Source organism: Crossiella sp. SN42, from assembly GCF_023897065.1.
Lineage (GTDB): Bacteria > Actinomycetota > Actinomycetes > Mycobacteriales > Pseudonocardiaceae > Crossiella.
In genome coordinates, this window is the sequence record NZ_JAMHIV010000020.1 from 57672 (window position 1) to 173014 (window position 115343).

The 115343-nt window shown below is 71.8% G+C and carries 91 protein-coding genes and 1 pseudogene (2 of these 92 cut by a window edge); 51 read left to right on the forward strand and 41 right to left on the reverse strand.

Translation table 11 applies throughout. The features are described 5' to 3' along the window. From M8C13_RS23995 to M8C13_RS24010, 4 genes are all read left to right on the forward strand, one after another. Positions 1-579 carry the final stretch of a transglycosylase domain-containing protein gene (locus M8C13_RS23995; protein WP_252482932.1) on the forward strand. The gene continues 1533 nt to the left of window position 1, outside the view, so 579 of the gene's 2112 nt are visible here — the last part of the coding sequence; its start codon lies off the left edge, out of view; its stop codon occupies positions 577-579. A gap of 284 nt (positions 580-863) precedes the next feature. Further along, a complete protein-coding gene (locus M8C13_RS24000; protein WP_252482933.1) occupies positions 864-2903 on the forward strand; it encodes a S8 family serine peptidase in 2040 nt (679 codons plus the stop codon). Positions 2904-2976: 73 nt separating this feature from the next. Continuing rightward, entirely contained in the window at positions 2977-3795 is an 819-nt protein-coding gene (locus M8C13_RS24005; RefSeq protein ID WP_252482934.1) for a M55 family metallopeptidase, read from the forward strand. 105 nt (positions 3796-3900) lie between these two features. Continuing rightward, positions 3901-4587, forward strand: a complete 687-nt coding sequence (locus M8C13_RS24010; protein ID WP_252482935.1) for an MBL fold metallo-hydrolase — start codon at positions 3901-3903, stop codon at positions 4585-4587. Between the two features lie 467 nt (positions 4588-5054). Here the strand turns inward: M8C13_RS24010 and M8C13_RS24015 are convergent, their stop codons facing one another. The 4 genes from M8C13_RS24015 to M8C13_RS24030 form a co-directional block, all read right to left on the reverse strand. Further along, complete coding sequence (locus tag M8C13_RS24015) at positions 5055-5963, reverse strand: Gfo/Idh/MocA family protein (RefSeq protein ID WP_252482936.1); 909 nt, start codon at positions 5961-5963, stop codon at positions 5055-5057. Then, positions 5942-6604 (reverse strand): cytochrome P450, encoded by a 663-nt coding sequence (locus tag M8C13_RS24020; protein ID WP_252482937.1) that lies wholly within the window; start codon positions 6602-6604, stop codon positions 5942-5944. The genes M8C13_RS24015 and M8C13_RS24020 overlap by 22 nt, the downstream gene beginning before the upstream one ends. Before the next feature lie 75 nt (positions 6605-6679). Beyond that, positions 6680-7042, reverse strand: a complete 363-nt coding sequence (locus M8C13_RS24025) for a hypothetical protein (RefSeq protein ID WP_252482938.1) — start codon at positions 7040-7042, stop codon at positions 6680-6682. 166 nt (positions 7043-7208) lie between these two features. Beyond that, entirely contained in the window at positions 7209-8519 is a 1311-nt protein-coding gene (locus tag M8C13_RS24030) for a 6-phospho-beta-glucosidase (protein WP_252482939.1), read from the reverse strand. 131 nt (positions 8520-8650) lie between these two features. Between M8C13_RS24030 and M8C13_RS24035 the strand changes: the two genes are divergently transcribed. The 5 genes from M8C13_RS24035 to M8C13_RS24055 are packed head-to-tail and all read left to right on the forward strand — an operon-like array spanning position 8651 to position 15423. Next, positions 8651-9688, forward strand: a complete 1038-nt coding sequence (locus M8C13_RS24035) for a PfkB family carbohydrate kinase (RefSeq protein ID WP_252482940.1) — start codon at positions 8651-8653, stop codon at positions 9686-9688. A 22-nt stretch (positions 9689-9710) separates the two neighbouring features. Next, positions 9711-11066: an extracellular solute-binding protein gene (locus tag M8C13_RS24040; RefSeq protein WP_252482941.1), complete on the forward strand. Its 1356-nt coding sequence runs from the start codon at positions 9711-9713 to the stop codon at positions 11064-11066. Further along, positions 11053-11925, forward strand: a complete 873-nt coding sequence (locus M8C13_RS24045; RefSeq protein WP_252482942.1) for a carbohydrate ABC transporter permease — start codon at positions 11053-11055, stop codon at positions 11923-11925. The genes M8C13_RS24040 and M8C13_RS24045 overlap by 14 nt, the downstream gene beginning before the upstream one ends. Beyond that, positions 11922-12728, forward strand: a complete 807-nt coding sequence (locus tag M8C13_RS24050; protein ID WP_252482943.1) for a carbohydrate ABC transporter permease — start codon at positions 11922-11924, stop codon at positions 12726-12728. Before M8C13_RS24045 ends, M8C13_RS24050 begins: the two co-directional genes overlap by 4 nt. 13 nt (positions 12729-12741) lie before the next feature. Then, positions 12742-15423, forward strand: coding sequence for a sugar-binding protein (locus M8C13_RS24055; protein WP_252482944.1), 2682 nt, complete (start codon positions 12742-12744; stop codon positions 15421-15423). Here the strand turns inward: M8C13_RS24055 and M8C13_RS24060 are convergent. Further along, entirely contained in the window at positions 15407-17584 is a 2178-nt protein-coding gene (locus tag M8C13_RS24060) for a tetratricopeptide repeat protein (protein WP_252482945.1), read from the reverse strand. The genes M8C13_RS24055 and M8C13_RS24060 overlap by 17 nt on opposite strands. A 145-nt stretch (positions 17585-17729) precedes the next feature. Here M8C13_RS24060 and M8C13_RS24065 point away from each other — a divergent pair, with 145 nt between their 5' ends. Genes M8C13_RS24065 through M8C13_RS24075 form a run of 3 tightly spaced genes read left to right on the forward strand, consistent with a single transcriptional unit; the run spans position 17730 to position 21233 of the window. Next, complete coding sequence (locus M8C13_RS24065; protein WP_252482946.1) at positions 17730-18359, forward strand: hypothetical protein; 630 nt, start codon at positions 17730-17732, stop codon at positions 18357-18359. Between the two features lie 34 nt (positions 18360-18393). Beyond that, positions 18394-20250 (forward strand): cellulase family glycosylhydrolase, encoded by a 1857-nt coding sequence (locus tag M8C13_RS24070; protein WP_252482947.1) that lies wholly within the window; start codon positions 18394-18396, stop codon positions 20248-20250. A gap of 53 nt (positions 20251-20303) precedes the next feature. After that, a complete protein-coding gene (locus tag M8C13_RS24075) occupies positions 20304-21233 on the forward strand; it encodes a phytoene/squalene synthase family protein (RefSeq protein WP_252483040.1) in 930 nt (309 codons plus the stop codon). Here the strand turns inward: M8C13_RS24075 and M8C13_RS24080 are convergent. Then, positions 21230-22252 (reverse strand): LacI family DNA-binding transcriptional regulator, encoded by a 1023-nt coding sequence (locus M8C13_RS24080; RefSeq protein WP_252482948.1) that lies wholly within the window; start codon positions 22250-22252, stop codon positions 21230-21232. The genes M8C13_RS24075 and M8C13_RS24080 overlap by 4 nt on opposite strands. A gap of 245 nt (positions 22253-22497) precedes the next feature. Between M8C13_RS24080 and M8C13_RS24085 the strand changes: the two genes are divergently transcribed. The 4 genes from M8C13_RS24085 (at position 22498) to M8C13_RS24100 (ending at position 27016) form a co-directional block, all read left to right on the forward strand. Continuing rightward, the gene (locus M8C13_RS24085) at positions 22498-23772 is read left to right on the forward strand and encodes an extracellular solute-binding protein (RefSeq protein WP_252482949.1); all 1275 of its coding nucleotides are present in this window, start codon (positions 22498-22500) and stop codon (positions 23770-23772) included. 4 nt (positions 23773-23776) lie between these two features. Next, a complete protein-coding gene (locus tag M8C13_RS24090) occupies positions 23777-24742 on the forward strand; it encodes a carbohydrate ABC transporter permease (protein WP_252482950.1) in 966 nt (321 codons plus the stop codon). 5 nt (positions 24743-24747) lie between these two features. Further along, positions 24748-25575: a carbohydrate ABC transporter permease gene (locus M8C13_RS24095; RefSeq protein ID WP_252482951.1), complete on the forward strand. Its 828-nt coding sequence runs from the start codon at positions 24748-24750 to the stop codon at positions 25573-25575. Between the two features lie 67 nt (positions 25576-25642). Beyond that, positions 25643-27016, forward strand: coding sequence for a GH1 family beta-glucosidase (locus tag M8C13_RS24100; protein ID WP_252483041.1), 1374 nt, complete (start codon positions 25643-25645; stop codon positions 27014-27016). 30 nt (positions 27017-27046) lie between these two features. On the opposite strand, the gene M8C13_RS24105 is transcribed toward M8C13_RS24100, so the two are convergent. Then, on the reverse strand, positions 27047-27601 hold the full coding sequence (locus M8C13_RS24105) for a sigma-70 family RNA polymerase sigma factor (protein ID WP_252482952.1): 555 nt from the start codon (positions 27599-27601) through the stop codon (positions 27047-27049). 166 nt (positions 27602-27767) lie between these two features. Here M8C13_RS24105 and M8C13_RS24110 point away from each other — a divergent pair, with 166 nt between their 5' ends. The 4 genes from M8C13_RS24110 to M8C13_RS24125 all read left to right on the forward strand — a co-directional run bounded on the left by M8C13_RS24110 (position 27768) and on the right by M8C13_RS24125 (position 31921). Continuing rightward, complete coding sequence (locus tag M8C13_RS24110; protein WP_252483042.1) at positions 27768-28307, forward strand: hypothetical protein; 540 nt, start codon at positions 27768-27770, stop codon at positions 28305-28307. Beyond that, positions 28297-29295, forward strand: coding sequence for a DUF4142 domain-containing protein (locus tag M8C13_RS24115; protein ID WP_252482953.1), 999 nt, complete (start codon positions 28297-28299; stop codon positions 29293-29295). The genes M8C13_RS24110 and M8C13_RS24115 overlap by 11 nt, the downstream gene beginning before the upstream one ends. A 230-nt stretch (positions 29296-29525) precedes the next feature. Next, positions 29526-30395, forward strand: a complete 870-nt coding sequence (locus tag M8C13_RS24120; protein ID WP_252482954.1) for a 4Fe-4S domain-containing protein — start codon at positions 29526-29528, stop codon at positions 30393-30395. Then, positions 30392-31921 carry an FAD-dependent oxidoreductase gene (locus tag M8C13_RS24125; RefSeq protein ID WP_252482955.1) on the forward strand — a complete coding sequence of 510 codons (1530 nt, stop codon included), beginning with the start codon at positions 30392-30394 and terminating at the stop codon, positions 31919-31921. The genes M8C13_RS24120 and M8C13_RS24125 overlap by 4 nt, the downstream gene beginning before the upstream one ends. Before the next feature lie 33 nt (positions 31922-31954). Here the strand turns inward: M8C13_RS24125 and M8C13_RS24130 are convergent, their stop codons facing one another. From M8C13_RS24130 to M8C13_RS24140, 3 genes are all read right to left on the reverse strand, one after another. Next, the gene (locus M8C13_RS24130) at positions 31955-34693 is read right to left on the reverse strand and encodes an AAA family ATPase (RefSeq protein WP_252482956.1); all 2739 of its coding nucleotides are present in this window, start codon (positions 34691-34693) and stop codon (positions 31955-31957) included. Positions 34694-34860: 167 nt separating this feature from the next. Beyond that, positions 34861-35868 (reverse strand): sorbosone dehydrogenase family protein, encoded by a 1008-nt coding sequence (locus M8C13_RS24135; protein WP_252482957.1) that lies wholly within the window; start codon positions 35866-35868, stop codon positions 34861-34863. A 130-nt stretch (positions 35869-35998) separates the two neighbouring features. Further along, positions 35999-37243, reverse strand: a complete 1245-nt coding sequence (locus tag M8C13_RS24140) for a sensor histidine kinase (RefSeq protein WP_252482958.1) — start codon at positions 37241-37243, stop codon at positions 35999-36001. A gap of 135 nt (positions 37244-37378) precedes the next feature. Between M8C13_RS24140 and M8C13_RS24145 the strand changes: the two genes are divergently transcribed. Together M8C13_RS24145 and M8C13_RS24150 are read left to right on the forward strand one after the other, a co-directional pair. Then, positions 37379-40396 carry an NACHT domain-containing NTPase gene (locus tag M8C13_RS24145; RefSeq protein ID WP_252482959.1) on the forward strand — a complete coding sequence of 1006 codons (3018 nt, stop codon included), beginning with the start codon at positions 37379-37381 and terminating at the stop codon, positions 40394-40396. A gap of 98 nt (positions 40397-40494) precedes the next feature. Next, positions 40495-40650, forward strand: coding sequence for a DUF6131 family protein (locus tag M8C13_RS24150; RefSeq protein ID WP_247763934.1), 156 nt, complete (start codon positions 40495-40497; stop codon positions 40648-40650). A gap of 31 nt (positions 40651-40681) precedes the next feature. Here the strand turns inward: M8C13_RS24150 and M8C13_RS24155 are convergent, their stop codons facing one another. Next, positions 40682-41155: an Lrp/AsnC family transcriptional regulator gene (locus M8C13_RS24155; protein WP_252482960.1), complete on the reverse strand. Its 474-nt coding sequence runs from the start codon at positions 41153-41155 to the stop codon at positions 40682-40684. 61 nt (positions 41156-41216) lie between these two features. Between M8C13_RS24155 and M8C13_RS24160 the strand changes: the two genes are divergently transcribed. The 10 genes from M8C13_RS24160 (at position 41217) to M8C13_RS24205 (ending at position 63995) form a co-directional block, all read left to right on the forward strand. Further along, positions 41217-42116 (forward strand): SMP-30/gluconolactonase/LRE family protein, encoded by a 900-nt coding sequence (locus M8C13_RS24160; protein WP_252482961.1) that lies wholly within the window; start codon positions 41217-41219, stop codon positions 42114-42116. 24 nt (positions 42117-42140) lie between these two features. Further along, positions 42141-45005 carry an NACHT domain-containing NTPase gene (locus M8C13_RS24165; protein WP_252482962.1) on the forward strand — a complete coding sequence of 955 codons (2865 nt, stop codon included), beginning with the start codon at positions 42141-42143 and terminating at the stop codon, positions 45003-45005. A gap of 187 nt (positions 45006-45192) precedes the next feature. Next, complete coding sequence (locus tag M8C13_RS24170; protein WP_252482963.1) at positions 45193-51639, forward strand: non-ribosomal peptide synthetase; 6447 nt, start codon at positions 45193-45195, stop codon at positions 51637-51639. After that, positions 51636-57071, forward strand: a complete 5436-nt coding sequence (locus M8C13_RS24175; RefSeq protein WP_252482964.1) for a non-ribosomal peptide synthetase — start codon at positions 51636-51638, stop codon at positions 57069-57071. The genes M8C13_RS24170 and M8C13_RS24175 overlap by 4 nt, the downstream gene beginning before the upstream one ends. Next, the gene (locus M8C13_RS24180; RefSeq protein WP_252482965.1) at positions 57068-58171 is read left to right on the forward strand and encodes an epimerase; all 1104 of its coding nucleotides are present in this window, start codon (positions 57068-57070) and stop codon (positions 58169-58171) included. The genes M8C13_RS24175 and M8C13_RS24180 overlap by 4 nt, the downstream gene beginning before the upstream one ends. Next, a complete protein-coding gene (locus M8C13_RS24185; RefSeq protein WP_252482966.1) occupies positions 58168-59247 on the forward strand; it encodes a Gfo/Idh/MocA family oxidoreductase in 1080 nt (359 codons plus the stop codon). Before M8C13_RS24180 ends, M8C13_RS24185 begins: the two co-directional genes overlap by 4 nt. Continuing rightward, complete coding sequence (locus tag M8C13_RS24190) at positions 59244-60845, forward strand: ABC transporter substrate-binding protein (protein ID WP_252482967.1); 1602 nt, start codon at positions 59244-59246, stop codon at positions 60843-60845. Before M8C13_RS24185 ends, M8C13_RS24190 begins: the two co-directional genes overlap by 4 nt. Further along, positions 60842-61789 (forward strand): ABC transporter permease, encoded by a 948-nt coding sequence (locus M8C13_RS24195; RefSeq protein WP_252482968.1) that lies wholly within the window; start codon positions 60842-60844, stop codon positions 61787-61789. The genes M8C13_RS24190 and M8C13_RS24195 overlap by 4 nt, the downstream gene beginning before the upstream one ends. Then, positions 61774-62568, forward strand: a complete 795-nt coding sequence (locus tag M8C13_RS24200; RefSeq protein ID WP_252482969.1) for an ABC transporter permease — start codon at positions 61774-61776, stop codon at positions 62566-62568. The genes M8C13_RS24195 and M8C13_RS24200 overlap by 16 nt, the downstream gene beginning before the upstream one ends. Next, the gene (locus M8C13_RS24205) at positions 62565-63995 is read left to right on the forward strand and encodes an ABC transporter ATP-binding protein (protein ID WP_252482970.1); all 1431 of its coding nucleotides are present in this window, start codon (positions 62565-62567) and stop codon (positions 63993-63995) included. The genes M8C13_RS24200 and M8C13_RS24205 overlap by 4 nt, the downstream gene beginning before the upstream one ends. Positions 63996-64004: 9 nt before the next feature. Here the strand turns inward: M8C13_RS24205 and M8C13_RS24210 are convergent, their stop codons facing one another. After that, on the reverse strand, positions 64005-65132 hold the full coding sequence (locus M8C13_RS24210; protein WP_252482971.1) for a C45 family peptidase: 1128 nt from the start codon (positions 65130-65132) through the stop codon (positions 64005-64007). A gap of 1 nt (position 65133) precedes the next feature. Beyond that, positions 65134-65688, reverse strand: a complete 555-nt coding sequence (locus M8C13_RS24215) for a GNAT family N-acetyltransferase (RefSeq protein WP_252482972.1) — start codon at positions 65686-65688, stop codon at positions 65134-65136. 94 nt (positions 65689-65782) lie between these two features. Here M8C13_RS24215 and M8C13_RS24220 point away from each other — a divergent pair, with 94 nt between their 5' ends. Both M8C13_RS24220 and M8C13_RS24225 read left to right on the forward strand, forming a co-directional pair. Beyond that, positions 65783-66691: a TetR/AcrR family transcriptional regulator C-terminal domain-containing protein gene (locus tag M8C13_RS24220; protein WP_252482973.1), complete on the forward strand. Its 909-nt coding sequence runs from the start codon at positions 65783-65785 to the stop codon at positions 66689-66691. Further along, positions 66688-67494 (forward strand): class I SAM-dependent methyltransferase, encoded by an 807-nt coding sequence (locus M8C13_RS24225; protein ID WP_252482974.1) that lies wholly within the window; start codon positions 66688-66690, stop codon positions 67492-67494. Before M8C13_RS24220 ends, M8C13_RS24225 begins: the two co-directional genes overlap by 4 nt. Here the strand turns inward: M8C13_RS24225 and M8C13_RS24230 are convergent. Next, positions 67484-68812: a M14 family zinc carboxypeptidase gene (locus tag M8C13_RS24230; RefSeq protein ID WP_252482975.1), complete on the reverse strand. Its 1329-nt coding sequence runs from the start codon at positions 68810-68812 to the stop codon at positions 67484-67486. The two genes, M8C13_RS24225 and M8C13_RS24230, sit on opposite strands and share 11 nt — an antisense overlap. 53 nt (positions 68813-68865) lie before the next feature. On the opposite strand from M8C13_RS24230, the gene M8C13_RS24235 reads away from it, so the two are divergent. Both M8C13_RS24235 and M8C13_RS24240 read left to right on the forward strand, forming a co-directional pair. Next, positions 68866-69468 carry a TetR/AcrR family transcriptional regulator gene (locus M8C13_RS24235; protein WP_252482976.1) on the forward strand — a complete coding sequence of 201 codons (603 nt, stop codon included), beginning with the start codon at positions 68866-68868 and terminating at the stop codon, positions 69466-69468. A gap of 149 nt (positions 69469-69617) precedes the next feature. Next, a complete protein-coding gene (locus M8C13_RS24240) occupies positions 69618-70790 on the forward strand; it encodes a transposase family protein (RefSeq protein WP_252482977.1) in 1173 nt (390 codons plus the stop codon). A 626-nt stretch (positions 70791-71416) separates the two neighbouring features. Here M8C13_RS24240 and M8C13_RS24245 read toward each other — a convergent pair. After that, positions 71417-73021 carry an ABC transporter permease gene (locus M8C13_RS24245; RefSeq protein ID WP_252482978.1) on the reverse strand — a complete coding sequence of 535 codons (1605 nt, stop codon included), beginning with the start codon at positions 73019-73021 and terminating at the stop codon, positions 71417-71419. Further along, entirely contained in the window at positions 73018-73941 is a 924-nt protein-coding gene (locus tag M8C13_RS24250; protein WP_252482979.1) for an ABC transporter ATP-binding protein, read from the reverse strand. Before M8C13_RS24250 ends, M8C13_RS24245 begins: the two co-directional genes overlap by 4 nt. Positions 73942-74034: 93 nt before the next feature. Between M8C13_RS24250 and M8C13_RS24255 the strand changes: the two genes are divergently transcribed. Next, positions 74035-74532 (forward strand): GbsR/MarR family transcriptional regulator, encoded by a 498-nt coding sequence (locus tag M8C13_RS24255; protein WP_252482980.1) that lies wholly within the window; start codon positions 74035-74037, stop codon positions 74530-74532. 12 nt (positions 74533-74544) lie between these two features. Further along, a complete protein-coding gene (locus tag M8C13_RS24260) occupies positions 74545-75054 on the forward strand; it encodes a GbsR/MarR family transcriptional regulator (protein ID WP_252482981.1) in 510 nt (169 codons plus the stop codon). A gap of 410 nt (positions 75055-75464) precedes the next feature. Here M8C13_RS24260 and M8C13_RS24265 read toward each other — a convergent pair. Continuing rightward, positions 75465-75695, reverse strand: a pseudogene (locus tag M8C13_RS24265) (IS21 family transposase); the annotation flags it as partial. Positions 75696-76416: 721 nt separating this feature from the next. Here M8C13_RS24265 and M8C13_RS24270 point away from each other — a divergent pair. Continuing rightward, positions 76417-77424 (forward strand): hypothetical protein, encoded by a 1008-nt coding sequence (locus tag M8C13_RS24270; RefSeq protein ID WP_252482983.1) that lies wholly within the window; start codon positions 76417-76419, stop codon positions 77422-77424. Between the two features lie 209 nt (positions 77425-77633). Here M8C13_RS24270 and M8C13_RS45525 read toward each other — a convergent pair whose 3' ends face one another. Continuing rightward, on the reverse strand, positions 77634-77978 hold the full coding sequence (locus tag M8C13_RS45525) for a cupin (RefSeq protein WP_252482984.1): 345 nt from the start codon (positions 77976-77978) through the stop codon (positions 77634-77636). 84 nt (positions 77979-78062) lie between these two features. Between M8C13_RS45525 and M8C13_RS24280 the strand changes: the two genes are divergently transcribed. Continuing rightward, positions 78063-78335: an antibiotic biosynthesis monooxygenase gene (locus M8C13_RS24280; RefSeq protein ID WP_252482985.1), complete on the forward strand. Its 273-nt coding sequence runs from the start codon at positions 78063-78065 to the stop codon at positions 78333-78335. A 13-nt stretch (positions 78336-78348) separates the two neighbouring features. Here M8C13_RS24280 and M8C13_RS24285 read toward each other — a convergent pair whose 3' ends face one another. Then, entirely contained in the window at positions 78349-79575 is a 1227-nt protein-coding gene (locus tag M8C13_RS24285; RefSeq protein WP_252482986.1) for a serine hydrolase, read from the reverse strand. A gap of 240 nt (positions 79576-79815) precedes the next feature. Between M8C13_RS24285 and M8C13_RS24290 the strand changes: the two genes are divergently transcribed. Continuing rightward, entirely contained in the window at positions 79816-80544 is a 729-nt protein-coding gene (locus M8C13_RS24290; protein WP_252482987.1) for a helix-turn-helix domain-containing protein, read from the forward strand. Positions 80545-80562: 18 nt separating this feature from the next. Here M8C13_RS24290 and M8C13_RS24295 read toward each other — a convergent pair whose 3' ends face one another. From M8C13_RS24295 to M8C13_RS24315, 5 genes are read right to left on the reverse strand one after another with little or no spacing between them, the layout of a single operon-like run. Further along, a complete protein-coding gene (locus M8C13_RS24295; protein WP_252482988.1) occupies positions 80563-81564 on the reverse strand; it encodes a TIGR03842 family LLM class F420-dependent oxidoreductase in 1002 nt (333 codons plus the stop codon). Between the two features lie 14 nt (positions 81565-81578). After that, positions 81579-83072: a CoA-acylating methylmalonate-semialdehyde dehydrogenase gene (locus M8C13_RS24300; RefSeq protein WP_252482989.1), complete on the reverse strand. Its 1494-nt coding sequence runs from the start codon at positions 83070-83072 to the stop codon at positions 81579-81581. An 8-nt stretch (positions 83073-83080) separates the two neighbouring features. Then, the gene (gene hydA / locus M8C13_RS24305) at positions 83081-84487 is read right to left on the reverse strand and encodes a dihydropyrimidinase (RefSeq protein ID WP_252482990.1); all 1407 of its coding nucleotides are present in this window, start codon (positions 84485-84487) and stop codon (positions 83081-83083) included. Next, on the reverse strand, positions 84484-85782 hold the full coding sequence (locus tag M8C13_RS24310; protein ID WP_252482991.1) for an aspartate aminotransferase family protein: 1299 nt from the start codon (positions 85780-85782) through the stop codon (positions 84484-84486). The genes hydA and M8C13_RS24310 overlap by 4 nt, the downstream gene beginning before the upstream one ends. 1 nt (position 85783) lies before the next feature. Next, positions 85784-86626, reverse strand: coding sequence for a nitrilase-related carbon-nitrogen hydrolase (locus tag M8C13_RS24315; RefSeq protein ID WP_252482992.1), 843 nt, complete (start codon positions 86624-86626; stop codon positions 85784-85786). 133 nt (positions 86627-86759) lie between these two features. Between M8C13_RS24315 and M8C13_RS24320 the strand changes: the two genes are divergently transcribed. Then, entirely contained in the window at positions 86760-88058 is a 1299-nt protein-coding gene (locus M8C13_RS24320; protein WP_252482993.1) for an alpha/beta fold hydrolase, read from the forward strand. 22 nt (positions 88059-88080) lie between these two features. Here M8C13_RS24320 and M8C13_RS24325 read toward each other — a convergent pair whose 3' ends face one another. Continuing rightward, positions 88081-88953 carry a S8 family peptidase gene (locus M8C13_RS24325; RefSeq protein ID WP_252482994.1) on the reverse strand — a complete coding sequence of 291 codons (873 nt, stop codon included), beginning with the start codon at positions 88951-88953 and terminating at the stop codon, positions 88081-88083. Positions 88954-89036: 83 nt separating this feature from the next. Next, complete coding sequence (locus M8C13_RS24330) at positions 89037-89807, reverse strand: APH(3'') family aminoglycoside O-phosphotransferase (protein ID WP_252482995.1); 771 nt, start codon at positions 89805-89807, stop codon at positions 89037-89039. A gap of 39 nt (positions 89808-89846) precedes the next feature. Here M8C13_RS24330 and M8C13_RS24335 point away from each other — a divergent pair, with 39 nt between their 5' ends. The 4 genes from M8C13_RS24335 to M8C13_RS24350 are packed head-to-tail and all read left to right on the forward strand — an operon-like array spanning position 89847 to position 93701. Then, the gene (locus tag M8C13_RS24335; protein ID WP_252482996.1) at positions 89847-91208 is read left to right on the forward strand and encodes a hypothetical protein; all 1362 of its coding nucleotides are present in this window, start codon (positions 89847-89849) and stop codon (positions 91206-91208) included. A 13-nt stretch (positions 91209-91221) separates the two neighbouring features. Beyond that, entirely contained in the window at positions 91222-92559 is a 1338-nt protein-coding gene (locus M8C13_RS24340; RefSeq protein ID WP_252482997.1) for a hypothetical protein, read from the forward strand. Then, positions 92559-93047, forward strand: a complete 489-nt coding sequence (locus M8C13_RS24345; protein ID WP_252482998.1) for a MarR family winged helix-turn-helix transcriptional regulator — start codon at positions 92559-92561, stop codon at positions 93045-93047. Before M8C13_RS24340 ends, M8C13_RS24345 begins: the two co-directional genes overlap by 1 nt. A 36-nt stretch (positions 93048-93083) precedes the next feature. After that, a complete protein-coding gene (locus tag M8C13_RS24350) occupies positions 93084-93701 on the forward strand; it encodes a DsbA family protein (protein ID WP_252482999.1) in 618 nt (205 codons plus the stop codon). Here the strand turns inward: M8C13_RS24350 and M8C13_RS24355 are convergent. The 5 genes from M8C13_RS24355 to M8C13_RS24375 are packed head-to-tail and all read right to left on the reverse strand — an operon-like array spanning position 93673 to position 97342. Then, positions 93673-94098: a hypothetical protein gene (locus tag M8C13_RS24355; protein ID WP_252483000.1), complete on the reverse strand. Its 426-nt coding sequence runs from the start codon at positions 94096-94098 to the stop codon at positions 93673-93675. The two genes, M8C13_RS24350 and M8C13_RS24355, sit on opposite strands and share 29 nt — an antisense overlap. Further along, a complete protein-coding gene (locus tag M8C13_RS24360; RefSeq protein ID WP_252483001.1) occupies positions 94095-95198 on the reverse strand; it encodes a molybdopterin-dependent oxidoreductase in 1104 nt (367 codons plus the stop codon). The genes M8C13_RS24355 and M8C13_RS24360 overlap by 4 nt, the downstream gene beginning before the upstream one ends. Continuing rightward, positions 95191-95805, reverse strand: coding sequence for a methyltransferase domain-containing protein (locus tag M8C13_RS24365; RefSeq protein WP_252483002.1), 615 nt, complete (start codon positions 95803-95805; stop codon positions 95191-95193). Before M8C13_RS24365 ends, M8C13_RS24360 begins: the two co-directional genes overlap by 8 nt. Beyond that, complete coding sequence (locus M8C13_RS24370) at positions 95802-96680, reverse strand: DUF2064 domain-containing protein (protein WP_308202856.1); 879 nt, start codon at positions 96678-96680, stop codon at positions 95802-95804. Before M8C13_RS24370 ends, M8C13_RS24365 begins: the two co-directional genes overlap by 4 nt. Continuing rightward, positions 96677-97342 carry a glycosyltransferase family 2 protein gene (locus tag M8C13_RS24375; RefSeq protein ID WP_252483003.1) on the reverse strand — a complete coding sequence of 222 codons (666 nt, stop codon included), beginning with the start codon at positions 97340-97342 and terminating at the stop codon, positions 96677-96679. The genes M8C13_RS24370 and M8C13_RS24375 overlap by 4 nt, the downstream gene beginning before the upstream one ends. A 144-nt stretch (positions 97343-97486) precedes the next feature. On the opposite strand from M8C13_RS24375, the gene M8C13_RS24380 reads away from it, so the two are divergent. After that, complete coding sequence (locus tag M8C13_RS24380) at positions 97487-98767, forward strand: hypothetical protein (protein WP_252483004.1); 1281 nt, start codon at positions 97487-97489, stop codon at positions 98765-98767. Here M8C13_RS24380 and M8C13_RS24385 read toward each other — a convergent pair. Further along, on the reverse strand, positions 98754-99815 hold the full coding sequence (locus M8C13_RS24385; RefSeq protein ID WP_252483005.1) for an NAD(P)-dependent oxidoreductase: 1062 nt from the start codon (positions 99813-99815) through the stop codon (positions 98754-98756). The two genes, M8C13_RS24380 and M8C13_RS24385, sit on opposite strands and share 14 nt — an antisense overlap. A gap of 90 nt (positions 99816-99905) precedes the next feature. Here M8C13_RS24385 and M8C13_RS24390 point away from each other — a divergent pair, with 90 nt between their 5' ends. Continuing rightward, positions 99906-101267: an aminotransferase class I/II-fold pyridoxal phosphate-dependent enzyme gene (locus M8C13_RS24390; protein WP_252483006.1), complete on the forward strand. Its 1362-nt coding sequence runs from the start codon at positions 99906-99908 to the stop codon at positions 101265-101267. Positions 101268-101374: 107 nt separating this feature from the next. On the opposite strand, the gene M8C13_RS24395 is transcribed toward M8C13_RS24390, so the two are convergent. The 4 genes from M8C13_RS24395 to M8C13_RS24410 are packed head-to-tail and all read right to left on the reverse strand — an operon-like array spanning position 101375 to position 105570. Next, a complete protein-coding gene (locus tag M8C13_RS24395; protein WP_252483007.1) occupies positions 101375-102652 on the reverse strand; it encodes a pyroglutamyl peptidase in 1278 nt (425 codons plus the stop codon). A 43-nt stretch (positions 102653-102695) separates the two neighbouring features. Next, positions 102696-104021 carry an MFS transporter gene (locus M8C13_RS24400; RefSeq protein WP_252483008.1) on the reverse strand — a complete coding sequence of 442 codons (1326 nt, stop codon included), beginning with the start codon at positions 104019-104021 and terminating at the stop codon, positions 102696-102698. Beyond that, on the reverse strand, positions 104018-104953 hold the full coding sequence (locus tag M8C13_RS24405; protein ID WP_252483009.1) for a biotin-dependent carboxyltransferase family protein: 936 nt from the start codon (positions 104951-104953) through the stop codon (positions 104018-104020). Before M8C13_RS24405 ends, M8C13_RS24400 begins: the two co-directional genes overlap by 4 nt. Further along, positions 104953-105570 (reverse strand): carboxyltransferase domain-containing protein, encoded by a 618-nt coding sequence (locus tag M8C13_RS24410; RefSeq protein WP_252483010.1) that lies wholly within the window; start codon positions 105568-105570, stop codon positions 104953-104955. Before M8C13_RS24410 ends, M8C13_RS24405 begins: the two co-directional genes overlap by 1 nt. A gap of 122 nt (positions 105571-105692) precedes the next feature. Here M8C13_RS24410 and M8C13_RS24415 point away from each other — a divergent pair, with 122 nt between their 5' ends. Further along, positions 105693-106391: a GntR family transcriptional regulator gene (locus M8C13_RS24415; RefSeq protein WP_252483011.1), complete on the forward strand. Its 699-nt coding sequence runs from the start codon at positions 105693-105695 to the stop codon at positions 106389-106391. A gap of 15 nt (positions 106392-106406) precedes the next feature. Here M8C13_RS24415 and M8C13_RS24420 read toward each other — a convergent pair whose 3' ends face one another. Then, complete coding sequence (locus M8C13_RS24420) at positions 106407-110192, reverse strand: hypothetical protein (RefSeq protein ID WP_252483012.1); 3786 nt, start codon at positions 110190-110192, stop codon at positions 106407-106409. Between the two features lie 165 nt (positions 110193-110357). Between M8C13_RS24420 and M8C13_RS24425 the strand changes: the two genes are divergently transcribed. After that, positions 110358-111161: a kelch repeat-containing protein gene (locus M8C13_RS24425; RefSeq protein WP_252483013.1), complete on the forward strand. Its 804-nt coding sequence runs from the start codon at positions 110358-110360 to the stop codon at positions 111159-111161. Between the two features lie 53 nt (positions 111162-111214). On the opposite strand, the gene M8C13_RS24430 is transcribed toward M8C13_RS24425, so the two are convergent. Beyond that, complete coding sequence (locus tag M8C13_RS24430; protein ID WP_252483014.1) at positions 111215-111733, reverse strand: lytic polysaccharide monooxygenase auxiliary activity family 9 protein; 519 nt, start codon at positions 111731-111733, stop codon at positions 111215-111217. 185 nt (positions 111734-111918) lie between these two features. Then, entirely contained in the window at positions 111919-112623 is a 705-nt protein-coding gene (locus tag M8C13_RS24435) for an SDR family oxidoreductase (protein WP_252483015.1), read from the reverse strand. A 131-nt stretch (positions 112624-112754) separates the two neighbouring features. On the opposite strand from M8C13_RS24435, the gene M8C13_RS24440 reads away from it, so the two are divergent. Next, entirely contained in the window at positions 112755-114329 is a 1575-nt protein-coding gene (locus M8C13_RS24440) for a deoxyguanosinetriphosphate triphosphohydrolase family protein (protein ID WP_252483016.1), read from the forward strand. Between the two features lie 90 nt (positions 114330-114419). Here the strand turns inward: M8C13_RS24440 and M8C13_RS24445 are convergent, their stop codons facing one another. Together M8C13_RS24445 and M8C13_RS24450 are read right to left on the reverse strand one after the other, a co-directional pair. Further along, a complete protein-coding gene (locus M8C13_RS24445) occupies positions 114420-114974 on the reverse strand; it encodes a DUF3558 domain-containing protein (protein ID WP_252483017.1) in 555 nt (184 codons plus the stop codon). 15 nt (positions 114975-114989) lie between these two features. Beyond that, a protein-coding gene (locus tag M8C13_RS24450; protein WP_252483018.1) for an isopenicillin N synthase family oxygenase crosses the window boundary here: on the reverse strand, positions 114990-115343 show its 3' portion. It continues 609 nt past the right edge of the window; 354 of the gene's 963 nt are visible here — the last part of the coding sequence; its start codon lies beyond the right edge, outside the window — the gene reads right to left on this strand; its stop codon occupies positions 114990-114992.

The window sequence follows — 115343 nt, forward strand, 5'->3', positions numbered from 1 at the left end:
TCGCTGCGCATCCCGCAGGACAAGTGGGTCAAGGACAACAAGGTCGGCTCCTTCACCCTGGGCGTGACCGTGGTCAGCGTGCTGGAGCTGGCCAACGTCGGCGCGACCATCACCAGCGGCGGCACCTGGTGCCCGCCCACCCCGATCGAGAAGGTCCTCGACCGCAACGGCAAGCCGGTGGACATCAAGGAGGCCTCCTGCGAGCAGGCCCTCGACCCCGGTCTGGCCGGCGCGCTGGCGCAGGGCCTGAGCAAGGACACCACCGAGGGCACCGCGCAGAAGGCGGCGCAGGCGGCAGGCTGGAACCGGCCGATGATCGGCAAGACCGGCACCACGCAGAACCACCAGTCCGCCGGGTTCGTCGGCGCCACCCCGAACTTCTCCGGCGCGGTGCTGACCTTCTCCGACAGCCCCACGCCGAAGACCATCTGCGATGGCGACCGGCCGTACCTGTGCACCCGCGGCAGCTTCATCTACGGCGGCAAGGTGCCGGCCCGCACCTGGTTCGAGGCGATGAAACCCATTCACCAGGGTCAGGAGACCAGGCAGCTCCCGCAAGGAGATGGCCGGTACATGTGATCGGACCTACCATCGGCGAACTCGCAATGCCAGTGCCGAATGGCCGTATTTTTCGCCGGCTGGGAGCAGCTGAGTAAATAACTCAATAAGTCGTCGCGGCCCGTATTCAGTGCAGTACCGCGGGTCGCGACTACTTGTCTGTCCAGCGGTTTTGTCTCACCCGAACGTCGCAACACAAACCAACTTCTGTCGGGTGATGAATTAGTAAACGGTCGTTACTGTCCGCATCACGGCTCGGATCACGCATGTCCGAGGTCACCCCTGCATTTCGCTGGAGGTAGTCGATGCGGCGAAGGAGTCGCGTTTTCCTGGTGGCCATCACCGCCAGTTCACTGGTCTTGAGCGCGGGCGCGATGAGCGCGAACGGCGCGGCCGAGGACGAGCAGGTCCGCATGGTCGGCGCGGACAAGTTCACCATCAGCCTGGACGGCGGGCGCACCTGGAGCAGGGAGCTGCCGCAGGCCAGCCAGATCCGGCTGGCCAACCGCAGCTTCGACCCGGTCACCCAGGCCCAGGCCGAGACCGCGACGCCGGAGGACCTGCGGGCCCGCCAGGGCGGGGCATACCTGGTGCAGTTCAAGGCCGCGCCGCTGGACGCCCAGCGCCGTGAGCTGGCCAGGCTGGGCGCGCGCGTCGGCGCGTTCATCCCCGACTACGCCTACGTGGTGCGGATGAGCCCGGCCACCAAGGAACGGGTGGCCAAGCTCGGCTACGTCCGCTGGGTCGGCGCCTACCAGCCCGGTGACAAGCTGGCCCCGGCCGCCATCGCCGAGACCAAGACCGCGCGCTACGTGGTGACCCTGGTCGAGGCCGACGCCGCCGGGCAGCGGGATGCCGCCGAGGCGATCACCCGCGCGGGCGGGCAGGTGCACGTGGTCTCGCAGAGCGCCCAGCACCTGGAGGCCACCCTCAGCCCGCAGCAGCTGCGCGCCACCGCGCACCTGGACCAGGTCCTCGCGGTCGACGCGGCCTCCGCGCCGGAGACCGACATGGACAACGCGCGCATCGACGGCGGCGCGAACACCATCGAGGCCGCGGGCGGCTACAAGGGCCAGGGCGTGGTCGGCGAGGTGATGGACTCCGGCCTGCGCACCACGCACCAGGAGTTCCGGGCCAAGCCGCCGATCATCCACGGCGCCGCGGGCACCAGCCCCAGCCACGGCACCGCCACCTACGGCCAGATCTTCGCCACCGGCGTCAGCCCCAAGCACCGCGGGCTGCTGCCCGAGGGCCAGGGCATCCACGCCGGCTACGGCGTCGCCGACCGGTACGCCCACTCCAAGGAGCTGGTCGACCCCAACGGCAAGTACAAGGCGGTGTTCCAGACCAACAGCTGGGGCAACGCGCTGACCACCTCCTACACCACCATCTCCGCGGCCATGGACAAGATCGTCTTCGATCTGGACCTGTTCATCTGCCAGTCGCAGAGCAACGCGGGCTCGCGCCAGTCGCGGCCGGAGGCGTGGGCGAAGAACGTGCTCTCGGTGGGCGCGCAGTACCACAAGAACACGCTCAGCCGCACCGATGACACCTGGAACCGCGGCGCCAGCATCGGCCCGGCGGCCGACGGCCGGATCAAGCCGGAGATCTCCAACTACTACGACGCCATCGACACCACCACCTCCACCAGCGACACCGCCTACACGCCCAGCTTCGGCGGCACCAGCGGCGCCACCCCGATCACCTGCGGCAACGCCGGCCTGGTGTTCCAGATGTGGGCCGACGGCGTCTTCGACGGCGCGCCCGGCAAGAAGCGGGACGTCTTCGCCAGCAGGCCGCACGCGGCCACGGTCAAGGCGCTGCTGGTCAACACCGCGAACCAGTACGCCTTCACCGGTGAGAACCACGACCTGACCAGGGTGCACCAGGGCTGGGGCACCGCGAGCGTTGGCAACCTGTACAACCAGGCCAAGGGCAACAGCTGGAAGCTGCCGCTGCTGGTGAACGAGACCGACCTGCTCAAGGCCGGCGCGTCCAAGGCTTACACGGTCGAGGCCGACGGCTCCACGCCGTTCAAGGCGACCCTGGCCTACACCGACCCGGCCGGTTCGCCGACCGCGGCGGTGTCCCGGGTCAACGACCTGACGCTGAAGGTCACCGCGCCCGACGGCACCGTGTACTGGGGCAACAACGGCCTCACCGCGGGCAACTACTCCACCCCCGGCGGCTCGCCGAACGCGGTGGACACCGTGGAGAACGTGATCTTGGAGAAGGCGGCCAAGGGCACCTGGAAGGTCGAGGTGCTGGCCGACCAGGTGAACGCGGACGGTCACCCGGAAACCCCGGAGACCGACGCGGACTACGCCCTGGTTGTCACCAAGTAACCCGGATGGGGAAAGCTGGCGGTGACCCTCCGGGGTCGCCGCCAGCTTTGCTTCTGGGGTTAAGGGGCGTGGTATGCGGGTTCTCGTGTCGGTGGACATGGAGGGCATCGCCGGGATCGTCGACGTCGAGGACGTCCGCCCCGGGGAACGGGAGTACGAGCGCAACCGGGCGCTGATGACCGCGGAGGCCAACGCCGCGGTGCTCGGGGTCTACGACGCCGAACCGGATGCCGAGGTGCTGGTCTCCGACGCGCACGCCCAGTTCCGCAACCTGCTGCCGGAGAAGCTGGACCGCCGGGCCACGCTGCTGCGCGGCACGCCCAAGTCCTTCGGCATGATGGCCGGGATCGCCGAGGACGTGCACGCGGTGATCTTCATCGGCTACCACGGCCGGGCCGGGCTGGCCCATTCGGTGCTCTCGCACACCATCAACGGCTCGGTGGTCGCCGAGGTCCGCTGCAACGACCGGGTGCTCGGCGAGCTGGGCCTCAACGCGGCACTGGCCGCCGCGCACGGCGCGGTGCCGATCCTGGTGGCGGGGGACGAGACGGTGGCCACCGAGGCCACCGGGGTGGCGCGGGGCATCTGGTCGGTGGTGGTCAAGCGCGCGCTGGGCGCGCGGGCCGCGGAGAACCTGCACCCGGAGGAGGCCTGCGCCCGGATCCGCGCGGCGGTGCCCCAGGCGCTGCGGCGGCGCGCCAGGGTGCGGCCACTGCGCTTCGCCGGGGAGGTCGACCTGGAGGTGGACGTGCTGACCCCGGCCATGGCCGAGCACGCCCTGCTGGTGCCCGGCATCGAGCTCCTGGGCGAGCGCACCCTGGCCTACGAGGCCGAGGACTTCCCGACCGCCTACCGGGTCATCCAGCTCATCGCGTTGCTGGGCCGCCTGTGACCCGCGCGGCCAGCCGGTAGCTCCCACGTTCGCTCCGGGAGAACCCCGCTCCGCCATGGGCGAACACGGCGTCCGCGCCCCCGCCGCGCTGCCAGGCTGACCCCCATGGAGACCGAACACCTGCTGCCCAACCTGACCCAGCTGACCTTCCCGGTGGGCCAGGCGTACCTGTGGCGCGACGGGAACGAGGCGACGCTGATCGACACGGGGCTGGCCGGATACGGCGAGCGGGTGCGCGCGGTGGTGACCGGGCTGGGGGTCGAGCTGCGGCGGATCGTGTTGACGCACTGGCACGGCGACCACGCCGGCAGCGCCGCGGAGCTCGTGGCCTGGAGCGGGGCCGAGGTGATCGCGCACCGGGCGGACGCGGCGGTGATCCGGGGGGAGGCGGAGGGGTTGCCGCCGGTGTTCACCGGGGAGTGGGAGCGGGAGCTGCACGGGCAGATCTCGCCGGGGGTGCCCGCGCACGAGGCGTGCCGGGTGGACCGCGAGGTCGAGGACGGGGACGTGCTGGAGTTCGGCGGCGGGGCGCGGGTGGTGGGGATGCCGGGGCACACGCCGGGGAGCATCGCGGTGTGGCTGCCGGGCGGGGTGGTGTTCGTGGGGGACGCGGTGGCGAACGTGGGGGAGCTGAGTGTTGGTGTGTTCAATGTGGACAGTCAGGTGGCGCGGCGGTCGGTGGTGGGGTTGAGCGGGCTGGAGTTCGAGGTGGTGTGTTTTGGGCATGGGCCGGCGTTGCGCTCGGGTGGGGCTGATCGGCTCCGTGAGCTGGCGGCGGGGTTGGCTGTCTGAGCCGCTGCTTGGCTGACCGCTTGGCCGGCCGACCGCTCGGCCGACCAACCGGCCGAGCGACCGTCCGACCGACTAACCGGCCGAGCGCTCGACCTGCTGACCGCTCGACCGGCCAACCAGCCGCCCGGCCCGCGTTGCCCGGCCGCATTGTTCGGGTCGCGCCGGTCGGCTTGCGCTGGTCTGGCCAGCTGAACCGTCGCCCACCCGGGCGGTGCGGCCCGGGTGGTTCGGCACGCGTTGTTGGGCTTGCGCTGGTCGGCCCGCGTTGTTCGGCACGCGCCGGTCTGCTTGTGCTGGTCTGGCCGGCCGAATTGCCACCCGCCGGGCGGTGCGGCTCGCGCGGTGCGGCTCGCGTTGTTTGGCTCGCGCCGGTCGGGTCGCGTTGGCCCGGCTGGCTGACCGCAGCCCGCCCGCGCTGGTCTGCTCGCGGTGTTCGGCTCGTGCTGGTCGGCTCTCGGCCGCGCCGCCTAGACGGCCGCCCCGTCCTCCGTCAGCTCCGCCACCACCTGCTCGCACAGCTCGTGCGTCCGCAGCGCGTCCCGCAGGTCCGGTAGCTCGCCCGCCAGGAACGCCGTGCACGCCTGCTCGATCCCGCGCCGCCGCGCCACCGGCGCCCACCCGTCCTCCGCCAGCCGGGTCACCCGGCCGCCCTCGTGCCGGGTCACCTGGCCCAGGTCCGTCACCTCGACCTTCACCCCGCCGCCGGTGACCTCCAGCCGTTCCTGCTTGGCCCCGGCCCGCCGGTGCATGGTGCCGATCGCGGTGAACCCGCCGCCTACCACGGTCAGGCTGACCTGTTCGAGCTCGCCCTCGGTGACCACACCGGCGACCAAAGTTCGCTCGATCGGGCCCGGGGCCAGGAAGCGCAGGGTGTCCACCACGTGGATGAAGTCGTCGAAGACGATCTCGCGCACCCCGCCGCTTCCGCCGTCCTGGTTCTTCTGCAACACCACCAGGTCCCGTGGCCCGCGCGCGGCCTCGGTGTAGGCGGGCACGTGACGGCGGTTGAACCCGACCATGAGCGGCACCGCGAGCCGCTCGGCCAGCTCCACCAGTTCTCGCGCCCCGGCCAGGCTGTCGTCGAGGGGTTTGTCCACGTAGGTCGGCACCCCGGCGGCCAGCAACCGGCGCACCGTTTCCGCGTGCGCGGCGGTTGGCACGTGCACGAACGCCGCGTCAAGTCCGTGTGCCAGCAACTCACCCAGATCGGTGAACCGCCGCTGTTCGGGAACCCGGTACTGATCGGCGACCTCGGCCAGCCGTGCCGGGTTCCTGGTCATCAGGTGCAGGTCCAGCCCCGCCCGGGCCGTGATCGTGGGCAGGTACGCCTTCCGCGCGATGTCGCCCAACCCGATCACCGCGACCTTGCCCGCCAACCCGGCCTCCCGTCCTTGGTCCGGCCGGGCGCGGCAAGGGACACCGGAACGGCACGGAGTTCGCGGATCCCCAGCCGAGCCCGCCAGCGCAGCTCGTCCTCCTCCCCGGCCAACAGCACATCACACGCCAGCACCGCCCGGACCGCCGCCTCCGCGACCACCCCGGCGACCCCCGTGCTCCCGGCCCCGCCGTGCAGCACCTCCCGGACCACCCCGGCCAGCACCCGCGGATCGCGGCGCAGCACCGCCAGTTGTTGCGGGCAGCCGAGCAGCGTGAGCAGCGCACCGGTGATCAGGTCCACGATCCGGGCGTACCCGGCGACCACCTCCACCGCGGACACCCGCGCCGTGCCCTGGTGCGCGGCCAGTTCGGCCAGGTAGCCGTCCAGGTCCGCCCAGACCCGCGGCGTCACCGACCCCTCGACCTCGCAGGCAGCCCGCACCCAGCGGCGCACCTCGGCCCGGTCCGGCTCCGGCACCCCGGCCAGCTCCAGCACCACCCCCGCCGCCACCGGCTCGGCGAACTCCCGGACCAGCTCCGCCTCGCCCCGCGCCAGCAGCCCGTCAAGCACCCCGCCGACCAGCACCCTGACCCGCGCCCGCAACCGGCCGAGCCGCCCACTCACCGCGAACAAAGACATGCCTCCATCGACGAGCAACGGGGCTGAGTGGTTCATCAATCACAGTTGATCGGCCGAAGGGCTGTGGCCGGAAGATCAGGTTCGCCCGGCCCGCCACCGGACCACCGCGACCACCGCGCACGCCACCGCCGCCACGGCGAAGACGAAGAAAGTCGGCATCACCCACCCGGGCACCAGGTCGTGGGAGGCGTTGCACTTGTAGCTGAGCGGAAAGAGCTCGACGTTGCCGAACGCCGGATCGAGGCGCCCACGGCACGCCTTGTCGACCCGCCAGACGAACAGGTGGCGCAGGCCCCAGCAGTACACGGCGGCCGTGGCCAGCCCCGCGAACCCGGCCGCCTCACCCCAGAGCCGGACCCCGGGCGACCATCTCGGCCCCAGCGAGGTGTGCAGCAGGATCCCGGCTATCAGTAAGAACGGAAGCGCGGTCAACGACACGACCAGAACCACATCCCCCCGGATGTCATGTGTGGCTGGGGCACTTGCCCCGGCCGGTGCCAGTACACCGGCCCTGATCGGGTTCCAGCCGGGTCTGCACCGAACCCACACAAGATCCGCCCGCTTCCGCCACGAGCCCGGCGCCCACCCCCCCCCGCCCGCCGGGTCACCACTCGGTCGCGCCCAGCACCTTCCGCGCCGCCCGCACCGAATCCACCAGCGGATGCCCCGCCAGCGCCCGCAACGCCTTCTCCCTGCTCCCCGTCCGCGCCGCCGCGATCGTCTCCCGCTCCACCGCCTTCACCCGCTGCACCAAGCTCAACGCCGGCCCGTCCAGCGGATCCACCGCGATCGGCCGCGCCCCGTTGGAGTCCACCAGGCACGGCAGCTCCACCACCGCGTCCGCGTCCAGACCCGGTAGCGCGCCCCGGTTGCGGACGTTGAGGATCATCGTGGCCGTGCGGTTGGCGGTGATGGCGGCCATCAGGTCCAGGGCGACCTGTTCGTAGCCGCCGCCGTCGGTGTCGCAGGTTTCGCGGTCGCCGGCTTCGGCGATCTGGCGGGCTTCGGCCAGGTAGGTGCGTTCGCGTTCGGCGCGGGTTTCCTGCCAGGCCGTCAGGGCAGTGCTGGGGTCGGCCAGGGCGCGGTCGTAGAAGGCCGCCTGCTGGTGGCGGAGGTACTCGCCGCGGGGCTGGGGGTTGGCGGCGATCTCCGCGGTGGTTTCGCGGGCGTAGTAGTAATAGTGCAGGTACTCGTTGGGGATGGCGCCCAGGGCACGCAGCCAGTCCGGTTCGAACAGGCGGCCTTCCTCGAAGGAGCGGAGCTTGGTCTCATCCGCCAGGAGTTCGGGGAGGCGGTCGCGGCCGTTGACCTGGACGCCGCGCAGCCAGCCCAGGTGGTTGAGGCCCGCGTAGTCGAACCAGGCTTGCTCGACCGGGATGTCCAGGGCGGCGGCGACCCGGCGGCACAAACCGATGGGGGAGTCGCAGATGCCGATGACGCGGTCGCCCAACACCGCGGACATCGCCTCGGTGACGGTGCCTGCCGGGTTGGTGAAGTTGATCGTCCAGGCTTCGGGGCAGTAGCGGGCGATGCGTTCGGCGATGTCCATGGCCACCGGGACGGTGCGCAGCGCGTAGCTGATGCCGCCGGCGCCCACGGTCTCCTGGCCGAGCAGGCCCGCTTCGATGGCGTGGCGTTCGTCGGCGCTGCGACCGGCCAGACCGCCGACGCGGATGGCGGAGAAGACCACGTCCGCGCCGCGCAGGGCGTCGTCGAGGTGGGTGCGGGTGACCAGCTTGGGCCGCCATGGCGCGTCGGCGGCCTGGGCGTCGAGCACCGCGGTCACCGCGGTGAGGCGGTCCTGGGACACATCATGCAGCACCAGCTCGTCGACCAGCCGGTCCGGATCGGCCAGCAACCGGCCGTGCACCAGGGGAACGCGGAAACCGCCACCGCCGAGGATCACCAGTCTCACGCGCACCGACATTAACACTCTGGAACACACCGGGGCCGATCGTGGTTGTCAGTGTCGTCCGGGCGGGGGAGACTCTGCGCCTGATCAAAACGGGGTCAGCCCGAACGATGCGCGCAGCGGGGAGGGAAACGGTGTCGAGCCAGCCGCCTACCGAGTTCGACGTCCTGTTGTCCGGTCCGGTCTTCCTGGACCTGATCTTCACCGGACTGCCCCAGCTACCCGAGAGCGGCACCGAGGTGTGGGCCAGCGGCCTGGGCTCCAGCCCCGGCGGCATCGCCAACCTCGCCGTCGCGCTGGCCCGCCTCCAGCTGCGCACCACCCTGGCCTCGGCCTTCGGTGAGGACATGTACGGCGACTTCTGCTGGGACACCTTGGCCAACCAGGAACAGGTCGACCTCAGCCACTCCCGCCGCTTCTACGGCTGGCACTCCCCGGTCACCGTCTCCCTGGCCATCAACCGCGACCGCAGCATGGTCACCCACGGCCACCCCTCCCCGGTCACCGCGGACGAACTGCTCACCGACCCGCCGCGGGTGCGCGCCTGCTTCGTGCACGTCGACCACGAGAGCGACAACTGGGTGCGCACCGCCAAGGCCAACGGCGCGCTGCTGTTCGCCGACGTCGGCTGGGACCCCACCGACCAGTGGCGGCCCGAGCTGATCCAGCAGCTGCACGGCTACGACGTGTTCCTGCCGAACACGGTGGAGGCGTTGCGCTACACCCGCCAGGACGACGTTCGGGTGGCCGCGCGGCAGCTGTCGGAGGTGGTGCCGACCGTGGTGGTCACCAGGGCGGGCGGCGGGGCCTACGCGGTGGACTCGGCCACCGGCGAGGAGGCCGACGTGTGCGGCATCAACGTGGCCGCCATGGACCCCACCGGCGCGGGCGACGTCTTCGGCGCCGGGTTCACCTACGGCACCCTGGCCGGCTGGCCGCTGGTGGACCGGGTGCGCTTCGCCAACCTGTGCGCCGCGCTGTCGGTGCAGCACTTCGGCGGTTCGCTGTCCGCGCCCGGCTGGTGCGATATCGCCGCCTGGTGGCGGCACCTGGGCCGGCGCGAGGACGAGGCACTGCGCGGATACCACTTCCTGGAAGACCTGCTTCCCACTCATGGCTGTGCCACGGTGCGCAGGGCAAGTGCCACGATCGGACTGCGGGGCAGGCCGTAGCACCGGCGGAGGGAGGACGGGGATGACGGGCTCCCGATGGCGGCACGCGCTGGCCGCGGTGACCGCGCTGGCGGTGCTGGCCGGGTGCGTGCCCGGCTCGAACCTGCCCAACACCCGGCCCAGCGACCGTCAGGCCCGCGACATCAGGACCGATCCGGCGAGCCTGGGCGAGCTGACCCTGACCGTGTGGGACCAGGAGGTCCGCGGCGGGCAGGACAAGCAGATGACCGCGCTGAACGCGGAGTTCCAGCGCAAGTACCCGAACATCACCATCAACCGGGTGCCGCGGTCCTTCGACGACCTGCGCAACACCACCAGGCTCGGCCTGACCAGCGTGCAGGCCCCCGATGTCGTGCAGGTCAACAACGGCAGGCAGGACATGGGGGCCTTCGTCAAGGCCGGGCTGCTCCAGCCGCTGGACGGCTACGCCGAGGCCTACCGCTGGCAGCAGCGGTTCCCGGACTCGGTGCTGCGGCTGGCCCGCTACCCGAACTCGGGCAACCCGCTGGGCGAGGGCAAGCTGTACGGGCTGCCGCAGGGCGGTGAGCTGGTCGGCGTCTTCTACAACAAGGAGAAGCTGGCCAGGCTCGGCATCTCCCCGCCGCGCACCTGGGCGGAGTTCGACGCCGCGCTGCGCAAGGCCAAGGCCGCCCGCGAGGTGCCGATCCAGTTCGGCAACCTGGAGAAGAGCGCGGGCATCCACCTGTTCGGCTTCGCGCTCAACCGGTTCGCGCCCACCGAGGACGCCTTCAAGCTGGCCACCGGCAGGCAGGGTGTGTTCTGGTCCGACGTCAACCCGCGCTCAGCGGCCGAGTTGCTGGTGAGCTGGGTGGAGCAGGGCATGCTGACGCCGGGGTTCTCCGGGCTCGGCTCGGACGCGGCGTGGCGGGAGTTCGCCGAGGGCAGAGGGGTTTTCCTGGTCAGCGGCACCTGGTTGATGGCCGATCTGGAGGCGGCGATGGGGGACAGGGTGGGTTTCGGACTGCCACCGATCGACAGTGGCAAGGTCGCGGTGACCGGGGGCACGAGCGTGCCGTTCGCGGTCAGCGCGCGCAGCAAGAACCCGGACGCGGCGGCGGCCTACATCGAGTTCGTGACCTCCTCGCGGGGCATGGCGCTGATGGCCGAGCACGCGAACCTGCCGGTGGTGGAGGCGGCCAGCCAACGGCCGCCGACGGCGTTGCGCGCCGAGGTGTTCGACTCCTGGGCGCAGGCCTCGGAGACCGGTGGCCTGGTGCCGTTCCTGGACTACGCCACCCCGACCGCCTACGACACGGTCACCAGCGTGGTGGAGCAGTTGCTGGCCAAGGGGTTGAGCCCGCAGGAGTTCCTGGCCAAGCTGCAGGCCGACGTGGACGCCTCCCGTGCCGGCCGGTGAGCCGCGCCGGGTCGGCTACCTGTACGTGGTGCCGGCCCTGGCCGTCTACGGCGTGTTCCTGCTGTTCCCGTTGCTGCACAGCGCGTGGATCTCGCTGTTCGAGTGGGACGGCCTCACCCTGGGCACCTGGGCGGGCCTGGACAACTACCTGACCCTGTTCGCCGAGGACGGTCTGCGCTCGGCGTTCGGGCACGCGCTGGTGCTGATCCTGTTCTTCGCGGTCCTGCCGGTGATCCTCGGTCTGGTGCTGGCCTCGGCGCTGCACCGCAGCCGGGTGCGCGGGCTGGCCTTCTTCCGCACCGTGGTGTTCCTGCCGCAGGTGGTGGCCATGGTGGTGGTCGCCGTTGCCTGGCAACAGATCCTGGCCCCGGACGGCCCGCTCAACGCCGCGTTGCGCGCGGTCGGCCTGGACGCCCTGGCGCACAACTGGCTGGGCGAGGAGAGCACCGCGCTGATCGCGGTCGGGCTGGTCGGCACCTGGGTGCAGACCGGGCTGACCGTGGTGCTGTTCCTGGCCGGGATCGGCCGGATCTCCGGTGAGCTGTACGAGGCGGCGCGGCTGGACGGGGCCGGGGTGTTCCGCGAGTTCCGCTCGGTGACGCTGCCCGCGCTGCGCCCGGACATCGCGGTCGCGCTGACCCTGACCGTGATCGCCTCGCTGCGCACCTTCGACCTGGTGTACGTGATGACCCCGCTGGGCGGACCGGGCGAGTCGACCACGGTGCCCGCCTACGAGATCTACTACCGCGCCTTCCAAGCGGGGCAGGTCGGTTCGGCCGCGGCGATCGGGGTGACGCTGACCGCGTTGGTGTTCGCCTTGAGCGCGGTGGTGCTGCGGGTGGCGGGAGGCAGGCGATGACGGTCTCCCGCTGGGAACGGGCAGGCACCTACCTGGTGCTGCTGCTCTTCGCCGGGTACGCGCTGTACCCGGTGCTGTGGATCCTGTTCACCGCACTGCGTTCGGACACCGCGGGCCAGGGCGGCTGGCACCCGGAGAACTTCCTCACCGCCTGGACGCAGGGCCGCTTCGGCGACTACCTGGGCACCAGCCTGATCGTCGCGGTCGCGGTGGTCGCGCTGTCCACGCTGCTGTCCGTGCTGGCCGGATATGCCTTCGGCACCATGCGTTTCCGCGGTTCGGGGGCGCTGTTCTACCTGCTGCTGCTCGGGGTCACCATTCCCAGCCAGGCCGTGGTGGTGCCGCTGTACTTCGACCTGCGCGATGTCGGCCTGCTCGACACCTACGCCGCGCTGGTGCTGCCGCAGGTCGCGCAGTCGGTGGCCTTCGGCGTGTTCTGGATGCGCGCCTACTTCCGGTCCAGCTCGGCCAGCGTGGTGGAGGCGGCCCGGCTGGACGGGGCCGGGCACTGGCAGATCCTGTGGCGGGTGCTGCTGCCGATGGGCAGGCCCGCGGTGCTGACCCTGGTGGTGCTGGTGTTCATGTGGACCTGGAACGAGTTCCTGCTCGCCCTGGTCATGGTCACCGACGAGGGCCTGCGCACGGCCCCGCTGGGACTGCGGTTCTTCCAGGGCAGGACGACCACCAGCGTGCCGCTGCTGGCGGCCGGATCGGTGCTGGTCGCGCTGCCGGTGGTGGTGCTCTACCTGTTCCTGCAACGACATTTCATCCGCGGCATGCTCGACGGCGCGGTCAAGGGTTGACTGAGGAGTACTGGTGAAGCGAGCTTGGCTGACCGGGCTGCTGCCGGTGGCCGCGGCGCTGGTCGCGTTGGTGGCCATGGAAGATCCGGCCACCGCGGTGGACGAGCAGGCGGCCCGTCCCGCGGTGGACCTGGACGCGCTGTTCGTCGGCGCGCACCCCGACGACGAGGCGTTCGCGCTGTCCACCTTCGGGCAGTGGCACGCCGACCACCAGGTCCGCGCCGGGGTGGTCACCATCACCCGCGGCGAGGGCGGCGGCAACGCGGCCGGGCCGGAGGAAGGCCCGGAGCTGGGCCGGTTGCGGGAGGCCGAGGAGCGCAGGGCGGTGGCCAGGGCCGGGATCACCGAGGTGCTCAACCTGGATGAGGCCGACTTCTACTACACGGTGAGCTCGCCGCTGACCGAACAGGGCTGGCAGCACAAGGACGTGCTGGGCAAGCTGGTGCGCGCGATCCGGCAGACCCGGCCGGAGCTGGTGGTCACCATGGATCCCGCGCCCACGCCCGGCAACCACGGCAACCACCAGTACGCGGCCCGCCTGGCCATCGAGGCCTACCGGGTGGCCGCGGACCCGGCCGCCTATCCGGAGCAGCTCCGCGAGGAGGGCCTGCGGCCGTGGGCGGTCAAGCGGCTGCTCACCGGCGGGGCGCGCGGCCAGCAGCCTGCCGGGCCGGACTGCGCGGCGAAGTTCACCCCGGCCGAGGTCACCGACCGGGTGTACGGGGTGTGGGACGGGCGTCCGTCCACTGTGGCCGGTCGAAGCTGGGCGCAGGAGGAGCGGTCCGCGCAGCGGGAGTACGTGACCCAGGGCTGGGCCGGGTTCCCCGACGTGCCAACGGATCCGAAGCTGATCGGCTGCGACTGGTTCACCCAGGTGGCCAGCCGGGTGCCGTTCTCACCGACCGCGAACGGCCCGGACGGGCCCCTGCACGGCGCGCTCATCCCGGCCCCCGGCGGTCTGCCGCTGGGCACCGGGGCCGAGGTCGAGGCCGGGAAGTTCAGCCTGGTGGCCGGTACCCAGGTGCCGGTCAAGGTCACCGTCACCGCGCCGGAGAACCGGGCGCTGACCAGGGTTTCCGCCAAGCTCGGGCTGCCTGCCGACTGGCAGGTCACCGGGTCCGGGCGGCTCGGGACTGTCCTTCCTGGACGGTCGGCGACCGCCGAGTTCACCGTCACCGTGCCCTCGGCGGCCAAACCCGGCCGGGTGCGGATTCCGGTGGAGCTGGGCAGTGGCAATGGAACCGGGTACACCGAGACCGTGATCGCGGTGGTGCCGGAGCTGACCGCCGAGCAGCAGCCGCTGCCGCAGGTCGCCCAGTTCCGCGACTGGGCGCAGCGCAGCGGGGTGCCCGCGCTGGCCGACCTGGTGCCGCCGGTGCTGACCCTGCCCTCCGGCGGCGACCGCGAACTGCCGGTCCTGGTGCGCAACAACGCCTCCGCCACCCGCTCCGGCACGGTGACCATCACCCCGCCGACCGGGTTCAGCGCCACTGCCAGCCTGCCGTTCACCGGACTCGCGGCCGGGGCGAGCACCACCCTCTCCGGCAAGGTGACCAACACCGACGCCGGCCTGCGCACCGGCATGCAGGGCGGCGACTACCGGTACACCCTCGCCGTCACCGGCGTCAGCAGCAGCACCCCGGCCCTGGAACTGGTGCCGCGCACGACAATCCCGAAGGCCGCCACCGCGCCGGCAGTGGACGGGGTGGTCGCGCCGGGGGAGTACGCCGGGCCGGAGCTGGACATCTCCACCCGCTGGGAAGGCGAGGAGTGCGCCGCCGCCGCGGACTGCTCGGCCAAGGCCAAGCTGGCCTGGCACAACGACACCCTGTACGCGGCGGTGACCGTCACCGACGACAAGCTGGGCAGCGTGCTGGCCGCCGCGGACTGCAAACGGCACTGGCGCACCGACGCCCTGGAACTGGCCATCGACCCGCGCGGCAAGTCCGAGAACACCTCCACCACGCTGAAGCTGGCCGTCTTCCCGACCACCACCGAGGGCAAGCCCTGCGCGGCCAGGGACGCGGACAACTTCCAGGGCCCGGCCGCGGAAACGGTGCCAGGACTGAAGATCGCGAGCAAGGTGAGCAGCCCCTACACCGGCTACACCATCGAGCTCGCACTGCCGCTGGCCGCGGTGCCCGGCGCGCTGGACCCGGCCAAGGTCGGGCTGAACCTGTTCGTCTACGACTCCGACACCCAGGACAAGACCGGCCAGACCCGGATCGGCTGGTCCACCTGGGGCGGCGTGCAGGGCGACCCCTACCGCTGGGGCCAGGCCACTTTCGACGGCTACACCCCGCCGTCGGGCCGCCCGGTGGAACCGCCACCGGCGAAGCTGCCACTGATCGCACTGTCCTCTGTGGACTCTGCCCAGTCGGTGGCCCAGTCCGCGCGCACCGGGATCTCCCTCGGCGGCAAGCCGATCGCCAGTGGCCGGGAGGCGGCGCGGGTGCGCTCGGCCAGGACGCACGGCGACACGGTCACCGCCGGTGTGCTCGGCGCGCGCGGCACGGCGCACGTGTTCGTGCTGGACAAGGACGGGAAACTGTTGGGGCGCAAGACGGTCGAGCTGTCCAGAGGCTGGCGGGAGGTGCCCGTCGCGGTGACCGGCGGGCGACCGGCCGAGGTGCTGCTCGGGTTCGAGACCCCGGACGGGAAGGTCGCCGCCTCCCGGGTCAGGGTTGGGTGGTGAGTGTGCTGGGCAGCTGACTCAGGCTGTGCAGGCAGTGCGCGGTCACCCCGTGATCGCCGATGCGGCGGCTCAGCTCCAGCGCGCGGGTCAGGTGTTCCCTGGCCTGGGCCAAGGAGCCGAGCCGTCGTAGCGCTTCACCGAGGCTGGACAGCAGCCGCGCCTCGCCCGATGGTTCGTTGACCAGGCGCAGGCCGCGCTGGAAGTGCTGGATCGCCGCGTCCGGGCGGCCCAGCCGCTGGAAGCAGCCGCCCAGCAGGTCCAGGGTCAGCGCGTCCGGCGCGGCCCGGCCCAGCACCTCCACCGCCGCGCACAACCTCCCGGCGGCCAGGTAGGCCTCGCCGAGGCGGTGCGCGATGTCGGTGTCGCCGGTGCGGTCCCCGCTCACCCAGGCCTGGTGGTAGCGGGCGATCGCCCGGTCCAGCTGGCCACGCGAGCGGTGGATGGCGCCCGCGGTGGTCAGCAGGTCCACCGCCACCTCGTGCTGGCCGGTGCTGGTCGCGCTGTTCGCCGCGGCCACCAGGTTCAGCAGCTCGGTGTCGCACCAGCCGTGCCCGGGATCGGCGCCCGCGGCGCGGTAGAAGTCCAGCAGGCGGCGCACCGCGGCCAGCCGGTTGTTCGCGCCCTCCTCGCGCAGCGCCCGCTCCCCGGCGTAGCCGCGCAGCAGGTCGTGCAGCTGGAAGGCCCCGCGCGGACTCGGTTGCAGCAGATGCGCTTTGGCCAGGTCCTGCAACAGCTTCGCCGCCTGATCGACGTCCATTCCGGACAGTGCGGCCGCGGCGGGGGCGTCGATGTCCACGCCCTGGTAGAGGCCCAGCAGCCGGAACATCCGCTGCGCGGGCAGCGGCAGCGCGCGGTAGGACCAGCGGAAGGTGCCGCGCATCGCGGCCGAGCCGTCGGTGTCCGGGGCCATCCGTTCCAGGCGCTGGCGTTCCTCGCGCAGCTCGCCGACCAGGTCGGCCAGGTAGGTGTGCGGGCGGGCGGCCACCCGGCGGCCGGCGATCCGCAGCGGCAGCGGCAGGTAGCCGCAGTAGCGGGCCAGATCGGCCAGCGCGCCGGCCTGGTTGGCCACCCGGCCGGGCCCGATCAGCTCCTTGAGCAGGCCGGTGGCATCGGCCGGGGACAGCGGCCCGAGGGTGACCCGCCGTCCCGGCAGGTCAAGGGGCTCGTGGCTGGTGATCACCACGGTCACCCCCGGCAGGCCGGGCAGCAGCGGTTCCACCTGGGCCAGGTCCCGCGCGCCGTCGAGCACCAGCAGCAGGCGGCGGCGGATCAGCAGGGTGCGGAACAGTTCCGCGCGGCAGCTCTCCGCCGCCGGGATCTTCGCCGGGGCCACACCGAGGCTGGTCAGGAAGTCGGCGAGCAGCTCGGTCGGCGGCACCGGCTCGCCGGGGCCGTGCCCGCGCAGCTCGGCGAACAGCGCGCCGTCGGGGTGCCGGTCGCTGATCCGGTGCGCCCAGGCCAGCGCGAGCGCGGTCTTGCCGCTGCCGGGCGGACCGTTGATCACCGTGACGGTGCCGGGCAGCGCGGTGCCCAGTGCGGCCAGTTCCTGTTCCCGGCCAACAAAATCGGCGATGCCCAGCGGCAGCTGCATGGGCACCGGGCCGCGTTCGACCTCGCTGCGGCGGGGCATCGGCACGAAGATCTGGCGGCCGGTGCAGGCCCGCCTGGCCGCGACCAGGCACTGCCGTGCGCTGCGCCGCTGGCGTTCCAGGTGCGCCCGGCAGCGGCGGGCCCAGTCGCCGTCCACATCGGCCAGCGCGTCCCCCTGCCACTCCGAGAGGGCCTGGGCCAGGATGTCCGCCGCGGCCTGGTAGCGGCCGCCGCGGGCGGCGGTGCGGCCGCGGCCGACCAGCTGGCGGAACCGGTGCCAGTCCAGCCGCTCCAGGTCCACCTGCAGCTGGTGCTTGCCGTGCGCGCTGTGCAGCTGGGCTTCTGTCAGTGGCAGGGTCTCGCTGAGCTGGGCGAACTGGCTGCGTAGCGCGCGAGCGGGCCGCAGCGGCGGCGCGCCGTCCCACAGGTCGGCGATGACCTGCTCCTTCGGTACCGGGCGACCGTCGGCGAGCAGCAGGATCGCGAGCAGCCGCCGCAGTTCGGGTTGACCGATGCCGATTTGGCGACCGTCGACCCAGACCGAGACAGGCCCGAGGATCCGGAAGTCCACCAGCGTTCCCCCTTCGCCGGTCGAAGGACAGCAGCGGAGCGTCTTCACTGAGTGTGACACAGGATTCACGTGATGTGGTCGTGAGCCGTGTCGCCCGATCTTGTGAGACCGGCGGTCACACTGGGTGGTGAGGAGAGGAGACACCGTGGTGCTGGACGCGTGGGTGACAGCGGTGACAAGGCTCGGCGGCGATTCGGACACGGCCCGGCGCAGCGGCGCGGAGCTCATCGAGCGGTATCGCGAGCCGCACCGCCGCTACCACGACCTCGCACACGTCGAGGCGGTGCTGCGCGACTCGGCCTGGCTCAGCGCGGAGCTCGGACTGTCCGAAGTGGACACAGCGGTGCTCGCGCTGGCCGCGGCCGCGCACGACGTGGTCTACGACGGCGTGCCGCGCCAGGACGAGCGGCGCAGCGCGGAGTGGGCGGGCGAGCGGCTCGGTGCGGCGGGGGTGGCGCGGGAGCACTGCGCCGCGGTCGAGCGGCTGGTGCTGGCGACCATCGACCACCTCGGCGAGGACCCGCTGACCCTGGCGCTGCTGGACGCCGACCTCGCGGTGCTGGGCGGCGCCGAGGCCGAGTACGACCGGTACGCGCGGGCGGTGCGCGCGGAGTACGCGCACGTGCCCGAGCCGGACTGGCGGCGCGGGCGGGGCGCGGTGCTGGCCGGGCTGATCGCGCGGGAGCCGCTGTACCGCAGCGCGCCGGCCCGGGCGCGCTGGGAGGCGCGGGCCAAGGCCAACCTAAAACGTGAAGAACATTCATTCGGCGGGTGACGGCGGCCTGGCCGGGGCCGTAGCGTCGACAGGCATGTGGCGCAGCGTGGTCACCGGGATGCTGACAGTGGTGCTCGGACTCGCGGCGGTGCCCGGCGCACCCGCCCAGTCCGCGCGATGGTGGTTCGACGACGGCAGGGCCGAGGTGGTCACCGTCTCGCCGGAGGGCACCTTCCGGGACGGGCACGGCCGCGAGGTGCTGCTGCGCGGCTACAACGTCTCCGGCACCGCCAAGCTCGCCGAGCACGGCGGCCTGCCCTTCCCCAGCACCGCCGAGGCCGCGGTGTCGGCGAGCAGCCTGCGCAGGCTGACCGGGGCCAACGCGGTGCGCTTCCTGATCACCTGGGAACGGGTCGAGCCCCGCTCGGGGCAGATCGACCGGGGCTACCTGGACCGGGTGGCCGCGCAGGTCAAGGAGTTCCTCAACGCCGGGCTGTTCGTCTTCCTGGACTACCACCAGGACCTGTACTCCCGCTATCTGTTCAATGTGGACAGTTGGTACACCGGGGACGGCGCGCCGGAGTGGGTGGTGCGGGCCGGCGGCTATCCCAAGGAGTACTGCGAGGGCTGCGTCAACTGGGGCCAGAACATGAAGAACAACAAGGCGGTCACCATGGCCACCTACGACTTCTGGCACAACCGGCGGATCGAGACCGAGGCCGGGCCGCGCGGCATCCTGGACGCCTTCCTGGCGCAGACCGAGACCGCGCTGAACCACCTACGAAACTCCTTGAGCGCCAACGAGTTCCGCCGGATCGTCGGCTTCAACCCGCTGAACGAGCCCTACGCGGGCCGCTACGACGAGGGCCAGCAGGGCCCGGCCTGGGAGCGCGACCTGCTGACCCCGTTCTACCACCGGGTGCGTGCGGCCATGGACCGCGCGGGCTGGACCGCCAAGCCGCTGTTCGCCGAACCGCTGGTGTACTGGAACATCAACACCTCCGTCTTCCAGGAGCCGGGCGGGCTGACCGAGATCCCGCCGCTGGGCCAGCGGTTCGTGTTCAACGCGCACTTCTACGACGCCAAGGCCCGCTCCGGCATCCTCAAGCCGGGCAAGGCCGGTGACGGCGAGTACACCGCGGACATCCGCGCGGTGCGGGAACGCGCGCAGTACCACCGGACCGCGCCGATCCTCACCGAGTTCGGCCACCCGCTCACCGGCTTCACCTCGGACAAGACGCCCAGCATCCTCAAGGCCGCCTACCAGTCCCTGGACTCCGGGCTGGCCGGGAAGAACTGGTGGCGGGAGGCGCGCAACGCGGCCCCGCCGATGTCGGCCACCCAGTGGCAGTGGGACACCAACAGCGGGCGGCACCGGGAGCTGATGAACGGCAACCCGAACAAGGTGCTCACCGAGGCCGACGCGTGGATGGACGAGGACTTCTCCCCGGTGCACAAGGACAACAGCGGCACCGTGGTGCCCAGGCTGGACCGGCGGGTGATCGACCGGGCCTACCCGCGCGCGGTGGCCGGGCGCACGCTGGCCTTCAGCTTCGAGGACCTCAGCCGGGACGGCGGCACCGTGCAGCAGTGGCAGCGGGTGCCTGCCGAACACCCCGCGATGGCCCGGCTGACCGCGGACCGGCGGCACGCGGTGCTGGTCTGGCGCAGCACCGGCTCGGCCGCGCCCACCGAGGTGCAACTGCCGGAGGACCTGGCCGCGGGCGCGCTGGTCTCCGACCTTGGAACCTTCGGCACGCTGCCCGCCTACAACGGCAGCGGGATCGGCGTGGAACGGCACGCCGGGGCCGCGCGGCTGCTGCTGCCAGGGGGACCCGCGGGCACCTTGCACGCGGCGCTCATCGCCCCGGCCACCACGGACACCGCCCTGCTGGCCCAGGCCAAGACGGAACTCACCACCTGGGCGGCGGCCAGTTTCGGCAGCAGGTGACGCCCCGGCGTGCAGCCGAACGGAGCAACCGCCAGACTCGTGACGTGTCCCCGCTGACCACCACCGAACTGGACGCCGCAGGCGTGCTCGAACCGTCGCTGCGCACCGCCTACCGCCGCTGCCGGGAAATCAACGCCCGCTACGGCCGCACCTACTTCCTGGCCACCCGGATGCTCACCCCGGCCCAGCGCCCGGCCGTGCACGCCCTCTACGGCTTCGCCCGCTGGGCGGATGAGATCGTCGACGACCAGGGCGACGGGCGCACCCTGGCCCAGCGCCGGGCCGCGCTGGCGGAGCTGGGCGCGGACCTGGCCGAGGGGTTCGCGCAGGGGCACAGCAGGCATCCGGTGCTGGCCGCGGTGGTGGACACGGTGGCGCGCTACGACATCGACCGCGGCTACTTCGCCGACTTCCTCACCTCGATGCGGATGGACACCGAGGTCCGCGAGTACGCCACCTTCGCCGAGCTGGCCCGCTACGTGCGCGGCTCGGCCGAGGTGATCGGCTTGCAGGTGCTGCCGGTGCTGGGCACCGTGACGCCGAGGGCGGAGGCCGAACCGCACGCCGCCGCGCTGGGCGAGGCCTTCCAGCTCACCAACTTCCTCCGCGACGTCGGCGAGGACCTCGACCGGGACCGGGTCTACCTGCCGCTGGAGGAGCTGGCCGCCTTCGGCGTGGACCGCGAGCGCCTCCAGCACTGCCGGCAGCGCGGCCACACCGACCACGCGCTGCGCGCCGCACTGGCCCACCTGGTCTCCCGCACCCGGGCCACCTACCGCCGCGCCGCACCGGGCATCGCCATGCTGGCCCCGGTCTCCCGCCCCTGCGTGGCGACCGCTTTCGATCTCTACCAAGGCATCCTGGACGAGATCGAGGCCGCCGACTACCGGGTCCTGGACCGCCGCGTGGTGGTCCCCAAGACCCGCCGCTTGGCCGTGGCCCTGCCCGGATTCGGCCGAGCCGTACTGGCCCGATGGGCCTAAGCCGAGTCCCGGCGGATCAGCTCGACCGGGAGCATGCGGTTGGGCTGGGCGACCTCGTTGCCGCGCAGGCGTTCGCGCAGGATGGCGACCATCTCGCGGACCTGCGCGCCGGGGTCCTGGCGGATGGTGGTCAGGCTCGGCTGGGCCTGCTGCACCACCGAGGGCAGGTCGTCGAAGCCCACCACCGCCACGTCCTCGGGCACCCGGCGGCCGGCCGCGCGCAGCACCCGCAGCGCGCCCACCGCCATCAGGTCGCTGGCCGCGACCACCCCGTCCAGGTCCGGCACCCGGGCCAGCAGCTCGGCCATCGCGCGCTCGCCGCCCTCCCGGTTGAACTCCGCGGGCGCGGCGCAGCGCTCGGCCTCGGCCGGGGTCAGGCCCAGTGCGGTGCGCCAGCCGGTGAGCCGGTCCACCGCGGCGGCCTGGTCGGCGGGGCCGCAGACCGTCACGATCCGCTTGCGGCCCTGGGCCAGCAGCAGTTCGGTGGCCGCGCGGGCGCCGCCCTCGTTGTCCACCGTGACCACGTCCAGGCCCTGCTCGCCGCGCCACGGGCGGCCGCCGAAGACCACCGGGACGCCCAGCGAGCGCACCGCCTCCGGCAACGGGTCGCCGCGGCGCGGGGTGAACAGCAGCGCGCCGTCGGTGTGCCCGGAGCCCAGGAACCGCACCACCCGCTCGACCTCCTCGGGGGAGCGGGCGATCAGCAGCGCCATCTGGGCGTCCACAGTGGACAGTTCGTGGTGCGCGGCGCGGATCACCGCGGCGAAGAACGGGTCCTCGAACAGCTTCTCGCCCGGTTCGGAGAGCACCACCGCCAGGGTGCCGGTGCGCCGGGTGACCAGCGAGCGCGCGGCCTGGTTGGGCCGGTAGCCCAGTTCGGCCACCGCGCGCTGCACGGTCTCCCTGGTCCGCGCGCTCACCCGGCTCGCGCCGTTGACCACGCGGGAGACGGTCGCCCTGGAGATGCCCGCGTGCGCGGCGACATCCTCCAGTGTCGGCCGGGCCGGTCGTTCCGCCACGTGCGCACCCCTGTTCCCGCTGTCGTGTTCCCGCCAAGCGTAACTGGTCGATCTACCGGCCCACCTGCACGGAAGCGCTCCCACATCCAGGCTGTGAGCTGGGCGGAACCGGTCACGGAACGATGTCGGATCTTCGGTCGTGACTTGACATGTGACCCCGGCCACCCAAGAGTGAGAGCGCTCTCACTCAGTATCGCCGATCCCGATGCCGATCAACAGCTCGACACCCCGGTCGAGGAGGACCAATGACCAACATCGCGACGCGCCGGGCGGTGGCGCTCGCGGCTGCCGCCGTCCTGGCCACCGGAACCGCCGCCTGTGGTGGTTCCGCGGACGACGGCAAGATCAAGATCACCGTGGGCACGTTCAGCGACTTCGGCTACGAGGCGCTGTTCGCCGACTACGAGAAGGCGCACCCCAACATCAAGCTGGAGGCGCGCAAGCTGGAGTTCGACGCCCACCACTCGCAGCTGGCCACCCAGCTCGCCGGGGGCAGGGGCGCCGCCGACGTGGTCGCCATCGAGGAGGGCTGGCTGGCCCAGTTCCGCAGCTCGAAGGACAAGTTCGTCAACCTGGCCGACCTGGGCGCCAAGGACCTCAAGGACCAGTGGGTGTCCTGGAAGTGGAACCAGGGCATCCTGGACGACGGCAACTTCGTCATGGGCCTGGGCACCGACATGGGCAGCCTGGCGCTGTGCTACCGCAAGGACCTCTTCGCCGCCGCCGGTCTGCCCACCGAGCGCAACGAGGTGGCCAAGCTGTGGCCGACCTGGGAGGACTACGCCAAGGTCGCCGACCGCTTCAAGGAGAAGACCCCGAACGTCAAGTTCGCCGGGTCCGCGGAGAACGTCTTCACCGCCAAGCTCTACCAGAGCGAGGAGGGCTACTTCGCCAAGGCCGACGACAGCTTCATCGCCGACACCAACCCCAAGGTCAAGGAAGCCTTCCTGCTGGCCGGCGGCATGGGCGCCAAGGGCCACACCGCGGGCGTCAAGCCGTTCACCCCGGAGTGGACCATCGGGCTCAAGCAGGGCAGCTTCGCCACCGAGACCTGCGCGGCCTGGGCGCTGGCCCAGATCAAGTCCGGCGCGGGCGATGAGGCCGCGGACAAGTGGGACGTCACCTCGGTGCCCGGCGGCAGCGGCAACTGGGGCGGCTCGTTCCTGACCGTGCCCAAGCAGGGCAAGAACACCAAGGAAGCCTACGAGGTCGCCAAGTACCTCACCGCGCCCGAGCAGCAGAAGAAGATCTTCGCCAAGACCGGCAACCTGCCCAGCGAGCCCACGGTCTACAAGGACCCCGAGGTGCTGAACAAGGTCGACCCGTACTACAACGACGCGCCGGTCGGCCAGATCTTCGCCGCCGCCGCGGACAGCCTCAAGCCCAACTACCGCGGCACCAAGGACTCCAAGGTGCGTCCGCGCTTCAACGAGGCGCTGTCCAGGATCGAGCAGGGCAAGGCCACCCCGGAGGCGGCCTTCGGCGAGGCGGTCACCCAGTCCCGCAACGAGGTGAAGTAGCTCGATGGCGGCCCCGGTCACCGACCGTCCACTTCGGACATCCCAGCAGCCATCGCCGCGCAAGCGGCGGTGGCCGCTGGCCCGTCTGGACACCAAGGTCACCCCGTACCTGCTCGTGGCCCCGTTCTTCCTGATCTTCGGGGCGTTCGGGCTGTTCCCGCTGCTCTACACCGCCTGGGTGTCCCTGCACGACTGGCAGCTCGTGGACGGCGAGCAGGGCTTCGCCGGCCTGGACAACTACACCGCGCTCTTCGGCGATCCGAACTTCTACAACGCGCTGGGCAACACGGTGAGCATGTTCCTGCTCTCCACCGTGCCCCAGCTGCTGGCCGCGCTCGGCCTGGCCGCGCTGCTGGACCGGGGGCTGCGCGGGCGCACCTTCTGGCGGGCCGGGCTGCTGCTGCCCAACGTGGTCTCGGTGGTCGCGGTCGCGCTGGTGTTCACCCAGATCTTCGGCCGCGACTTCGGCGTGGTGAACTACCTGCTGGAGCTCATCGGCCTGGACCGGGTCAACTGGCAGGCCGACTCCTGGTCCTCGCACCTGGCGGTCAGCGCGATGGTGATGTGGCGCTGGACCGGCTACAACGCGCTGCTCTACCTGGCCGCGATGCAGTCGGTGCCACGGGAGCAGTACGAGGCGGCCACCGTGGACGGCGCCTCCCGGTGGCGGATGTTCTGGTCCATCACCGTGCCCAGCATCCGGCCCACCATCATGTTCACCGTGGTGGTCTCCACCATCGCCGGCATGCAGCTGTTCGTGGAGCCGACCCTGTTCGACCCCAAGGGCGCCTCCGGGGTCGGCGGCAGCGACCGGCAGTTCCAGACGCTGACGATGTACCTGTACGAGAAGGGTTTCCGGTTGTTCGACGCCGGATACGCCTCCGCCATCGCCTGGGTGCTGTTCCTGGTGGTGCTGGTCTTCGCACTGGTCAACTTCACGCTGGCGCGGCGTATCGCGTCGAAGGGGTGAGGCCGGTGCCGACCACTCGACGGCCGGGGTTCCTGGTCTACGGACTGCTTTCGGCGGTCCTGCTCGCCTCGGTGTTCCCGCTGTACTTCTCCTTCGTGGTGGCCTCCAAGGACAACTCCGCGATCGGCGACAAGGTGCCGCCGCTGATCCCCGGCGGGAACCTCTTCGCCAACATCGCCAGGGTCTTCGACACCGTGGACTTCTGGCTGGCCATCCAGAACTCGCTGATCATCGCCTCCACGGTGGCGGTGGCCAACGTGCTGCTGTCCTCGCTGGCCGGCTTCGCCTTCGCCCGCCTGCGTTTCCGCGGCCGGGACTCGCTGTTCCTGGTGGTGGTCGGCACCGCGATGGTGCCCACCCAGCTGGGCGTGATCCCGCTGTACCTGCTGATGGCCGAACTGGACTGGTACGGCCAGCTCCAGGCGGTCATCCTGCCCGCGCTGGTGGGCGCGCTCGGTGTGTTCATGATGCGCCAGGCCTGCGAGGAGACCGTGCCGCACGAGCTGATCGAGGCGGCCAGGGTGGACGGCTGCTCGGTGCTGCGCACCTTCTTCACCGTGGCCCTGCCCGCGATCCGCCCGCAGGCCGCGGTGCTGGGCATGCTCACCTTCATGACCGCCTGGAACGACTACTTCTGGCCGCTGATCGTGCTGGACCCCAACGACAGCCCGACCGTGCAGGTCGCGGTGTCCACGCTGGCCAGTGGCTACTACACCGACTACTCGCTGATGCTGACCGGGGCCACGCTGGGTGTGCTGCCGGTGATCGCGCTGTTCCTGCTGCTCGCCCGGCACATCGTCGGCGGGATCATGCAGGGCGCCGTCAAGGGATGAGGGGAACTTGACCACAACCGACTCTGCCGACCGCTCCGTCGCGGCGCCGGCCGCCAGTCCAGCGCCATTGACCTTCCCGCCGGGATTCGTCTGGGGCACCGCGACCTCGGCGTTCCAGATCGAGGGCGCGACCACAGTGGACGGTCGAGGGCCGTCCATCTGGGACACCTTCGCGGCCACTCCCGGCAAGGTGGAGGGTGGTGACACCGGCGAACCCGCCTGCGAGCACTACACCCGGTACCCCGAGGACATCGCGCTGATGAAGCGGCTCGGCGTCTCCAGCTACCGGTTCTCCCTGGCCTGGCCCCGGATCCAGCCCACCGGCACCGGTCCGGCCGAGCCGCGCGGACTGGCCTTCTACGACCGGCTGGTGGACGCCTTACTGGAAGCCGGCATCGAGCCGATGGTGACGCTCTACCACTGGGACCTGCCGCAGGCGTTGCAGGACAAGGGCGGCTGGGTCAACCGGGACACCGTGGACCACTTCACCGAGTACGCCCGGATCGCGCACGCCCACCTCGGCGACCGGGTCAAGCAGTGGACCACGCTCAACGAGCCGTTCTGCCCGGCCTACCTGGGCTACGGCATCGGCATCCACGCCCCCGGCATCGTCGACCCGGCCTCGGCGCTGGTGGCCGCGCACCACCTGCTGCTGGCGCACGGGCGGGCGATGACCGCGATGCGCGCGCAGGCCCGGCCGGGCCAGCAGTTCTCGCTGGTGCTCAACTTCAGCACGGCCAGGGTCGCGGTGGCCGACGAGGCGCACCTGGCGGCCGCGCGCAAGGTCGAGGGCCTTTCCGGCAGGCTGTTCCTGGAACCGGTGCTGCGCGGGGTCTACCCGGCCGACGTGCTCTCCGAGGTGGCCCACCTCAACGCGCTGGCCCCGGCGATCCGGGAGGGCGACCTGGCCGAGATCGCCGCGCCGATCGACTGGCTCGGCGTGAACTACTACAACCCCACCAGGGTGGCCCCCGCGGCCGACCCGTTGTACGAGACCCCCGGCGCGCTGCCGGGCCTGCGCGGGGTGGAGATCCTGCCGCCGGAGGGTCCGCTGACCCACACCGGCTGGGAGCAGGAGGCCGCCGCGCTGACCGACCTGCTGCGCTGGCTGGCCGAGCAGGCGCCGGGCATGCCGTTGCTGGTCACCGAGAACGGCTCGGCCTTCCCCGATGAGGTCAGCCCGGACGGCCAGGTGCACGACCCCGAGCGCACCGCCTACCTGCTGGCGCACCTGCGCGCGGTGCACGCCGCCATCCAGGCCGGGGTGGACGTGCGCGGCTACCTGGCCTGGTCGCTGCTGGACAACTTCGAGTGGGCCTTCGGCTACGACAAGCGCTTCGGCCTGGTGCACGTGGACTTCGCCACCCAGGCGCGCACCTTCAAGGACTCCGCACACGCCTACGCCAAGGTGGTCGCGGCCAACGCGGTGGCGCCGGAGTAGTGCCCCGGCGGGCGGGGGAGCACGCTGTCGTCACGGCGTGATCCCCCGCTCCTGGAGCAGCTGGTTGAGCATGCGCAGGCCGTAGTAGACCCGGGACTTCACCGTTCCCGGTGGCACGCCGAGGATGCGGGCCGCCTCGTTGACCGTGCGGTCGCGCAGGTAGGTCTCCCGGATGGCCTCCCGGTGCTCCTTGCTCAGCTGGTTGAGCGCCTCGGCCACGGTGATGCTGATGACCACGTGCTCGGCCTCGTCGCGCACGGTGGCCTCGCCCAGCTGGGTCAGGTCCACCTCGGTCGGCCGGGCTTTGCGGTGGCGGATCCCGTCCACCACGATCCGCCTGGCCACGGTGAACAGCCACGGCAGCACCTCATCGGCCTCCGGCCGCAGCTTCGCGGCGTTGCGCCAGGCGCGCAGCAAGGTCTCCTGAACCACGTCCTCGGCCCACTGGCGGTCGCCGCCGGTGAGTGAGGTGGTGAACCGCAACAGTCGTCTGCCGAAGTTGAGGTCGAGCCATTCGAGGAGTTCCGCGCCCGGATGCGCGGGGCCGTGGGCTCTGCGGTGGTGGACGCGAAGTTGCTCTGGCATGGCGACATCGTGCGGTGCCCCGGGCATGACCCAGCGTAGTTTCATACCTCGTATGTGACCCAGATCACCTTTTTTCGGTAATCGCGGATTTGGTCCTGAACCACCCCTGAGGGAGATCCGTAGTCCTGGGCATCGGGCGTGATGTGCAGTGGGAAAGGTGACCGAGATGAAAATCAGCGGCAGTAAGGTCCCCGCGTTGGCGGCGATAGCCTTCGCCGCCGCATTGTCCGCCGCCGCCTGTGGCGGGGACGCCGCCCCCAGGGCCGGCGGCAGCGGCGATTCCGGCGAGGCCCCGGCGAGTTTCCAGCCCGGCCACGAAAGTTCGTTGATGCACGCCAGAGAGGTCGCCGGACTGGGTTCGGTAATCACCGACCACGAGGGCTACACCCTGTACCGATTCGACAAGGACACCGCCAAACCGGCGAAGTCCAACTGCGTCGACGCCTGCGCCGCGCAGTGGCCACCCGTGCTCGCCAACGGCAACTTCCAGGTCGAGGGGATCGACCCGGCGCTGGTCAACACGATCCTGCGCGCCGACGGCGAACAGCAGGTCACCGTGGGCGGCTGGCCGCTGTACCGCTTCGCCAAGGACGCCAGGCCCGGCGAGTCCAACGGACACGGCAAGGGCGGCACCTGGCACGCGGCCACCCCCGACGGCAAGAAGGCGGCGGCACCGGCGAATGGAGGCAACGCAAGTGGCAACTGACCGATCCGTCCGCACCCGGCTCTTACGGGGCAGCGCGCTCACCGTCGCCGCCGCGGCCGTCGCGCTCGCCCCCGCGGGGGCCGCGCTGGCCGATGAGACCACCACGCCGCCACCCCCCGCCAGCTCCAAACCGGCCGCCCCACCGCCATCGGCCAAACCGGCGCCCACGCAGCCGGTCACCGAGCCGGACGACGAGACCTCCGGCCCCGGCTGGGAGCAGACCAACTACGGCCCGCTCGGGCCCGCCGACCGCGACCTGCTGGTCAAGGTGCGCCAGGCCGGGCTCTGGGAGATGCCCATGGGCGATGAAGCCCAGGTCAGGGCGGCCGCGCCGCGGGTGAAGGAGGTGGGCAGGCTGATCATGAAGGACCACGAGGTGCTGGACACCAGGGTCAAGAAGGTGGCCGCCACCCTCGGCGTCCCGCTGCCCGATGAGGCCAGCGCGGACCAGCAGGGCTGGATGGCCGAGCTGCGCGGGGCCACCGGCGAGGCCTTCGACCAGCTCTTCGCCGACCGGCTGCGCGCCGCGCACGGCAAGGTCTTCACCGTGGTCGCCGCGGTCCGCTCCGGCAGCCGCAACAACCTGGTCCGCGAGTTCGCCCAGGAGGGCATCAACGCGGTGATGCGGCACATGACGCTGCTGGAGAGCACCAAGCTGGTCAACTTCCAGGACCTGCCGCTGCCGCCCGGCCCCGCCGCCGCGCCACCGCCCTCGGCCGCGCCCAGCACCAGTGCCGGGGCCGCCGCGCCGCCGGGCACCACCAAGGCGCCCGCCGCGCCCAAACCCTCGGTGCGGGCCAAGCCGACCCCGGCCGCGCCGGCCGGCGAGCCGGTGGAGCCGCCGCAGCAGCGGGACGTGGCCAACGCCAGCTCCTCCTCCTGGGCCGACGACGCCGGTGGCGGCGGAATGATCCTGCTGGTGCTGCTGCTGTGCACCGGGCTGGCCGCGGCCACCATCGGGGTGGTCCGGTTCGTGCAGTCCAGATAGGCACGCATTTTCTGGAGCGAGTCCAACCATGGAATTGTTCCAGTCGAGCTCGCCTCCACATTTCGTTCAGTGCGCCGGCCAGGTAATCGAGCTGCTGAAAGAGGGGAGGTATTGACTCTCATTCGCACTGCCCGGCCGTGCCTCCCCGTTCGCCACGGCCGGGCAGGCGCCCACCACGCCGCCCGGGTTTCGCCTCGCCCCATTTTCTCCCGAGTCGCTGGAGGCATCCGGTGTTGAGCCCACTCGCCGACATCACCGCGTTGGACGCGATTCTCGCCCAGATCTCCCCGCACGACACCGGCGTCCGTCAGGTGGCCGCGCTCTCCGCGAGGCTGGCCTACGCCATGATGTGCTTCACCCTCGTCTGGGGCGTGCTCACCGCCACCGGGTGGGTGCGGCGCACCACCAGCAGACAGGCCCTGCGCAGCGGCCACATGATGCTGGCGGTGATGACCATCGCCTTCGGCTCCCTGCACGGCTTCGCCTTCGTCTTCGTCACCGACATCGACTTCGGCCTGTTCAAGGTCATGGTCCCGTTCGCCGGCGGCGGCCTGGCCCGGCACGCCGCCGGGATCATCGGGTTGCAGCTGATGACCGCGGTGGCCATCTCGGTGGCGGTGCGCCGGTGGCTGGTCTACCGGCACTGGCTGCGCTTCCACCAGCTCGGCTACCTCGCGGTCGGGCTGACCGTGATCCACGCCTGGCTGGGCGCGGCCGCCAACGGCAACCTCGCGCTGCTGCAGACCGCCGGGATCACCCTGGTGGTGCCGGTGATCACGCTGACCGCGCTGCGCTTCCTGCCGCCGAGGCTGCTCACCAAGGTCGGCCTGGTCTCGGCCGAACCGGCGGTCCAGCCGGTGCAGCAGGACCCGGCCGCGCCGCCCAACCCGCGCGCCGGGAAGGTCGGGGTCAGCGTGGACAACGAGCGGTGCCAGCGGTACGGGATCTGCGAGACCGCGGCCCCGGAGGTGTTCCAGCTGGTGGAGGACGGGCGGCTGCGGTACGACACCAGCCCGCACGCGCAGTTCGCCAGCCAGGCCAAGGCCGCGGCGCGCTGCTGCCCGATGCGCGCGATCACCGTTCAGGAGCGTGTCAAGTGAGGAAGAAGGAACGCGTGGTGGTGGTCGGCGCCGGCGTGGCCGGCCTGCGCACCGCGGAACGCCTGCGGGAGCTGGGCTACGCCGACGAGATCGTCCTGGTCGGCGCCGAGCAGACCCGGCCGTACCACCGGCCGCCGCTGTCCAAGCAGCTGCTCTGCGGCAAGCTGCGGCCCAGCGACCTGCTGCTGCCCAGCTACACCGAGCTGGACGCGGTGTGGCGGCTGGCCACCCCGGTGCTGGGCCTGGACCCGCGCCGCCAGGTGGTGCACCTGCCCGGCGGCGAGGAGCTGCGCTACGACGGCCTGGTGATCGCCACCGGCGTGGAGCCCCGCCACCTGCCGGGGGTTCCGGTGCACGACCCCAGGGTGCACTTCCTGCACACCGTCGAGGAAGCGCTGGCCCTGCGGCAGAACCTGCAGCGGACCCGCCGTCCGCTGGTGGTGCTCGGCGCCGGGTTCATCGGCTGCGAGCTGGCCTCCACCGCGCACCACCTCGGCGGCGAGGTCACCATCGTCGGCCGGTCGAAGGTGTTGCTGGGCAAGGCCGTCGGCCCGCAGCTGGCCGAGCGGATCACCGAGCTGCACCGCGGCAACGGGGTCGACCTGGCGCTGGGGGAGCGGGTGCTGCACTGGCTGCCGCAGCAGCAGGGCGTGGTGCTCAACCTCTCCAGCGGCCAGGTGATCGTGGCCGGCGCGGTGGTGGTGTGCGCCGGTTCGGTGCCCGCGGTCAACTGGCTGCGCGGCTCCGGCCTGACCATCGACGACGGCGTGCTCTGCGAACCGACCTGCCACGTGCTCGGCCGCGGCGACATCGTGGCCGCCGGGGATGTGGCCCGCTGGCCCAACCTGCGCTTCGACGCCCGCCCCCGCCGGGTCGAACACTGGCTCAACGCGATCGAGATGGGCCGCCACGCCGCGGAAAGCCTGCTGGCCGGCCGGGCCGCGGCCAAGCCGTTCACCCCGGTGCCCAGGTTCTGGTCCGAGCAGCACGGCATGCGCATCCAGGGCGCGGGCATCCCCGCCCTCGGCGAGGACACCGTCCAGCTGCTGCCCTCCTCCCGGCCGGACCAGAGCGTGACCGGCTTCGTCGCCGGTGGCCGCCTGGTCGGCCTGGTCGCGCTGAACAGCCCGCAGGCCCTGCTCACCTGGACCGCCGAGCTCGACCGCCAGACCAGGCCGCGCCTGCACGCCCCCGCGCCGGCCTCGGTCGCCACCATCACCCCCGCGCGTCCTCCCGCCGCGCGGGGCCGGGTGCCGGGACCGGTCACCCCACCGCCGTTCCCGGCGCCCACCCTGGCCCAGTCCACCCCGCCGTCATTCCCGCCGCCCCAAGGGATCCCGGTCCCGGTGGCCGCACCCCGCCCCGGCGGCCCGGCCTCCGGCCCGATCCCGATGCCCCCGGCCCGCCCGGTCCCGCGGACGGCCCCCGAACCCTTGACCCGCCAGTGGTCCTTCACCGAACCCGCCGAGCTCGACGCCCCCGCCAACGGCATCTCCCGTCAACTGCGCCGCCGCCGCACCAGCTAGCCGATCCCGCCCCGCCGGCCCGGTGGGGCGGGCTCAGTTCGCCTTGGCCAGGGCTTCGGCCAGCTGGGTGCGGCCGCGGATGCCGAGCTTGCGGTAGGCGTGGGTCAGGTGGATCTCCACCGTGCGCAGGCCGACGTGGAAGCGTTCGGCGATCTCCTGGTTGGTGTGCCCCTCGGCGGCCAGCGCGGCCACCCGCAGCTCGGTGCGGCTGAGCTCACCGCCGCCGTCGGCCCGGAAACCGTACTCCCGCAACAGGGTCCGCGCCCTGGTCACCACCCGCGGCGCGGCGCAGCGCTCGCCAAGCCGCAGCGCCTCGCGCAGCGACTCGTCCGCACCGGCCACCCCCAGCCGCTGCCGCGCCTTGCCGCGCTGGATCAGCGCCCGCGCCAGCTCCAGCCTGCTGGTCCGCCCGCGCAGCACCGTCACCGCCTCGTCCAGGTACCGCAGCCCGGCCCGCTCCCCGGTCAGCCGCGCCGCCGTGCACAGCGCCACCCCCAGCGGTTCCGGCGAACCCCAGCTGCGGGTCAGCGCCAGCTCCTCCTCCACCAGCGACCAGGCCTCCCGGGACTGGTCCATCATCAGGTGCGCGATCGCGGCCACCGAACGCCATGGCACACAACCGGGATAGGTCCAGCCGACCTCGGCCAGCCGCCGGCCGCACTCCAGCGCGTCCCGCAGCGCGCCGGTGGCGTCCTTCTGCACCAGGCGGATCCGGCCGGAGAGCGCGAAAACCTGGTCCCACTCCCGGAATCCGACCCCGCGCCCGGTGACGTACTTGTGCACCACCGCCGCGGCCCGCTCCGGCCGCCCGTTCTCCAGCAGCGCGCCGCCCAGCGCGATCACCACCGCGCCCCGGTTCGGGTGCTCCGGCACCGTGCGCAGCAGCCGCGCGGCCATCCGCGCCTCGCCGATCGCGTCCTGCACCCGGCCCTGCCGGATCAGCATCATCGCCCGGTAGCTCAACCCGGTCACCAGCCGCGCGGTGGACCCCTTGCGCTGGGCGTCCACGATCGGCGCGTCCAGCGCGGCCATCGCCTCCGGCAGGTCGTCGGTCAGCGCCAGCGCGACCCCGCCGTAGAGCAGCGGCGAGGTCAGGTACTCCGCGGTGTCCGGCGCGTCGGTGAGGGAAAGCCTGGCCAGCGCCCGGATCTGCTCGATCTCCCCGGAGCACCGGATGGCCTGGTTGTAGGCCTCCACCGCGAGCAGCTGCCGTCCGACCCTGGTGGCCTTGAGGTTGTTCCACTGCTGGTGCACGCTCCGCCGCACCGAGCCGTAGCGGCTGTCCGCGTCCTGCGGGTCGGTGGCGGGCACCAGCGCCAGCAGCCGCGCCGCGGTCAGCAGCGGCGAGGGCTCCCCACTGCCCTCACCCGGCCACAGCTGCGGCACGATCCGCTTGACCACGCCCACCAGCGCCGGCGTCGAGCTGATCACGCTGGGATGCGGGTAGTTGGTCAGCAGCGCGGCCTGCGCGTGCGGGGTCGGCGCCAGCGCGAGGGCGTCCAGCAGGCTGTCCGCGGCCGCGCCAGGATCGGTGTGGTAGCGCGCCGCGGACAGCTCGGTGAGCACCGTGGCCCGCAGCGAACCCGTTGGCGGCTCGGCCAAAGCCCGCCGCAGGTAACCGGTGGCCGAGCGGTGGTCCCCGCGCCGCAACGCGTTCCCGGCCGCGGTGCGCAGCACGTCCACCGCCTGCTGGTCGCCCTCCGGCCGCGCCGAGACCAGGTGCGGCGCGATCAGGTCGGGGGACTCCCCGTGCTCCCGCAACAGTTTCGCCGCCTGCACCCGCAGCCGGTGGTGGTCGTGCGAGGGCAGCCAGCGCAGCACGGTCTGGCGCACCTTGGGATCGCTGACGGTCAGCCGCTGGCCCTGACCGAAGATGGACAGCTGCCGCAGCCGGGCCGCGGCCCGTTCCGCCTGCTCGGGCGCCAGCCCGATCAGCTCGCCCACCACGGCCAGGCTGGTGGACTCGCCCAGCAGCGCGATCACCTCGGCCAGTCGCCGCACCGCCCGGGACTCCGCGCGCAACCGGGCCACCGCGAGCCCGGTGCGCAGCTGGCCGACGATCGCGCGCAGCGCGAACAGCTGCTCGGGCTGCGGTTCGATCCCCTTGCGCCGCAAGGAGTCCAGCACCGAGTTGAGCAGCTGCGGCTCGCCGCCGGTCAACCGGTGACAGGCCGAGGTGAAGGCCTCGGCCGGCTGCTGGTTGAGCCGGTTGCGCAGCAGCTGGCCGACCCCGCGCTCGGTCAAGGGCTCCGGCCGGATCGGCTCACCGCCCATGGCCTCAATCAGCTCGGCCGCCTCCGGCGCGCGCGCCTCGCCGCCGCCCGCCCGCGCGGTGACCACCAGCGCGATCGGCAGCGCCGCGGTGCGCCCGGCGCAGCGCACCAGCAGCTCCAGCGAGGCCCGGTCGGCCCACTGCACGTCGTCGGCGAAGACGCACAGCGGGCCGGGCGCGGCCGGTCCGGTCAGCAGGTGGCCCAACCGGCCCAACACCGTGATATCGGGGCCGGAGAACAACTCCAGCCCGTTCTCCCCTTCCCGGAGCAGCGGCGCCACCAGCTGCGCGGCCAGCCCCAGCTCGGTCTCCTGCTCCGCCGCCCGGCACCCGCCGCGCAGCACGTGACAGCCCGCGGTGACGGCGTGCTCGGCCGCCGCGTCCAGCAGCGCCGTCTTGCCGATCCCGCTGGGTCCTTCGATGACCACGGTCCGGCCCACGCCGGACTGGGCACTGTGCACCGCGGCCCGAAGTGCGGACAGCTCAGATGACCGCTCCACCAACACGAGTACTCCTTGACGGGCTCAGGTCAGTTTGCGCAGGGCGGCGGTCCACGCGTGGCGTCTGGCCCCTCACCGTAACCGCCCACACGGTTCCCGGTGGTCAAGAAGGCACCCAAATCTGGCCGGATCCGCGGCTTTCGGTGCTCCGGTAACGCGTGACCGCTCTAGCCGTCGGTGCTGAGCACCTTGTCACCACCGGCGACCCCGCTGGGGCCGTTGGAGGTCAGCACCCACAGCGTCCGGTCCGGCGCGACCGCCGCGTCCCGCAGCCGGCCGTAAGTGCCCTGGTAGAGCGCGGTCGGGTTGCCCACGCCGGAGTCGGTCAGCGGCACCTTCCACAGCCGCTGCCCGCGCAGCGCGGTCACGTAGACGTTGTTGTTGTAGACCGCGATCCCGCTCGGCGAGGCCTCCGCGGTGGTCCAGGTCAGCAGCGGGTTGCGGAACCGGGTGTCGTTGCAGCGGCCCTCACAGGTCGGCCAGCCGTAGTTGGATCCGGCCACGATCTGGTTCAGCTCGTCCTGCCGGTTCTGCCCCAGCTCGGAGGCGAACATCCGGCCCCTGCTGTCCCAGGCCAGTCCCTGCACGTTGCGGTGTCCCAGCGTGTAGACCAGGGTGCCGGAGGGGTTGCCCGGCGCGGGTTTGCCGTCCAGGGTCATCCGCAGGATCTTGCCGCCGAGGGAGTTCGGGTTCTGCGAGTTGGCGGTGTTGGCCGCGTCGCCGGTGCCCGCGTAGAGGTGGCCGTCGGGCCCGAAGGCCAGCCGCCCGCCGTTGTGGATGTTGGCCTTCGGGATGCCGGTGACGATGGGCTGCGGCGCCTGGCCGAGCTTGAACCGGGCGATCCGGTTGTCGCTGGCCGAGGTGTAGTAGACGAAGATCCAGCCGTCACTGGCGTAGTTCGGCGACACCGCGATGCCCAGCAGCCCGCCCTCACCGCCCGGGCGCACCCCGGGAATGGTGGCCGCGGTGCTGACCGCGGTGCCCTTGATGGACAGCACCCGCGCGCTGTTGCGCTCGGTCACCAGCGCGGAGCCGTCGGGCAGGAAGCCGACGCCCCAGGTGTAGGCCAGGTTCTGCGCGATCACCCGGACCGCGGCCGGTTCGGCGGCGGCGGTTCCCAGGGGCAGGGCCGCGACAGCGGTCGCGGCGAGCAGCAGCCGAAGTCGTCTCCTCATGGTGGACTCCCCAATCGGCGGCAGTAGGAGGGTTGTCCACCCAGCCAACACGCCTGCCCGCGCACCGGCCACCGGAGAAGGCAGCCCCCGGCCACGACTTTCGTCGGAAAGGTCCGGTGTGGACAGAAGGTCAACTCGAATGCGACCAGACCAGCTCCACGCAGGTCCCGCTGTCGGCCATCGAGTCGACCTGCACACTCCCGCCGATCTCCCGCATCCGCCCGCCGATGGAGGAGGTCAGCCCCTGCCCGCGCGGGGTGCGGATCGGGTCGAACCCCCGGCCGCGGTCCACCACCCGCACGCTGAGGGTGCCCTCGACCCAGGACACGGTCACCCAGGCCTGGTCGGTGCCGGCGTGCTTGGCCACGTTGTTCAGCGCCTCCCGGCAGGCGTCGGCCACCGCCTCCACCACGTGGTGCGGCAGGTGCCCCGGCACGGTGTCCGGGATGTAGCGCACCCGCAGGTCAAGGGCTTCGGCGTCGGTGACCACCTCGGCCAGCCGGTCACCGAGCCCGGTGAAGGAGTTGGTGGTGTCGGCCGCGATCAGCCGCCGCACGTACTCGGCGTCCTTGCCACAGCGCTTGCGCACCTCCTCCGACCGGTGGTCCAGCCCGCCCATGGAGATCGCGGTCAGCGTGGCCAGCGCGTTGTCGTGCAGGGCCCGGTAGTGCCGCGTCCTGGTCTCGAACCGGGCCCGCTCGGCGGCCTGCCTGGTCTCCGCGCGCAGCCGCGCCTCGGTCTGCTCGTCCAGGTACTGGGCCTGCGCGGTCAGGTACCGGGTCATGAAGTAGAGGATCGCGCCGAAGAAGATGCACGAGTTGAGGTGCCCGACCACCGCGGGCAGCAGTGGCTGGCCCGGCTGGGTCTCCGCGCTGAGGGTGAGCACGTACCAGGCCATCGGCACCGCGTTGAGCGCCACCGCCCAGCGCAGCGGCAGCACCGCCCCGATCAGCGCCGCGGTGCCCAGGGCGTACTTCGGCGCCCAGTTGACCGTGGTGAACTCGAACCCGGCTTGCACGTTGGAGGTCACCACGGTCATCAGCGCACAGGCCAGCACGATGTCCACACCGACGTGCCGGTAGGTGAACCAGCCGTGCTTGCGCACGTAGTAGCCGAGATAGCCCTGCCACACCCAGGCCACCCCGAGCAGCGCCCCGTTGAGCGCCGGGCTGGAGTGCCGGTGCAGGTCGGCGCTGGCCATCGCGATCGAGGCCGGGATCAGGTAGGAGGCCCGCTGCACGAACAAGATGACCGCGATGAACCACCGCGTCCGCTGCTCCCCGTTCTCCGCGAGCATGTACCGCGGATCAAGCCAGGCCCATCGCCTGCGTTTGGTCTCGCCGGGTTCCTGCTGTGCCTCAGTCCGCGGATGCACCGCTACCGCACTCCCCTACCTCGCCCCTGAACCCAGATTCCATGCCAGTCACCCGGTCCGGGGCAAGTCGCCGAATGGCGTACCACCGTGCGGCAACGCACACAACGGCCGAACTAACCGGCATAGCCTCTGCCGGTGACCGGCATCGAGAACGCACTGCTCCGCGCAGCCACCCAAGTGGTAGGCCAGGTGGTCCGCCCCCTCCTGCCGGATCTGAAGGCCCGCAAACACCGCTTCACCGAGCTGTCTGACCTGGTCAACGCGAGTGTCGGCGACTTCTTGACTCGCCGGAAGGTGCGCGAGCAGTTGGAGCGGATGGTCACGGACGTCTTCGAGCGGTTCCAGGATCGGGCGGGGCAGGAGTTCCGCCATTTGCCGGAACACGAGATGACGGCGGCGTTGGCGGCTGTTAGCGAAGCGTTGTCAGGGCATGAGCTGACGGATGAAGCGCTGTTCGAGACTGATCTTGATCATCGCAAGCTGGCCAGGTCGGTTCGGGACCGGACGACTCCGCCAGATGGCCTGTCCGCTGATGCCGAGATTGTTTACTCCCGACTCTTGGACATCGCCTGCCTGTGCCTGGTCCGGTTGGTCATCCAACTGGAACCTTTCCAGCCGCGGGCGTCGGTCGAGACGCTGTCCCGGCTCACCGCGCTGGCAGATGACGTCGAGCGTGTGCTGGATCGGCTGCCCTTCACCAGCCTGGATGCGCCGGAGGGGGCGGAGAAGGACGAGGATTTCCGGTTTCGTTACCTGGAATTTGTCACGTCGACCATGGACCGGCTGGACCTGCTCGGCGTGCCGGTCAGCCAGCGGTCCTCGGTCCGGCTCAGCGTGGCCTACCTCAACCTGCGGGCCGATGACAGCCACGACAGCCGTCTCTCGAAGGTTCTGGGTGCTCATCGCCGTACCTTCGTGCGCGGAGAGGCGGGCTGCGGCAAGAGCACGCTGCTGCGGTGGCTGGCGGTGACGGCGGCGGGCAGCCGGTTCAGGGAGGAGCTGGCGCAGTGGAATGGCCGGGTCCCGCTGCTGATCAAACTTCGTAGCTTCGCCGAGGCCGAGCGGTTGCCGCGTCCGGACGAGTTCTTCGCCAAGGAGACCGATCCGCTGTTCCAACTCCTCCCGGCTGGCTGGGTGCACCGGCAGATGCTGGCGGGCGGGGCAATCCTGTTGGTCGACGGTGTGGACGAGTTGCCGCACGGCCGCAGGGAACAGGTTCGGTCCTGGCTGGACGGGTTGATCCGCACCTATCCGCATTGTCTCTTCGTCATCACTTCCCGGCCCGCGGCGGCGGCCCAGGACTGGCTCAGCGGGCTGGAGTTCCACTCGGCCACGGTCCAGCCGATGGGGCGGAACGAGGTGCGCGTCTTCGTCCGGCGGTGGCACGAGGCCATCCGCGGGCGGGCCAGCTGCGCCGACGACGAGCTTCCCGCGTTTCAGGCCGCGCTGGTGCGCCAGCTCTCGATCCAGGACCACCTCCGGGCACTGGCCGTCAGCCCGCTGCTGTGCGCCATGTTGTGCGCGCTGAACCTGGATCGGGAGACCCAGCTGCCGAAGGACCGCACCAGTCTGTACCAGGCGGCCCTGGAGATGCTGCTGGTGAACCGGGACCAGAGCCGGAACATCCGAACCGAACTGGACCAGCTGCTGGACCTGCAAGCCAAACAGACCCTGTTGCAACGGTTGGCCTGGCACCTGACTTTGAACGAACTGTCCGAAATGGACAGAAAGCAGGTTGAGCAGAAGTTCGCCGAAGCCGCAAAGTCGATGATCCGTCTGGCAGGCAAGGATCTCAGCGGGAAGACCATCCTCAACTACCTGATCGAGCGCAGCGGAGTGATCCGCGAGCCGGTGGTCGGCCGGATCGACTTCGTGCACCTGACCCTGCAGGAGTTCCTGGCCGCGAAGGAGATCGTCGAGGAGAACCACATCCCGCGACTGGTGAAGGAGGCGCACGAGCCCTCCTGGCGTGAGGTTCTGCTGATGACACCGGGACAGGCGACCAACCCGCAGCGTGTCGAGCTGTTCAGCGGTCTGCTCGACCGAGCCGACCGGGAAGCTCCGGACCTCGCGCGCAGGCTGCGACTGTTGGTGATCACGGCAACGGCCAATCCCCGACCGATTCGGGAAGAGCTGCGGCGGCGGATCGAACAGGTCGCGACAGAGTTGCTGCCGCCGAAGAAGCCGGATGAGGTCCGTGAGCTGGCTGCCGCGGGAGAATGGCTGCTGGACTTCATGCCCGCTCGAACCGAGCCTCTGGGCAGCCTCGGTGCCAGGTTCTGCGTCGAACTGGCTGCCATGATCGGCGGGCCGAAAGCGCTGCGGCTGCTGGCAGGTTACGCGGCTGACGCGCGTGAGCAAGTCCAGGTCGAATTGGTGGCCGGCTGGGCAAGCTTCGACCATGGCCAGTACGCCCGAGACATCCTCGCCAACGCGCCACTTCATCCAGGCTGGGTCAGGGTCGAGGCCCCAGGTATGTATCCCCACCTACCGCTTCTCCAGAAGCTCCGTCGACTCGAAATCGCTGGATCCGCAGATCTACCGCCCCTGCCACTGCTGACCGGCCTCTGCCTCGCCAGGGGCGGCGAGGTCGATCTGGATCGGCTCGTGGATCAATTTCCGGTTCTCGACACCGTGGCGCTCGTCAACGTCCGGAGGGTCACCGGCATCCCCGCGCTGACTCGGCTGCCGAATCTTCGTGTCTTGACACTCCTCAGTCTGGATGTCCTGCCGAGCTTGGCCCCACTCAAGCAACTGCGTGGACTGGAGGTGCTGACCTTGGGGCGCACGTGTACGGGCATGGACCTCCAGTTGGTCGCCGAGTTGCCGAAGCTGCGCGAGCTGATGGTGTTCGGCCTCCGCGACCCGCAGGCTCTCGAAGTGCTCCAGCGGGCGAAGAAGCTGGATCACTTCGGACTCGATGGTGGCTTCGACTCACTTGACTTGGCTCCCTTGGCACGGTGCGGCAACCTTCGTTCCTTGACCTTGTGGAACCTCGCGCCTGACGCCGACCTCAGCCCCCTGCTCGCACTGCCACTGTTGGAAACGGTCCACACCAACAACAAACTCGATGAGCAGGACCTCCGGCCGTTGCTGAGACGAGGAGTGAAGCTGAACGTCGGGCCCAGGAGCGGGCCGCTGATCCGGGACTAGCCGTCGCTGGGCCGAACGGCGGCACCCCCGCGCGGCAGGTTTGGCCAGGTGTGGGGCCGGTAATCCCCGAAGCGTCCCCACCAGAAAGGGAGGCAACAGTGATCATTCTCGGTGCGATCCTGCTCCTCATTGGGTTTCTTGCCGACATCTCCGTCCTGTGGACGATCGGCATGGTGCTGGTCGTGATCGGGCTGGTCCTGGCGGTCCTCGGCGGAACCGGCCGAGCCGTGGGTGGCCGGCCGCATTGGTACTGACGCCCTTGATCTCCCGTGGGCGCGCCGTCTGTCAGCCCGGCGCGCCCACGGGTCCAGGGTGTCCACAGTGGACTGGCCGCTCGAACATGGTCTCCAGGGACATCACCGTCTGGGTGCCGGAGACTCCTTTGACCGCGAAGACGCGGCGCAGCACGTCCTGCAACTCTTCCGTGGTGCCGGTGCGCACCTTCAGCATCACCGAGGCCGCGCCCGCCACGATGTGCGCTTCCTGAACCTCCGGTATCGCCGTGAAGGCCTTCCGGGTGGCCGCTTCGCCCATCCAGGCCTTGGCCTCCACCAGTACGAAGGACAGCACGCCCGCGCCGACCGCGGCCGGGTCGACCTCGACGGTGGTGCGGCGGATGATCCCACGTTCCTTCAGTTTCCGGACCCGCTCGTGTGCCGCGCCTGCGGACAGGCCCACCGCGGCGCCCAGTGCGGCATAGGACTGGGTGGCGTCGTGCTGTAGCTCCGCGAGCAGACTGCGATCTGTGTCGTCCATCATCGACAGAACCTCATGTGGTCATGCTAGCTTATCGCCGAACCTGATTCAGGAAGAGGCGGAGATGGCTGACCGAGTGCGGGCTGTGTACGAGGTGCTGGACGAGCGGTTCCAGCGGGTCGCGGGGGATGACTACCTGGAGGTCCTCTTCGACGGTGGGCGCTGGCTGGAAGGGCCCGCCTACTTCCCGGCCGGGCGGTACCTGGTGTTCAGCGACATCCCCAATGACCGGATGATGCGCTGGGACGAGACCACCGGTGCCGTCGGCGTTTTCCGGCAGCCGGCCAACTACAGCAACGGCCACACCGTGGACCGGCAGGGCCGCCTGGTCAGCTGTGAGCAGGGCGCGCGGCGGGTCACCCGGACCGAACCGGACGGGACCATCACCGTGCTCGCCGACCAGTGGCAGGGGCGGAAGCTCAACAGCCCCAACGACATCGTCCAACGATCGGACGGGTCGCTCTGGTTCACCGATCCCAGCTACGGCATCGACAGCGACTACGAGGGCAACCGGGCCGAGAGCGAGACCGACGGCTGCCACGTCTACCGCATCGACCCCAGTGGCGAGGTCACCAGGGTCGCCGACGATTTCGCGCGCCCCAACGGATTGGCCTTCTCCGCCGATGAGCGGCAGCTGTACGTGGCCGACACCCGGCACCGGCACATCCGCCGATTCACCGTGGGGGACAACGGAACCCTCAGCGGCGGCGAGGTCTTCGCCGAGTGCACCGCGGGCAACCCGGACGGCGTCCGGCTGGACGAGCTGGGCCGGGTCTGGCTGGCCGCGGGGGACGGGCTGCACTGCTTCGCCCCGGACGGCACGCTGATCGGCAAGCTGCGGGTGCCCGAGGTCTGCGCCAACTTCACTTTTGGTGGTCCCAAAAGGAATAACCTATACATCTGCGCGACCAGCTCGGTGTACTCGATTCGAGTCAACTTCAACGGAATCCGCTACCCGCGCTGACCCGGGTCACTACGCTCGGTTGCCATGATCGACCTGGGCGGGTCCGCCCTCAAGGCGGCCAACGCGGTGGTCCTACAGGCCGCCCGCACCTTGCTGGCCGACCACCGCGACCGGGCCGAACGGCACACCGACCTGGCCGAGCTGGTGCGCGGTCACTGGACGGACACCCTCACCCGGCGCAAGGTCCTCGCCCAGCTGGACCGGATGGTCACCGAGGTGCTGGAGCGCCTGCTGGACCGCGCCCGCGAGGACTTCCGCGCCCTGGACGAACAGGAGCTCACCGCCGCCGCGTTCGCCGTCGGCGACACCTTGGCCGAGGCCGACCTGTCCGACGACCGGTTGTTCGCCGCCGATGCCGACGCGCGCAAGCTGGCCATCGCCATCCGGGCCAAGGTGCCCGCGCCCACCGGCCTCAGCGCCGACGCGCACACCGTCTACGACCGGCTGCTGGACCTGGCCTGCCTGTGCCTGGTCCGCATGATCACCCAGCTGAAACCCTTCCCCGCCAGGGCTTCCGCGGAGACCCTTGCCCGGCTCACCGACCTGGCCGGGCAGCTCGCGCTGATCCTGGACCGCCTGCCCTACACCACCCTGGACGCGCCGGCCGGGGCCGACCACGACGAGGACTTCCGCTTCCGCTACCTGGAGCTGATCAGCACCCGCTGGGACGTGCTGGAGCTCTTCGGCCTGCCGCTGCGGCACCGGGCCAGGGTCAAGCTCAGCATCGCCTACCTCAACCTCACCGCCACCGGCGCCACCCGCCTGTCCGCCACCCTGGCCGGGCACCCGCGCACCTTCGTCCGCGGCGAGGCGGGCTGCGGCAAGACCACCCTGTTGCGCTGGCTCGCGGTCACCGCCGCGCGCAACGCCTTCGACGGCGACCTGGCCGCCTGGAACGGGTGCGTGCCGTTCCTGGTCAAGCTGCGCAGCTTCGCCGACGCCCCGCGCTTCCCCCGGCCCGGCGAGCTGTTCACCGGCGCCGACGACCCGCTTTTTGAGCTACAGCCGCCGAACTGGGTGCACCGCACGCTAGACTCCGGCCGGGCGCTGGTGCTCATCGACGGCGTGGACGAGCTGCCCGCGGTGCGGCGCAAGGAAGTCCGGGCCTGGCTGGACTCCTGGCTGCACGCCTACCCGCGGGCCAAGTTCGTCATCACCTCCCGGCCCGCCGCGGTGGCCGAAAACTGGCTGGCCGCCGAGGACTTCCACACCGTGACCGTGGAACCCATGGCGCGCGCGGACATCCGCGCCTTCATCCGCCAGTGGCACGAGGCCATGGCCACCCTCGCCCCGCCCGACCTGGAAACCGAACTGTCCGCCTGCCAGGCGGAACTGCTGCGCAAGCTGGACACCCAGCACCACCTCGCCCAGCTGGCCACCAGCCCGCTGTTGTGCGCCATGCTGTGCGCGCTCAACCTGGACCGCGAGTCCCGGCTGCCGCAGGACCGCAACGGCCTGTACCAGGCGGCGCTGGAGATGTTCCTGGAACACCGGGACGACCGGCGCGGCATCCGGATGCCGCTGGACAAGGTGCTCGACTACCGCGGCAAGGTGACGCTGCTGCGCGACCTGGCCTGGCGGCTGACCCTCAACGAACAGTCCGAACTGGACCGTGGCCAGGTGGAGGCCACCATGGCCCGCAAGCTCCAGCTGATGCCCAGCTTCCGGGCGAACCAGCTGGCGCCCAGGGAGGTGCTGGACCACCTGTTGGTCCGAAGTGGACTGATCAGGGAACCGGTGGTGGGCCGGATCGACTTCGTGCACCGCACCTTCCAGGAGTACCTGGCAGCCGGTGAGATCGCGGAGGAGAACCACATTCCCATGCTCATCAAGCGGGCGCACGAGGTGGCCTGGCGGGAGGTGGTGCTGATGACCCCCGGCCAGGCCAACCTGGCGCAGCGCGCCGAGCTGATCCGCGGCCTGCTCAGCCGGGCCAAGCGCAGTCCCGACCACGCCACCACGCTGCGCATGCTCGCGGTGGCCGCGGGCGGCGGCGCGTCCACACTGCCTGCCGAGCTGCTGGAGCGGGTGCGGCTGGCCACGGAGAAGCTGTTGCCGCCCAAGGACGCCAAGGCCGCGGCCGAGCTGGCCGTGGTCGGCGAGGTGGTGCTGGACCACCTCCCGCCCGGCATCGCCTCCTATCCCGAGGAGACCGCGGTGGCCTGCGTGCTGGCCGCCGCGCACGTCGGCGGCCCGCGGGCGCTGGCCCTGCTGCGCGAGTACGCGGCCCACCCGTCGCCGGAGGTGCAGCGGGTGCTGGTGGACTGCTGGCGCTACTACGATCCCGAGGACTACGCCAGGCAGGTGCCGTTCCGGCCGGACGGCCCGGTCCAGGTCAACGCGGCCCAAGCCGCCTGGGCGCACCTGGTGCCGGGGTTGCGCGAGCTGCACATCATCAACGAGAACCCGGTCCGGCTGCGCTTCCACGGCGACCTGCCGGAGCTGGCGCAGCTGACCGTGCGGGCCCCCGGCCTGACCGGACTGCCCGCGCTGCACCGGATCCCGAACCTGACCCGGCTCGACCTGCCCATCAGCGGCCGCTGGAACGGGCTGGAGGCCCTGTGCGCGCTGACCTCGCTGCGCACGCTGGTGCTGCGTGGCGCGATCGCGCTCGGTGGGCTGGCCGTGCTGCGCCCGCTGCTGCCCCGGCTTACCCGGCTGGAACTCTGGGACTCCGGCCTGGCCATGGACCTGAGCGCGCTGGCCGCGGCCGAGTCGCTGGAACAGCTCGTCCTGCTCGACGACCACGGCAGGCACACACTCGACCTGACACCGCTGACCGGGTTGGTCCGGTTGCGCTACGTGATCATCGATGGCTGGGCAGATGTGCGCGGGGTTCGTCAACTGGAGCGCAAAGGTGTCTATGTGGAAGGGCTGTCCAAGACGTAGGGGAATCCGGCACAGTACGGGCGGGCAGGCGAACCGTAGTGCGACGAGCTTCGCTAGCGCCGAGTCGATCGGGGCCGTGATCGTCATCATAAAATCGAAACCGGTTTGAACAACGGACAAAAGCTCAGGTTAGGCTGCCCTAAGTACTCACTCTGGTGAGTGACGTCGATGGGGATGGGGTGCCTGTGTGGGCGGGGCGTTGACGCGCGATGCGGTCCGGGAGACGGTCGCCGCGGTGCTGGGGGTGGCGCCGGAGAGCCTGGCGGAGCAGGACGATCTGCTCCAGCTGGGACTGGACTCGATCCGGCTGATGCAGCTGGTCGGGCGGTGGCGGCGATCCGGGATCCGGGTCTCGGCCGCGGAACTGGCCGAGCACCCGACGCTTGGCGAGTGGTGCCGACGCCTTGGCGAGAGTCAGGAAGTGGCCACTCCGGCCGTGGTGCGCGCGGTTGATCCGGCTGCGCCGTTTGGCCTAACCCCGGTGCAGCACGCGTACTGGATCGGTCGGCGGGATGACCAGCGGCTCGGCGGGGTCGGCTGCCACGCCTGCGTGGAGCTGACCGGATCACCGCTGGATGCCGGACGCCTGGAGGCGGCGGTGCGGGCGCTGGCGGCGCGGCATCCGATGCTGCGGGCGCGGTTCCACGAGGACGGCACCCAGCAGGTGTGGCCGGAGAGCCCGTGGCCGGGGCTGACCGTGCGTGATCTCACCGGGCTGGCCGAACCCGTTGCGGCGCTTCGGCTGGCCGAGGTGCGCGAGCAGCTCGGGCACCGGCGGCTGGCGGTGGAGCGGGGCGAGGTGTTCGACGTCCAGCTCAGCCAGCTCGACCGCGGCTCGGTGCTGCACCTCAACATCGACCTGCTGGTCGCCGACGTGCTCAGCATCCAGATCCTGTTGGCCGACCTGGCCGAGCTGTACGCCGGCCGCGGCGAAGCCCTGCCGCCGCTGGACTTCGGCTTCCCGCAGTACCTCGCCCAGCGCGAGGCCACCCGCGCCACCGACCGCGAGCGCGCCAAGGCCTACTGGCAGGACCAGCTGGACGAGCTGCCCGGCGGGCCAGAGCTGCCACTGGCCACCGCCCCGGAAACCGTGCACCGGCCGCGGTTCCGCCGCCGCACCAACCGACTGTCCACAACGGACTGGCAGCGGTTCCAGGAACGGGCGCGTGCCCGCGGGGTCACCGTCGCCATGGCGCTGGCCACCGCCTACGCCGAGGCATTGGGCCGGTGGAGCGCCGCGCCGCGGTTCCTGCTCAACCTGCCGCTGTTCGACCGGCAGCAGTTGCACGCCCAGGTCCCGCACCTGGTCGCCGACTTCACCAACCTGGTGCTGTTACCTGTCGACGTGTCCGCACCACAGTCCTTTGTGGACCGCGCGAAGGCCGTGCAGACCACCTTGCGGCGCAACGCCGAGCACGCCGACTACTCCGGCATCGAGGTGCTGCGCGACCTGGCCAGGGCAGACGCCGGACGGGAGCGCAGCGCGCCGGTGGTCTTCGCCTGCAACCTGGGCGGCGAGTTCATCCCGCCCCGGGTGCGCGCGGAGCTGGGGGAGTGGAGCTGGATGCTGTCCCAGACCCCGCAGGTCTGGCTGGACCACCAGGTCTATGAGGACAACGGCGAGCTGTTGCTGGCCTGGGATGCGGTGGACGAGCTGTTCCCCGAGGGTCTCATTGACGACCTGTTCGACGGTTACACCCGCCTGGTCGGCCACCTCGCCGCGGAGGCCGACACCTGGGACCAGCAAGCGCCACTGGAGCTGCCTGCCGCGCAGCGAGCGGTGCGCCAGGCCGTCAACGCGAGCACCCGGGTCGAGTCCGGCAAACTGCTGCACGAGGACTTCTTCGCCTGGGCTCAACGGGATCCGCGCCGGACCGCGATCCGTGGCGCGGACGGCGACCTGGACTACGGCACGGTCGCCGCCCGCGCGCTGCGCCTGGCCGCCTGGCTGACCGCCACCGGGGTGTGCGCCGGTGACCCGGTCGCGGTGACCCTGCCCAAGGGCGCGGACCAGATCATCGGTGTGCTCGGGGTGCTCGCCGCGGGCGGCATGTACGTGCCGATCGGGGTGGACCAGCCGCCGCTGCGCCGCGCGCGAATCCTGGCCAGGGCCGGGGTTTCCGTCACGGTGGACGCCGCCGCGCTCACCGCCGCCGCCGGGTGCATGCCACTGCCCGCGCCGGTCGGGCTGGCCGGGGACGCCTCCGCGTACGTGATCTTCACCTCCGGCTCGACCGGGGAACCCAAGGGTGTCGAGGTGTCGCACCGGGCCGCGGTGAACACCGTCGAGGAGGTCAACGAGCGCTTCGACATCGGCCCCGGCGACCGGGTGCTCGCGGTGTCCGCACTGGACTTCGACCTCTCCGTGTACGACATCTTCGGGCCGCTCGCCGCCGGCGGCTCGATCGTCACCATCACCGAGGACGAACGCCGGGACGCCGCTCGCTGGGCGGAACTGGTGCGACGGCACGGGATCACGGTGTGGAACACGGTGCCCGCCCTGCTGGACATGCTGCTGGTCGCGGCGGGGGAGCGCGGGCTGCGGGACAGTTTGCGGCTTGCCCTGGTCTCCGGGGACTGGGTGGGCCTGGACCTCCAGCCCCGGCTGAGCGCGGCCAGCGACGGGCACTGCCTGCTGGTCGCCCTCGGCGGCGCCACCGAGGCGGCGATCTGGTCCAACGCGCTGGAGATCGAGCGGGTGCCCGCCGAGTGGGTGTCGGTGCCCTACGGCTTCCCGTTGCGCAACCAGCGTTACCGGGTGGTCGACGAGAGCGGCCGGGACCGGCCGGACTGGGTGCCCGGTGAGCTGTGGATCGGCGGCGCGGGGGTGGCCACCGGCTACCGCGGTGATGCCGAGCTGACCGCGAAGTCCTTTGTGGAATATGACGGAGGACGCTGGTACCGCACCGGTGACCTGGGCCGGTACTGGCCGGACGGCACCCTGGAGTTCCTCGGCCGGGCCGACCACCAGGTCAAGATCCGCGGCCACCGGATCGAGCTGGGCGAGGTCGAGCACGCTCTGGAGCAGTGCGCCGGGGTGCGGCGCGCGGTGGTGACGCCGAGCGCGGACCGCCGCCGCCTGCTCGCCGCGATCACTGCGGAGTCCAAAGTGGACACCGCTGAAGTGCTGGCGTCCGTGGCCGAACGACTGCCCGCGCACATGGTGCCCGACCTGCTGGTGGTGCTGCCGGAGCTCCCGCTCACCGGCAACGGCAAGATCGACCGCGCCCGGGTGTGCCGCGAGCTCACCGCGCACGCCGCGCCGGAGCAGCTGCTCACCCCGCCGCAGGGGGAGACCGAGATCGCGGTGGCCGCGGTGTGGGCCGAGGTGCTCGGGGTCGATGCGATCGGTCGCGAGTCCGACTTCTTCCTGCTCGGCGGGGACAGCCTGGTCGCCACCCGGCTGATCGCCCGGCTGGCCGCGGCCGGGTTCGCCGACGCCGGACTGGACCGGCTCTTCGGCAACCCCCGGCTCGCCGACTTCGCCGCCACCGTCCACAGTGGCCGGACCGAGGACGAGCCTTCGGTTGCGCTGCGGCCCGACCCGGCCAACCGGCACGAACCCTTCCCGTGCACCGACGTGCAGCGCGCCTACCTGCTCGGCCGCAGCGGCGAGTTCGTGCTCGGCGGGGTCGGCGCGCACTCCTACTTCGAGTTCGACGGCGTGGACGTGGACCCCGAACGCCTGGCCCAGGTGTGGAACCGGCTGATCCGGCGGCACGAGATGCTGCGCGCGGTCTTCGACGCCGACGGCCGCCAGCGCGTCCTGGCCGAGGTGCCCCGCTTCACCATCGAGGTCACCGAGGCCGGGACCGACGAGCAGGCCGCGCTGGCCGCACTGCGCGAGGAGCTGTCACACCGGGTCACCGACCTTTCCACCTGGCCGCTGTTCGACATCCGCGCAGTCCGGCACGGCGGCAACCGGCTGCGCATCGGCATCAGCCTGGACAACATCGTCTTCGACGGCATGAGCACCTTCATCGTGCTCTCCGAGGCGGCCAGGCTCTACGTCGACCCGGACGCCGAACTGTCCACAGTGGACGTCTCCTTCCGGGACTACCTGCTCGCGGTGGAAGGCGTGGACCTGGCCAGGCAGTCCTCTGTGGACTACTGGCTGGACCGGCTGCCCGCGCTGCCCGCCGCCCCGCAGCTGCCACTGGCCGTGGACCCGGCGACCGTGGTGCGACCGCGGTTCACCCGCCGCTCCGCCCGGCTGCCCGCGCGGGACTGGCAGCGGATCAAGGACCTCGCCCGCGCGCACCGCCTCACCCCGTCCGCGGTGCTGCTGCACTGCTACGCCGAGGTGCTGGCCGCCTGGAGCGCGCAGCAGGAGCTGACGGTCAACCTGACCCTGTTCGACCGCAGGGACCTGCACCCCGACCTGGCCAACATCGTCGGCGACTTCACCTCGCTGGCCCTGTTCGCGCACCGGCCCGAACCCGGGGAGAGCTGGGTCGCCGCGGTGCGCCGCACCCAGGGCCAGCTGGCCAGGGACCTGGAGCACCGGGACTTCTCCGCGGTGCGGGTGCAGCGCGAACTGGCCAGGCGGCTGGGCAGTGTGGCCGCGGCCGCGATGCCGGTGGTGTTCACCAGCGCGCTCGGCCTCGACCAGTCCATGTGGGAGAACCTGGCCGCGGCCCGGCTGGAACAGGTCTGGGCCATCTCGCAGACCCCGCAGGTGTGGCTGGACCAGCAGGTCTACGAGGCCGCGGGCGACCTGGTCTGCCACTGGGACGCGGTGGCCGAGCTGTTCCCGGCCGGGCTGCTGGACGCGATGTTCACCGCCTACCGCGACCTGGTGTGGCGGCTGGCCGAGGATCCGGCGGTCTGGGAGCAGCCGCTGCCGGAGCTGCTGCCCGCCGACCAGCGAACCGTGCGGCAGCGGGTCAACCAGACCGAAGGTCCGGAGCCGGACCGGTTGCTGCACGAGGGTTTCTTCGCCGCGGCCGCGGCAGCGCCGGAGCGGATCGCGCTGTGCTGGGACGGCGGCGAGCTGACCTACCGCGAACTGGCCGAACGTGCGCTGCGGGTGGCCGGGCACCTGGTCGCGGCGGGCGTCCAGCCCGGTGACTCGGTGGCGGTCACCCTGCCCAAGGGGCCGGCGCAGATCACCGCCGTGCTCGGCGCGCTCGCCGCCGGTGGCAGTTACGTGCCGATCGGCGTAGACCACCCGGCGGAGCGCCGGGAGCGGATCCGGCGGATCGCCAACGTGGTCACCAGCCTGGATGAAGAGTCCATTGTGGACGCTCAGCGAGCCGTGCCGCTGCCCGCGCCGATCAGGGTGGACCGCGCGAGCACCGCGTACCTGATCGCCACCTCCGGCTCCACCGGCGAGCCCAAGGGCGTTGAGGTCTCGCACCGGGCCGCGGTCAACACCGTCGAGGACATCAACGAGCGCTTCGGCGTTGGTCCCGAGGACCGGGTGCTCGCGGTGTCGGGGCTGGAGTTCGACCTGTCCGTCTACGACATCTTCGGCCTGCTCGCCGCCGGTGGCGCGCTGGTGCTCATCGGCGAGGAGGAGCGGCGCGAGGCCGGGCGCTGGCTCCAGCTGTGCCGCGAGCACCGGGTCACGGTGTGGAACACGGTGCCCGCGCTGCTGGACATGCTGCTGGTCGCGGGGGAGACCGCGGAGGTCCCGCCGTTGCGGCTGGCCCTGCTCAGCGGTGACTGGGTCGGCCTGGACCTGCCGGCGCGGCTGCGCGCGGTCACCCCCGACTGCCGTCTGGTCGCGCTCGGGGGCGCGACCGAGGCGGCCATCTGGTCCAACGCGCTGACCGTGCGCGAGGTGCCGCGGCACTGGACGTCGGTGCCCTACGGCTTCCCGCTGCGCAACCAGCGCTACCGGGTGGTCGACGAACGCGGCCGGGACCGCCCGGACTGGGCACCCGGTGAACTGTGGATCGGCGGCGTGGGGGTGGCCACCGGTTACCGCGGCGATCCCGAGCGCACCGCGGCCCGGTTCGTCGAGCACGATGGGCAGCGCTGGTACCGCACCGGCGACCTGGGCCGCTACTGGCCGGACGGCACCCTGGAGTTCGTCGGCCGGGTCGACCACCAGGTCAAGATCCGCGGCCACCGGATCGAGCTCGGGGAGGTGGAGGCCGCGATCGAGGCGCATCCGTTGGTGCGCCAGGCGGTGGCCATCGCCCTCGGCGAACGCGGTCAGCAGCGCCTGCACGCCTTCGTGCTGGAGCAGGTGAATCTGGACACCACCGGCATGCACGCCTTCCTCGGTGAACGCCTGCCCGCCTACGCGGTGCCGCCCCGGATCGACCAGGTCGCCGAGTTTCCGTTGACCGCCAACGGAAAGGTCGACCGCAAGGCGCTGGCCCAGCTGGCCGAGGCCACCGGCGACCAGGGCGGTGACGAGCCGAGGGGCGAGCTGGAGACCCGGCTGGCCGCGCTGTGGGTCAGGCTGCTCGGCCTGCCCGGCCTGGGACGGCAGGAGAACTTCTTCGCCCTCGGTGGCGACTCGGTGCTGGCCATGAAGCTGGTCGCCATGGTGCACAACGAGTTCGGCCTTGAGCTGAGCCTGCGCCAGCTCTTCGCCGCCCCCACCATCGCCGCGCTCGCGGCACTCACCCAGACCCAGCAGCTCGACCCTGAGCTGTCCTTCGAAGAAGGTGCCCTGTGACCGCACGCCAACCCGTTGCCGCACTGCTCGCCGAGCTCGGCGCCCTGGGCGTCCGGCTGTGGGCCGACGAGGGGCAGCTGCGCTACCGCGCCCCCGCCGGAGTGCTCACCGGCGACCTGCTCGCCCGGCTGAAGGCGCACAAGAGCACCGTGCTCGCCCACCTCACCGAGCAGGCAGGCGAGGCCGCGCTCACCGCCCGGCCCGAGGAGCGCACCGAACCCTTCCCGCTCACCGACATCCAGGCCGCCTACCTGCTCGGCCGCCAGGACGCCTTCGACTACGGCGGCGTGTCCTGCCACGGCTACCTGGAGCTGACCTTCCCCGACCTGGACCCGGACCGGCTCTCCGCCGCCTGGGCGATCCTGGTGCGCCGCCACGACATGCTCCGCGCGGTCGTGCACCCCGGCGGCTACCAGCAGGTGCTGGCCGAGGTGCCGGACCGTCCGATCAGGACGAACGACCTGCGGGGCAGGCCGGAGACCGAGGTGGCCGAGGCGATCGAGCGCACCAGGATGGCCCTGGCCGACCACATCTACCAGCCGGATCAGTGGCCGCTCTACGACCTGAGGCTCACCCGCGCCGATGACCGCGCGGTGCTGCACATCTCGGTGGACCTGCTCATCGCCGACTACCTCAGCGTCAACCGGCTGCTCACCGAGCTGGGCAGGCTCTACCACCACCCGGACCGGCCGCTGCCCGAGCTGGAGATCACCTTCCGGGACTACGTGCTGGCCGAACGCGCCCTCGGCGACAGCGGCTCCGCGCACGCCGCGGCCCGCGCCCGCGACCACGCCTACTGGTGGGGCCGCATCGACAGCCTGCCCGGCGCGCCCGAGCTGCCCCTGGCCGACAACGCCCGCAGCCGCGGCCGGGCCGAGTTCACCAGGCACCGGATCACACTGTCCACAGTGGAATGGTCCGCGCTGCGCGGCCTGGCCGCCCGGCACGGGGTCACCGCCTCGGCCGCGGTGCTCTCGGTGTTCGCCGAGGTGATCGGCCGGTGGAGCCGCAACCCGCGGTTCACCCTCAACGTCACCCTGCTCAACCGGCTGCCGCTGCACCCGCAGGTGGACCAGCTGATCGGCGACTTCACCTCGGTCAACCTGCTGGAGGTCGACCGCACCGAACCCCGTGACCTGGCCGGGCTCACCCAGGCCCTGCAAGCGAGGCTGTGGGCGGACATGGACCACCGGCTGTGCACCGGCGTGGAGGTGCTCCGCGAGCTGGCCCGCCGCCGCGGCCGGGCCGCCGCGCTGATGCCGGTGGTGTTCACCAGCATGATCGGTCTGGGCGACGACTCTGACGAGGCGCACGCCAACGGCCTGCTCGCCTTGGGCGAACTGGGTTTTGGCATCACCCAGACCCCGCAGGTGTGGATCGACTGTCAGGCCATGGAGGCCAAGGGGCAGCTGCTGCTCAACTGGGACGTGCGCACCGGCCTGTTCCCGGACGGCCTGGTCGAGGACGCCTTCGCCGCCTTCGCCGACCTGCTCCGGAGCCTGGCCGCCGAGGAGACCGCCTGGACCGCGGCCGACCCGATCGCCCTGCCCGCGAGCCAGCGCGCGGTCCGCGAGCGGGTCAACGCCACGACGGCTCCGCTGCCGACTGGATTGCTGCACGAGGACTTCGTGCGGTCGGCACTGTCCACACCGGACGCTCCGGCGCTGTTCGCCGGGGACCGGGTGGTCAGCTTCGGCGAGCTGCTGCGCCAGGCCACCGCGGTCGCCCGGACCGTGCACGCGGCCGGGGGTGGCCGGGTCGCGGTGGTGATGGACAAGGGGATCGAGCAGGTCGCCGCCGTGCTCGGCGTGCTGCTCGGCGGCGGCGCGTACGTGCCGGTGGACACCAACCAGCCCGCCGCCCGTCGCGACCTGGTGCTGGCCGACGCGGGCTGCCGCCTGGTGCTCACCCAGTCCTGGCTCGCCGCCGGCACCTGGCCGGAGACCGTGCAGGTGGTCGCGGTCGACGCGCTCGAACCGGCCGGAACCGTTCTGCCGCAACTGGACACGCATCCGGACGAACTGGCCTACGTCATCTACACCTCCGGCTCCACCGGCACGCCCAAGGGCGTCATGATGAGCCACCGCGCCGTGCTCAACACCGTGCGCGACATCAACCATCGCTTCGCGGTGACCGGCGCGGACCGGGTGCTCGGCCTGGCCGGCCTGGGCTTCGACCTGTCCGTCTACGACATCTTCGGCGTGCTCGGTGCCGGTGGCGCGCTGGTGCTGCCCGCCGCCGACCGCAAGGGGGACCCTTCGCACTGGGCGGAACTTGTTGCCAGGCACGGCGTCACGGTGTGGAACTCGGTGCCCGCGCAGCTGGAGATGCTCCAGCACTACCTGGAGGCCGAACCCGGGGTCGAGCTGCCCAGCCTGCGCACCGCGCTGCTCTCCGGCGACTGGATCCCGGTCACCCTGCCCGACCGGGTGCGCGCCCGCATCCCCCAGCTCCAGCTGACCAGCCTCGGTGGCGCCACCGAGGCCGCCATCTGGTCCATCCACCACCCCATCGGCGAGGTCCCGGCCGGGGTGCGCAGCATCCCCTACGGCACCCCGCTGACCAACCAGACCTTCCACGTGCTCGACCACGCCCTGCGGCCCTGCCCGGACTGGGTGCCCGGTGAGCTGTACATCGGCGGCCATGGCCTCGCCCTCGGCTACCTCGGTGACGCCGAGCGCACCGCGGAACGCTTCCGCAGGCACCCGGTCACCGGGGAACGCCTGTACCGCACCGGTGATCTCGGCCGCTACCGGGAACAGGGCGTGATCGAGTTCCTCGGCCGGGAGGACAACCAGGTCAAGATCCGCGGCCACCGGATCGAGCTGGCCGAGGTGGAGTCCGCGCTGACCACCCACCCGGCCGTCGGCTCGGCCGCCGCACTGGTCGTCGGCGACACCACCTTGGACCGCAGGCTGGTCGCCTTCGCCACCCCGGCCGCCAAGTCCACATCGGACAGTGCACTGCCCGCGGAGCTGGCCGACCGGGCCGCAGCCAGGGCGAACGCGGTGGTCGCCGACCGCGACCCGGACCGCTACGCCGCGTTCACCGCCGCCTTCGACCGGGTCACCCTGCGCATCATGGCCGGGACGCTGCACGACGCCGGATTATTCTCCGCCGGGGCAAGGCACTCCGCCGCCGAAGTGATCGAGGCGCTTGGCGCGGTGCCCCGGCACCACGACCTCGTGCACCGCTGGCTGCACGCGCTCACCGCAGCCGGACTGCTGCACCGCGACGGCGAGCACTACCACGGCCTGCGCGCCGAGGGCGAGACCGACGCTCTCTGGTCCACAGTGGACGAACTCCAGGTCGAGCTCCGCTACGGGCGCGAGCTGGTCGACTACGTGCGGGACAGCGCCGCGCACCTGCCCGCGCTGTTCCGGGACGAGATCGACCCGCTCACCCTGCTGTTCCCGCAGGGCAAGCTCACCGTGGCGGAGGCGATCTACCAGACCAACCTGATCGGCCGGTACATCAACCAGTTCGTGGTGGGCGCGGTCCGGGAGATCGCCGCGGCGCACCAAGGGCCGGAACCGCTGCGGATCCTGGAGGTCGGCGCGGGCATCGGCGGCACCAGCACCGACCTCATCCCGGCGCTGGCCGGGTTCGACGTGCGCTACCGGTTCACCGACCTGTCCCAGTTCTTCCTCACCGAGGCGAGCAAGCGCTACGCCGGCTACCCCTGGGTGGACTACGGGATCTTCGACCTCAACGTGGACCTGGTCCGGCAGGACGTGCGGCCGAACTCGGTGGACGTGGTGCTGTGCGCCAACGTGCTGCACAACGCCAAGCACATCCCGACCGTGCTGGCCCGGCTCCGCGAGGTGCTGCGGCCCGGCGGGCACCTGGTGTTCATCGACGCCACCGGCGACAACCACCCGCTGCTGATCTCCAAGGAGTTCCACGAGGGCCTGACCGGCTATGAGGACCTGCGGCGGCACGACCACCGGGTGTTCCTCTCCGCGCCGGAGTGGCGCGAGCAGCTCGATGGCGTCGGCGCGGAGGTCCTGGCCTGCCTGCCCCGGCCGCAGGACCACTTCCCCGAGGTGGGCCAGCACGTGTTCGTGGCCAGGGTGAAGACCGACCGGCAGCCGGTCACCGAGACCGCGCTGCGCCGCCACCTCGCCGAGCGGCTGCCCGAGCACATGCTGCCCGCCCAGCTGTACATCGTGGACGAGCTGCCGTTGTCCGCCAACGGCAAGCTCGACCGTGCCGCGTTGAAGTCCCGGCTGCCGGTGGAGTCCGGCGCGCCGGAGGCCAGCGCCGAACCGCCGCGCGACGAGTTGGAGACCGCGCTGGCCCAGGTGTGGGCCGAACTGCTCAACCGGGACCGGGTCGGCCGGGACGAGGACTTCTTCGCCCTCGGCGGTGACTCGCTGCTGGCCGCCAAGGTGGTCGGCCGGATGCGCGAGCAGGTCCCCGCGGCCGCCGCCCTTGACTGGGAGACCCAGCTGCGGATCGTGCTGCGCGGCACCACCGTGGCCGACTACGCCGACCACCTCCGCGCCGCGCCCGCCACCACCGGCCAGCACGGCGGTGGCAGTTCGCTGGTCGAGCTGGTGCCGGGCCACGAGGAACCCGCGCTGGTGCTGGTGCACGACGGCAGCGGCACCCTCGCGCCCTACCGCGCCATGGTCGAGCAGCTGCGCCGCGGCGGGCGCACCGTGCTCGGCCTGGAACCGGCAGTGTCCTATGTGGACATTCCGGCGGAGGTGCTGCTGCCCAGGCTGGCCGCCGACTACGCCAGGGAGTTGCGCGCGGCCGGGCACAACCGGGTGGACGTGGTCGGCTACTGCATGGGCGGCCTGCTGGCCACCGAGCTGGCCCGCACCCTCACTGAGTCCGGGACCGAGGTGGACAGCCTCACCGTGATCAGCTGCTACCGCATGCCCTACCGCATCGAGGATCAGCTGCTGCTGGAATATGCCTTCGCCAGGTTGCTGGAGGTCGACCCGGCCCGGCTCGGCTATCCCGAGGACGAGCAGCGGCTCGGCGCGGCCGTGCAGGCCGTGCTCCGGCACAGCCCCGGCCTGCTGCCCGACGGCTGCTTCGCCGCGCTGGACGGCGAGTTCGCCGAGGTCGCCGCCCGGTTCGGCGCGCTGGCCCTGCGCCCGCACGAGCAGCGGCTGGCCGCGATCGGCGCGCTGCTGGCCGAACCGGTCGACCTGGCGGGCAGCTTCGCGGTGTTCGCGCACAGCCTGCGTGCGGTCACCACGTTCGAGGCCGAGCCCTACGCCGGGGACATCACCTTCCTGATGGACCGCGGCGACGTGCACTTCGTGCCCGACCTGCACGCCGGCATGACCGCGTACTGGCAGGAACTGTGCCTCGGCGAGCTGCGGATCGAGGAGATCCCCGGCGACCACTTCACCTGCCTCGGCCCGGCCAACGCCGCCGGTGTGCTCGCCCTGCTGCCAGGGGCGGGCCGGTGATCGGGCTGCTCGGCGCCTCCGGCGCGGTCGGCTCGGCCGCCGCCGAGTTGCTCCCGTTGCCGCTGCGCCTGGGTTTTCGGCGGCGGCCGGCGCAGGTCAGGCCGGGTGCCGAGGTGGTGGAGACGGACATCACGGACGAGGCCCGGCTGGCCGAGTTCTGCCGAGGGTGTACGGTAGTCCTCAACTGCGCTGGCCCGTCCGCCATCCTCGGGGACCGGGTCGCCAGGGCCGCACTGGTCGCCGGCGCGTCCTATGTGGACGCTTTTGGTGATGACGTGGTGCACGAAGCTCTCCGGTCCGCTGTTCTCCCAGTGGACTTCATCGCGGTGCTGTCCGCTGGCACCGTGCCAGGTCTGTCCGGCGTGCTGCCGATTTGGTTGACCCGCAGAGGTATTGCCAGCCTTGACCGGGTGTCGGCGCACGCCGGCGGGCTGGAACGCTGCACGCCAGCCGCCGCGGCCGACATGCTGCTCAGCGTGACCGGGACCGATGGCGCGGGCGGCTCCTACGGGCAGGCACTGGCCGCCTGGCAGGACGGGACGGTGCGGCCAGGGGCGCTGCGGGTCACCGAGGACACCCGGCTGCCGTTCTTCCCGGACCCGGTCACCGTCCAGCCCTACCTCAGCACCGAGGCCCAGCGCCTGGCTCACACCCTCGGCGCGGCCAGGGTGGAGTGGCACACCGTCTTCCCCGGCTCCCGCGCCCGGATGTCCCTGGCCCGCTGGCGCGCCGAACCGCCGAACTCACCGTCCACAATGGACCGCGCCGTGGCCGACCTGGTCACCGCGGCCGAGGTGGACCTGGCCGGTCGCAGCCCGTACTACGTGATCACCGTGCGTGCCGAGGGCCGCACCGCCGACGGCGCCCCGCACCGGGTCACCGCCGTGCTGCGCACCGAGGACAGCTACCGGCTCACCGCCACCGTCGCGGTCGCCGCGGTGGAACAGGTGCTGGCCGGCGCCATCCCGCCGGGCGTGCACTTCGCCGCCCAGGCGCTGGAACCGGAAGTCCTGATCGAGCGGGTTCGTTCCGCTGGCGTGGTCACCGCGCTGGAGGCGATCATCGACACCGGGGCCGAGGACGAGGAGGGCGTGCTGTGAAGGTGGTGGTGGCAGGCGGCTCGTTCGGCCGCTTCTACGCCCGCGGCATCCGGCTCGCCCCGGAGCTCGAGCTGGCCGGCATCCTGGGCAGGGGCGGGCCGCAGTCCACCGCCACCGCCGAGGAGTTCGGCGTGCCGCTCTACGGCAGCGTCGCCGAGGTGCCGGCTGAGGTGCGGATCGCCTGTGTGGTGGTGCGTTCCGGCGTGGTCGGCGGGCGCGGCACCGAGCTCGCGCAGGAGTTCCTGGCCAGGGGAGTGCACGTGCTGCAGGAGCAGCCGGTGCACCAGGACGAGCTGACCGCCTGCCTGAAACTGGCGCGGGCCAACAAGGTCCAGTACCAGCTCAACGCCTTCTACCCGCATGTCGAGCCGATCGCCCGCTTCCTGGCCGCCGCGGCCCGGCTGCGCGCCGCCCAGGAGCCGGTGTTCCTGGACGCCGCGTGCAGCGTGCAGGTCAGCTACCCGATGGTCGAGCTGCTCGGCCGCACCCTGGGCACACTGCGCCCCTGGGCCTGGGAGGCGCTGCCGCAGCCCGGTGCGGAGCTGCGCGCGCTGACCCGGCAGGACCCGCCGTTCCGCCTGGCGCAGGGCGTGCTCGGCGGGGTGCCGGTGACGCTGCGGGTGCAGAACCAGATCAACCCGGACGACCCGGACAACCACGGCCATTTCCTGCACCGCATCGCCTTGGGCATGCCCGGCGGCGTGCTCACCCTGGCCGACACGCACGGCCCGGTGGTCTGGACCCCGAGGCTGCACGCCGACCGGGACGCCCACGGCGCGCTGGAGCTGGCCGGGCCGCGGCTCGCCCTGCCCACCGGCACCCTGCTCGGACCGGTCAGCCCCGGCAGCTACCAGGACGTCTTCAACCAGACCTGGCCCGCCGCCGCGGCCGCCGCCGTGCGCGAGCTGGCCGCCGCGATCGAGGCGGACCGGGACCCGTTGCGGCACGGGCAGTTCACGCTGGGCGCGGTCCGGGCCTGGCAGGACCTCACCGGCCGGCTCGGCCAGCCTGACCTGGTGCGCGGCCAGGATCCCGATCCGGTCACCGCGCACGAACAACTGGGGTGCACGACATGAACGACAGGAGCTTCACGGTGGACAGGAACCTGAGTCGCCGCACAGTGTTGCGCGGCCTCGCCGTGGCTGCCGCGGGGGTGGCCGGCGGGTCGGTGCTGGCCGGATGCTCCGGTGGCCCGGCCACCTCGCCGACGACCACCGCGGGCCCCGCCAAGCCCGGCGGCACCCTGCGCGCCGCGCTGGTCGGCTCCGGCGCGGCCGAGACGCTGCAACCGTTCCAGCAGTCCAGCACCCTGGACACCGCGCGCGCCAAGGCTCTGCACGGCGTGCTCGGCACCCTGGACCCGAACGCCCCCGACGGCGTGCGCTACCAGGTGCTGACCGGCATCGACCGGGCCGCCGACCTGTCCAGCTACACCCTGCGCGTGCGCAAGGGACTGAAGTTCACCGACGGCAGCCCGGTCACCTCCCGCGACGTGCTCGCCTCGCTCGCGCTGGCCGCGAGCACCGGCACCGGGCACTACGTGCGGCTGCTGGCCGACTTCGATCTCGACCGCGCCAGGGCCGACGGGGACGACAAGGTGCTGCTGCCCACCCGCAAGCCCATCGCGGACGGGCACCTGGTGCTGTGCATGGGCACCGCCTACGTGCTCAAGGCGGGCACCACCAACGTGACCAAGGAGCTGCCCACCTGCGGGCCGTTCAAGCTCATCGAGTTCGAGCCCGGCCGCGGCAGCAAGCTGGCCAGGCACGACGGGTTCGCCGGTGACGATCTCAGCCCGCCCCGGCTGGACGGGGTGGAGCTGCTGTCCATCGCCGACCCCGAGGCGCGGCTGAACGCCCTGCGCGGCCACCAGGTCGACTTCGTGCACGACCTGACCCCGGTGCAGGCCAAGGTGCTGGCCACCGACAACAGCGTCCGGGTGCTGGAGTCGGCGATGGCGCTGTCCACCGGCCTGGTCTTCGAGCTGAACCTGGGCCACCAGCCGTTCCAGGACCTGCGGGTGCGGCAGGCGTTCAAGTACGCCATCGACCGACGGTCCATTGTGGACAATGTGTTGTTCGGGCGCGGGCACATCGGCAACGACCTGTTCTCGCTAGGTTTTCCCGACTACGCGGGCGAGGTGGAGCAGCTCAACTACGACCCGGACCGCGCCCGCGCGCTGCTGCGCGAGGCCGGGGCGGCGAACCTGCCGATCACCCTGACCACCGGCCCGGAGACCGCGGGCATGGTGGAGGCGGCGACCCTGGTGGTGGAGCACCTGAGCAAGGTCGGGGTGCGCGCGAAGCTGGACGCCCGCCCGCCGGGGCAGCTGTTCACCGACTACATGGCCTACACCCAGCTGCCGTTCGCGGGCAGCTACTCGGTGGCGGTGCCCGCGATGCTGTACTACCAGTCGCTGTTCACCGCGGGCTCGCCCGGCGGGTTCGGCTGGAACCGGCCCGATGTGGACGCACTCGTCGTGCAGGCCAGGGGCACCGCGGACGCGGGCAAGAGCAAGGCGGCCGCGGTGGCCGCGCAGCGCCTGCTGTGGGCCGAGGGCAACACCATCGTGCCCGCGTTCCGGCCGATGCTGTGCGCGGCCAACCCCAGCGTGGCCCCCGGCGACGGGTTGCTGGAGCAGTACCCCGGCTTCCTGCACACCGGTCTGCGGTGAGCGCGTTCCGTTATGTGCTGCACCGGTTGCTGCCCGCCGCGCTGACCATGGTGGCGCTCTCGATCGCGGTGTTCGCCGCCACCGAGGTGCTGCCGGGCGACGCGGTCGGTGTGGTCGCCGGACCGAACGCCACCCCCGCGCAGCTGGCGCGGGTCCGGGCCGAGCTGGGCCTGGACCGTCCCGCGGTGGACCGGTACCTGGAGTGGGCAGGCGGTGCGCTGCACGGGGATCTCGGACGCTCGCTGATCGGCGGGCGGCCGGTGGCCGACATCCTCGGCGACAGCCTGCCCAACAGCCTGCTGCTGGCCGGGGTGGTGTACGCGCTGCTGATCCCGTTGGCGCTGCTGCTCGGGGTCACCGCGGGGCTGCGGCCGGGCAGCGTGCAGGACCGGCTGATCTCCGGCGCGACCCTGCTCGGCGTGGGCGTGCCCGAGTTCCTCACCGCCGGACTGCTGCTGGCCCTGCTCACCCACACCCTGGGCCTGGTGCCGGGGGTGGCGGTGGTGCCGCTGGGCGGTTCCGCGCTGGACGCCCCGGAGACGCTGGTGCTGCCGGTGCTCACCCTGCTGCTGCTCAGCCTGGCCGCCACCACCCGGCTGATCCGGGCCGCGGTGGCCGGGATCCTGGCCGCGCCGTACCTGGAAACCGCGCGGCTCAACGGGATCCGCGGCCGGCGCCTGGTGCTGCGGCACATCCTGCCGAACACCCTGGCGCCCGCGGTGCAGGTGCTGGCCACCGGCGCGGGCGGCCTGCTCGGCGGCGCGGTGGTGGTGGAGACGGTGTTCAACTACCCGGGCCTCGGCTCGGCGCTGACCACCGCGGTGACCCTGCGCGATGTGCCCACCCTGCAAGGGGTCGCGCTGCTGCTGTGCGCGATCACGTTGCTGGCGCTGCTGTTGGGTGATGTGTGCACCCGGTTGCTCACCCCGTGGGCGGCCTCGTGATCCGCCGCTGGACCGCGTTCTCGGTGTGCGCGCTGGTGGTCGCGGTGGCACTGCTCGGCCCGTTCCTGGGGGCCGGGTCGCCGACCACCCCGGTCGGCGCGCCGTTCCAGCCGCCGGACCACCACTGCCTGCTGGGCACCGACAAGCTCGGCCGGGACGTGCTGACCCGGCTGCTGCACGGCGGTTACCTGGTGCTCGGCCTGTCCGCGCTGGCCACTGTGGTCTCCACCGCGCTCGGCGGGCTGGCCGGGATGCTCGCCGGGCTGTACCCGAACCGCTGGGGCCGGTTGGCGATCCGGGTGCTGGACGCGCTCACCGTGGCCCCGCCGCTGCTGGTGCTGCTGGTGCTGGCGGCCGGATTTCCCGGCTGTGACCTGGTGATCGTGCTGGCCGTGGTGCTCACCACCGCGCCGATGAGCGCCAGGGTGGTGCGCGCGGCGACCAGCGCGGTCGCCGCCCAGGGCTACGTCGAGGTGGCCCGCGCCCGGGGCGACAGCGTGTTCTCCCTGCTGCGGCACGACATCCTGCCCAACATCCGCGGCCAACTGCTCGCCGACGCGGGAGTGCGCTTCGTGGCCGCGATCTACCTCAGCTCCACCGCGGGCTTCCTCGGCCTCGGCCACGGCGCGCCGGCGCCGAACTGGGGCCAGATGGTCGCGGAGAACCTGGCCGGGCTGTCGCTGACCGCCTGGCCGGTGCTCGCGCCCGCGATGCTGTTGGCGGCCTTCGTGATCGGAGTCAACCTGCTGGCCGACCAGTGGGGCAGGGTGGCCACGTGATCGCCTCGGTGACCGACCTGGTGATCACCTGCCCCGCCGGTCGCCGCCTGGTCGACGGGCTGTCCTTCGCGCTGGCCGAGGGAGAGGTGCTCGCGCTGGTCGGCCGCTCCGGCTCGGGCAAGACCACCGCCGCACTCGCCCTGCTCGGCCACCTCCGCCCCGGCCTGTCCGTCCACAGTGGAATCGTCAAGGTGGCCGGAACCGACATGTTCGCTGATCCCTCGGCACACGACCTGCGCGGCCAGGTGATCAGCTATCTCGGCCAGGACCCCAAGGCGGGCCTCAACCCCGCCCGCCGCCTGCGCAACCAGCTCGCCGACACCGCCCGAGACCCGGCCGAGACCACCGCGCTGCTGCACCGGCTGAACCTGCCCGCCGATCCCGGGTTCCTGCGCCGCTACCCGCACCAGGTCTCCGGCGGGCAGGCGCAGCGGATCGCGCTGGCCATCGCGCTGGCGGCGATGCCGAGGCTGCTGGTGCTGGACGAGCCGACCAGCGGGCTGGACGCGCGGCTGGCGGTGGAGTTCCGCGCGGTGCTCCAGGACCACCTGCGCCGCACCAAGGCCGCGGCGGTGGTGATCAGCCACGACGCGAACCTGGTCCGGGACCTGGCGCGGAAGGTGGTGTCGCTGGACCGATCCCCGGCAGAACCAGCCCCGCTCGCACGCCCGGCCGCCGCTCGGCCCGCAGAGCCCGCGCACCCGGCCGCCGCTCGGCCCGCCGTCCCCGGTCAACCGGCCACCGCTCGGCCCGCCCCGGCCGATCGCCCAGCCCCCGCTCCGCCCGCCGCGCCCGCACATCCGGCCGCCCGCTCGCCCCGCCCGCTGCTCAGCGTCCGCGAGCTCTCCGCCACCCACGACCACACCCCGGTCCTCCGCGACCTCTCCTTCGACCTGGCAGCGGGCGAATGCCTGGCTCTCACCGGACCTTCCGGCTCCGGCAAGACCACCGCCGCCCGCTGCCTGGTCGGCCTGCACCGCCCCAGCCGCGGCCGCATCACCCTGCACAGCCCGGCCCCGCGCCGCCGCGCGATCGCCTTGGTGGCGCAGGACTCCCTCGGCGCGCTGAACCCCCGCGAGCCCGTGCGCACCGCGCTGTCCCGCCCGCTGCGCCTGCCCAGGGCCGACCGCGCGGCCGAGGTGACCCGGCTGTTGCGCCGGGTGCACCTGGACCCCGGGCTGGCCGAGCACCGCCCGGCCCGGCTCTCCGGCGGGGAACGCCAGCGGGTCAACCTGGCCAGGGCGCTGGCCGCGGGGCCGGAAGTGCTGGTGTGCGACGAGATCACCTCGGCGCTGGACCCCGGCACCAGGACCGCGATCCTGGACCTGCTCGACGAGTTGCGCGACACCCTCGGCCTGGCCATCGTGCTGATCAGTCACGATGAGGCGGTGGTGGACCGGATGGCCGACCGGGTGGTGCGGCTGTGAATCCGGTTGCTACACCGAGAAGACCAGCTCTTCGGTGTAGCGGCCGTCGGCGAGGTAGAACTTCGCCGACATGGTGCCCGCGCCCAGGTCGAACACCGTGCGCCACAGCGTGCGGATCGGGTAGTCGGTCGGCGAGCTGGCGTCGAAGCCGATGTCGGCCAGCGCGGCGCGCAGCGAGTCCGCGGACATGGTCGCCCCGGTGCTCTTGGTCAGCTGCTGGTAGCGCTGGAAGGTGAACAGCGTCTCCACGTTGTCCTCGGGCAGGTTCTCCGCGCTGGGGTGCCGGTGCAGCAGGTGGTTGGTCACGCACAGCGCGCCGTCGCCGTCGGTGATGTGCTCGTTCCCGCCCGGCCCGCGCTCCCAGACGAAGGCGTCCCCGCCGGCGTCGGCGACCAGGTAGTGCAGGGGAGTGCCCATGTCGTACTGCTTGGCGTGCAGCAGCGCGGCCCGGGCCTCCTCGGCGGTCCGGCAGGTGTCCAGCAGGAACCGGGGCAGCTGCACGCTGTTCACGCCGACCTGCGGACCCTCGTCCACCGGGGCGGTGGCGTTCTCCGCGTCGGCGATCAGCAGCACCACCGCGAGGCCGTGCTCGTTGATGCCGTCCATGCAGCCGTCCAGGGTGTCCATGGTCAGCACCAGCGTGGCCGGGCCGTCGACCGGCCTGCTGTGCACCAGGGTCGGCCGGGAGGCCATCGGCGGGTCGGTCGAGGGCGGCACCTGGGCGCCGGTCATCATCGCGAACAGCTCGGCCTGGCTGGTGGTGAAGAAGTCGTAGTTGCGGGCGAGCAGCCCACGGCCCTCCTCGGTCTGGTTCGGCGGCACGTGCGTCGCCGAACAGGCCGAGCCGCCGGGCACCGGGCTCAGACCGTCCACATAGTACTCAGCCGCGTCGAAATCCAGGCCGAGAGCCGTTGCCGCGCCCCGCATCCGCTCGTGGTGCTGCGGCCAGTTCAGCTGGAACCAGCGCCGCCGGGCCAGCTCCTTGCGCCGGTCCGCCGGAATCGGCCGCCAGCCATAGGTCTGCTGCGCCGCCTCGGCCAGCGTGCCGCCGATCGCGGCCTGGTCACCGCTGGCGCTCACCTGGCGCAGGGTCAGGAAGTCCGAGCCGCCGCCACCGGCGACGATCGTGTTCGACATGTCAGTTCTCCTTGGTATCGCGCCACATCGGCCACACGGTCGGGCCGTCGGGCAGTTCGATCGGGTTCCCCAGCTGCCGGAAGCCGTGCCGCTCGTACAGCGGCAGGTTCCGGCTTGAGCTGGCCTCCAGGTACGCGGGCAGCCCCTCGGCCTCGGCCCGGCGCAGGCCCTCGGCCAGCAGCGCCCCGCCGAGACCGAGTCCCTGCTTGCCTGGCGTCACCCCCAGGAACGCCAGGTACAGGTGCGGTTGCTCGATGGGATGCCGCTGGGCCAACAGGTCCACCAGGATCCGCAGCCGGGCGGGCAGTTCGACCTCCGGCGGCGGGGCGATCCGCGCGTCAGCCGGGACCGGCAGCCACACCGCGGCCGCGTCCGCGCCGGCGACGTCCAGGGTTCCGGCCTTCGCCGACTCCGCCACCGCCTGCTCGAACAACCTGCCCGCGCTGACCCGCCGCTGCTCGGGCGGAGCGGGGAACATCCACCGCGTCAGCGCCTCCTCCAGGAAGGCGTCGCACAGGATCTCGACGGCGTCTTGCGTACGCTGTATCGGTGCCATGACTGAACTGTGCCGAGTTCGCGCGGTTCACCGCAACGAAATCGAACGGACAGGGGAGATAACTCCACCAATCCGTACTAGTACACTTGGGCTCGTGAGCGAGATCGAACCGCCGTTCCGGCGCATTGCCGCCGCCATTGCCGCGCGGATCACCGCAGGTGAGCTGGGACCGGGTGACCGGGTGCCGTCCACCCGCGCGGTGATGCGCGCGTGGGGGGTCGCGCTGGCCACCGCGGCCAAGGCGCTGGACCTGTTGCGGCAACAAGGACTTGTCGAGACCCATCCGGGCGCGGGCACCGTGGTCCGCGCCCCCGCCGGTGCGCCCCGGCGGTCCTCAGCTGCCGCGCCGAGCTTGACCAGGGCCCGGATCACCACCGCGGCGATCCGGCTGGCCGATGCCGAGGGCCTGGACGCGGTGTCCATGCGCCGCCTGGCCACCGAGCTGGGCACGGGGCCGATGTCGCTGTACCGGCACCTGGCCGGCAAGGACGAGCTGGTGTACCTGATGATGCGCCGGGTCTTCGCCGGCCGCCCGCTGCCGGTGCCGCCACCGCCCGGCTGGCGCGCGCGGCTGACCGTGGTCTCCCGCACCCAGTGGGCGCTCTACCGCGCGCATCCCTGGCTGGCCGAGCTGGTCTCGATCACCCGGCCGCGGCTGGTGCCGGAGGCCATGGCGCACACCGAGTGGACGCTGGCCGCGCTGGCCGGGCTCAAGCTCAGTCTGACCGAGCGCCTGCGTGAGGCGATCACCCTGCCCGCCTACGTCCGCGGCGTGGCCCTCGCGCACTCCGCCGAGCTGGCCGCGACCAAGGACACCGGGCTGACCAGCAGCGAGTGGTGGGGGGAACGGGAGCAGGAGGTCATGGCGCACCTGAACTCCGGCCGCTATCCCCATCTGTCCACAATGGACGCAGCGGTGGTGGAGGACCTGGACGGGTTGTTCGAGCACGGCCTGGCCCGGCACCTGGACGGGTTGGCGGCCCGGCTACGGTTGGGCGCATGAGCGAGGAGCGGCTCGACCTGACCGGCGTCGCCGACGACGACGTCACCTGGACCCTGCTCGGCACGCTGTACCTGCGGGCCTGGGAAAGCGGCTCACCACAGCCGATACTGGGCGACCACCATGCCGCCGAGGCGATCCGGCGGATCGACTACGACTTCGCCAAGCTGCACCGGCGGGTCCGCCCGGAGGCCAACCAGTACCTGGTCGCCCTGCGCGCCACCCAGTTCGACGACTGGGCCGCCGACTTCCTGCGCCGCCACCCCGATGCCGTGGTGCTGCACCTGGGCTGCGGCCTGGACAGCCGCGCGCTCCGGCTGACCCCGCCGTCCACTGTGGACTGGTTCGACCTGGACCAGCCCAAGGTGATCGAGCTGCGCCGCAAGCTGTACCCGGAACGCGAGCACTACCACCTGATCGGTTCCTCAGTCACCGACCCGTCCTGGCTGACCGGTGTCCCGGCCGACCGCCCGGCCCTGGTCATCGCCGAGGGCCTGCTGCCCTATCTGGGCGAGGCTGAGGTGCGGCAGCTGCTCCAGCGCCTGGTGACGCACTTCGGCTCCGGTGAACTGCACTTCGACGCCGGGGCGCGCTGGCTGGCCAAGCTCTCCCCGCTGGGTGCCTGGGGCCTGCGCGAGGCCGGCGAGGTGGAGCGCTGGCACCCGCGACTGCGCTGCCGGGAAGAGGTCGCCTTCACCGCTCGGTACGCCAAGATCCCGTCCCCGGCCTACCGGCGGCTCTATCAGGTCATGAACGCGATCCCGTTCTGCCGCAACATCTTCCGCGAGTACCGGTTCAGCTTCTGAGCACCGCCGCCGCGGCCAGCACCGCGCCCAGCTGTGCCGCGACCTGCTGCCGCAACGGGATCGGTGTGCCCGGCAGCTCCTCGCCCGCCCGCAGCCATTCGGTGAACAGCTCCTCCGCCTGCGCCCGTGCCGCGCGCAGCGGCGGGCGCACGTTGCCCGTGGCGCGCTCGGCGTCCAGCAGCCGGAGCAGGGTGCCTGCCATGCGCGGCACCATGGTGTGCGGCAGCGACTGGAAGGAACAGACTTCGGCCACGGTCGCCGGGCGCGCCCCGTCCGGGCCTGCCGCGATCCGCTGCCAGCCCGCGTGCATCCGGTGGGCAGCGCTCAGCATGCCGCGCAGGCCCCGGTGGTGCGGGGTGTCCAGGCGCAACGCGGGTTCGGCCACCGTCAGCGCCGACTCGACCGCCTCGGTTCCGGCCGAGAGAGCAGCCAAGCAGGCGGTCAGGGTTTCCGCGAGGTGCTGCCCGGCCGGGCTGGTGTCGGCGGCACGCGGATCGGCCCATATCGGCACCTCGGTGATCACGGTGACCGTGCCGTGCCGGGCCGCGTACTCCGCGCTGCTCGCGCCGAACGCGCCCTCGCCGGCGGGCGCGCCCTCGGTCAGCTCGGCCACCGGCGGCAGGCGCAACACGCCGGGGGCCAGCTCGTTGACGGCCGGGATCTCCCACACCGTGTGCTGTCCCGGCAGGCCGGTCCACTCCGCCACCGCGGCCAGCGCGGCCACCACCTCGGGGCTCGCGCCGGTGGTGTAGTGGAACAGCCCGCCGTACTCGGCGTTGTGCAGCGAGGCTTGCACCACCGGGCGCAGCTCGTCGATCAGCCGGGACAGCGCGACCGTCTCCGGCAGCATCCGGTCGAAGTACCAGTGCTCGGCCAGGTGCGGGAAGGTCCACTCCGGCTGCTCGGCCAGGTCCGGCCGGTAGAAGCCGCGCCCGTAGGCCGCCCGGTCGCCGGGGCTGGCGAACCAGCTCTCGTTCAGCCGGGCCCCGTCCGGGTCGATGCACGGCACCAGGTGCCAGCGCAGCCCGGCCCGCAGCTCCGGCCGCGCGCACAGCAACCGGCCCAGCTCCCGCACGGTCAGCCCGCCCACCGGCTCGTTCGGATGCGGCCCGCCCAGCACCAGCGCGTTCGCCGTCCCATCCCCGATCGAGGCCACCCGGATCGGCTCGCCCTGCCGCGAGGTGCCCACCCGCCGCACCGTCACCAGCTCCGGATACCGCCCGGCCAGCTCGTCCAGCTCCGCCTGCTGCTCGTCCACGGTCGGATACCGGTCCACCTCCGGCAGCCCGGCCAGCACCGCCCGAATCCCCTCGAACATGACCACCCCATCTGATAGCAACGCTATTCAATAGTGACGCTATCCTATGGACCATGTCCGGCAGAAGAGCGGAGTCCAAGCTCCGCAACAGCCACGCCCTGGTCACCGCTGCCCGCCACCTGTTCCTGGCCGACGGCTACCACCGGGTCGGCATCCAGGCCATCGCCACCGAGGCCGGGCTGACCATCGGCGCCATCTACTCGCTGTTCGGCTCCAAACAGGGCCTGCTGCACGCCGTGCTGGCCGACCTGGCCGGCGGCGTCGAGCGGGAGGCGCGGGCACTGGCCGCCGAACCGGAACTGGACGCCCCCGCGGTGGTGGCCAGGTACGTGCGCGCCTACCACGACTTCGTCTCCACGGTGCAGGGCTGGCGGGCGCTGCGCCTGGAGGTGGAGGCGCTGACCCTGGTGCTGGGCAGCGACGAGCCGGAGCGGGCACTGGTGGAGTTCGGCGCGGGCAGCCGGGTGGCGCTGACCGAGCTGCTGCGCGGCCGGGAGCTGGCGGGGCGGCGGCTGGGCGCGGTGCGCGCGGAGCGGGCGTCGGTGGCGGTGACGGCGCTGGTGCGCGGGCTGGCGGTGCAGAGCGCGGTGGAGCCGGGGGCGGCTACGGCGCAGCGGTGGGTGGAACTGGCGCTGGCGGTGCTGGCGGCGAGCTGAGGGGACGGGGGTTGGCGGCGGTGAGGCGGCGGTTGGCTTTGGCTGCGTGAAGTGGGATCTGGCCCACTTTTGGTGATGGATCTGGCCTCGGCGTGGGCGAAGGTCGGCCTCTGTGATCATGTTGAGCGTGTGTTGATCAAGGGTTAGCGGTGCTGTTGCCGCATCTGACTGGAGTGCTGGTCGATCGGGTCGAGGTCGTCGGCGGGGCGGTGTGGATGTGGGCGTCGCCGCGAGCGGAGGCAGTGCCCTGCCCGAGGTGCGGTGATCCGGCGACTCGCGTGCACAGCCGATACGAGCGCCGCTTGGCCGACTCGCCAGTCGCTGGCCGGAAGTTGGTGCTCCGGCTGCGGGTGCGCCGGTGGTTCTGCGACGGCACTGCCTGTCTGGTCAAGACGTTTGCCGAACAGGTCGACGGGTTGACGGTGCGAGACGGGCGGCGGAGGCCACTGCTGCGGGCGATGCTGGAGCGCATCGCGGTGGCGCTGGCCGGACGGGCCGGGCCACGGCTTGCCACCTCCTTGTCCGCTCCGGCGAGCAGGTCGACTCTGCTTCGGCTGGTCATGTCGTTACCGGATCCATCCGCCGTGACACCGAAGGTGTTGGGAGTAGACGAACTGCTCGCTCAAGGCCACAGCATCCGCGGCATCGCCCGAGGCCTGGGCTGGGGACAGAAAACCGTTCAGCGCTACGCCCGCGCCGCCACCTGGCAGGACATAGTGGACGGCAAGTGGAAAGGCCCACGCTCCAACAAGCTCGACCCCTTCAAGCCGTATCTGCAGCAGCGATGGGAATCGGGCTGCACCAACGCCTTACAGCTCCACCGGGAGATCGTCGTGCTCGGATACCCCGGCGCCTACGGACAGGTTCGCGCCTACCTCGAACAACGGCGCCTCAACCCTGAAGCCATCGCTCCGGCGCCACCGACCGTCCGCCGGGTCACCGGTTGGCTGACCCGGCATCCTGACACGCTCGCCGAAGACGACCAACCTCGCCTGAAGGCCGTCCTGGAGCAGTGCCCGGAACTGCGGGCCGCTGCAGGTCACGTCCGCGCCTTCGGCGAGATGATGACCAAGCTGCAGGGCGAACTCTTGCCAGAGTGGATCGCCGCCGTCCGAGCCGACGATTTGCCGGGCCTGACGTCGTTCGCTAACGGCTTGCAGTCCGATCTCGACGCCGTCACCGCCGGCCTGACCACGACCTGGAACTCAGGCCCAGTCGAAGGCCGCGTCAACCACATCAAGATGATCAAACGACAGATGTTCGGCCGGGCCGGTCTTGCGCTGCTGCGCAAACGAGTTCTCCTCACCGCGGTCCGCCACTGACCCTGGTCGCCTCCCAGCACGCGCATTCACCAAAAGTGGGCCAGATCCGTGAGGTGACCGCACTTGCCGGTCAAAAGCATGATCAATCTCGGTGGGAAGTAACCGCACTCGGCGTGTTGGTCGGGTGGTCCGTGGCTCGATGGTTGTCCGTTGCCGGTGAAGGTTGTCCTGGTGGCATCGAAGTCTGTCCGGATGCGAGTTTCTGCCACTCAGGTCCCCGGTGGCCCGCCGAAAGATCAGGGGCGGGAGCTGCTGTCGACGTGCTGGAACGTTGTTGTGTCCGAGGACGTCGCCCTGCTGGAGGACCTCGGGTGCGGCTTAGCCCCGGTCGGTTCTGCTGAGGGTTCCGGTGACGCTGATGCCGGGGGTTGTTCTGGTACCCAGTATCCGGCGAACAACGCCACGTCACACCGCTCGCCCGCCAGGAACCAGGCTCACCCCCCATGCCTACCCACCGCTCGACGTCCACATAGGACACATCAACGCCGTGGAGCCGGACCGAGCCGCGGCTGGGGAACCATCATCGCCGAACGTGTGCTCGGCCTGCCATGGGAACCGCGCCCGTAACGGCGGAAGGCCACCGCGGTCCCATTCCAGGCAACCACGGCGGCCTCCAACCGCCGTTCTCAGCCGAAGTCACGGCGACGGAGCCCGGCCACCCCCGCGCTCACCAGACCGGCCGCGATCACGGCGAACCAGAGCAGCGGAGCGAGCGCGAAGTCGGCGCTCGGCAGCGCTGGGGTCTGGGCGAACGGGGAGATCCGCATGACGCTCTCGCCCACGCCGCCGTAGGCCACGGCGAACTCGAGGAGGAAGCACAGCCCGAGCGCGGCGTAGGCGGCGGACGCGGCGAAGCGGGGCGCCAATCCGTACAGCGCCGCGGCGATGGCCGCCAGCACCAGGACCGAGGGCGCCCTGACCACGGCAGCGCCGAGCAGTGGCAGCAGCTCGCCTGCCAGGTCACCGGTCGCGAGGCCGTAGACAAGGCCCATCCCGAACCCGAGGCCGACCATGACGGCGACCGTGCCCGCCGCGGTCACGAGCAGGTGCCCGCCGAGCCAGCGCAACCTGCTGACCGGTCCGCTGAGGACGGTGGTGGCGCCGGTGGACAACTCCTCGGCCCGCGCCCGCAGGGTCGCCTGGATCGCGTAGATCGTCACCACCTGGCTCAGCAGGTAGAGCATCAGCCCGAAGAAGCTGTCCACCGGGCGCCCGCCGCCACCCATCTGCTCCATCAGGTCACGCAGTGCCTGGCTCTCGCCGACCTGGTCGGCGATGGTGTCGGCGGTGGTGCCCAGCGCGGCGCCGAACGCGGTCATGGCGATCGTCCAGGCGGTCAGCGTGCCGCGGTGCAGCCGCCAGGCCAGGGCCAGCGCGGACCGCAGCCGGGGCGCGGCGGTGGCCGGGCCGAGCCGGGCCGGGAAGATCCCGGCGCCGAGGTCACGGCGCGCGGACACCGCGTACGCCGCGGCCACGAGCAGCGCGACCAGCCCGGCGACGAGCAGCAGCGGCCACCAATGGTCGCCCGCGAAGGGGCGCATCGCCTGGGTCCAGCCGAACGGGGACAGCCACCGCAGCCACGAGGACTCGCTCGCGTCGGCGATCGCCCTGATCGCGTAGCAGAACCCCACACCCGCGGCGGCGAGCCCGATGGCGACACGCGAACTCGCGGTCAGCTGCGCGGCGAGCGCGGCGAGCGCGGCGGCGACGCAGCCGGCTCCCGCGAAGGACAGGGCCAGCACCAGCGAACCGCCCACGGGAAGACCCTGCGCGGCGAAACCGAGTGTCATCACCACGGCCGCACCGAGATTGGCGGCGAACGCCGCCAGCAGCGCCGCGGTCAGGCCCGCGTGCCTGCCCACCACGGTCGAGCCGAGCAGTTCGCTGCGGCCGGACTCCTCCTCCGCCCTGGTGTGCCGGACGATCAGCAGCAGGCTCGCCAGCGACAGCAGCAGCGCGACCTGCCCGCGGATCCGCCAGGCACCGATCCCCGCCTCGGAGGCGTCGAAGATCGGACCGATCATCATCAGCTGCGCCGGGTTGCCGTTGGTGGTGCCGAAGAACGCGAGGCGATCCGCCTCGGTCGGGTAGACCCCTTGCACCGACGCCAGCACCCCGATCGCGAACAGGGCGGAAAGGCCGAACCATGCCGGGATCCGCACCCGGTCCCTGCGCACGATCAATCGGACGAGCCCAGCGGTGCCGGTCAGCGCGGTCAGTGGGGCGGTCATCGGGCCGCCACCCCCTGCGCGGCGTGCTCGCCGGACAGCTCGTCTCCGTAGTGCCGTAGGAACATCTCCTCCAGCGTGGGTGGCTGGCTGACCAGGCTGTGGATACCAGCCTCGGCGAGCTTCCGCATCAGCTCCGCCAGCGCGTCGCCGTCGACCTGGCAGTGCACGCGTGGGCCCTCCACCGCCAGCGCGTGCACCCCGGGCAGGTTCTCGAGCCGGGGCACCACCCCTGCCAACTCCGCGGTGACCGTGGTGCGAGTGAGCTGGCGCAGCTCGGTAAGCGTGCCGGACTCCACGGTGCGCCCGTGCCGGATGATGCTGACCCGGTCGCACAACGCCTCGACCTCGGACAGGATGTGGCTGGACAGCAGCACCGTCCGCCCGCGGTGGCGTTCCTCGGCGACGCACTCCTGGAACACCGCCTCCATCAGCGGATCCAGCCCCGAAGTGGGCTCGTCGAAGACCAGGAGCTCCACATCGGACGCCAGCGCGGCGACGAGGGCCACCTTCTGCCGGTTGCCCTTCGAGTAGGTGCTGCCCTTCTTGCGCGGATCCAGCTCGAACCGGTCCAGCAGCTCGGCCTTGCGCCGCTCGTCGGCCCCGCCGCGCATCCTGCCGAGCAGGTCGATCACCTCCCCACCGGTCAGGTTCGGCCACAGCGTCACGTCGCCCGGCACGTAGGCCAGCCGACGGTGTAGCTCCGTCGCGTCGGCCCACGGGTCGCCGCCGAGCAGCCGCGCCTGACCGTGATCCGCCCGCAGTTGGCCCAGCAGGACACGGATGGTCGTGGACTTCCCCGCGCCGTTCGGGCCGAGGAAGCCGTGCACCTCGCCGGCCAGGACGGTCAGGTCGAGACCGTCGAGCGCCCTGGTCCGGCCGAACGCCTTGACCAGCCCGGACACCGAAATCGCATTCGTCATGCGCCCAGACTACATAGAGTTCATGAATTTCGTGAACTACGAGAACCATGTAAACTTGATCAGGTTGTCGTGGCAGGACGGAAGTGGGGTGGCATGTCCGACCGAGACGCCGGCCGGGACGCGGTCGCACGAGAGTTCCTCGAGAGGCTCGCAGTGGTCTTGTCGGACTCGGGCTATCCGCGCATGGCCGCCCGCGTGTTCTCCGCACTCCTGCTGTCCCCCGACGGCAAGCGCACTGCGGCCGATCTGGCCGAAACACTCCAGGTCAGCCCGTCCGCCGTCTCCGGTGCCATCAAGTACCTCCTGCACATCGGAATCGCGAACCGGGAGCGCGAGCCAGGAGAGCGCGTCGACCACTACCGGGTCCGCCAGAACGCCTGGTTCGCGGCGTCGACCGCGAGCGACGCGATCTATCGGCGGTTCGAGGAGGTCTCGGCGGAAGGCGTGGCGATCTTCGGCGCGGAAGCCCCGCAGGGCTCCCGCCTCGCCGAGACACAGCGCTTCTTCGCCTTCCTGCGCGACGAGATCCCCCGGCTGATGCGCGACTGGGCCGAACTGGAAGAGCGGCGAGCCGCCGCCGGCGACCGTTAGGCTCGGCCCGACATGGAAGCAGACGAGGAGAACAGCCGCGTGCACGACAGAGCCGGCCAGGACGCGGAGCAGCGCAGATACCTCGAACGATTCGCCATGGTCCTCGCCGACTCCGGCTACCCGCGCATGGCCGCCCGCGTGTTCTCCGCACTCCTGCTGTCTTCCGATGGCAAGCGCACCGCCGCCGAACTCGGTGAACTACTTGACGTCGGCGCTTCCGCTATCTCCGGCGGCGTCAACTACCTCCTGCGCACCGGGATGGCGGTCCGCGAACGGGAGCCGGGGCAACGCCGCGACCACTACCGCGTGCACCAGATGGCCTGGTTCGAAGCCCTGACCACGAGCGACAGCGTGTATCGCCGCTTCGAGGACGTCTTCCGCGAGGGCACGGAGATCTTCGGCAGCCGAACCGAGGTCGGCACCAGGCTTGCCCATTCCGAGCGCTTCTTCGCCTTCCTGCGCGCAGAGATCCCGCAGCTCATGCGCAAGTGGAAGGAACTGGACACGCACCGGCCGGGCTGATCCGGCTCCCCAGTGCCAGCTCGTTCGCGTGCCGGAAGGTCCTTGTCCGGTTCGCTTTCCCATGCCGCCTGCCAGCGGCCGATCGATACATCCACCACCCCTCGTGCCGTCACCGGCACCCGCGTCCCCGGGTCCGTCCAGGTCAGGCGCGGGGCAGCCACTCCGAGGCGCAGGGTCGACGGCACTGGAGGCTTGTACCGCTCGAAAAGTCATCGCCGTGCGTTCGTTCGTGCTGTGGGTGAGGTTCGGGTGGTTGTTGTTGCCGGACCCGAGGGTGAGATTCCCTCACCCAGATCGACAGCGCAATTCAGCGACGCAACACCGCCATCGAGCTTGGCATGCCTGGCTTTTCCGCGATCACCGGCAGCGCCGTCACCGCGTCCGTTCCTTGATCATTTTTAGTTCAGAGAAGGGACCGGGACCAGGTGGTTGCGGCGGAACCAGCCGATCCGGCCCTCGACGCCGCCCTTCTCGTGCGCGCCCTGCGAACCGGGCTGGCAGTAGAAGGGGTCGACAGACCAGTGCGAGCGGAACGCGATCCAGCGTTCGGTTTCCACCCGCTGCCGGGAAAAGCCCAGCACCTGGGCGACTGCGGCTTTGAGGTTGTCGTAGCGGATCTGGCCAAGCGGCACCCCTCCGATCGGCCAAGCGGCGCTCGTATCGGCTGTGCACGCGAGTCGCCGGATCACCGCACCTCGGGCAGGGCACTGCCTCCGCTCGCGGTGACGCCCACATCCACACCGCCCCGCCGACGACCTCGACCCGATCGACCAGCACTGCAGTCAGATGCGGCAACAGCACCGCTAACCCTTGATCAACACACGCTCAACATGATCACAGAGGCCGACCTTCGCCCACGCCGAGGCCAGATCCATCACCAAAAGTGGGCCAGATCCGTGAAGTGACCGCGGATGTCAGTCGGTCGTGACCGCACCCGGTGCGGTCACGGTGTTGGTGTTCGTGGCATGTGACCGCAGGGGTTGCCTGTGGTGGGAGGATGCGTGGTGCTCCGGAACCTTCGCCGACAACGGACATGAAGTGGCCGCGCATCGATGATGCGGTCGTCAGTGTTCGTGGGGCCATCGGTTGTCCGCGACGGGTGATTCGGGGTCGTATAGCAGTTGTACGTCGTCGGGGTTGGTGCCCAGCGCTTGAGCGATCTCGTGCCAGGTGTGGCCGTTGGCCCGGGCGTTGAGCACGAGCTGGGGGAGGAAGCGTTCGGCCTGCGTGATGAGGCTGGCGGCCAGCGGCCTGGTGGCGAGGTCGTCGCCGAGCCAGGACGACGGGCCGGGATCCCTCCCCGCCCCGTGTTCCTAGCCTGTTGGCACCTCCGTTTCCGACCGCGACCAAGGAGAGCTGCGCATGGGCAGGACACGCCGCCGCGAGGCCATCGCCGCGGCCGCGCGGGCAGCCGGCCTGGGTGAACTCGTCCGCCTCCATCGGGGACACGGCAACACGGCGGTAGCCCGGGCAGTGGCGATCGCGGTGGGCGTCGGGGCGCTTCCGGTGTGGATCGCGACCTTCGTCCTGTGGAAGGACCACGACACCACCTGGCAGTGGCCGCTGCTGGTGTGGGCGTGCCTGGCCGGGTTCGCGTACCTGCTCCTGCACCTCGGCCCCGTCCGCGGCGGCCGTCACTGGGTCGGCCTCGCCCAGCACGGTCTGGTCCTGTGGTCCGGCGACCGCACCGGTGACACGGTGAAGACCGTGACCTGGGCTGAGGCCAACGTCCTCGGGAACACGCGCGTCTGCGGCCGCGGCGATCTCCGTGCCTCGATCCTCCGGGGCGCCCCGGTTGGGCCGTGGAGCGGACGGCGCATCACCGTCGCTGCGGCCATCGCGCTGGCGACCGCAGCGATGATGTTCTTCGTCGCCGTCCCGATCGCGGCGCACCTCGTGGTCGGGGAACGGCCCCATGCGCCTTTCCAGCTCGCGCGCGTGTGCCAGGGCGGCGAGGGCTTCGGCGGGAGCACCGGCTACCGCGGACCCGGACCGCACCCGGCGGTGGTCTTCGGCGCCGATGGTTCCTGGGACTACAGCTCGGTTCCGGAGGTCCAGGCGGCGGAGGTCCAGCTCGTCGGCTGCGTTGCTCGTGTGGAGCGTGGGCCTCTGCTTCGTGCCTGTAGCTACGAGCGTGGCTACTTCCAGAGTCTGTACCTCGGCCGTTACCTGGTGACCGTCGTCGAAGTCCGGACCGGCCGCGTAGTCGGGTCGTTCTCCCTCGACGGCGAGCGCCCCGAGCAGTCCTCGCTGGAGTGCGCACACCGGATTATCGTGCACAGCTCGCAGGACCCGGTGTCCTATACCGAACCCGCGCAGGGAAGCTACCGCGCGGAGCTGGCGCGCTTCGTCGACGCGATGTTGCCCTAGCCACCTTCGCCTCGTCCCTTCCGCCTGACCTGCTCCAGCGGATGGGCTTGAGGGCTTCAGATCCAGTGGCAGCTGCGCCGTCGGTGGCGCGGCGTTGTGCGGTGGCCGCGGTGTCGTCGTCGTGATCGCGGGCGAGCGCCGAGGCGAAGTCGGCATCCAACGCCTCAGCCAGGGCCGAGCCGAGCGGCGGCGGTTGCGGTGCCCCGAGGTCAGTGTGCGGGCACCGAGACGCAGACCAGTTCGGTGTCCTCGATCGCCTCGACCGTGCCCGGACTGTCCCTCGGCACGTGCAGGTGGTCCCCGGCCACCGCGCTGACCGTGCGCCCCGCCTCCCCGACCACGATCTTGCCCCGGATCACCACCCAGACCTCGTCGTACGGGGCAGGCAGTGCAGCGCTCTCCCCGGCGCCGAAGAACGCCGAGTAGGTGCTCAGCGGCCCACCCTCGGCCGCCTCGACCGCGGGCGTCACGACGATCTGGCGGTCCCCGAACCGGACCGGCCCGCCCTCGCCCCCCGGGGTGAAGCGGCGGACCGCTGGCGTCGTGGTGCTCACGGATTCCTCCCCCTTGACCTCAAGTGCGCTGGAGCCAGCAACCTACACCTGACACACCTCGTTCGACCGTGCCGGAGGAAGAACATGATCGTCACCGTTGTCGCGGTAGCCGACTTCGACCAGTTCCTGCACACCTTCCAGACCAGGGGTGCGGCCAAGAGGCGGGAGCACGGGTGCCGGGGGGCCAGGGTGTTCCGCGATCCCAGCGACCCCAGCCGCGTCTGGTCGATCTTCGACTGGGATCCCGAGGACTACCAGCGGTTCCTCACCGACCCCGAGATCCCGTCGATCGCCAGGGAACTCGGGCTCCGGAGCGCGCCGTCGCATCCTGAGCTGATCGTCAAGTGCGACAACTGACCGCGCGCCGGCCTCACTCGTTGACGGCCTGGTACACCGTGGTCCAGAAGTCGTGGATGAGCCGGGGCGAGTCCGCGGTGGACATGCCGACCTGGGTGAGCAGGATGCCGACGAGCTGGTTGGCCGGGTCGGCATAGGTCGAGGTGCCGCTGCCGCCGTCCCAGCCGAACTGGCCGAGGGGCTGGTAGTCGGACCGGTCCACGCGCACCGTCATGCCGAAGCCCCAGCCGCCGTGCAGGCCGAGGCCGAAGGACACCTGCTGGGTGCGCCTGGCCAGTGCGTCCCTGGCCGCCTTCTGCTCGGGCGTGAGGCGGTTGGTGGTCATCAGCTCGACGGCGGTCCTGGACAGGATTCGCTCGCCCTGGTGCTGTCCGTGGTTGAGCAGCATCCGGAAGTAGGCGTGGTAGTCGTCGACCGTGGAGACCATCCCGCCACCGCCGGACTGGAACGCCGGGGGCTGGCTGTGCCTGCCGGTGGCCGCCTCGTCCCAGATCAGGAACTCGCCGGTCTCCGGGTGCGGGGCGTAGCTGGGCGGCAGGCGGTCGATCTTGCTTGCGGGCACGTGGAATCCGGTGTCCTTCATCTCCAGCGGGTCGAGCACGCGCTCGCGCAGGAACGACTCGAAGGACTTGCCGGTGACCCGCGCGACGAGCACGCCGAGCAGGTCGGAGCCGATGTGGTAGCCCCACCGCTCGCCCGGCTGGTACATCAGCGGCAGCGTGCCGAGGCGGCGCAGCCACTCATCCGGCCCGGGAACCGGCTCGCCGTGGCCGGTGAGTCCCAGCTCCTGGATCTTGGCCTGGATCGGCAGGTGCGCCTGGGTCAGGTCCATGGGCAGGCCGAAGGTGCAGGTCAGCACGTCCCGCACGGTGATCGACCGGACCGCGGGCACGGTGTCCTCCAGTGGGCTGTCGATCTGCTTGAGCACCCGGCGGTCGGCGAGCTCGGGCAGCCACTGCTCGACCGGGTCCTCCAGCCGCAGCCGGCACTCGTCGAGCAGGACCATCGCCGCGGCGGCGCCCAGCGGCTTGGAGGTCGAGGCCATCCGGAAGATGGTGTCCCGGCGCATCGGCGCGCCACCGTCGTGGCGCATGGTGCCGATCGCCTCGACGTGCGCCTCCCCGCCGCGGCTGACCAGGGCGACCAGGCCGGGGATCTTGCCGGAGTCGACGTGCCGGGTCAGCACCTCGCGGATCCGGCGCAGCCCGGTCGCGGAGAAGCCGCGGTTGTTCTCACTCATCACTGACTCCCTTGGGTAGCTTCCTGAGCGTTCGGAACTTCCCGAACGATGATGAACGTACATTGCGTTCACAGATCCGTCAACGAACCAAGCAAGCCGGATCATGTTGATACAGGGGAGAAAACGGAGAGCATTGCAATGATTGTGCGACTGAACGCAATGACGTTCCGGGTCTGCATTGCAATGGACTGCGGGTGAATGCATACTTGCGGCGACCAGGGAGACAGGAGAGGCGCACCCATGCCCGGAGGCAGGCTCACCACCGAGGACCGGCAGCACATCGCCGAGGCGCTGGCCGAAGGGCTCGGGTACGCCGAGATCGGCCGGGGCCTGGGGCGGCCGGCCTCGACGATCATGCGGGAGGTCACCCGCAACGGCGGGCCGGAGAACTACGGGGCGGACCGGGCGGAGGAGGCGACCCGGCACCGGGCGCGCCGCCGCAAGCAGGCCTCCGCGCTGCCGCCGTCGATCCCGGACAGCGGCCACGGCCGCGATCCCCAGGCGGTCCAGGAGCTGGCCGAGTCCTACACCGAACTGCTGATCCAGCAGGGGATTCCGCGGATGATGGCCAGGGTGCTGGCCTGCCTGCTGCTCACCGACTCCGGCACTCTCACCGCCGCGGACCTGGTGCAGCGCCTGCGGATCAGCGCGGCCTCGGTCTCGCACGCGGTGACTTTCCTTGAGCAGCAAGGGTTGCTGCGGCGGGAACGGGCCACCGGGGTGCGCCGCGAGCACTATGTCATCGACGAGGAGGTCTGGACCCGGTCCACCGACGCGGCGATGGAGATGAACCAGACGCTGGCCGCCGCCTCGCTGCGCGCGGTGGAGGTCCTCGGCGCGGACACCCCGGCCGGCGCCCGGTTCGAGTCCTCCGCCGAGTACCTCAGCCTGGTGAGCGAGGCCCTGGGGAAGGTCAAGGAGCAGTGGGAACAGCGCAAGGCCGCCCGGGAGGCCGGGCGGCCGCGCTGAGCTCTGGGGTGCGCCGGATCAGCCGCGCAGGGCCGGGATGACCTGCTCGCCGTAGGTGTCGATGGTGGCTTCCCTGGCGTCGTGCATGTTGTAGACCGCGAACTGGTGCACGCCAAGGGACTTCAGGTGTTCCAGGCGTTCGACGTGCTTCTCCGGCGGGCCGATCAGGCAGAAGCGGTCCACGATCTCATCGGGCACGAACTCGGTGTCCGGGTTGCCCGCGCGGCCGTGGTGGCTGTAGTCGTAGCCCTGCCTGCCCTTGATGTAGTCGGTCAGCGCCTGCGGCACGATGCTGGAGTCGTTGCCGTAGCGGGCCACCAGGTCGGCCACGTGGTTGCCGACCATGCCGCCGAACCAGCGGCACTGGTCCCGGCCGTGCGCCAGGTCGTCGGTGACGTAGGCCGGGGCGGCCACGCACATGGTGAGCGAGTCGGGGTCCCGCCCGGCCTGCTCGGCGGCGTCCCGGACGGCCTTGACCATCCACTCGGTGAGGAACGGATCGGCCAGCTGGAGGATGAACCCGTCGGCGACCTGACCGGTGAGGGCGAGGGCCTTGGGGCCGTAGGCGGCCATCCAGACCGGCAGCCTGCCCTCGCGCACCCAGGGGATGCGCACCTCCTGGTCGCCGATGGCGGTGGCGCGGCCCTCGGCCAGGTCCCGGATGACCCTGATGGACTCGCCGAGGCGGGCCAGCGTGTTCGGCTTGTTGCCGATGACGCGCATGGCGGAGTCGCCGCGGCCGATGCCGCAGACCGTGCGGTTGCCGAACATGTCGTTGAGGGTGGCGAACAGCGAGGCGGTCACCGACCAGTCGCGGGTGCCGGGGTTGGTCACCATCGGGCCGACCACCAGGCGCTCGGTCTGCGCCAGGATCTGGCTGTAGATGACGAACGGTTCCTGCCACAGCACGCAGGAGTCGAAGGTCCAGCCGTAGTCGAAGCCAGCCCGCTCGGCCCGTTTCATCAGCTCGACCACGGCCGAGGCCGGTGGATCGGTCTGCAGCACCAGTCCGAAGTCCATTGTGTCCCCTCAACTCAGCGGTTCTGCGGGAATCCCAGGTCGACACTGCTGGTCGCCGGGTCGGGCCAGCGGGTGGTGACCACCTTTCCCCTGGTGTAGAAGTGCACCCCGTCCTCACCATAGGCGTGGTTGTCGCCGAACAGCGAGGCCTTCCATCCCCCGAACGGGTAGTACGGCACCGGCACCGGGATGGGCACGTTGACCCCGACCATGCCGGCCTCGACCTCCAGCTGGAACTTCCTGGCCACCCCGCCGTCCCTGGTGAAGATGGCCACCCCGTTGCCCCACTGGTTGTCGTTGACCAGGCCGAGAGCGTCCTCATAGGACGGTGCGCGGACCACGGAGAGCACCGGGCCGAAGATCTCGTCCCGGTACACGCTCATCTCCGGGGTGACGTGGTCGACCAGGCTGACGCCGAGCCAGAAACCGTTGTCGTGTCCCGGAACCGACAGCCCGCGGCCGTCCGCGACGACCGTGGCGCCTTGTGCCGCACCGGCTTCCACGTAGCTGGCCACCCGGTCGCGGTGCTCGCGGGTGATCAGCGGCCCCATGTCCGAACCGGCGTCGGTGCCGGGGCCGATGGTGAGGCGGGCGATGCGGTCCTGGATGCGGCGGACCAGGTCGTCGCCGATGCCGCCGACCGCGACCAGCACGGAGACCGCCATGCAGCGTTCGCCCGCCGAGCCGTAGGCGGCGGAGACGGCCGCGTCGGCGGCCAGGTCCAGGTCGGCGTCGGGCAGCACCACCATGTGGTTCTTCGCCCCGCCAAGGGCTTGCACGCGTTTCCCGTTGCCGGTTCCGGTCCGGTAGATGTGCTTGGCCACCGGGGTGGAGCCGACGAAGCTCACCGCGGCCACATCGGGGTGCTCCAGCAGGCGGTTGACCGCGGTGGCGTCGCCGTGCACCACGTTGAGCACACCGTCGGGCAGTCCGGCCTCGGCCATCAGCTCGGCCACCCGCAACGCTGCGGAGGGGTCCTTCTCACTCGGCTTGAGCACAAAGGTGTTGCCGCAGGCGATGGCCAGCGGGAACATCCACAGCGGCACCATGGCCGGGAAGTTGAACGGGGTGATGCCGGCGACCACGCCGACCGGCTGCCGGATGGAGTGCACGTCCACGCCGGTGGAGGCGCCGATGGACAGGCCGCCCTTGAGCAGCTGCGGGATGCCGCAGGCGAACTCGACCACCTCCAGGCCGCGGGAGACCTCGCCCGCCGCGTCCGAGGTCACCTTGCCGTGCTCGGCGGTGAGCAGCGCGGCGATCTCCTCGCGGTGGCGCAGCAGCAGTTCCCGGTAGGCGAACAGGATCCGGGTGCGGGTGGCCAGCGAGGAGTTCCGCCAGGAGGCCAGCGCGTCCTTGGCCGCGGCCACCGCACTGTCCACTTCGGACACATCGGCGAGTGCGACCCTGGCGGTCTGCTCGCCGGTGGCCGGGTTGGTGACCACGCCGAAACGGCCGGTGGTGCTCTCGACGGTCTTGCCGCCGATCCAGTGGTTGATCGTGCGCATCGGGGTCCTCACACCAGGTACTGACACGTGTCGCGCTTGAGGAAGGAGCCGTGGCCCTTGCTGCCCAGGTACCGGTTCTCCGAGATGACCACCTTGCCGCGGGAGAGCACCACGTCCACCTTGCCGGTGATGGTCTTGCCCTCGTAGCAGGAGTAGTCGACGTTCATGTGGTGGGTCTCGGCGGAGAGGGTCTGCTTGGCCTTGGGGTCGTAGATCACCACGTCGGCGTCCGCGCCGGGGGCGATGGTGCCCTTGCGCGGGTACAGGCCGAACATCCGGGCCGGGGTGGCGCAGGCCAGCTCGATCCAGCGCCTACGGCTGATGTGCCCGTCCACCACGCCCTGGTGCAGCAGGTCCATCCGGTGCTCCACGCCGGGCAGGCCGTTGGGGATCTTGGAGAAGTCGCCGAGGCCGAGCTCCTTCTGGCCCTTGAAGCAGAACGGGCAGTGATCGGTGGAGACCACGGAGAGGTCGTTGGTGCGCAGGCCCTTCCACAGCTCGGCCTGGTGCTGCTCGGGCCGCAGCGGGGTGGAGCAGACGTACTTCGAGCCCTCGAAGCCCGGCCGTGCCAGGTCCTTTGTGGACAGATAGAGGTACTGCGGGCAGGTCTCGGCGAAGGCGTTGACCCCGTTGTCCCGCGCCCTGGCCACCTCGGCCAGCGCTTCGGCCGCGGACAGGTGCACGATGTAGACCGGCGCGCCGGCCACCCTGGCCAGCTGGATCGCCCGGTGGGTGGCCTCGGCCTCCAGCAGGGCGTGCCGGACCTGGCCGTGGAAGCGCGGGTCGGTCTCCCCGCGCTGCAACGCCTGTTCGATCAGCACGTCGATGGCGATGCCGTTCTCCGCGTGCATCATGATCAGGCCACCGTTGTCCGAGGCCCGTTGCATGGCACGGAGAATCTGCCCGTCGTCGCTGTAGAACACGCCGGGGTAGGCCATGAACAGCTTGAAGCTGGAGATGCCCTCGCCGACGAGCTGGTCCATCTCCTTGAGCGTGTGCGCGGTGACCTCGCCCATGATCATGTGGAAGCCGTAGTCGATGGCGCACTGCCCGTCGGCCTTGGCCTGCCAGGCGTCCAGGCCCTCGCGCAGCGACATGCCGGGGGTCTGCACCGCGAAGTCCACGATGGTGGTGGTGCCGCCCCAGGCCGCGGCGCGGGTGCCGGTCTCGAAGGTGTCGGAGGCGAAGGTGCCGCCGAAGGGCAGCTCCATGTGGGTGTGGCAGTCCACGCCGCCGGGCAGCACGTAGCGGCCGGTGGCGTCCAGCACGGTGTCCGCGCCGGTGGACCAGGACTCGGCCAGCCCCGACTCCGGCGCGGCCAGCGCGGCCACCTTCTCGCCCTCGATCAACACATCGGCGAGTAGTTCGTCCGCGGCGGTGACGACCAGTCCGTTGCGGATCACGGTGCGGCTCATGGCGATTCCTCCCTGGCCACGGTCAGCGCGTGCTTGAGCACCCGCAGGCCTTCCTCGGCCTCGGACCTGGTGAGCGAGAGCGGCGGGGCGATGCGCAGCACGTTGTTGTGCAGCCCGCCCTTGCCGATCAGCAGCCCGCCTTCCCGTGCCACCTCCAGGGCCGTGGTGGCCGCGGCCGGGTCCGGGTCGAGGGTGCCGGGCCGGACCAGCTCGACGCCCAGCATCAGGCCCTTGCCGCGCACGTCGCCGACCGCGGGCAGCGAACCCTTGGCGGACACCAGCTCCTGCTTGAGCCAGCCGCCGACCTCGCGCGCGTTGGCCTGGAGGTCGTTGTCCAGCGCGTAGCGCAGGTTGGCCAGTCCGGCGGCCATGGTGATCGGGCTGCCGCCGAAGGTGGACAGCGAGTTCGCCTTGAGGGTGTTCATGATCTCCGCGCGGGCGATCACGCCGCCGATGGACATGCCGTTGCCCAGGCCCTTGGCGAAGGTGACGATGTCCGGGGTCGCGCCGTGCGCCTGCCAGCCCCAGAAGTGCTCGCCGGTGCGGCCCCAGCCGGTCTGCACCTCATCGGCGATCCACAGGATGCCGTGCTCGTCCAGAACCTCCTTGAACGCGCCGTAGAGCCCGTCCGGCGGCACGCTGAACCCGCCGACGCCCTGGATCGGCTCGGCGATCAGCGCGGCCGCGTTCTTGTCGCCCTGGTCGAGCACATCGCGCAGATCGTCCACACAGGACCGGATGTAGTCGTCGTCGGAGAACTCCCGGAACGGCCCGCGGAACCGGTTGCCACCGTGCACATAGGACACTTGGAACGGCGACAGGCTGGTGGTGGACCAGCCGGAGTTGCCGGTGATGGACACCGCGGAGAAGGAGCGCCCGTGGTAGCTGTTGCGCATCGCCAGCACCTGGTTGGACCGCCGCACACCGGTGGCCAGCAACAGCGCCGCGTCGTTGGCCTCGGTGCCGCTGGCGGTGAAGAACACCCGCGCGTCCGGGATGCCGGAGACCGCCGCGACCTGCTCGGCCAGCTCCACCATCGGCCTGCTCAGGTACACCGTGGAGGTGTGCAGGATCTTCCCGGCCTGCTCGGTGACCGCCTTGGTCACCTCGGGCAGGGCGTGCGCGGTCATCGTGGTCAGGATGCCGCCGAAGAAGTCCAGGTAGCGGTTGCCCTCGCTGTCGTAGACGTGCCTGCCCTCGCCGCGGTCCAGCTCGATCGGCTCGGCGTAGTAGGCGGACAGCCAGCTGGGCAGCACCGCCTGGCGGCGGGCGTACAGCTCCGCGTGCGCTCCCATCTCAGCCCTCCGTCAGGGTTCCGTAGGCGTCCGGGCGGCGGTCCCGGTAGAAGGCCCACTGCTGGCGGACCTCGTCGATGAGGTCGAAGTCCAGGTCGCGGACGACCAGCTCCTCCTCGGTGCTGCTGGCCACCTCGCCGACCATCTGGCCGCGCGGGTCGACGAAGTAGCTGGTGCCGTAGAAGTCGTTGTCCCCGTACTCCTCCACGCCGACCCGGTTGATCGCGGCCACGAAGTACTCGTTGGCCACCGCGGCGGCCGGCTGTTCCAGCTGCCACAGGTAGGCCGAGAGGCCGCGGCTGGTCGCGGAGGGGTTGAACACCAGCTGCGCCCCGGCCAGGCCGAGCGCGCGCCAGCCCTCGGGGAAGTGCCGGTCGTAGCAGATGTAGACGCCGATCCGGCCGACCGCGGTGTCGAAGACCGGCCAGCCGAGGTTGCCGGGCCGGAAGTAGTACTTCTCCCAGAAGCCCTTGACCTGCGGAATGTGGTGTTTGCGGTACTTGCCGAGGTAGCTGCCGTCGGCGTCGATGACCGCGGCGGTGTTGTAGTAGAAGCCGGACTGCTCGACCTCGTAGACCGGCACCACCAGCACCATGCCGGTCTCCTTGGCCAGCGCCCGCATGCGCTGGACGGTCGGACCGTCGGGCACCGGCTCGGCCCACCTGTAGTGCTCGGCTTCCTGCACCTGGCAGAAGTACGGGGCGTTGAACACCTCTTGGAAGCCCATGACCTTGGCGCCCTGGGCGGCCGCGGTGCGCGCCGCGCGCTCGTGCGCCTCGATCATCGAGTCGGTGTCGCCGGTCCACTTCAGCTGGCAGATCGCGGCTCGAACCACGTTGACCACAGCTTTCCCCTCGCTTCCGGTCTGGGCGTCGGGGTCGACCACGGCAACCTATGAAGCCCATCACTCTGGTGCAATAGGCGGATTGTTACCGAACATAAATTCACCCGGGCGCCATGGAGTTAACGTTTGGCGTGTGACGACTGCGAACCGCCTGCGCACCGACCGGCTGCCCGGCCTGGTGACCACCGCCTACACCTTCGACGTACCGGTTGATCATGCTGATCCGCAAGGGGAGCACCTGAGCGTGTTCGCCCGCGAGGTGGTCGCCACCGGCCGGGAGAAGGACGAGCTGCCCTGGCTGATGATGTTGCAGGGCGGCCCCGGCCACCCCTGCGAGCGGCCGACCGCGCCCAGTCCGTGGCTGGGCCGGGCGCTGCAGGACTACCGGGTGCTGCTGCTGGACCAGCGCGGCACCGGGCTGAGCAGCCGGGTGAACCGGCAGACCCTGCCACTGCGCGGGGACGCCAAGGCGCAGGCCGCCTACCTCGGGCACTTCCGGGCGGACTCGATCGTTCGCGATGCCGAGCTGGTGCGGCAGGCGCTGATCGGCGAGCAGAAGTGGAGCATCTACGGGCAGAGCTTCGGCGGGTTCTGCTCGCTGACCTACCTGTCGCTGTTCCCCGGCTCCCTGCGCGAGTCGCTGATCACCGGCGGGCTGGCCCCGCTGAGCGCCACCGCGGACGAGGTGTACCGGGCGCTGTACCCGAGGGTGCGGGAGAAGAACGAGCGGTTCTTCGCCCGCTACCCCGGCGACCAGGAGATCGCCCGCAAGGTGGTGGAGCACCTGCTCGGAAACGACGTCCGACTGCCCACCGGGGAACGGTTGACCGCGCACCGGTTCCAGACCCTGGGCATGGGCTTCGGCACCCAGCGCGAGTTCGACTCGCTGCACTACCTGCTCGAAGCGTCCTTTGTGGACGGTGTCGGCGGGCCGGAGCTCTCCGACTACTTCCTGGCCCAGGCCGGAGCCCGGCTGTCCTTCGCCAGTGCGCCGCTGTACGCGTTGGTGCACGAGGCGATCTACAACCAGGGCAGCGCCTCGGACTGGTCGGCGCAGCGGGTGCGCGCGGAGTTCCCCGAGTTCGACCTGGAGGGCGACGGCCCGGTGCTGTTCACCGGCGAGATGATCTACCCCTGGCAGTTCGACGAGGACCCGGCGCTGACCCCGCTGAAGGAGGCGGCCGAGATCCTGGCCGCCCGCGCCGACTGGGGCCCGCTGTACGACCCGGAGGTGCTGGCGCGCAACGAGGTGCCGGTGGCCGCGGCGGTCTACTTCGACGACATGTACGTGGACGCGGAGTACTCCCTGGCGACCGCGAAGGCGGTGCGCGGCACCAAGGTGTGGGTGACCAACGAGTACGAGCACGACGGCGCGGGCCGGTCGGCCGCGGTGCTGGACCGGCTGATCAAGATGGCCCGCGGCGAGCTCTGACCCGCCGGTCACCCGCCCCCGGTCAGCCCACGAACAGCAAACGGTTGGGAGTTCCCGGCTTCAGCCCGGTGATCTTGCCCTTGGTGGCCCCGTCGACGAGGTGCTTGTGCACCTCGGCGACGGTGGCCTTCGGGTGCGCGCCCAGGTAGATCGCGACCGCGCCGGCCACGAACGGCGCGGCCTCGGAGGTGCCGTCGTGCACCGCGGTCGCGGTGTCGGACTTGCTGTCGGCCACCGGAATCGCCGCGCCGGGGGCGAACACGTCGACGCATGACCCGATCGCGGAGTGCTGCCACACCTGGTCGGTGCGGGTCACCGAGCCGACGGTGAGCGCGCCCGGCACCCTGGCCGGGGAGTTCTGGCAGGCGTCGGTGGGCGCGTTGCCCGCGGAGACCACAACCGGTACTCCGGCGTCGAGGACCTGCTGCACGGCGGCGTCCAGGGTCGCCGACTTCGGGCTGCCCAGGCTCAGGTTCAGCACCGCGGGCTTGACCGCGTTCCTGGCCACCCAGCGGATCGCCTCGACCGCGTCCACCCGCCCGCACAACGCCCGCAGCGACAGGATGTTCGCCTTGGTCGCGGTCCGCGCGGCGATCGAGGCGACCCCGGTGCCGTGCGTGGCGCAGTCCCCGCCCACGCCCTCCGGGTCGTAGACGGTCCGCGCCCGGCCACCGAAGGCCTCGTGCGTGGTCCGGATCCCGGTGTCCAGCACGTAGATGTTGACCCCCGCGCCGGTGCCGGGCGCGGTGTAACCGCCGTCGAGCGGCAACGCGCGCTGGTCGATGCGGTCCAGGCCCCAGTCAAGCGGGGCGGCGGAGGCGGCGGGGGCGAAAGCGAGCGCGCCGGTCAGGACGGCGGCGAGCAGGGGGAGGGTGCGTCGGTGCAGGGTGGTCATGCGCCCGACTGTGCGGTGTGGACCGGCGGGTGGGTACCGACGTAAGTCGCCGGGGTTTCACTTCGCGAGGCTGTTTTGAACAGCTATCCCCAGGTGAGCGGGTCGAGGTGGAGGTAGAAGCGCTGGCGCGGGGTGTCCAGGTCGATGCCGTAGCGCGCGGCGAAGGCCTCGTCGGCGGCACCGGCCTGGGCCTCGTCGGTCCAGGTCTCTCGGGAGTTGGCCAGCAGCAGGGAGAGGTCGGCGTAGCGGTCGGCCCGGCCGAGGCGGCCCAGGTCGATGAAACCGGCGACGGTGCGGGTGTCCGGGTCGAGGATGATGTTGGGCAGGCACAGGTCGCCATGGCAGACCACGGTGTCCGCGGCCTCCTGCCCCAGCCGCTGCCCGACCTGCTCCGCGATCCGCGCGAGCAGCGCGATCGGCGGCGTGTCCTGCTGTTCGACCGGCAGGAAGTCGGGGTTGACCGCCTCGCGCGCCACCACGTCCTGGGCGAGGGCGAACATCCGGGTCAGCTCGCGGCTGAACGGGCAGTCCGCCACGGGCAGGTCGTGCAGGGCGCGCACCGCCTCGGCGATCGACGGCCAGGCCCGCCACAGGTCCTCGGGCGAGACGCGGTCCGCGGGCACGCCGGGCACCGCGCTGGTGACCAGGCAGGCCCCGTTGTCGTCGCTGGTCCAGTCCAGTACCCGGGGACCGGGGATGCCGGTGCCGCTGAGCCAGTCGACGCGATCCCGTTCCTGGGCCAGCGAATCCTGTTGCCCGGCGGTGACGTGTTTGGCATAACGCTGGCCGTCAGGACTGCGCTTGACCACCGCACCGGACTCGCCACTGGTGATGGACGCCCACACGGTGATCATGGTAGCTGGTTGACTTGGCGGGGCGGAGGGAGTTGAGCGATGGACGATGCGCTGCGCGGTGCGCTGACCGGGCTGGCGGAGAATCCCGCGGCGCCACCGGACGTGCTGCTCCGGCTGGCCGCTGAACCATTGGCCGCGTCGCGGATGGCTTGGCGGGAGGCGCTGCCGGAGGAGGTGGTGGAGCGGCTGCTGGCCACCGGTGGCGTACGGGTCGCACTGGGGCTGGACAGCCGGTCGCGGTCGGAGCTGACCAGGCAGCGAATCGCGGCGCATCCGGAGGCCGGGGTTCGCGGTGCCCGCCGTACGTTCGTCGAGGACTCGATTCGGCACGGGGTTCGGGTCGGGGTCGAGAGCCTGGCGTGGTACGCCGGTGCGGGCGGACTCCTCGGGTTGGCCCGGCACGAGGATCCGGTGTTGCGGGCAGCGGTCGCCCGGTCCTGGGAAGGCATGCCGGAGGGGGTGCGCCGGGAGTTGCTCGTCGACTCCGATCCGCGGGTCCGACAGCTGGCGGCGGGTTACCCACATCCGCCGGTTCCCGAGGACCTGCGTTCCCTCCTGCTGGCCGATCCGGCTACCAGGAGGGAAGTGGCCGCTTACGCCGTGCTGACACCGGAGGCGGTGCGGGAGGGCCTGGCCGGTGACGAGGACCTGCGGGGCAGCATGGCGATCAACCCGACCTTGCCCGCGGCCGCGCGGGGCCGGCTGGAGGCGGATCCGAGCCCGTACGTGCGGGCCAAAGTCCTGCTCCGCCAGGACCTGTCCGAAGACCGCCGGCGGCTCGGGTACGCAGCGCTGGCCGAGGCGGGAACAGAGGAGTTCGACGATGTCTGGATCGCGCTGACCGGATTGGAGTTCGAGCGACCGTCCTGGCTGGCGGATCTTCCGCTCGCGGACCGGGTCGGTTACCTGGACTCACCGATCCCGTGCTTCCGCCGGACCGCCGCATCGTCGCCGGACTTGCCGCCGGAGGTGTTGCGGCGCTTGGACGAGCACCCGGACGTCGAAGTGCGGCGGATCGTCGCCCGCAGGCCGGACTGCCCGGGCGAGGTGCTCGAACGACTGGTCATCGAGCACGGCGAGCACGCCAAGACCCGGCCGCTGCTCATCGAGCACCCGAACTTCCCGCCCTCGGCCTTCGCCAGGCTGGCCACCGCCACGGCACCCGACCGGCGAGCCCTTGCCGCGCACGGCGCCGAGCTGCCGGGCGTGACCCTGGCGGCCTTGGCCCGCGATCCCGAAGCGCATGTCCGTGCGGCCGCCGCCCGCAACCCGCGCACTCCGGTAGCGGCGCTGGTGGCACTGCTGGCCGACGAACCGGCAGCCGCCCAAGCCGCCGGAGCGAACCCCGGCCTGCCGGTCGCGGACATGTGCGCGGTGCTCGACCGGGCTGGTTTGCAGTGAGGGGGAACAGCTGATGCACGGCGCGCTGACCGGACTCGCGGAGAACCCCGCGGCGCCACCGGACGTGCTGTTCCGCCTTGCCGCTGAGCCCTCGGTCGCGGGCCGCCTGGCCTGGCGGCGGGAGCTGCCCGATCCGGTGGTCGAGTGGCTGCTCGCGCACGACGACCCGGACATCGCCTTCGCCCTGGACTCCCCGTTCCAGTCCGAGACCACGCGGCAGCGCATCGCCACCCACCCGGACCCCCGGATCCGCGAGTCACGCCGGACCAGCATTGAGGACGACATCCGCAACGGTGACTGGGTGACGTCGGCGGATCTCGAGTTCTACGGCGGGCTGGTCACCCTGGCCCGGCACCAGGATCCGGTGTTGCGGGCGGCGGTGGCGCGGTCTTGGGTGGAGATGCCTGAGGAGCTGCGGCGGGAGTTGCTGCTCGACCCGGATCCCGCGGTCCGGGAGCTGGCCGCGGGGGAGGCGCATCCGCCGGTGCCCGCGGATCTGCTGCCCCGGTTGCTGGCCGATGGGGCCACCCGGCAGCGGGTGGCGGCCTACGCGCCGTTGACGCCGGCGGCGGTGCGGGACTGCCTGGCCGGGGACGAGGACCTGCGGGCCGAGCTGGCGGTCAACCCGGAGCTGCCGCGGGCGGCGCGGGATCAGCTGGCCGCGGATCCGAGTCCGTGGGTGCGGGCCAAGGTGCTGCTCCGCCGGGACCTGGCCGTGGACGACCGCGAGCGGTTGTACCGGGAGCTGGTGGCCGCGCAGCGGGAGGAGCACGACGAGGTGCGGTTCGCGCTGGACAACCTGGAGCACGACCGGCCGTCCTGGCTCGCGGAGCTGCCCCTGGAAGACCGGATCGGGTACCTGGACTCGTCGATCGCGTGTTTCCGGCGGGCCGCCGCGTCTTCGCCGGATCTGCCGCCGGAGGTGTTGCGGCGCTTGGACGAGCACCCGGATGTCGAGGTGCGGCGGATCGTCGCGCGCCGGCCGGACTGCCCCGGTGAGGTGCTCGCGACGCTGGTCATCGAACATGGTGAGCGGCGGGAGGAGCCGTTGCTGGTGCGGCATCCGAACTTCCCGGCTGAGGTGTTGCCCCGGCTGGCCGCTGCCGCGCAGCCGCACCGGCGGGCGCTGGCCGCGGCCCGTGACGACCTACCTGAGGAGTGCCTGGTGCGGCTGGCCCGTGATCCAGCGGCGTCCGTGCGGGTGGCGGCGGCCCAGCACCCGCGGATTCCGTTGGCGGAGTTGGACAACTTGCTCAGTGACGTTGAGGTTGAGGTGGTGGAGGTGGCCGCGGCGAACCCGGTGCTGCCAGTGGCGGCCATGCGGGCGTTGCTGGACCGGGCGGGGTTGTAGTGGAGCCGGAGATCACCACCGCGGCGCAGGCGGCCGCGGATGAGCGGGTGGTGGCGTTCGGGCGGTTGCTGGGCGCGGCGAACCGGCTGGAGCACATCCTGGGGCGGGAGATCGAGGCCGAGTTCGGCATCAGCCACGTCATGTTCGAGGTGCTGCTGATCCTGGGACGGGCCGGGGCGCCGGGGCTGCCGATGCGGCGGATCGCCCAGGAACAGGTGCTCACCACCGGGGGTGCGACCCGGCTGGTGGACCGGATGGTGCGTGCCGGGCTGGTGGAACGGGTGGCCGAGCCGGGGGACCGGCGGGTGCAGCTGGTGCGGCTGACCGAGCTGGGGGAGCGGACCGCGGTGGCGGCGGCGCGCAAGCACGCGCGCAACGTGCAGCGGCTGTTCCTGGACGTGCTGCCACCGGAGCAGCGGGAGCTGTTCAAGGCGCAGCTGCGGCTGGTCAGCCACGCGGCCAGGGACGCGCTGCCGCCGCTGGGTTGAAAACCGAACATCTGACTCGTCAGCTAACCTGATCGGGTGACTGTGCGGCTGGTGTACGTGCTGGATGCCTACTGCGGGTGGTCCTACGGGTTCGCCCGGACCATGGCGGAGGTGACCGCCGAACATCCCGAACTGCCGGTGGAGGTGGTCTCCGGCGGGCTGTTCACCGGGGCCCGGCGGCGGCCGATCGGCGAGTTCGGTTTCATCCGGGAGGCCAACGCGCGGCTCACCGAGGTCACCGGGGTCACCTTCGGCGCGGGGTTCGAGCGGCTGCTGGAGGCGGGGGAGTTCGTGATGGACTCCGAGGCGGCCGCGCGCGGGGTCGCCGCGCTGCGCGCGCTGGCGCCGGAGCGGGCGGTCGAGCTGGTCGCCCGGCTCCAGGACGCCTTCTACCAGCACGGCGAGAGCCTGTCCGAGCCCGCCACCTACCGCGGCCTGGCCGAACGGGCCGGGCTGGATCCGGACCTGCTGGTGGCCGCGTTCGCCTCGGCCAACGCGGCGGCCGAGGCGGCGGCGGACTTCCGCTGCGCGCAGGAGCTGGGCGTGCAGGGCTTTCCGACGCTGCTCGCGGTGGACGGCGAGCGGGCCGCGACCCTGGCGGTGGGGCATGCCAGCACCGAGGAGGTCATCCGCCGGCTGGCGGCGCTGCGCTGAGCCGCCGCCGGTTGACCAGCCCGGCGGCCAGCACCGCCAGCCACACCACGGCCAGCGCGATCACCAGGCCCAGCAACACGTTCCGGTCGTGCAAGCCGGGGTTGACGAACGGGGCGAAGCTCCGCCACAGCCACGGCACGGACAGCGCGGTCAGCACCGCCGAGACCACCAGCCCGGTCACCACCGGCGTGCGCCAGGCCCGGCCGACCCGCTGACTGATCACCAGGCCCACCAGGCCGACCACCGGGGCGACCACCGCGTCGTGCAGCAGCGGCCCGCCGATCAACCAGCCGCCCAGCGAGACGGTGTTCCCGACGGAGTCCAGCAGCAAGGGCAGCAACAGGAACCCGCCCCAGCCGAGCAGTCCCACGCCTGCCGCACCCAGCACCCACCTCATCCGGTCACCACCAGTCGGCCGACCCACTTGGTCTGCAACACCCCTGGCCGGCTCGGCGCGATGATCCGGCACGGATAGCCGTGGTCCAAGTCCAGCTCCTCGCCGTTGAGCCGCAACGCCAGCAGTGTCAACGGATCGCGCGCGTGCGCGGCGGGCAGCTCGCTGACCCGGTACGCGCCGCCCTGCTCCAGCGACTCCACCCGCACCGCCGCCTGCGGTCCGGCGCCGACGCTGCCGATCAGGTCGGTGATCCGGACGCCGGTCCAGGTCGCGGACTGGCTCCAGCCCTCCACACAGGCGATCGGGAGCTCCGCGGTGGTCTGCGGCAGCGCGGTCAGCTCGGCCAGGCTGAGCCTGCGCGAGCCGCCGGGCCCGGTGACCTCCAGCCGCCAGGCATCGGTGATCCGGCCGACCCCGGCGGCGGTGGCGGTCCGGTTGACCGGAAGCCCTTGCGGGCCACGGGTGGACCGCCAGCCGAGGAAGGAAACCCCTTGCAGGCCAGGGACGGTGGCCCCCGCGGTGGCCAGTGCCGCCGCGCCCGCGGCCAGGCCGGTGCTGCGCAGGAACGCCCGCCGGGACAGGCCTGCCGCGGCTTCCTGTTGCAGGCCAACGGGTGTGCTCAGCGACTCGCGGATGATGGGCAGTTTCACCGCGATGTGCAGCAGTAGCGTGCCGACCGCGATCCAGGCCACCGCGTAGTGCGCGGTGACGAAGTAGAACCCCCACGGGTAGTTCTGCGCCACGTTGAACAACCCGGTGGCCAGCTGGAAGAACGCGGCGGCGAGCAGGGCCAGAATCGAAACCCGCTCCAGCGCGTGCGGCAGCGAGCGGATCGCGGGTTTGGCGAACAGCTTGGGGTAGACCGTCCAGAGTTTGGCCACCAGCAACGGGATCGAGACGATGCCGCTGATCACGTGCACCCCCTGGTTGACCCGGAACAGGTTCACCGGCCGGGTCGGCCAGCTGAACCAGGCGGGCGGGTGCTGGATCCCGTGGCTCAGCAACCCGGTCACGAAGCACAGCCCGAACGCGATGCCCAGCCACCGCCCGATCCGGCTGGTCACCCTGGCATCGTGCGCGGCACCACGGAACTCAGGCATCGATGACCTCCTTGCGCAGCAACGCGAACCAGCGCCCGCCGTGCTCGATGAGCTCCCGCACCCGGAACCCGCTGACCACCGCCAGCAGCCCGACCGCGTCCGCCCCGACCCAGGCCCAGTCAAAGGCCGCCCCGGTCAGCCGCACCCGTTCCCGCCGCAACCCGGTGCCCGGCGGGTCGACCTCGGCCATGGCCAGCCCGCCCGGCGCGAGCAGCCGGTGCACGCGGCGCAGCAGCACCACCGGATCGCCGCCGATGCCGATGTTGCCGTCCGCCAACAGGACCTGCTGCCAGCGGCCCTCGGCGGGCAGCCTGCCGAAGATGTCCCGGCACAGCGCCACACCGCCACGGGCCGCGGTGAGCCGGACCGCGACGGGCGAGCTGTCCACGCCGAGGGCGACCACACCGCGATGACTCAGCGCGGCGACCAGGCGACCGGGGCCGCAGCCGAGGTCGAGCACGGGGCCGGTGCAGCGGCGCAGGAGCTGTTCGTCGGCGGGGCTGGGCGCGGCGGACCAGCGGTCGATGGGCAGGCTGAGGCGGCGGCCGTCGGGGAGGTGCAGGGTGTCGGTGGCGCCGAGCAGAGCGGCGTCGAACTCGCCGCTCACCGGGGCACCCCGGCCCGGATCACCGCGGCGGGGGCACTCGCCTGCCCCGGCCCAGCGGTGCGGGCAACGGAAGCCCTCGCCCCCGGCCCAGCTGTGCTTGTCACAGAAGCCGCCGCCCCTGGCCCAGCTGTGTCGGTCACAGAAACCGCCGCCCCCAGCCCCGCTGTGCCGGCCACGAAAGCCCCAGCCCCCGCCGCAGCGGTGCCCGCCGTCGCCCTGCCCGGCCCGCCCGTCGCCGCGGCCACCGCCCGCGCGAACCGGGACCCCGGCATGCCGCAGGCCACCGCGACCGCGTCCACCATGGTGTCCACATCGGACAGTTCCGGCGCAAGTCGCACGACCAGCCCCCGTTCCCGCAACGCCGCCAGCGTCCGCGCCCCGGTGTCCGCCCGCGACATGGGCACCCCGCCCAGCACCGCCGCGTCCGCCGCCCGCCGCAACCCGAGCGCCCACCACCCGCCATCCGCCGCCGGGCCGAGCACCGCGTCCACCCCGGGTTCCGCCAGCTGCCGCAAGCACTCCGCGAACAGCGCGGGCGAGACCTGCGGGGTGTCCATCCCGACTTGCAGCACCGGCCCGCCAACCTCGCGGTGCGCGTTGGCCAGTCGCTCGCCGAAGGTCTCGCCGTGCTGGGCGAAGACCGTGCAGCCGCCCAGGATCCGGCGCAGTCCGGCCGGGTCGACCGAGCGGTCCAGGTCGCCGGTCAGCGCCACCGCCACCCGCGTGCCTGGGGTGGCGTGCGCCGCGGCCAGGGTGGCGTGCAGGCTGGCGGCGGCGATGGTGGCGGCCTGCACCGGGGTGGCCGGTGGGGTGAGGCGGGTCTTGGCCTGGCCGGGGACGGGGGCCTTGGCCACCACCAGGATCGTCGGCGTCATCGCAGCACTCCCGTCATGTCCCTGGCCGCGCGCAGGGTGCCGCGCACCGAACCACTGACCTTGGACCTGGTGCCCGCGGCGCGGGGCAGGTAGTCGATGTCCACTTCGGACACCGACCACCCCGCCTCGGCGGCGCGGATCAACAGCTCCAGGGGATAGCCGAAGCCGCGGTCGGTGACGCCGAGGGCCAGCAGGTCCTCCCGGCGGAACGCGCGGATCGGCCCGATGTCGCGGACCTGGAGGCCGCGGCGGCGCAGCAGCCAGGCCAGCAGCGCGTTGCCCGCGCGGGCGTGCCAGGGCCACACGCCCCGGCCTGCCGGGATCCGGCGGCCCACCGCGAGCCGGGCCCGGCCGGTGGCCACCGGGGCGACCAGGGCCGGAAGCACGGTGGGGGACATGGAACCGTCGGCGTCGAGCACGCAGACGATGTCGGTGCTGGCGTGCTCGATACCGGTGTGCACGGCGGCCCCGTAGCCGCGGTGGGGTTCGGGCAGCACGGTCGCGCCGAGGGCGGCGGCCACCGCGGCGGTGCCGTCGGTGGAGCCGTTGTCCACCACGATCGCGCGGTATCCAGGTGGGAACTGGCTGAGCACGGCCGGCAGGGCGGCGGCCTCGTTGAGACAGGGCAGCACCACGTCCACCGCGGCGGGAACTCGGGTCATGACACCGGACGTTAGAACCGCCGAGCGCGGCCGGGAACCGTTGTGCTGCTTACCAAACTATGACGGGCGGCGAATTTCTTACCGAGTTGTTTCAGACCGAGAATCCACCGGGTGGCGGGTCGGTTCCGGGCCTACGGTGGCCGGGTGCCGTCTGTCAAAGACCGCCGCGACCTGTGGGCCGCGGCGGCGCTCGTGCTGCTCGTGCTGGCCGCGGTGATCGCCGGGATCATCCTGCGCGCCAACGACGTTCCGCTCTTCGCCGGGGCCGCGCCGCTGTTCGGCAACTGGCTGCCGCACCTGGGACCCGGCACCGCGCCCTCGGTGCTGGTCGCGGTCGCGGTGGTGTGCTGGGGACCGCGGCTGGCGGACCGGTTGCCGTGGCGCGGTTCGCTGGCCACTGGCTATGTCATCGCGGTGCTCTGGACCGGGTCACTGGCCACTGTGGACGGTTGGTGGCGCGGGCTGGCCGGTCGGCTCACCACCACGGACGAGTACCTGCACGAGGTGGGCGGGGTCACCGACATCGGCGCGATGATCGCCGGTTTCGCCGGGCGGATCCTGGACTTCCAGCCGGACTCCTGGACCACGCACGTCTCCGGGCACCCGCCGGGCGTGCTGCTGGTGTACGTGCTGCTGGACCGCATCGGCCTCGGCGGCGGCGGATGGGCCGGAGTGGTGACCATCTTGCTCGGCTGCCTGGTCGCGGTCGCGGTGCCGGTCACCGTGTGCGCACTGTCCGATCAGGACACTGCCCGCCGCATTCTGCCGTTTGTGGTGCTGCTGCCCGGTTTTGTGTGGTTCGGGGTCTCCGCGGACGGCCTGTTCGCCGGAGTCACCGCCGTCGGCATCGCCTTGCTGGCACTGGGCGGGGTGTGGCGTTCGGTGCTCGGTGGGCTGCTGCTGGGCTTCGGCCTGTTCCTCAGCTACGGCCTGGTGTTGCTGGGGCCGTTGGCTTTGGTGGTATTGATCATCGGCAGGGGCAGGTTGCTGCCCGCCGCTGGTGGCGTGCTCGCCGTGGCAGGGGTGTTCGCGCTGGCCGGGTTCTGGTGGCTGGACGGCTACCACCTGGTCGTCGAGCGCTACTACCAGGGCATCGCCACCGCCCGCCCCTACGCCTACTGGGTCTGGGCCAACCTCGCCGCGCTGGCCCTGGCGACCGGCCCGGCGCTGGCCGCCGGGCTCCGCCGCACCTTCGCCGAACGGCCGAGGGCGATCACCGTGCTGGTCGGCGCGGCCCTGCTCGCGGTGCTGGCCGCGGACCTCTCCGGGCTGAGCAAGGCCGAGGTGGAGCGGATCTGGCTGCCGTTCGCGGTGTGGCTCAGCGCCGGGACGGCGTTGCTGCCCAGGCCGTCCCGGCGCTGGTGGCTGCTGGCCCAGGCGGTCACCGCGCTGGCGGTCAACCACCTGGTGCTCACGAACTGGTGACCGCGGCCGGTCGCCGCAGCGGCGCGGTGGCGAACTCGGCCACCCCGTCCCGGAACGGCACCCGCGCCCGGTAGCCCAGCACCGCCGCCGCCTTCGCCGGATCGGCCACCACGTGCCGCACATCGCCCGGCCGCGCCCCGCCGACGATCCGCGGCGCCGGACCGCCACAGGCCTCGGCCAGCGACCGCGCCAGGTCGCCGACGGTGTGCGGCTCGCCGGAGCACACGTTCACCGCGGACAGCTCACCCTCGGGCAGCGGGGTCTCGATGGCCAGCCGGTTGGCCAGCGCCACATCCCGCACGTGCACGAAGTCCCGCCGCTGCCCTCCGTCCTCCAGCACCACCGGCGCCTCGCCGCGCTCCAGCGAGGAGCGGAACATCGAGGCCACCCCGGCATACGGCGTGTGCTGGGGCATCCGCGGCCCGTACACGTTGTGGTAGCGCAGCGCCCACACCGAGCCGCCGGTCTGCCGCGCCCAGGCCGCGGCCAGGTGCTCCTGGGCGAGCTTGCTGGCCGCGTAGGTGCTGCGCGGGTCGACCGGCGCGTCCTCCGGCACCAGCTCGTCGGCCAGCGCGGCCCCGCACACCGGGCAGGGCGGCTCGTAGCGGCCCTCGGCCACATCCGCTGGCCGCCGGGGCCCTGGCCGCACCACGCCGTGCGCCGCGCAGCGGTAGCGGCCCTCGCCGTAGACCACCATCGAGGAGGCCAGCACCAGCCTGCGCACCCCGGCCCGGTGCATCGCGGCCAGCAGCACCGCGGTGCCGTAGTCGTTGTGCAGCGCGTAGGCGGGCGCGTCGCCGGGGTCGGCCCCGTGCCCGACCATGGCCGCCTGGTGGCAGACCACGTCGATCCCCGGCAGCAGCTCATCCAGCAACCCGGCGTCGGTGACATCGCCGACCACCAGGCCGGACGGCGTCCACGACGGCGGCCCGTCCGCGCCGTGCGCCTGCGGCAGCAGGGCGTCCAGCAGCACGGTGTCCGATCCGGACAGTGCGTCGAGGATGTGGGAACCGATGAACCCGGCCGCCCCGGTGATCAACACTCGCATGCCCGAAACGCTAGGCCGAACGACGTACCGGTGTGCGCCATCGGCGTCGGAGGTCACCAAACCGTCAGAACTTGCGCACAATGCTGAGTCATGCACGCTGATCTGAGCCGGATTCTGTCGGTGGTGGAGGATGGGTCGGCCACGGGTATCGCCGCGGCGATCAACCGGCTGATCGGTTCGGGTGAGCTGGCGGTGGGCACCAGGTTGCCCACGGTGCGCGCGCTCGCCCAGGCCCTCGGGGTCAGCCCCACCACGGTCAACGAGGCCTGGCGCTCGCTGGCCAGGGTCGGCGCGATCGAGACCAAGGGCCGCAACGGCTCCTTCGTCACCGCCCGCACGCACAACGCCGAGCCCACCCGGTTCTGGCGGCTGGCCGGGGACACCGGGCGCTTCGCCCGCGACCTCTCCGCCGGGGTGCCCGACCAGGCGTTGCTGCCGCCGATCGGACCCGCGCTGGCCCGCATCGACGGCCAGCCGCCGCTGTCGGGCTACCTGGACGCGCCGGTGCTGCCCGAGCTGGAGAACCTGGTCCGCAAGGCCTGGGCGCCGGTGTGCGACCCGGAGACGCTGACCATCGTCAACGGCTCGCTGGACGGCATCGACCGGCTGGTGGGCCAGCTGCTCCGCCTCGGCGACCGGGTGATCGTGGAGAACCCGACCTTCCCGCCGTTCCTGGACCTGCTGGACACCGTCGGCGCCAGCGCGCTGCCGGTGCCGGTGGACGAGGAGGGCATCCTGCCGGAGGCGCTGGCCGCCCAGCTGCGCCGCGACCCCGCGGTGCTGCTGATGCAGCCGCGCGCGCAGAACCCGACCGGGGTCAGCCTCACCCCGCGCCGCGCCGCCCAGCTGGTGGAGAAGCTGCGCGCGCACCCGGACGTGGTGGTCATCGAGGCCGACCACTCCGGCGACGTGGCACTGGCCGAGCCGGTCAGCTTCGCCGGCGAGCTGCCCGACCGGGTGGTCCGGGTGCAGAGCTTCTCCAAGTCGCACGGCCCGGACCTGCGGCTGGCCGCCCTCGGTGGCCCGGCCGCGATCGTGGAACCGCTGATCGGGCGACGGCACCTGGGCGCGGCCTGGTCCAGCCGGTTGCTGCAGGAGGTGCTGGTCGGCCTGCTCACCGACCCCGGCTGCGTGGCCGCGGTGGCCACCGCGCGCACCGTGTACGCCCGCCGCCGCGCCGCGCTCAAGGACGCGCTGGCCAGCCGCGGCGTCCAGTCCACCGGCTGGGACGGGATCAACCTGTGGATCAACGTGGCCCGCGAGCGGGAAGCGCTGGTCACCCTGGCCGCGCAGGGCATCGGCGCGGCCCCCGGCTCGCCGTTCCTGGTCGAGCCCACCGGCGGCGACCACCTGCGGGTGACCACCGCGACGCTGCCGGTGGAGGAGGCCGCCGCGGTCGCCGACGCGCTGGCCGAGGCGGCCCGCCCGTACCCGTCGTACAGGCGGGTCTGAGCGCCGCCAGGGGCGCGGCAGCCAGCCGGGCGTGAAAGGGCGGGCACCGGGATGTCCAGTGCCCGCCCAGGAGCCGTGCGGCGGGCCGGTGGCGCCGCCGTCCCGGCTCAGTCCAGCGTGCCGGCCGCGACCTTCAGGATCTCGCGCGTCTGCGTCACGATGTCCGTCCGGTTCTTCTCCAGCACCGGGTCGGACACCTTGTCCTTGTTGTTCGCATCGAAGAACAGGATCGGCGTGTGCACGTGCCCGCCCGGCATCTGCGCCTTGACCGCGTCCCGCAGCAGCGTGGCCCGGTAGGCGATCTCGTTGGACAGGTAGGAACCGCCGCCACCGGCACGGGCCACCGAACCCGGCGTCGGACCGTCCGGCCGGGTCACCGGCTCGGTCTGCCCGGCCGGGATCTCGGTCACCGCGGTGCGGTCGTAGACCGGGAACTGCCCGGTGTTCGCCGCGGTGATCTCCTTGTAGGGCACCGTGGTCGGCACGAACTCCGGCTGCGGCGTCACCGTCGGCAGGCCGGCCGGGATCGGGATGCCCGAGGCCCGGTTCTCCCGGTTGTTGTCCAGGCCGGTGTGCCAGCGGCCGTTGTAGCGCTCGATGTCGAACTGCCCGGCCCGGCCCTGGCTCACCGTGGTGAACAGGTCCACCTGCTTGCGCCCTGCCTTGAAGTGCGGCAACAGGGTCCGCTCGACCATGCCGGCCTCGAACGGGGTCCACAGCACCGGGAACATCGCGGTCTCCACCCTGGCCCGCCCGGCCGGGGTGGTGATGTAGGTGCCGTCCAGGGCCAGCGCGGTCGCGCCGCTGGGGTTGGTGCGGCGGATGTCGCCGTCGAGCTGGAACGGGTCGAACCCGGTCAGCACCACCCGCTTGGCCCGTTCCCCGGCGGGCAGGTCGATCGAGTCCTGGCCGCGGGAACCGGTCTCCACCACCTCCACCAGCGCCTTGCGGTCGGCGGCGGAGAGGGGGAAGCCGGGCTGCCACTGGTGCAGCGCCCTGGTCAGCTGCAACCGGGCCCAGTACAGCGGCCGGTCGTCGCCGCGGGAGAGGTCGCCGCCTGCCGGGCCCCTGCCCTGCACCCGGTCCACCGCGGCCTTCCACAGCTGCCTGCCCTGCACCTGCGCCAGCACCTTGGCCGCGCGGACGGACCTGGTGCGGCACAACGACTTCTCGAAGGCCGGGCCGCGGCGGTCGAAGCCGCTGCGGGCCAGGATCTCCTGCGGCACCGCCTGGGTCAGGCGCTGTTCCTCCACCGGGATCGGCGCCGCGCGGTCGAAGCAGTTCGCCGGGGTGGCGGCCTCGGCGGCCACCGCGAGCGGGGCTGCGGCCAGCAGTGCGCCCACGGCCAGCGCACCGGTCAGGGTGCGTCGGATCAAGCTGTTCAACTGCCCTCCTGAAAGAGTTCCGCAGAAACCACGACTCACCCGATCAGGTGAGTGCGGGCTTGTCCAGAGGCGGTTCGGCGGCCAGCTCGGCCTTGCTCGTCTCCGGGGCGATGACCAGCGCGACCACGGTCAGCGCCAGCGTCGCGGCCACGTACACGCCGATGGCCACCCAGCTGCCGAAGGACTGCAGCAGCGCCACCGAGATCAGCGGCGCGATCGCCCCGCCGAGCACCCCGGCCAGCTGGTAGCCGAGGCTGGCCCCGGTGTAGCGCAGCTTGGTGCTGAACAGCTCGGAGATGAAGGCCGCCTGCGGGCCGAACATGGCCGCGTGCGTGACCAGCGCGACGATGGTGGCCAGGATGATCAACGCGGTGGAGCCGGTGGCCAGCAGCGGGAAGAAGGCGAACACCCACACTCCCGCGCCCACCGCGCCCGCCAGGTAGACCGGGCGGCGGCCGTAGCGGTCCGACAGCGCGCCGAACAGCGGGATGAGCGCCAGCTGGCAGGCCGAGGCGATCAGCACCGCGTTCAGCCCGACCTGCCGGTTCACCCCCACCGTGTCCTTGAGGTAGGTGAGGATGAACAGGGTGAAGGTGTAGAAGGCCACGTCGGTGCCGATGCGCGCGCCGATCGCGGTGAGCAGCTCGCGCGGGTGCTCGCGGAAGACGTCGAACAGCGGCAGCTTCGCCTTGGCCTTGGTCTTCTCCACCTGGGTGAACAGCGGGCTCTCGGCGATGCTGCGGCGGATCCAGAAGCCGACCAGCACCAGCAGCCCGGAGAGCAGGAACGGCACCCGCCAGCCCCAGTCCAGGAACTGGGCCTCGGTCAGCGTCGCCGACATCACCCCCATCACCGCGGCGGCCAGCAGGTTCCCGGCCGGCACGCCGACCTGCGGCCAGCTCGCGTTGAGCCCGCGTTTGTCCGGCGCGCCGTGCTCCAGGGTCATCAGCACCGCGCCGCCCCACTCGCCGCCCAGGCCCAGGCCCTGCACGAACCGCAGGAACACCAGCACCACCGGGGCGGCCGCGCCGATCTGGGCGTGCGTGGGCAGCAGGCCGATGGCGAAGGTGGCCACGCCCATCAGCAGCAGCGTGATCACCAGGACGTTCTTGCGGCCCACCTTGTCACCGAAGTGTCCGAAGATGGCCCCGCCGACCGGCCGGGCGATGAAGCCCACCGCGTAGGTGGCGAAGGCGAGCAGGGTGCCGGTCAGCGGGTCCGAGCTGGGGAAGAACAGCTTCGGGAACACCAGCGCGGCGGCGGTGCCGTAGAGGAAGAAGTCGTACCACTCCAGCGAGGTGCCGATCAGGCTGGCCGCGATGACCTTGCGGCCGGACCGGGCGGTCGGCGTGGGCGCTGAGCTGCTCATCGGCGTGTCCTTTCGACGCACTGGAAACGGAGTCGTTGACCGGGTCTGGCCTGGGCCGCCTTGGGCAGATCCTCGTCCACCACCACCGCGATCACCGGATAGCCGCCGGTGACCGGGTGGTCGGCCAGGAAGAGCACCGGCTGCCCGTTCGGGGGAACCTGGAGCGCGCCGCCGACCATGCCCTCCGGCGGCAGCTCACCCTGACGCGCCCTGGTCAGCCGCGGTCCGGCCAGCCGCACGCCGATCCGGTTGCTGGCCGGGGTGACCTGGTACGGGCCGGAGCACAGGGCGGAGGCGGCGTTCGCGGTGAACCAGTCCTGCCGGGGACCGAGCAGCACCCGCAGCACGGGTTCGGCGGAAAGTTCCGCGACCGGCGCGATGTCCACGATCGGGTCACCGGCGATCTCCCGGCCGATCGGGATCTTGGTCCCTCGGACGAGTGGCTCGGGGCCGATGCCGGAGAGCAGGTCGCTGGCCCGGGAGCCGAGCACCGGCGGCAGGTCCAGGCCGCCGCGGACGGCGAGGTAGCTGCGCAGGCCGCGGGCCGGGCGGCCGATGCGGACCGTGGTGCCGGCGGCGACGTAGAAGGGGGCGTGCGCGGCGGCGGTGCGCGGGCGGGGGCGGTCGGCGGCCGGCGGTGCCGAGCCGGTCCCGGGGTGCGGCGGCGCGGTGGCCGGGCACGGCGGGCCGAGCTGGATCTCCGCCGGGGCCCCGGTCAGCGCTGCCCACGCGCCGCGGTGGAACCGCAGGTGCAGGCCGCCCAGTGTCAGCTCCAGCCCCGCGGCGGTCTCGGCGTTGCCGACCAGGCGGTTGGCCAGTTTCAGCGCGGGCGCGTCCGCCGCGCCGGAGCGGCCGACGCCCATCGCGGCCAGTCCTGGCCGCCCCAGGTCCTGGACCAGGGTGAGCAGGCCGGGGTCGAGGACCTCGATCATCACGCCACCTCCTGGAAGCGCACCCTGGTGCCCGCGGTGAGCAGGCCGGGCCGGTCGCGGGCGGTGTCCCAGAGCACCAGGTCGGTGCGGCCCAGCAGCCGCCAGCCGCCGGGGCTGGACCGCGGGTAGATGCCGACGAACTCATCCGCGATGGCCACCGCGCCCGCGGGCACGCTGGTGCGCGCGGTGTCCCGGCGCGGCACCCGCAGCGCCGGGTCGAGGCCGGTGACGTAGGCGAAGCCGGGGGCGAACCCGCAGAAGCTGACCGTGTAGTCCCCGGCCAGGTGGCGGCGCACCACCTCCGCGCCGGAGAGGCCGGTGAGCGCGGCGACCTCGGCCAGGTCCGCGCCGTCGTAGCGCACCGGGACCTCGACCGTGCGGGCCGGGGCGCGCATCCCGGGCGGCGGGGCGTGCTGGTCCAGGTGTTCGCGCAGGGCGGCGAAGGAGGTGGCCGCGGGGTCGAAGCGGACCAGCACGGTGCGCGCGGCGGGCACCAGCTCCAGCACCCCGGCCGGGGGCTGCTGGGTGAGCAGCGCGTGCAGGGCGTGCGCCGCCTCCCCGTCGGCCAACTCCACCAGGGCCGCTGAACTGCCGAAACGCCGGACGTCGAGTTCCACGGTGCACCCCCGGGTGTGGCTCAGGTCACGCTACGATGTGGTACGAGTCAACATAAGGATTGTTCAACAAAAGAACAAGGGGCTTGTGCCATGATTTTCTTGAGCACAACGAGGAGGTCACGGTGAGCGACGCGCCCCTGGCGGACCTGACGGCCGACCGCGAGCTGCTGGGTCGCAGCTCCACGGCCGAGCGGGTCGCGGGCATCCTGCGGGACCGGATCATCGCCGGGTTCTTCCATCCCGGTGAACGGCTGTCCGAGGAGGCCATCGGCCAGGCGCTCGGCGTCTCCCGCAACACCCTGCGCGAGGCCTTCCGCCTGCTCTCCCACGAACGCCTGCTCTCCCACCAGCTCAACCGCGGCGTCTTCGTGCGCACCCTGTCGGTGGCCGACGTGGTGGACCTCTACCGGGTCCGCCGGGTGGTGGAGTCCGCGGGCGTGCGCAACCTGCCCAACGCCCCGGAAGGCGGCCTGACCGCGTTGCGCGAGGCCGTCGCCGAGGCCGACCGCGCGGCCACCGACCGCCGCTGGCGCGATGTGGGCACCGCGAACATGCGTTTCCACCAGGCGATCGTGGCCCTGGCCGACAGTGGCCGCCTGGACGAGCTGATGCGCCAGCTGCTGGCCGAGCTGCGCCTGGTCTTCCTGGTGATGAACGACCCCAAGGCCTTCCACGTGCCGTTCATGGCGGGCAACCGGGACATCCTGGAGCTGCTGGAAAAGGGCGAGGCCGACCGCGCCGAAGCGCTGCTGGTGTCCTATTTGGACGAAGCGGAGCAGACCCTGGTGCGCGCCTACGCCCCGCTGGTCCCCGGCCCCTGAGTGAGCACCCGCTGATCAGGTCAGCGCCCGCACGAACGCCGAGCGCAACCGGTTGCCGTCGGCGATCACCTGCTGCACCACCACCTGCTTGCTCCGCGGATCCGCGCCCCGGCGCAGCAACTCCGGATCGGCCTGCCCGAAGTCCACCGGCCCGGTGACCCCGCGGAACAGGTTCGGCCCCGTGGTGGCGCGCAAGGCCGCGTACAGCTTGGCGCGGTCCGGCAGGTTGTGTTCGGTCCTGGCGCGTTCGATCGCGGTGAGCAACAGGTTCACCGCGTCGAAGGCCAGCATCACGTGGCCGTTGGGGCCGGAGCGGAAGGCCTGCGCGGCCTCGCCCTGTTCCTTCTGCGCGTCGGCGTGCTGGGTGAAGAACTGCTCGGCCTCACTGGGCGGGTTGCCGCCGGTGATCCGCCGCCAGCCGTCCTCGGTGGGGCCCAGCGTGGTGAAGTACAGTCGTCCGTCCACAAAGGACACCCGGCGGGGGCGCTGCTGCTCGTTGCCTGCCAGGTCGGCGTAGCCGGCGGTCTCCAGCTGGGACAGGTCGTCCGCGCCCAGCACCACGGTGTCCCGGTCGCAGTCGGACTCGTCCAGCTTCTCCATCAGGGTGGGCAGCTCGTTGGCGCGGCCGGAGTAGATCAGCAGCGGGGTGCGTCGGCGCTGGGCGGCCAGCTCGCACATCTCCTTGACCCTGGTGGCCAGCACGTTGCCGGTGTTGCTCTTGCCCGCCTCATACGGCTGCTCGACCGGCTCGCCCAGCCCGCTGCGGCGGCGCAGCAGCTCCTGCAGGTAGTCGTCCTTGAGGTCGGCGCTGTAGCGGTCGTTCGGGTCGTGCAGCAGGAACGGCTGGCGGGTGCGCAGCCGGGGCTCGGTGGTGGCGAAGGTGATCGCGGCCTCGGCCTGCCGCTTGTTCGGCGGCGCGATCCGGAAGAAGAAGTCCTTGCCGGTGAAGGCGTTCCCGGTCGGCGCGGAGGCCACCATCGGGATGCCCTGCCAGTGGCCGATGGCCGAACCGAGGATCTCCGCGGCCCGGATGGTGGAGTCCCTGGTCTGGCCCATGCCGCTGACCCCGACCACGGTCGGGTCGCTGTCCACCAGGGACTGGATCTTCTCCGCGGTGTGCTGGGCGAACTCGGAGTTGCCGCCGAAGTTGGCCAGCACCAAGCGAAGCAGGAAGGGCGGCTTGATGGTGGGGGTGTTGAACCGGTTCCAGGCGCGCTGGGCCAGGTAGGCCCCGCGCAGCTCGTTGACCCCCGCCGACAGGTCCCGGCGCGGGACCTCGTTGGCAGAGCTCAACATCGAGGCCACCACGATGGTCAGGTAGGGCCGCCGCCGGTCGTCGGTGCTGGGCCGGTCGGCCTCCCGGCGCACCTGCGCGTTCTGCTCGGCGACCAGGCGGCTCAGCTCGGCCACCTCGATGTCGTCGGGCAGGGTCTCGTTGGCGTTGTGCATGAAGTTGCCGATGCCGTCGGTGACCCCGTAGCACTCGCCCTGCGCGGACTTGGTCAGCATCAGGCTCGGGTCGAACACCGAGTCCAGCACCCGGCCCGGCGCGAAGACCCCGTCCCGGTCGCAGTGCACCAGCTGGTGCCGCAGGTAGATCCCGCCGTAGCCGAGCAGCAGCACCGCCACCGCGGCCACCGCGCTGCGCCGCAGCGTGTGCGGCGGCGGCCACACCGTCGGATACGGGTGGCGGTCCTCGCCGGCGCTGTAGGGAGGCAGCGCCGGCCCGGGCTCGGCGATGGAGTTGTCCTCGGCCAGCCGGACCTGGTTGCGGTAGAACGACATCTGGTCGGCCACCGCGGGCTGACCGGCGGCGTCGAGGTTGCGGTAGGCGCGCAGCACGTCGTCGAAGAGCTCCGCGCTGCGCCGCACCGTGGAGGTGTTGGAGCGCAGCTTCCACACCGCGATCAGCAGCTCCTCCACCCGCCGCACCCGGGGCCAGTTCAACCGGCTGCGCAGCTGACGGCTGTGCCGCCAGCCCGGCGCCTCCGCGATCACCTCCAGGTCGGCCACCCACCGGCTGTCGCCCCTGGTCAGCCGGGAGGACAGGTGGCTGGCCACCACGTGCGTGTCGCCGAGGGCCAGCGCGTGGTAGAGCCGGTCGCCCTGGCGGCCCAGCATCGTGTAGTGGTTGCGCAGCTCGCGGTGCACGTGCTCGTACGGGTACTCCGCGCCCGCGCCGTGCGCGAGCAGCTGCGCGCCGAGCAGGTCGCGCAGCAGCGGGTGCAGCACGATCCACCGGCCGTCGGCGCTGCGGTCGGCGAAGCTGTAGGTGGACAGCCTGCCCCAGATCTCCTCGGCGTCGCGGTCCGGCACCAGCCGCTGGATGGTGGCCAGGTCGAGCCTGCGCGGCGCGGCCAGCCGGGTCAGCAGCCTGCGGGTCTGCGCCCGCTCGGGCAGGTCGGAGCCGCGGAAGCGTTGCAGGAAGCGGACCAGCAGGTAGTCGCCGACCTTCTCATCCGGTTCGGCGGCGGCCTCCTCGCGCGGCACCCGCTGGGCGAAGACCGTGCGCACCGAGGGGATCACCCGGTCCCGCCGGTAGAGCCGGTCCATCACCTGGGTGGCCAGCCGGACCGCCAGCGGATGGCCCTTGGTCACCTCGTGCAGCTCGGCCACCAGCGCGGCGGAGCGGACCGTGGAGTCCCGGCTGCGGTTCCACTCGTGCAGGAACTGCCGGGTCTGGGCCAGGGTGAACGGCCGCAGCCGCACCGGCAGCACCGCGGCGGCGGCCGGGCCGTGGTTGGCCCGCGCCTGCTCGAAGCGCTGCCGCCAGCCGTGGTAGCGGGCGTGCGCGGCATCGGCCGGATCGAGGTCGTCGCTCTCCGGCGGCGGGATGTCCTGCTGGTCCGGGGTGGCCTGCTTGGTGGCCACCACCAGCAGCGGCACCTCCGGGTTGCGCAGCTTGGCCTCGGCGAGCAGCTCCAGCAGGTCGCTGACCGGCGGCTCGGGCGTGGTGCGGCCGGGCGGGAACAGGTTGACCTCGAAGGGGGACAACAGGTCCGCGCCGTCGAGCAGCAGCACGCAGTTGACCCGGCGCCGCCGCCTGCGGTGGCCCTTGTAGGCGCCGTCCAGATCGGCCAGGAAGGCGGCCACCAGCAGCCGGTCCACCACCAGCCGGTCCCGGCGTTCCTCGCTGCGCAGCAGGTGCCAGATCTGGGCGATGACCTCGTCCACCTTGCAGCCCTTGGCCAGTCCGAGCACGCCCTCCCCGGCCACCTTCTCGTACCAGCGCCAGGTGGCGGCGAACCGGCGCGGCGCGAGCAGCCAGCGGATCCGCGAGGGGGCCACCACGGCCAGCGTGGTCAGCCAGCCCAGCAGCGGCCTGGCCAGCCGGGTCAGCCAGTGCGGGGCGGGCGCGGACTCGGCGATCGAGCCGACCACGTCGGCGATCCGGGGCAGGCCGGTGAGCCGGTGCGCGAGCAGCTGGCGGGCCCTGCGGTGCGGGTCGCCGTCCTCCTCCGGCTCGGCCGCGGTGCTCTGGGCCAGCCGCAGCAGCTCGTAGCGGGGCAGCCGCATCCGTCCGAAGTGGACGTTCTGGTAGCGCCGGAGCTGCCCGAACACCGCGTCCAGCACGTCCCGGCAGGACTTGGAGCCGGTCTCGTCCAGGTCCACCCGCGCCAGCGGCACGTCCGGCCGGCAACGGCGCTCCAGGTGGTCCAGCAGCGTGGTCTTGCCGCTGCCGCCGGGCCCGTAGGCGACCACCAGCGGGAGCGGCCGCCGGGCCTTGCGGTCGATCAGCGAGGCCAGCAACGCGGCCGTGCTGTCCCGCCCCACCAGGCCGAGGTCAGGCTCCAACGCCACCAGTGACACCCCCAGGAAGTCCTGCGCGGAAAGTGACCGCGTGGCCTACCACAGTAGTCAGCGTCCCTGACACCCGAGCGAGGTTGGTCGGATGCCCGCTGCCCGAAAGGGAGGACCTTGACCGGATCCGCCGTTCGAGTGGCTTCCGCCTGGCACCGTCATCGCATGGGAAGCGTCGCCGTTCTCGACTGCGCCGCGGGGGAGTGGACCAGCGCCGACCCCCTGCCGTCCCCCCGTGCCTGGTGGGGCCATTCCGACGGGCTGCTCCGGCTGCCCGGCGGCGGGATCGTGGCCATCGGCGGCGAGGACGCCCGCCGCGGCGCCCGCGCCGAGGTCTACCGGTTCGACGAGGTCGACGGTGGCTGGACCGAGCTGGCGCCGCTGGCCACCGCGCGCCGCCGCAACTCCGCCACCGTGCTGGCCGACGGCCGGATCCTGGTCGCGGGCGGGCTCACCGGGCCGAGGGAGTACCCGGCGCTGGGCCTGGCCACCGCGGAGCTCTACGACCCGGCCACCGGGGCGTGGACACCGGCCGGGACCATGGCCGAACCGCGGTTCTTCCACCACGCCACCCTGCTGCCCGACGGCCGGGTGCTGCTGGCCGGCGGCAGCACCACCCGCGCGGGCGGCTACACCGCGTTGCAGACGGCCGAGCTGTACGACCCGGACCGCGGGCTGTGGACCAGGACCGAGCACTACGACGCCGAGGCCGGCCCGCGCATCCTGGCCCAGGCCAGGGAGGTCGGCCGCACCGGCGACCGCGCGCTGGCCAGGGCCGACGGCAGCGTGCTGGTGGCCGGGACCGGGCGCAAGGCGACGCTGCGGGTGGACCGCGCGCACTTCGGGCTGGCCGAGCTGGCCGACGGCCGGGTGCTGGTCACCGGCGGGGTGCGCGCGGCGGCAGGCGAGGCGGTCCCGGGGTCCTACCCGCTGACCGCCGCGACCGAGCTGTTCCGTTTCCCGGGCTGACCGGTGCTGGGGCGGCGGCGGTCCCGTCTCCGTCGCCGCCCCCGCCTCACCGGTCAGCTCACCTGCAGGTCGACACAGTTGTAGAAGGCCATCGCGGTGTCGTAGATGTTCCAGATGGCCAGCACCTTCTGGCGGCCCGAGTGGTTGCCCAGGTTCACGTTGTGCGAGACCGTGGCCCCCGGGGTGGCGCCGTTGTCGTTGAACGTGGCGACCTTGGTGCCGCCGACGTAGTACTCCCAGGTGGAAGTGCGGTGCCGGGCGGTCAGCCGCCAGTTGAAGGTGACGTTGCGGCCCACCGAGGTGGCCCGCCAGCCCTTGCTGTCGTTGTTCAGCTCGGCGAAGCGGCCCACGTTGCCGTGGCAGTTGCGCAGCCCCTTGGGGCCCTCCACGCTCTGCGGCTCGTACTTGATGTCACCACAGGAGACCGTGCCCGCGGCGCACTGCGCCTGACGGCTCGGCGGGTTGGAGATGTAGCCGTGCGCGCTCGCCTCCGTGGCCGGCAGGGCGACCAACATGGCAGGCACCATGCCGATACCGGCGGCGGCCGCGACGAGCTTGCTTTTCACGCTCATGTCTCTCCTTCACAGGGTGGAGGCGACAGAACGGCAGATTCCGGTTGTCGGTCCCGCGAGGACCGTGGCGGCGGCGAAGTGGAATCAACGTTCGCCAAAGTGTGGTCTAGACCACGTCCATCTTGGCAAACGTTGGGATACGCCGGAATACGACAAACGGGTGAGAAGGCGGTGACTCGGCGTGGTTAGTTTGTTTCCAAAGTCCGGCCGTCCGGCCCTACCCGGATCTCCTCGGCGCCACCGGCCAGCGCGTCCAGCATCCGGTCCACCACGTACTGCGGATCCGCGCCCCGGCCGATCCGGTTGGGCCGTCTGCCAGCGGCGGCGCGCTCGCCCATGCCGGTGTCCACGTGCGGCAACTTGGCGTCCAGCACGGTGATCCCGCGCGGCCGCTGCTCCTCGCGCACCGCGGCCAGCCAGGCCGAGAGCGCGGCCTTGCTCGCGGAGTAGGTGGCCAGCTCCGCGGCCGGCCGGTCGGACTCCACGCCGGTGATCGCCGCGATCGCCGAACCCCGGTGCAGCACCGGCAAGGCGGTGCGCAGGATGGCGATCGGCGCCAGGGTGTTGACCGCGAAGAGCTGTTCGGAGACCACGTCGTGGGTGTTCTCCGCGGTGCCGAAGGCCACGATGCCCGAGCACACCACCACGCCCTGGAGCCCGCCGAGCACCTGGTGGGCATCGCGCACCAGCCAGGGGCAGCCCTCCACGTCGTAGGCGTCGAAGCGCTTGTACTGGCAGCCGCCGAGCTCGCGGGCCAGCGCGATGAGTTTTCGGCGGTCACGTCCGGCCAGCGCGAGCTTCGCGCCCCGATCCGCCAGCCCACGGCTGACCCGGCCACCGAGGACACCGGTGGCACCCACCACGAGAATCCGCGCCCCGCTCAGCTCCATAGATCGAGAATCCGCCAAGAATTGACGAAATACCAGGTCTGCAAGGCTGTTCGACCCGGTGAGCCCAGTCCGATCAGCCGCTGCGCCCATACGGCGGGGCGAACCGGCCACCGAGCGTCTACCGTCGTCGCATGCACGATCACGCCACCGACGCGCGAGCGCTCCGCCGCTCCGGGGACTCCGGGGCCGTCGCGGTGCCGCTGGACCTGGCCGCCAGCCCGTTCCGGGTGGACCGGGACCGGGTCGCGGCCAGCCCGTTCTTCGCCAGGCTCGGCGGCGTCACCCAGGTGATCAGCCCCTCCGGCTCCGGGCTGCTGGTGCACAACCGGCTCACGCACAGCATCAAGGTGGCCCAGGTGGCCCGCGCGATCGCCGAACGCCTGCGCCGCAACCCCTTCCACGCCGACCTGGTGGACAAGCTGGGCGGCTGCGACCCGGACGTGGTGGAGGCCGCCGCGCTCGCCCACGACCTCGGTCACCCGCCGTTCGGGCACCTCGGCGAGCAGGTGCTGGACCGGCTGGCCCGGCACCGCCTCGGCCTGCCGGACGGCTTCGAGGGCAACGCGCAGTCCTTCCGCATCGTCACCACCACCGACGTGCGCGGCCCCGCCGCGGTCGGCCTTGACCTGACCGTGGCGGTGCGCGCGGCGATGCTGAAGTACCCGTGGACCCGCCTGTCCCACCCCGATCCGCACCCGCGCACCATGGCCCAGCCGCCGCGCGGCGCGGGCGAGCCCTCGGACGCGCCGGGCACCGGATCGGCCAAGTTCTCCGTCTACGTCTCCGAGATCGACGACATGCTGCAAGCCCGGCTGCCCTTCCAGGGCCGCATCCCGGACTGGCAGCAGACCGTCGAGGCCTCGGTGATGGACACCGCCGACGACATCGCCTACGCCATCCACGACCTGGAGGACTTCCACCGGGTCGGCGTCCTGCAGCACGCCACGGTCGCCGCCGAGCTGGACGTCTGGCAGCGGGAGTGCGTGGAGCTGGCCGGGCTGAGCCGCCCCGACCTCCAGGCCCAGTCCCGCAGGCCGGGCCGGTCCCTGGAGCTGCTGCGCCGCCGCCTGCACCTCAAGGACGGCTGGGTGGTCGACGACGAGGCCTTCGCCGCCGCGGTGGCCAGGGTGCGCAGGGACCTGGTGGACGGGCTGCTCTCCACCCCGTTCGACGGTTCGGTGGAGGCCGAGCAGCTGGTCGCGGACTTCTCCGCGCGCTGGACCGCCCGGCTGGTCGAGGGCGTCACCATGCTCGCCGAACCCAGCACCCGCACCGCGCACGTGGCCCTGGCGGCCGACCAGTGGCACGAGGTGCAGGTGCTCAAGTTCGTGCACCACCGCTTCGTGCTGGGCCGCCCGGACCTGGCACTGCACCAGCGCGGCCAGGCCCGGCTGCTGACCTCGCTGGTGGAGGCCCTCGACCAGTGGCTCAGCGACCGCTACGAGCGCTCCCGGCTGCCCAGGCGGCTCAACGACCTGGTGGAGCTGGCCCAGGAGGAGTACACCACCCTGGCGAAGACCCGGCCGCAGGTGCTGGCCGGGGCCACCGGTGAGCTGCCGGAGGGCCGGGACTCGTTGCGGCGGCTGGCCCGCGGCCGCGCGGTGGTGGACTTCGTCGCCTCGCTGACCGACTCGCAGGCGGTGGCCATGCTGGAGGCGCTCTCCGGCCGCACCGGGCAGCTGTGGACCGACGCTTTTGTGCTGTAGCGGGCCTATTCGGCGCGTCCGCAGACCGAGTACCGCTTGCCGCTGACCGCGGCGACCGTGCAGCGGTCTTGACCATGCCGGCCTGCCGCGTCAGCGGGCGCGGGACAACGCGGTGGCCAGGGCTGCCCCGGCCACCCGCTCGGTCTCCCGGCACAGCTCGTCCTCGCTGAAGGTGTCCTTGCCGGCGCTGCCCGTCACGCTCAGCGTCCGCCCGTCGGCCACGCTCACGTGCACCCCGCAGGGCGCGCCGCGGCCTTCCAGGGAGCTCACCCTGGCCGCCGGGAACCCGGCGATGCCGACAAGTTTCGCCTTCGCGCTGGAGATGCCCAGCCAGCTCTCGATCCCGGCCCCCGCCCACGGGGTCACCACGAACCGGTAGCCGGGCGGGTCCACCACGAAGGCGCACCACGGGTCCTGCGAACCGTCGGCAGGCCCCGGCTCGATCCGGGTCACCCGCAGGTCGCTCTGCTGGGCGGAGGTGAGCAGCTCGCAGGGCGGCACGGTGTGCGCGGCCACCTCGCGCGGCCGCTGGGGTGGCGCGGTGGTCGGCGCCGGGCTGGACCCGCTGGTGGGCGCGGGCGCGCCGGTGCCGCAGGCCGACAGCAGACCGGTGACGGCCAGCGTGATCAACAACAGCGTGCGCATGGATCCCGCCTCCGGTCAGTCCATCGTGATGGCGTCCAGCTTCGCCCGCAAATAGTCGCCGGCCCGCACCTCCGGGTAGGCGACCTTGCCGATCGGCGGTCCCAGCGAGGCGATCCGGGCGTCCGGATCGGTCTCGTAGAAGTAGATCAGCGAGATCAGCTCCTCATCCGGCGCGCTGGCATCCGGCGGCAGCACCCGGTGCCGGGTGGAGCGCCAGCGGTCGCCGGTCCAGCGGGCCAGCAGGTCGCCGATGTTGACCGTGAAGGCCGCCGGGTCGAACGGCGCGTTGACCCATTCGCCGTCCAGGGTGTGCACCTGCAGGCCGCCGACGCCGTGCTGGCGGTCCAGGATGGTGACCGTGCCGAAGTC

Coding starts and splice junctions, on each gene's coding strand:
- M8C13_RS24040 (WP_252482941.1), top strand. CDS start 9,711: ATGACGGGCTCCCGATGGCGGCACGCGCTGGCCGCGGTGACCGCGCTG.
- M8C13_RS24445 (WP_252483017.1), bottom strand. CDS start 114,974: ATGCGCACGCTGTTGTTGATCACGCTGGCCGTCACCGGTCTGCTGTCG.
- M8C13_RS24235 (WP_252482976.1), top strand. CDS start 68,866: ATGTCCGGCAGAAGAGCGGAGTCCAAGCTCCGCAACAGCCACGCCCTG.
- M8C13_RS24085 (WP_252482949.1), top strand. CDS start 22,498: ATGACCAACATCGCGACGCGCCGGGCGGTGGCGCTCGCGGCTGCCGCC.
- M8C13_RS24385 (WP_252483005.1), bottom strand. CDS start 99,815: ATGCGAGTGTTGATCACCGGGGCGGCCGGGTTCATCGGTTCCCACATC.
- M8C13_RS24225 (WP_252482974.1), top strand. CDS start 66,688: ATGAGCGAGGAGCGGCTCGACCTGACCGGCGTCGCCGACGACGACGTC.
- M8C13_RS24135 (WP_252482957.1), bottom strand. CDS start 35,868: ATGAGGAGACGACTTCGGCTGCTGCTCGCCGCGACCGCTGTCGCGGCC.
- M8C13_RS24255 (WP_252482980.1), top strand. CDS start 74,035: ATGTCCGACCGAGACGCCGGCCGGGACGCGGTCGCACGAGAGTTCCTC.
- M8C13_RS24230 (WP_252482975.1), bottom strand. CDS start 68,812: ATGTTCGAGGGGATTCGGGCGGTGCTGGCCGGGCTGCCGGAGGTGGAC.
- M8C13_RS24370 (WP_308202856.1), bottom strand. CDS start 96,680: ATGACGCCGACGATCCTGGTGGTGGCCAAGGCCCCCGTCCCCGGCCAG.
- M8C13_RS24245 (WP_252482978.1), bottom strand. CDS start 73,021: ATGACCGCCCCACTGACCGCGCTGACCGGCACCGCTGGGCTCGTCCGA.
- M8C13_RS24355 (WP_252483000.1), bottom strand. CDS start 94,098: ATGAGGTGGGTGCTGGGTGCGGCAGGCGTGGGACTGCTCGGCTGGGGC.
- M8C13_RS24335 (WP_252482996.1), top strand. CDS start 89,847: ATGGACGATGCGCTGCGCGGTGCGCTGACCGGGCTGGCGGAGAATCCC.
- M8C13_RS24105 (WP_252482952.1), bottom strand. CDS start 27,601: ATGCCAGAGCAACTTCGCGTCCACCACCGCAGAGCCCACGGCCCCGCG.
- M8C13_RS24285 (WP_252482986.1), bottom strand. CDS start 79,575: ATGAGTGAGAACAACCGCGGCTTCTCCGCGACCGGGCTGCGCCGGATC.
- M8C13_RS24270 (WP_252482983.1), top strand. CDS start 76,417: ATGGGCAGGACACGCCGCCGCGAGGCCATCGCCGCGGCCGCGCGGGCA.
- M8C13_RS24375 (WP_252483003.1), bottom strand. CDS start 97,342: ATGACCCGAGTTCCCGCCGCGGTGGACGTGGTGCTGCCCTGTCTCAAC.
- M8C13_RS24325 (WP_252482994.1), bottom strand. CDS start 88,953: ATGACCACCCTGCACCGACGCACCCTCCCCCTGCTCGCCGCCGTCCTG.
- M8C13_RS24190 (WP_252482967.1), top strand. CDS start 59,244: ATGAACGACAGGAGCTTCACGGTGGACAGGAACCTGAGTCGCCGCACA.
- M8C13_RS24165 (WP_252482962.1), top strand. CDS start 42,141: ATGATCGACCTGGGCGGGTCCGCCCTCAAGGCGGCCAACGCGGTGGTC.
- M8C13_RS24290 (WP_252482987.1), top strand. CDS start 79,816: ATGCCCGGAGGCAGGCTCACCACCGAGGACCGGCAGCACATCGCCGAG.
- M8C13_RS24435 (WP_252483015.1), bottom strand. CDS start 112,623: ATGGAGCTGAGCGGGGCGCGGATTCTCGTGGTGGGTGCCACCGGTGTC.
- hydA (WP_252482990.1), bottom strand. CDS start 84,487: ATGAGCCGCACCGTGATCCGCAACGGACTGGTCGTCACCGCCGCGGAC.
- M8C13_RS24210 (WP_252482971.1), bottom strand. CDS start 65,132: ATGTCGAACACGATCGTCGCCGGTGGCGGCGGCTCGGACTTCCTGACC.
- M8C13_RS24340 (WP_252482997.1), top strand. CDS start 91,222: ATGCACGGCGCGCTGACCGGACTCGCGGAGAACCCCGCGGCGCCACCG.
- M8C13_RS24425 (WP_252483013.1), top strand. CDS start 110,358: ATGGGAAGCGTCGCCGTTCTCGACTGCGCCGCGGGGGAGTGGACCAGC.
- M8C13_RS24005 (WP_252482934.1), top strand. CDS start 2,977: ATGCGGGTTCTCGTGTCGGTGGACATGGAGGGCATCGCCGGGATCGTC.
- M8C13_RS24360 (WP_252483001.1), bottom strand. CDS start 95,198: ATGCCTGAGTTCCGTGGTGCCGCGCACGATGCCAGGGTGACCAGCCGG.
- M8C13_RS24090 (WP_252482950.1), top strand. CDS start 23,777: ATGGCGGCCCCGGTCACCGACCGTCCACTTCGGACATCCCAGCAGCCA.
- M8C13_RS24215 (WP_252482972.1), bottom strand. CDS start 65,688: ATGGCACCGATACAGCGTACGCAAGACGCCGTCGAGATCCTGTGCGAC.
- M8C13_RS24260 (WP_252482981.1), top strand. CDS start 74,545: ATGGAAGCAGACGAGGAGAACAGCCGCGTGCACGACAGAGCCGGCCAG.
- M8C13_RS24160 (WP_252482961.1), top strand. CDS start 41,217: ATGGCTGACCGAGTGCGGGCTGTGTACGAGGTGCTGGACGAGCGGTTC.
- M8C13_RS24405 (WP_252483009.1), bottom strand. CDS start 104,953: ATGATCGAGGTCCTCGACCCCGGCCTGCTCACCCTGGTCCAGGACCTG.
- M8C13_RS24330 (WP_252482995.1), bottom strand. CDS start 89,807: ATGATCACCGTGTGGGCGTCCATCACCAGTGGCGAGTCCGGTGCGGTG.
- M8C13_RS24400 (WP_252483008.1), bottom strand. CDS start 104,021: ATGAGCAGCTCAGCGCCCACGCCGACCGCCCGGTCCGGCCGCAAGGTC.
- M8C13_RS24310 (WP_252482991.1), bottom strand. CDS start 85,782: ATGGGAGCGCACGCGGAGCTGTACGCCCGCCGCCAGGCGGTGCTGCCC.
- M8C13_RS24155 (WP_252482960.1), bottom strand. CDS start 41,155: ATGATGGACGACACAGATCGCAGTCTGCTCGCGGAGCTACAGCACGAC.
- M8C13_RS24070 (WP_252482947.1), top strand. CDS start 18,394: ATGTGGCGCAGCGTGGTCACCGGGATGCTGACAGTGGTGCTCGGACTC.
- M8C13_RS24000 (WP_252482933.1), top strand. CDS start 864: ATGCGGCGAAGGAGTCGCGTTTTCCTGGTGGCCATCACCGCCAGTTCA.
- M8C13_RS24295 (WP_252482988.1), bottom strand. CDS start 81,564: ATGGACTTCGGACTGGTGCTGCAGACCGATCCACCGGCCTCGGCCGTG.
- M8C13_RS24050 (WP_252482943.1), top strand. CDS start 11,922: ATGACGGTCTCCCGCTGGGAACGGGCAGGCACCTACCTGGTGCTGCTG.
- M8C13_RS24250 (WP_252482979.1), bottom strand. CDS start 73,941: ATGACGAATGCGATTTCGGTGTCCGGGCTGGTCAAGGCGTTCGGCCGG.
- M8C13_RS24280 (WP_252482985.1), top strand. CDS start 78,063: ATGATCGTCACCGTTGTCGCGGTAGCCGACTTCGACCAGTTCCTGCAC.
- M8C13_RS24430 (WP_252483014.1), bottom strand. CDS start 111,733: ATGAGCGTGAAAAGCAAGCTCGTCGCGGCCGCCGCCGGTATCGGCATG.
- M8C13_RS24110 (WP_252483042.1), top strand. CDS start 27,768: ATGAAAATCAGCGGCAGTAAGGTCCCCGCGTTGGCGGCGATAGCCTTC.
- M8C13_RS24300 (WP_252482989.1), bottom strand. CDS start 83,072: ATGCGCACGATCAACCACTGGATCGGCGGCAAGACCGTCGAGAGCACC.
- M8C13_RS24390 (WP_252483006.1), top strand. CDS start 99,906: ATGCACGCTGATCTGAGCCGGATTCTGTCGGTGGTGGAGGATGGGTCG.
- M8C13_RS24440 (WP_252483016.1), top strand. CDS start 112,755: ATGCACGATCACGCCACCGACGCGCGAGCGCTCCGCCGCTCCGGGGAC.
- M8C13_RS24010 (WP_252482935.1), top strand. CDS start 3,901: ATGGAGACCGAACACCTGCTGCCCAACCTGACCCAGCTGACCTTCCCG.
- M8C13_RS24020 (WP_252482937.1), bottom strand. CDS start 6,604: ATGTCTTTGTTCGCGGTGAGTGGGCGGCTCGGCCGGTTGCGGGCGCGG.